Here is a 112619-nt window from a genome sequence, read left to right as displayed (position 1 = left end):
GGTATAGTCGGTGATGCGCGAAAGCGTCTCGGCCCCGACCACCAGCACATGCCGGATCTCGTCGCTCTGCATGAAGCGGTCGGCGGTCGCCAGCGCGTACACAAAACCGCTGCACACCGCCTGGATGTCGAACGCCGGGCAGCCGCCCACGCCCAGCTTGGCCTGCAGGATGCACGCCGTGCTGGGGAAGATCTGGTCGGGAGTCGTGGTCGCCACCAGGATCAGGTCGAGATCGGCGGCCCGAATGCCGGCGGCATCCAGCGCCCGTTCCGCGGCCTTCAGCGCCAGGTCCGAGGTGACCTCGTTCTCCGCCACGATGTGGCGCTCGCGGATGCCAGTGCGTTCGCGGATCCAGGCATCCGAGGTGTCGACCATCGCCTCCAGTTCGGCATTGGTCAGGATGCGCTCGGGCAGGTAGCTGCCGGTGCCGCTGATACGTGCATGCTTCACTCGCTGTTCTCCTGCCCGAGGAGCTGGCCCAGCTGCTTGTCGATCCGCCGCGAGATGTTCGCCTCCGCTTCGATGCGGGCGATGCGGATCGCGTGCTCGAAGGCGAGTTCGTCGGCACTGCCGTGGCTCTTGATGACCACGCCCTGCAGGCCCAGCAGCGAGGCCCCGTTGTAGCGACGGTGATCGAAGCGATGGCGCAGGCGGCGCAGCACCGGCAGGGCGAACAGTCCAGCCAGACGTGAATACAGCGAGGCGCGGAATTCGGCCTTCATGTTCGAGGAGATCATCTTGGCGACGCCCTCGCTAACCTTCAGCGCGACATTGCCGACGAACCCGTCGCAGACGACCACGTCCACATCGCCGCAGTAGACGTCGTTGCCCTCGACAAAGCCGATGTAATTGAGACTGGATGCCTCCAGCATGCGCCCGGCCTCGCGCACCCGGTCGTTGCCCTTGATCGCCTCGGAGCCGATGTTGAGCAGCCCCACGCGCGGGGCCTCCAGGCCGTCCACGGCGTTCGCCAGCACCGAGCCCATCACCGCGAACTGGTACAGATGCGCGGCCTCGACATCCACGTTCGCGCCCAGATCGAGCATGTGGGTGTGCCCTTCCATCGACGGCAATGCCGTGGCAATGGCCGGGCGGTCGATACCGGGAAGGGTCTTCAGCACATAGCGGGCAGTGGCCATCAGCCCACCGGTGTTGCCGGCGGAGACACAGGCCTGGGCCGCGCCGTTCTTGACCTGGTCGATGGCCACGCGCATGGAGGAGTCGCGTTTGGTGCGCAACGCCACCGCCGGCAGTTCCTCCATGCCCACGACCTGACTGGCGTGCACGATCTCGACGCGCTCGCGTTCGGCAGCGGACCAGCCGGAGAGGCCCGATTCGATGGTGTCCTGGTCGCCCACCAGCAGCAGGCGGAAGTCGTCCGCCACCTTGAGTGCGCGACGCGCCGCTGGCAGTACGACGGGGGCGCCGTGGTCACCGCCCATCACGTCCAGTGCGATGGTGAAGCTGGCAGTCATGCTCGAGTCCGACGACCGGCCGGGACAGAGCCGGATTCAAACGCGGAAAGGCCACGGTGCAAACGCAACCGTGGCCCCGGGACAGTCATTACCCGGACCTTAATCTTCGTCTTCGTCGACTTCGACGTCCTGCTGGATCACCTGGCGACCGCGATAGAAGCCATCGGGGGTCACGTGGTGACGACGATGGATCTCGCCGGTCGTCGGATCGGTGGACAGGGTGGCGCCCGTCAGCCCGTCATGAGAGCGGCGCATGTCACGCTTGGAACGGGTCTTGCGGCGTTGCTGAACAGCCATGATGCATCTCCAGATTGATCAGATTCCCGTGGCGACGGGAGTGAGCCCGGTATCAAAACGGGCGCAAGTATAACGGTTCGGCGGGGGCAATGCCCCGACCGCGTTCGCTTCACGGGTCGTCCCGGTCCGGGCCGCCCCCCTTTTTCAGTTGTTCCAGCACGGCAAACGGGTTCTCGCCGCGTTCGCCTTCGGTGAACTCGGGCGCCGCCGCCGGCTCGCAATCCGCGTGGCGCGGCACCAGCGGCCACGCCAGCAGGATCTCTTCCTCGATCCATGCCGCGGGGCGCAGCAGGCCGTCGGCCTCGAGTTCGACAAAATCGTCGTCCTCGCTCATGCCGGCCGGCGTGCCCTCCGGCGGCAGCAGCACCGCATCCGCCTCCAGACGGAATTCCCACGCCAGCGGCTGCAGGCAGCGCTGGCAGGTCTGCCACAGCTCGCCGCTGATCACCCCGCTCAGACGCATCTCGTCCAGTGTCCCGCGTTCCAGCAGGAACTTCGCGTGCACCCGCAGCGGGTGTCCCGGCAACGCGTCGGCGCGCAGTCGCGGCAGGTCTTCGGGACGCAGGTCGCCCTCGAATTCGAGGTGCCGGGCACGCGGTTGCCACGGGTCCAGAGAGACGGGGATACGACTCATAACAAACTCTTGGGAAAACCGTTCGGGCCTCCCCGGAACGAGGGCGCGGAATATACGCGCGCGCGGGCGATCTGTCAAAGGGAAACAGAAACTTGCAGCCACCCCGAACGACGTCGATACTCGAGAAGTCATCGACCTGTCCGGGGCCTTCCGTTTGATTCGCAAGCTGCTCATTGCCAACCGGGGCGAGATCGCCGTGCGCCTGATCCGGGCCTGCAGCGAACTGGGCATCATCTCGGTCGCCGTGTACACGGACGCCGACCGCCACGCCCTGCACGTAAAGAAGGCGGACGAGGCCTATGCCATCGGTCCCGACTCCATGGGCGGATATCTCAGTATTCACCGGCTGATCAGCGTCGCGCGCGCCGCCTGCTGCGACGCCATCCACCCGGGCTATGGCTTCCTCTCGGAGAACCCCGACTTCGCCGCCGCCTGCGCCGCGCGCGACCTGATCTGGGTCGGCCCGGACGCCTCGGTCATCCGCCGCATGGGCGACAAGGTCGCCGCGCGCCGGGCGATGATCGAGGCCGGTGTGCCGGTCACGCCCGGCTCCGAGGGCAACCTGGAGGACGTCGCGGCCGCGCTCGAGGTCGCCGAGCGCATCGGCTACCCGGTCATGCTGAAGGCCACCTCCGGCGGCGGCGGACGCGGGATCCGCCTGTGCGAGGATGCGCGCGCCCTGGAGCACAACTTCGAACGCGTGCGCTCGGAGGCCACCCGCGCCTTTGGCAGCACCGAGATCTTCCTGGAGAAGGCCGTGGTCAATCCGCGGCATATCGAGGTGCAGATCCTGGGCGATACCCACGGCCAGGCGATCCACCTGTTCGAGCGCGACTGCTCGGTCCAGCGGCGCCACCAGAAGCTGGTGGAGATCGCGCCCTCGCCGCAGTTGACCGACGCCCAGCGCGACCATCTGGGCGAGCTCGCCGTGCGGGCCGCGAAGGCCGTCGGCTATCAGAACGCGGGGACCGTCGAGTTCCTGATGGACTCGGACGATTCTTTTTATTTCATGGAGATGAACACCCGTCTTCAGGTAGAACATCCGGTAACCGAGATGATCACCGGGGTGGACATCGTGCAGGAGCAACTGCGCATCGCCGCCGGCGAACCCCTGCGCTATGCCCAGTCCGACATCACCCGGCGCGGCTACGCGATGGAGTTCCGCATCAACGCGGAGGATCCGAAGAACGACTTCCTGCCGAGCTTCGGCCGCATCACCCGCTACTTCGCCCCGGGAGGACCGGGCGTGCGCACCGACGGGGCGATCTACACGGGCTACACCATCCCGCCGCATTACGACTCGATGTGCGCCAAGCTGATCTGCTGGGCCCTGGAGTGGGATGACCTGCTGGCACGCTCCAACCGTGCGCTACGCGATATGGGCGTATTCGGCGTCAAGACGACCATCCCCTTCCACCTGGCCATCGTCGACCATCCGGTGTTCCGCAGTGGCCACTTCGACACCGGATTTGTCGCGGCGCACCCCGAGCTCACGCACTTCCCCGGCAAGCGTTCCGATCGCCAGCTCGCGGTGGCCGTCGCGGCCGCCCTCGCCGCTCACCACGGGTTGTAGACCGCAGCCCGCCGCACGGACACCGGAATGACCATGGATCGAGTTCACATCACCGATGTCACCCTGCGCGATGGCCACCAGAGCCTGATCGCCACGCGCATGCGCACCGAGGACATGCTGCCGATCTGCGAGCAGATGGACGCCATTGGTTTCCACTCGCTGGAGGTCTGGGGCGGCGCGACCTTCGATGCCTGCGTGCGCTTCTTGAAGGAAGACCCCTGGGAGCGCCTGCATCAGCTGAAGGCCGCGCTGCCGAACACCCCGCTACAGATGCTGCTGCGCGGCCAGAACCTGCTGGGCTACCGCCATTACGCCGACGACGTGGTCCGCGCCTTCGTCGAGCGCTCGGTCGCCGGCGGCATCGACATCATCCGCATCTTCGACGCGATGAACGACGCCCGGAACCTGCGCACCGCGATCGAGGCCACCCGCGAGGCCGGAGGCCATGCCCAGGGCACACTTTGCTACACCACTGGCCCGGTACATTCGGCCACACAATTCGTCGCCCTGGGACGCGAGCTGGTCGCCATGGGCGCGCAGAGCATCGCGATCAAGGACATGGCCGGGCTGCTCACGCCAACCGCCACCCGTGAGCTGGTCACCGAGCTGGTGGAGGCCCTGGACGTGCCGGTCCACCTGCATGCCCACGCCACCTCCGGTCTGTCCGAGCTGTGCCACTGGCAGGCCATCGAGGCCGGTTGCCGGCATATCGAGACCGCGATCTCCGCCTTCGCCGGCGGTACCAGCCACCCGCCGACCGAGAGCATGGTCGCCGCGCTGGCCGGCACCGAGCACGACACCGGGCTGGACCTCGTCGCGCTGCAGCGGATCGGGATGTACTTCCACGAGGTGCGCAAGAAATACCAGCGCTTCGAGAGCGAATACACCGGCATCGACACCCGCGTCCAGGTCAACCAGGTGCCCGGCGGGATGATCTCCAACCTGGCCAACCAGTTGCGCGACCAGAACGCGCTGGACCGCTTCGACGCGGTACTGGAAGAGATCCCCCGGGTGCGCGAAGACCTCGGCTACCCGCCCCTGGTGACGCCCACCTCGCAGATCGTCGGGACGCAGGCGGTGATGAACGTGCTGGCCGGCGAGCGCTACAAGACCATCACCAACGAGGTGAAGCAGTACCTGACCGGGCACTACGGCCGTGCACCGGGCCCCATCAACGCCGTGGTGCGGCAACAGGCCATCGGCAATGCCGAGGTCATCGACAGCCGCCCGGCCGACCTCCTGGCCCCGGAGATGGACTCGCTGGCCGCCGAGATCGGCGAACTGGCCCGCGGGCCGGAGGACGTGCTGACCTTCGCCCTGTTCCCCGAGGTGGGGCGCCAGTTCCTGCAACAACGCCACGACGGCGCGCTCGAGCCGGAACCGCTGAACCTCCCGGAGAACACCCAGGCGGGCTGCCCGGCCCCAGTGGAGTTCAACGTGACCTTCCACGGCGAGACCTACCACATCCAGGTAACCGGATCCGGCCACCATCGGGAGGACACCCGTCCGATGTACGTGACGGTCGACGGCATGCCGGAAGAGGTCCAGATCGAGACCCTGGATACCATCGAGACCGCCAGTGGCCATGCCGCGCCGAGCGGGGGTGGAAGCCGCAAGAAGTCGCGGCGCGCGACCCGCCCCGGCGACGTCACCACGTCGATGCCCGGTACCATCATCGACGTCCTGGTGGCCGAGGGCGACCGCGTGGAGGCCGGGCAGCCGGTGCTGGTGCTGGAGGCCATGAAGATGGAATCCGAGATCGCCGCCCCCGTGTCCGGCACCGTCACTGCGGTGAACGTCGCCAAGGGGGCGGCCGCCAATCCCGACGATGCGCTGATCGAGATCGACCACGCCGATGACTGAGACCGCGCGCAAACTGGTCCTCGCCTCCACCTCGCCCTACCGCGCCGAACTGCTCGGGCGCCTGCGCCTTCCGTTCGAGACCGCCCGCCCGAAGGTGGACGAGACCCCCCGGCCTCACGAGCGCCCCGACGCCATGGTGACCCGCCTCGCCGAGGCCAAGGCCCGCGCCGTGGCCGATGCCTATCCCGACCACCTGGTGATCGGCTCCGACCAGAACGCCAGCCACGCCGACAGCATCCTCGGCAAGCCGGGCGACACGGGCCGCGCGGAGGCTCAGCTCGCGGCCCTGTCGGGCAAGACGGTGACCTTCCACACGGGCCTTTGCCTGCTGGACACCGCCACCGGCCAGGCGCGGACCGGCGAAGTCCCGTTTACCGTGACCTTCCGCGAACTGACCCCGGAGGAGATCCACCACTACGTGGCACTCGAGCAGCCGCTGGACTGCGCCGGCAGCTTCAAGTCGGAAGGGCTGGGTATCAGCCTGTTCGCGCGCATGCAAGGCGACGACCCGACCGCGCTGGTCGGCCTGCCGCTGATCACCCTGGGCGAGTGGCTGCGCGAGGCGGGCATCGCCGTCCCGCCCCGGCCCGCCTGAACCGGCCGCGCGCCCCGGGGCCTATCCCCAGTCCTGCCTTGGCTTATGCCCCAGGATCTGCACGACGGCACCGCGCCCAGTGTGGAACTGCCCCTCGAGCACGTCGCGTTCGCGCTCCACGGCTTCCTCGAATTCGAGCCCGTCCAGCTCCTCGACCAGCGCGTCCCGCGTCATCATCAGTTCGGCCGTAGGCGGCCCGCCCGTCCCCCATTCCAGCTGCGCCGGGGTGTAGGCCTCGAGGATGAACACCCCGCCGGGTCGCAGCCCGGCAACCACCCCGGCATGCAGACGACGCCGGATCGGCGGCGGCACATGGCAGAAGATGGAGGTAATCAGATCCCAGGAATCCGGCTCGATCGCGTAATCCGCGAGATCCGCCACCAGGGTGTCAATCTGTACGCCGCGGTCCTCTGCCAGGCGCTGGGCCTTCTGCAGGCCAACGGCGGAGCTGTCCACCGCCAGCACCTCGAAGCCCTGCTGCGCCAGGAAGACGGCGTTGCGGCCTTCTCCCTCGCCCAGGCACAGGGCCTTCCCAGGTGGCACGTTGGCCACCGCGGTACGCAGGAAATCATTCGGCTCGGTGCCATAGACGTACTCATCCGCCGCGTAGCGCTCGTCCCACATTCATCGTCTCCTCACGGTTGCAGCCAGGGTCCATCGGTCCACGCGTTTTACCACGCGCGGGGCAGAGACACAGGCTCCTGGGGAAACACTGATTAATGCACGCGCTCGCGCTCGAGTCGCTTTTGCGTGCGAACAAGGCGCGGTGACTGCCGTGCAGTCATTCTGCACAAGGGAACCGCAACGCCGTGCGCGCGCCCGTTTTTGATCAACAACGGGCGGCCGAGCCCCGTCTTTCACTAGCTTGTGGGGGTTGGCACCCCAGGTTCCCCGATCCTGCGTTGCGCCGCTTGCGGGTAGAACCGCTACCCGCTGCGCGACGCGCCTTGTCTCGGAAAACCTGGGGTGCCAACGCGAGCGGGTGCATTAATCAGTGTTTCCCTAGCGGGCGCGATTGCCGGAATGCGGCCTTTACCCTACTCTTGCGCCTCCCCGAGCACTGCGACGACCCCCGACACCATGAGCGAGACCCCCACGCTGCGCACGCGCCTGGAAGGCTTCATCGAGGCCCGGCTGACCCAGCGCTTCATCATCGGCCTGATCCTGCTGAACGCCCTGACCCTGGGGCTCGAGACCTCGGATACCGTGATGGGCTGGATGGGGCCGGTCATCCTGGCCGCGGACGCGATCATCCTGTCGCTCTTCACCGCCGAGGTGCTGGCCAAGCTGTTCGTCTACCGCCTGGCTTTCTGGCGCAACCCGTGGAATGTGTTCGACTTTTTTGTGGTGGGGATCGCGCTGATCCCCGCCTCCGGACCGTTCTCGGTGCTGCGCGTGCTGCGTCTGCTGCGCCTGGTGTCCATGGTGCCCAAGCTGCGCTTCATCGTGGAGGCGCTGCTGCGGGCCATCCCCGGCATCGTCTCCATCATCGGGCTGCTGCTACTGATCTTCTACGTGTTCGCGATCATCGCCACCGGATTGTTCAGCGAATCCTTTCCGCAGAAGTTCGGCACCCTCGGCGCCACCATGTACAGCCTGTTCCAGGTGATGACGCTGGAGGGCTGGTCCGAGGACATCGCCCGCCCGGTGATGGAGGTCTACCCCTGGGCCTGGATATTCTTCGTGCCGTTCATCCTGATCGCCACGTTCACCGTGCTGAACCTGTTCATCGCGATCATCGTGGACGCCATGCAGCGCATGCATGATCGCGCCATGGAGATCGAACAGCAGATGATCCACGACAGCGTGCACGAGGAGAACCAGGCGCTGCACGCGGAGATCCACGAGATCCAGCAGGAAACCGCCAAGCTGCAGGAACGCCTGATCCGCATGCAGAACATGCTGGAGAAGCGGGTGAAGTAAGCGCCATTGCGTGCCCCAATGGGCCCCCGTCATTGCCGGACGTACAGCCTCGTGCTTCAATATCAGAAAATGAAGCACACCTGAGGGGCGCCATGAAAGAGCTCAACGTCCGCGAGATGCGGGCCTCCATTGGGCACCTGGACGAAATCGTACAGGCGTCCGGCGAAATTACCATCACCCGTCACGGAAAACCCATTGCACGCGTCCTCCCCGTGCGTCGCGGGCGTCAGCGTCCCGACCACCACGAGCTTCGCCAACGCACCGCGCAACTGATTCCCTCGGAGACCCTCCTCAGGGAAGAGCGCGATGAGCGCGGATGAACGGTGCTACCTCGACACCAGTGCCTTGGCCAAGTGGTACCTGAACGAACCGGGCTCCGAGGCCTTTGTCGACTACCTGCAAAAAGTCGACGTCGCCATCATCAGTCGGCTGGTGGCCACGGAACTGCGGTCCCTGCTCGCACGGCGCCGGCGTATGGGCGAACTGCCGCAGGAGCTGGAAACGATCATCTTCGCCACCTTCCAGGACGACATCTCCAGTGCCTCGTTACAGCTCTATCCCTTCGATGATTCACTCTTCGAGGAAGCGACCAACCTGATCACCCGCTACCCCGAACACCCACTGCGGACACTGGACGCACTGCACATCGCAACCGCGCGGCATCACGAGGTTCCAGTCATCGCCACCGCAGACAACGTGCTGGCAGACGCGGCTTCATCGATGGGCCTGACCGTTCGTCGATTCTGACGCCTCCGGCACCCGACGCGCGGGAGAAGCGGGTAAAGCAAAGAGCCCGGGAAGGAACCCGGCTGCGGCGCTCCGGCGCGGGCGGGGCTTCGCCGCCAAGGCGGCTCCTACAAGACGGCATCCCACTCCGGTAGGAGCCTGCTTGCAGGCGAAGCCCCTGCCAAAGCCAGACCCACCTCAACGCCCCCAGTGCGCCCGAGGGCGCACTGGGGCCGCGGGATCAGGCGTTAACGGCGGCCGGTTCGGTGGCGCGTTCGCCCAGGCGGCGACCGGTGGCATTGAGCACGGCCTGCAGCGTGGCAGCGGTCGTGTCCTCGCCCAGAGCGACGCCGACCGAGCGTTCGCCGTCCACCTGCACGTCCACTGCGGCCATGGCCCGCGCCTCGGTGCCGGACTCCATCGCATGCTCGTCGAAGTGGCTGACCTTCACCTCCACTCCGCGCTCGGCCTGCATCGCGGCGGTCAGGGCCTCGACCGCGCCATGACCCTCGCCCTGCAGGCGCGACTCGCGCCCGGGCGGGCCCATGGTCGCGTCCAGCCGCACCACCGGGCCTTCCTTCTCGATCTCGTAGCGCACCAGATCCCAGCCGGCGACCGGCGTCAGGTAATGCTGCTCGAACAGCTCGTGGATACGCTTCGAGGAGACCTCGATCTGCGAGGTCTCGGCATCCTTTTGCACGATGCGGGCAAACTCGATCGCCAGCCAGCGCGGCACCTCGATACCGTAATCGCGTTCCAGCACATGCGCCACGCCGCCCTTGCCGGACTGGCTGTTGATGCGCACGACCTCCTCGTAGCGCCGGCCCAGATCGCCCGGGTCGATCGGCAGGTAGGGCACGTTCCAGTGGCCGCCCTGCTCCTTGTAGTGCGCCAGGCCCTTGCGGATCGCATCCTGGTGGCTGCCGGAGAACGCGGTGTAGACCAATTCGCCCGCCCACGGATGGCGCGGGTGGATAGGCATGTCGGTGCACTCCTTGTACACCTCCATCAGCCGTTCCATATCGGACAGGTCGATGGTCGGGTCGATGCCCTGCGAGTACAGGTTCATGCCGACGGTGACCAGGTCCATGTTGCCGGTGCGCTCGCCGTTGCCGAACAGCGTGCCCTCCAGGCGGTCGGCCCCGGCCAGCAGGCCCAACTCGGCCGCGGCCACGCCGGTACCGCGGTCGTTGTGCGTATGCAGCGACACGCAGAAGTGCTCGCGGTACTGCACATGGTCGCAGAACCACTCGACCTGGTCGGCGAACACGTTCGGCGTGGCCGACTCGACCGTGGCCGGCAGGTTGATCACGACCTTCTGGCCCTGGTCCGGGCGCCAGATCGCGTTCACCGCATCCACGACCTCGACCGCGTAGTCCAGCTCGGTGGTGGAGAAGCTCTCCGGCGAGTACTGGAAGATCCAGTCCGTCTGCGGATACTTCGCCGCGTAGTCGCGCACCCAGCGCGCGCCGTTCTCGGCGATGCCGCGGATACCGGCACGGTCCATGCGGAACACCTGCTCGCGCTGCGCCGGGTTGGTGGAGTTGTACACGTGCACCACCGCGCGCGGTGCGCCCTCCAGCGCCGCGAAGGTCTTCTGGATCAGATCCTCGCGCGCCTGCGTCAGCACCTGGATATACACGCCCTCGGGGATGCGGTCTTCGTCGATCAGGCGGCGGGTGAAGTCGTAGTCGATCTGCGAGGCAGAGGGGAACCCGATCTCAATCTCGGTCAGGCCGATATCCACCAGCACCTCGAAGAAGCGCATCTTCTGCTCGACGCTCATCGGGTGCACCAGCGCCTGGTTGCCGTCGCGCAGGTCCACCGCGCAGAAACGCGGCGCAACCGTGGTGCGCTTCGCCGGCCAGCGGCGATCCGCCTTGTCGATCGGCGGGAACGGGGCATATTTGGTGTGATCGAAGGCCATGGTGCGCATCTCCTGTAAGGGCGCGGCCCGGGCCGTACAATCGGCCGCCGCGCTGAGGATTTCTGTCTGTGCATTATCCTAACGCATTCATCCGGGCATAACCTTGCGTTTTTCCCTATCAAGGCCTTAGGAGGGATCTATCATTGCGCATTAATGCTCAATATGCGCAATAATCCACCTATGAAACCGCAACCGCACTCACTGGACCGCTATGACCGCCGCATCCTCGAAATCCTGCAGGAGGACGCGAGCCTGTCGAACCAGGCCCTGGCCGAACGCGTCGGACTCAGTCCCTCCCCCTGCCTGCGCCGCGTCCGCGCGCTGGAGCAGGCCGGTATCCTGCTGCGCCGCGTGGCGCTGCTGGACCGGCGCCGCCTGGGGCTGGAACTGACCGCCCTGATCCACATCGGCATGGACCGCCACACCCCGGAACGCTTCGCACATTTCGAGGAGACCGTGGCCGGCTACCCCGAGGTGCAGCACTGCTACCTGATCACCGGCCAGTCCGCCGACTACATGCTGCAGGTCGTGGTCCCCGACATGGACGCCTACCAGGACTTCCTGCTGCGGCGCATCACCCGCCTGGAGGGCGTGGACAGCGTGCACTCCAGCTTCGTCCTGCGCCGCGTCGTCGACCGCACCGCCCTGCCACTCGACTACACCCCCACCTGAAACGTCTTAAAACCCAGGGCAAATTCACCACGAAGCGCACGAAGGCACGAAGAAGTTCAAGGGCGATTCACAGGAAGGCTGGAAGGTTAGAAGGCTTTGATGGTGAAGCGTGATGGCAGGCAGACATATGGGGAGCGCTGACTGAATCGTACGCCCCTAAATTGGCCGCTTCCCAGCATTGCCCTGGTAGCGCCCGTCATGGCCCCTCTATCTTCCAGCCTTCTCTTCTTCCTGTAGACCGTTTTTGACCTGGATCTTGACCTTCTTCGTGCCTTCGTGGGCTTCGTGGTGAATCCGCCCTTGCCCTCCAGCAAGCCACACCGGTACTGTATATATAGACAGATACTGGAGGGCGCCTTGTGTCGCTTACTGAACGCCAGCAGGCCATCCTCGACTACATCATCGAGACCGTTGCCAACCAGGGCACGGCGCCGACCCGCAGCGAGATCGCCCGGGCCTTCGGCTTTCGCTCGCCCTACGCGGCCGAGTGCCACCTGAAGGCGCTGGCAAAAAAGGGCGCCATCGAACTGCTGGGTGGCACCTCCCGCGGCATCCGCCTGCCGGGCGCGGTGCGCAGTACACCGCGCGAGCTGCCCCTGGTCGGGCGCGTCGCCGCCGGACTGCCCATCCTTGCCACCGAACACATCGAGCGCCACTACCGGGTCGACGACGCCCTGTTCCGCGCCCACCCCGACTACCTCCTGCGCGTGCATGGCGAGAGCATGCGCGATGCCGGCATCCTCGACGGCGACCTGCTGGCCGTACGCCAGACCCCGGAGGCCCGGCCCGGTCAGATCGTGGTTGCCCGCATCGAGGACGAGGTCACCGTAAAGCGCTTCGCGCAGGACGGCCCGCGGGTGCGCCTGCTCCCGGAGAACCCCGACTTCGCCCCCATCGAGATCGACCTGGAGCGCCAGCAGCTGGCCATCGAGGGGATCGGTGTAGGCGTACTGCGCGATCTCGACCCGCAAGCCTAGGGAAACACTGATCCATGGGCGCGCTGAACACCCTGCTCGACCATCCGGCGCTCTGGCGCGGACGCAGCGCCACCCCGGCCCCGGATGCCCCGGTCTGGCCCAGCGGCCATGCGGAGCTCGACCGGGCCCTGGGCGGGGGCTGGCCACGCGGCCAGCTGGTCGAACTGCTGGGCGCCCCGTTCGGCTGCGGCGAGACCCGGCTGCTGGTCCCCATGCTGACCGCCTGCGGCCAGGACGACTACTGGATCGCGGTGATCGCGCCACCGGCCACCCCCTGGCTGCCCGGCTGGCAGACCCTGGGCATCCCGCCGGAGCGGGTACTGCTGATCCGCACCGAGCACGATCGCGACACCCTGTGGGCCGGCGAGCAGTGTCTGCGCGACCCGGCCTTCGGCGTGCTGCTCGCCTGGCTGCGCCGTCCCGTGGAGACGGCCCTGCTGCGCCGGCTACGCCTGGCCGCCAGCGAGAGCCGGGCCTGCGCCGTCCTGTACCGGCCGCCGGACGCCGCGGCCCAGCCCTCGCCGGCCCATCAGCGCCTGCGCTGGCAGGCCGCGGCCACCGGCCTGGAACTGCACTGCCTGAAGGGGGCCGGCCACTGGGCCCGCTCCGGCCAGCCTCTGTGGATTCCCGAAGCACCGGGGGCCTGAAATGGGCCAGCCCGCCAGCCCCGCGCGCGCAGCCACACCCCCGGAACCCGCCCGGCAGCAACTGAGCCTGCTGCCGGCGGCGCCCACCCCCGCGCCCACTCCCCGGCCACCGGAGGCACGCCCCGCCAGTGCCACCCGGGCGCGGCAGGAACACTGGATGGCCATCGAGCTGCCGCACCTCGCGCTGGAGTCCCTGGCCCGGGCGGAACCGGACCCGGAGCGATTGCAGCGCCCCCTGCTGGTGGTGGTGACGTCCGGCGCGGCACCCCGGGTGCACACCGCCAACCGCGCGGCGCGGCGCGCCGGTGCGCGACCCGGCATGGCGCTGGGGGATGCGCTGGCCGTGCTGGATACCCCGGAACTGGTCGAACATGACCCGAACGCCCTGCGGACCCAGCTGGAGATGCTGGCCGGCGTACTGCTGCGGTTCTCCGACCACGTGCACCCGGAACCGGAAGCCCACCGTATCCTGGTGGAGGTCGGACGCAGCCGCCGCCTGTTCGGTGGCCTGGAGGCGTTGCGCCAGCAGGCACGAGACACCCTGTTCGGCCTGGGTTTCCATCCCCGCATCGGGCTGGGGCGCAGCCCCGCCGCCGCGCGCCTGCTGGCGCACCTGCGCAACCCCGCGATCGCGGAGGACCCCGAGAGCCTGCGCCGACTGCTGACACCCGTGCCGCTGGAGGCCCTGCCGCTGGCCGACGCCACCCGCGAAGGCCTGCGCGCCTTGGGCCTGCGCCAGCTGGGCGACCTGCTGCGCCTGTCACGCGCCGAGCTGGCCCGGCGCCACGGACCGGAACTGCTGGACCTGCTGGATCACCTGCTGGCCCGACGCGTGGAGACCCTGCCCCGCTTTGCGCCACCTCCGGTGCTGGATTTGCCCCTGCGCCTGGAGCACGAGATCCACGCCACCACGGCCCTGGCCTTCCCGCTCAAACGGCTGCTGCGCCAGGCCGAGGCCCAGTTGCGCGGCCTGAACCGCAGCCTGCAGGGGATGACCCTGGAACTGACACACCGCGAGACGTGTACCCGGCTGACGCTGGAACGCGGGCAGCCGGGCATGCGCGCCGACGAGTGGCTGCCCCTGTGGCAGACCCGTCTGGAGCGCGAAACCCTGCCGGAGGCCGTCATCGGCCTGCGCCTGCGGGCATCCCGCCTGCTGGATCCCCCGGACCGGGGCGACAGCCTGCTGGCCGGGGACCCGGCGAGCACGCCACCGGCGGATCAGCTGCCCGCGGTGCTGGCCCGACTGCGCGCCCGCCTGGGCGAGCCGGCGGTCACCCGCCTGGTCAACCGCCGCACCCCAAGGCCGGAGGAGGCCCAGGGATCACGCCACGATCTCGCCGTTACTCCGGCCCCGGTCGCCCCGACACCGGGCCAGCGCACCGTCGGGGCGGCCCTGTGGCTGCAGGGCCCCGACCCCGCCACCCCGCCCGACCAGCCGCAATGGCTGGGGCGGCTGGAAGACGGCTGGTGGGACCATGGCCAGGATGCACGGCGCGACTACGCCCGGGCACTCGATCGCCAGGGCCGCCGGCTCTGGCTGTATCGCTGCCTGCGCAGTGGCCAGTGGTATCGCCAGGGTTACTGGGGCTGAATCCGCGCCGGATACACGCCCACCGCCCCCGCCCGTCAGCGGTGGTATTCGCCCGCCCGCTCCGGCTGGTACTCGACCTCCACGATGCGCACATGCATCTGCCCGCCACCCGGGCGCGGCCACTCGATCTCGTCCCCCTCGGAAAGCCCCAGCAGGGCGCTGCCCACCGGCGCCAGGATCGACAGCGTGCCGCCGCTTTCATCCACGTCCCGCGGGTATACCAGCGTCATCGAGAATTCCTCGCCGGACTCGGTCACCCGGAACCGGACCTTCGAGTTCATCGTCACCACCGCACCCGGGATCTCGTGCGAATCCACCACATCCGCGCGGTCCAGCTCGGCCTCCAGATCGGCCTTGCCCGGAAAGGCATCCTCCGGCAGCGATTCCAGCAGCTTGTCCAGACGCTCCATGTCCGTGGTGGAGACGATGATCTTCGGCTTGTTCACGTTCACACTCCAAATACACGACGCGCCCCCAGAGAGACGCGCCAGAGAAGAAAATTCAGGGATTTTCCGGAAACCGGGAAACGAACTTCGAGATTAGCCAAGTCTCGACGAAAAAGCGATCCAGCCAGTCACGGCACTGGAATATCGATCCGCCCGCACACTCACTACCGGCCCTCGCCGTCCCGCCAGGCCGCATAGCCACCGCGCAGCACATGCGCCTCGATCCCCATCGCCCGCAGGCTGTCCGCCACCAGCTGGGACCGGCCACGCCCCCCACAGAACACCACGACGGGCTTCTGGGGGTCCTGCATGTGGGATTCGATGGTGGCCTCCAGCTTGGGCCGGGGGATATTCACCGCGCCCTCGATCGTACCCTCGGCCGCCTCCTCCGGCTGGCGCACGTCCACCAGCAGAAACGGCTTCCCGTCCTGCCGCCAGCGGGCCACCTCGGCCGGTTCCAGATGCGGCAGACTCTGTTCCAGATGACCAATACGTTTCTCGAAAAGACTCACGGGCACACTCCGAATCGTGGGTAGGCCACCATCCTATCGCGCGAGCTCAAAGGGACGGACGCACCAGCAGCGGCACCACCCGAACCGTAAACAGCGCCAGGCCGATCAGCGCCGCCAGAGCACCTGCCGCCGTCAGCATCGCAACCCCCAGGATCCAGCCCAGGCCCATCCCCACCACGGCCAGATGCACCAGGACCTGTGGTGCCCAGGCCCACAGCCAGCCGCCCGCGATCGGGTGCCCGGTAAAGCGCGGCAGCATGTGCTCGCCCAGCCCCATGATCAGCAGCAGCAGAAAGCCCAGGGTAAAGCCGTGCAGCGCCGCCGGCCGGGCCGCGCCCTCCAGGAAAAAGCCCCCCAGCGGCAGCGCCGCCCCCGCGATCAGCAGCCAGACCATTGCCCCCAGCACCGAGGCCCGGCTGGAGGGCGACAGGCCCAGCCCCACATGCCGGGCCGCCTTCTGCGTACGCTCCGGGGCGGCGCCGACCAGTTCGGTGGCGGCGGTGCGATCCAGCAGACCGATGTGCTTGAGCTCGCCATCGACCACCACCGCCGGGATGGAGCGGATACGCAGCCGGGTCGCAAGCTCGCGGCCTTCCGGCTGGCCCATGTCCACCACGGCGAAGTCGATCTGTTTGTCCTCGGCCACCTGGCGCCAGATGCGCTCGGCATCGTGACAGGAGGCGCACCATTCGGATACCAGCAGTTCCACCTTCATGAATCCGTCTCCCCCGGCTCAGTCCGCGCAGCGCATGCAGTGGATGTCGTAACGATCGATCCATTGCTTCAGACCGGTGATCGCCTCGGGGCCGGTGTGCAGCCGCTCCAGCGCCTTTTGCGGGTCGTCCGGGCGCATCACCACCACCCAGGCATCGGTGTAGGGCGCGACGTTCACCAGACCCGGATCGGCCTCCACCGCCGGATTGATACGCTCGATGGTGCCGTCGAACGGGGTCGGAATGCCGCCCGCCCACTTGCCCGACTCCAGCCGCGCCACCGGCTTGCCCGCGGCACGGTGCGAACCCGGCTTGCGAAAACGGAAGTACTGCACACGGCCCGCCATGGTCTGCGCCGGATCGGTGATCCCGAGGGTGAAGGTGCCGTCGTCCTCCGGCCGCACCCAGACGTAGTCCAGGTCGTAGAACAGGTCGTCCGGCAGCTCGCAGCCGTTGTATTCCTCGCGTGCCATGGTTATGCCCCCTTCGGTCCATAGTGGCGCACGGTCAGCGCGATGTTCACGGCGAACAGGATCATCGCCCCCCAGGCCAGCGCGCCACCCACCGCGACCGTCGCATTATGGAAGACCAGCCAGCCAGCGACCATCACCCACAGCCCGATGTTGGCCAGCAGGAACTGCGCATGCCCCAGGCGTTCGGAGAACAGGGACCGCCCGGAAAAGCGCGGCAGCACATGCAGCCCCACGCCATAGATCATCATGGTCACGAAACCCAGCAGCATCAGGTGGCCATGGATGCGCGGCACGTTGCCGGGGATCAGGCCGGGATGCACCAGCCAGAGGATGCCGAGCAGCCCGCCCAGCAGGGCATAGACCAGGGCCGCGAGGATGAACATCCGGTTTCGAGGGTGCATGCAATGCTCCTTGTCAGGTTTGACTCAGCATACTTTAAGCTATATTCCATATGCATTGATCGAGATCAACACCCGCTCGCGTCCGATCGGTAACAGTCACCCTTCAGGAAAACCCGCCAAGGCCGCAACTGCCATGCATCTGCAACTCCACGAGACCGTCCCCGGATTCCAGCAGCCTGTCGAGCTGCTGCGCGCCTGTCACCGGCGCATCCTCAACTCCCTGGACATCCTCGAGCGTCTGCCCGCGCACCTCGCCGAAAAAGGCGCCGACGAGGAGGCGCGCACCGCGGCGGCGCGGGTCCTCAAATACTTTCACGAGGCTGCCCCCAATCACCACGCGGACGAGGACGAGGATCTGTTCCCCCTCCTCCAGCGGCACTGCGACCACCCCGACAGCCACCCCCAACTGTGCGAATGGCTGGAGCGCCTGAGCGCGGAACATGCCGAGATCGAGGCCGGCTGGGACCGGCTGGAACCGGCCCTGCAGCGAATTGCCGACGGCTCGACCGCGGAACTGACCGGCGCGGAGGCCTGGATCCGGCAATACCGCGTGCATCTCGACCTGGAAGAGCGGGCCGTGCTGCCGTTCGCCGAGCACCTGCTGAGCCCGGAAGAGCGCCACACCATCGGTGCCCGCATGGCCGCACGGCGCGGGATCGGGAGCGACGATGGCTGACTTCCTGCTCGATCTGCGCGGCTTGGGCGACCATGCCCATACGCGGGCCTATTACACCCTTCGCGAACTGCGGCCGGGCCAGATCTTCGAGGTCTGGCTGGACCAGGAACCGAAGCTCCTGATGGACGCCGTCGGCCTGCAGCTGCGGCATGCCATCCACTGGCGGGGTCTCGAAAACGGGCCACCGCTGTGGAAGCTCGCGGTGCAGCGCCGCGAGGATGTCGCCCCGGTGGACCTGGTCGACCTGCTGGAGCGCGACCACCTGCGCATCGACCGCCTGTTCGCCAGTGCCCTGCACAAGGTGAACGCCGGCGATCTCGAGGGGGCCGCACCGGATTTCCACGCCTACGTGGATGGCCTGCGCCGCCACGTGGAGGTGGAAAACGAACTGATCGTGCCGCTGCTGGACCTGCCGCGCAGCCCGAATGGCCAGGACCCGACCTCGATCATGCTGCGCGAGCACGACGAGATCCTGGAACAGACCGCGATGCTCGAGCATGAATTCAGCGAAGGGGTCGACGAGGCCTGGGCCGTGGCCCCGTTCTTCGCCCTGATCTCCGGCGCGCTGGCCAAGCACGAGGGCCGCGAGGAGCAGAACCTGTTCCCGCACTGGAGCCGCGCCCTGCGCGAACAACCGGACGCCGCCGCCGAACTCCTGGAGCGTGCGCAGGCCCGACTCACAGCCTCCTGATCGCTTCTGCGTCGCAGGCGGTGCGACGCGACCGCTTCAGCGAGCCGTAACGGGGCGAAGCGGCGGCGACAGGCGGGCCAGCGCCCAGAGACCCAGCAACGGGCCGGGCAGCAAGAGCCACAGGACCCACAACCCGCCATCCGCCCACAGCCAGCTCGTCAGCCAGATCGCCGGCAGGGTCAGGGCAAAGCCAATCGCATTCATGACGCTCAGCGCGGACCCCACCGCGTCCGCCGGCGCACTGTCCGCGGCCAGCGCGGAGAACTGCGGCGAGTCCGCGATCACCGTCAGGCCCCACAACGCCAGCAGGCCGAACAGCAGCCAGGGCGAGTGCCCGGCCAGCAGCGGATACAGCAGACAGGCCAGGCCCGACGTCGCCAGGGCCACCCGCGCCACGCGCAGACTCCCCAGGCTCCGGCTCAGGCGGCCGCCCCAGACGCAGCCGGCCAACCCCAGCGCGATCACGCCGAAGGCGAGCCACGGGATCAGCCCGGCATCGGCCTCCAGACGCGACAGCTCGCGCGCCACCAGCAGCGGGACCAGCGTCCAGAAGGCGTACAGTTCCCAGCAATGCCCGAAGTAGCCTCCGGCCACGGCCCGGAAGTCCCGCCGCCGCAATGCACGAAAACCCTTGCCCAGACCCGGTGTGCGCCCCGGAGGTGGCAGGTGGGGCCCATCCCCCAGGCGCAGGATCAGCAGTGCCGCCAGCACCGCCAGGAAAGACGCCAGCAGCACCGGGATCGCCCAGGGGAAATCGAGCGTGGCGCCGCGCAGCAGATGCGGCAGCGCGGTGCCCAGAGTCAGCATGCCCAACAACCAGGACAGGGCCCAGCCCTTGTACTCGGGCGTCCAGGCAATCACCAGCTTCATGCCCAGGGGGTAAACCCCGGCCAGCGCCAGTCCGACCAGGAACCGCGTGAGCAGGGCCATCTCCCAGACACCGGCCAGCAGGATAAACATCGCGTTCAGTCCGGCCCCGGCCACGGCAGAGATCGCGAACAGCCGGCTGGCACGAAACCGGTCCGCCAGGCCGGTCGCGGCCACCGCCAGCGTTCCGGTGATGAAGCCCGTCTGGGTCGCCATGGTCAGCCAGCCGATCTCGGCCGGCGACCAGCCCAGTGCCTGCTGCAGCGACAACCCGACCCCGTTGACCGAGAACCACAGCGACGTGCCGAACAGCTGTGCCACCACGATCACCAGCAGGGGGTGACGACGAATCCAGAGCGCCGTCACCGTACGCGACCGTTCATAGGCGTCGAACCGCCCCGATCAGCGACTCGCGCCACGGATCCAGCGCTTGAGCAGGGCCACCAGCGCGCCCCCGGAGACGAGCCCCAGCAGGTAGATCCCGACGATCAGCAACGCCAGTGGCAGCGTCACATGCAGGGTCAGGAAATTCAGGGTCACCAGTCGCAGGTTCTGGATTGCAAAGATCGCGACCACCGCGACGAACACGATGATCAGCAGGGAGTAGACGTACCGCATGCGACCTCCCGGGTCAGTCGGGCCAAACGCTCAGGTTCGGGCGCCCCGGGGTCAGCGTCAACCGGCACGAGGCGGCGACCTCAAGGGTTTCCCCGAGTGTCGGGATGGCTGCAGTGGTCGCGCAGCGGGCAGCCTTCGCACCGCGGTCGCGGGCGGCAGCGCTCCTTGCCATGCTCCACGATCAGCGCATGCAGGTCGTTCAGGGCGGCCACATCCGGCCCCAACTCCGTCTCGACGTGGCCACGCAGCTGATCATAGGGGGCCTGCGCCTGCGGGACCTCCAGGCGCTCGAACAGACGCCGCGTGTAGGCATCCACCACGAAGACCGGGCGGTCGAAGGCATACAGCACGATATCGTCGGCCGTCTCCGGGCCCACGCCCTTGACGCCCAGCAACGCCGAGCGCAACTCGGCCGTTTCCAGCGCGGTCAGTCCCTCGACACCGCCGGATGCCTCGAGGAAGCGCAGCAGATGCCGCAGCCGGTCGGCCTTCACGTTGAAGTAGCCACTGGGACGAATCCGCTCGGCCAGTTCTTCCGGGTCAAGCGCCATCAGTCCTTCGGGCGAGAGGGCATCGATGGCGCGCAGGTTGTCCAGGGCCTTCTCGACGTTGGTCCAGCTGGTGTTCTGGGTCAGTACCGCACCGACCATCACCTCGAAGGCGGTATCGGCCGGCCACCATTGCAGGTCGCCGTACTCCGCACGCAGGGCCTCCAGAAGGTCGGGAATCCGCACGTGGCGTTACCGCTGGCGACGCCCGCCCGATTTGCCACCGCCCGCCGGGCGCCCGCCGGAACGACCGCCCGAGGGCTTCGCGCCCCGGCCACCACCGCGACCACCAGGGGATGCCGGCTTGCCCGACTTCTTCGGCGGCGAGGAACTCCAGCCGTCCTCGCGCGCCGCCCGACTGTTGCGCGACTTGCCGGCCGCCGCCGGCTTGCCGGGCCGCTGCTTGCTCCGGGGGTCGCGGCGCGGTCCGCCCCGCCCGCGAGGGCGCGCCGATTCCGGGATCGGCAGGTCCACCGCCGCGTACAGCCCGGCCACCTCGCGGCTCTCCAGGTCGCGCACCGCGCCGGTCTTCAGACCCCGCCCAAGGACCACCGGCCCGTAGCGCACCCGGATCAGGCGGCTGACCGTGACCCCGACGGCATCCCACAACCGCCGCACCAGGCGGTTGCGCCCCTCGCTGACGATCACGTGATACCAGTGATTGGCGCCGTCCCCGCCCTGCTCCTCCAGACTGTCGAAACGCGCCGGGCCATCCTCCAGCTCCACGCCCTCGCGCAGCATGTCCAGCGTGGCCGCCGGCACCTCGCCGAGTACCCGCACGGCATACTCGCGTTCCAGCGCCATGCTCGGGTGCATCAGCCGGTTGGCCAGCTCACCGTCGGTGGTAAGCAGCAGCAGGCCCGAAGTATTCAGGTCCAGCCGGCCTACCGCCACCCAGCGCTGCCCCTTCAGACGCGGCAGGCTGGCAAACACCGGTCGCCGGCCCTCGGGATCGGAGCGGCTGCAGATCTCGCCCACCGGCTTGTGATACACGATCCAGCGGTGCGGGTGCTCCGGGCGCCGCACGATACGCCCGCGCACGCGAATCACGTCGTGCTCGTCGACCTGATCCCCCAGCCGCGCGGTCCGGTTGTTCACCTGCACCTCGCCGCGCTCGATCCAGCCCTCGATCTCGCGCCGCGAACCCAGCCCGCGCGCCGCCAGGACCTTCTGTACCCGCTCCGACATTCCCGGAACTCCAGCAACTCATTAAGATGGGCGCCACGATACACCAACAGGACGTTGCCATGACCGATTCCACGCCGGAGACCACCCCCGTCCGGACGCCGCTGAACATCGCTGTGCTCACCGTCTCCGACAGCCGCGAACTGGCGGAGGACCGCTCCGGCGATGCCCTCGTGGAACGCCTCGAAGGCGCCGGCCACCGCCTGGCCGATCGCGGGATCGTGAAGGACGACATCTACGCCATCCGCGCGGAGCTCTCGCGCTGGATCGCCGACCCCGAGATCGATGCGGTGCTCACCACCGGCGGCACCGGCATCACCGGCCGTGACGGCACACCCGAGGCCGCCTCGGTGCTGCTGGACAAGACCATCGAGGGCTTCGGCGAGCTGTTCCGCATGCTCTCCTATGAAGAGATCGGCACATCCAGCCTGCAGTCCCGCGCCCTTTCAGGGGTCGCGAACGGCACCTACCTCTTCGTACTGCCCGGCTCCACCGGCGCCTGCCGCACCGCCTGGGACCGCATCATCCAGGCCCAGCTCGACGACCGCACCATGCCCTGCAACCTCACCATGCTGATGCCGCGCCTGACGGAGTCCTGAGGGAAATACGGATTTCACCACGAAGAGCACGAAGGCACGAACAAGGCCAAGCTCGAAAGCGGACCTGATTAGCAACGAGAGTCGGCCAGTCACGGAGATCCTCCGGAGGCGGCATAGCCAGCCGCAGGTCGCTGTAATCCGCGCCTTTCCTGGAATATCACCAGCGCCGCCCTTTACCCCTGCATCGTCATCCCGGCCGGAGCGTAGCGAAAAGCCGGGATCTCCCCCGTCGGGGCAACCCCTGCCGCCAGGATCCCGGATAACGATTACCGGGAAATCCGTCCGTACCGAAACGCGATACACCGTTCCCACAAGAAAAATGCCCAAAATGCTCTAAAAAAGCCTTTGGGCGTGCCGCTACCCCCTGTATCGGGTGCGGCGCTCACACGGATCTGCTTGTCGCCCTCCGACTAGAACAACGAAATGGAAGGACAACGCGATGACATCCCTGACCCCCCTCTCCAGTGTCGGCTTCGGTACCCGCCTGACGCTGATGATCCTGTCTCTCATCGTGGGCGCGATCCTCATCGTTGCCACCCTCATCTTCTTGCAGTACCGCGCCTCCTACACCGACGCGACCATCGACCGGCTTCACGCAATGGGCGAATCCAACGCCCAGTCCTTCAACGAATGGCTCCTGGGGCGGCAGGATGAAATGCGCTACCTCGCAGGCCTCGATGCAGCTCGCGGCATGGACCTCGATGAACTCGAGCACCTGATCGAGCAGATCGCGTCGCTGCGCGGTGAATACGACACGATCTTTGTCGTGAATGCCGACGGCATGGGCGAGGTCGGAGTGGCCTTCGACGGACAGGCGCGCGTCCTCAGCCGCGAGGAGGCGAACGATTTCAATGTGCCCGACCGGGCATGGTTCCAGAGCGCGATCAGTGGGGAGGACACCTTCTCGCGGCCGGTGGTTTCCCGCGCGACGGGCAATCGGGTCAGCACCGTCGCAATTCCGATCGAAGGACCGGATGGCGAACCAATCGCCGTGATGCGCGGGGCGGTGCAACTCGACACGATCTTTGATCGGGTCAACGCGATCGATCTCGGCGAAGGATCCGAGATCTACCTCGTAGACCGCGACCGGCATCCCGTGACACCGGTTGAATCGGCCCCCGATACGGACCAGCCAATCGACACCCGGGCTGCACAGGCGATCGCCGCGGGTGACAGTGGGGTCGGACGCTACCAAAACGCAATCGGGACTGCGGTGATCGGTAGCTTTACCGACATCCCCCTGCTTGGCTGGGGCCTGCTGATGGAGCTCGACGAAGGGGTCGCACTGGGCGAGCTGCAACGCGCGCTTTGGTGGGTCGTCGGCCTCACCATCGCCATCCTGATCGCGGCCTCGCTGATCAGCCTCGGGGTAATCCGCAACGTCCTGCGCACACTAGGGGGCGATCCTGCCTACGCATCGGACGTCGTCCGCCAGGTGTCGGAGGGCGACATGACCGTCCCGATCCAGCTGCGCAAGGGCGATGACTCGTCGTTGCTCGCGGCCATCGCCACCATGCAGTCCCGCCTGCGCGAACTGATCGGCAGCGTTCGCGGCCATGCCGAGGAAGTCGCCTCGGCCGCTACCGAGCTTTCACACATCAACGAAGAGACCGACAAGGGTGTAAATCGCCAGAACGCCCAGCTCAGTGACGCGGCCGCAGCGATCAACGAGATGACCGCGACCGTCGAGGAGGTCGCCCGCAACAGCCAGAGCACGGCAGATGTCGTGCGAGAAACCACGGAACAGGCCCAGAGTGGCCGCAACGTGGTCAGCGCATCGGTCACCTCGATCAACAAGCTCTCGAACGAGATCCAGAGCACCGCCGAGGTCATCACGGCGCTCAAGGGTGACAGCGACAATATCGGCGACATCCTGCAGGTCATCAACAACGTCGCCGACCAGACCAACCTGCTGGCTCTGAACGCCGCAATCGAGGCAGCGCGCGCAGGGGAAGACGGTCGTGGGTTCGCGGTGGTCGCCGAGGAGGTTCGCAACCTCGCCGTCCGCACGCAGGAGTCAATCACCGAGATTCAGCAGATGATCGAGGCGGTGCAGAAGCGTGCGGATCAGGCCGTAACGGCGATGGCCGCCAGCCAGACCCAGGCCCAGGATGGCGTGGATCAGGTCAACCAGGCGGGCACGTCGCTCGAACAGATTGTCGCCGCGGTCGAAAAGATCGAGGACATGACGCGGCAAATCGCGAGCGCAGCCGAAGAGCAGTCGGCTACCTCCAACGAGATCAACCGCAATATCCACTCGGTCAGCGAAGTCTCGGAGCACAACGCCACCAATGTCGTACAAATGGGTCAGGCTAGCGAGACCCTGGCCGGGTTGTCCGAGCAACTGCGCGAGATCGTCAACCGCTTCAAGGTCTGACGCCGATCAGGACGCGTGGGGGACATGGGGCCAGACGGTCTACCCCGCGCGCCCCCCGCTTTCGGGTCCGAAACACACCGGCGAGGCCCGCTCGTCGTTCGTCGCCTCCTCGGCGAGTTCGGCGTCGAGGAGTTCCCGCAGGACCGCCGCATCGCTGTGCTCCTCGTTTCGGGTGGCCGTCAGCGGGGTCAGGCGGCTACGCCGGGCATACCCCAGCAATCAGGCCCATGCATCGTCGGGAGCGGCCGCCAGTTCCGCCCGATACCGGCGACAGAATTCGGGCCAGCACGCCACGTTGTGGCCAAACCAGCGGCGCAGATCCGCGGACGGGGCGAGCGACTTTTCCCAAGCATCCAGCGCGAGCGCCGATTTCTTCACCCCGCGGGGCCAGAGGCGGTCGACCAGCACACGGGCCCCACCCTCGGGATCGACCGGATCGTAGACGCGCCGGATCCGCACCCGCTCCATGCCGCGATTACCGGTCCACGTGGGTCTGCAGCCAGTATTCGAGCAGGGCTGCGTGCCAGAGCTTGGAGCCCTGGATGCGGGTGAAGTACTGGTCCGGGGCATCCAGCAGCCTGTCGATGTAGGCCGGCTGATAGAGGCCGCGCTCGCGCGAGGCGCGCGAGGTCAGGATGTCGCGCATGAACTCGAGGAAGTCCCCGCGCACGTATTTGAGTGCCGGCACCGGGAAGTAGCCCTTGGGCCGGTCCAGCACCGCGTCCGGCAGGCGCCCGCGGGCGATGCGGCGCAGCACGTCCTTGCCGCCGTCGCCCAGCTTCAGGTGCGGCGGCATCGCGGCGGCCGTCTCCACCAGTTCGTGATCCAGGAACGGGACCCGCGCCTCCAGGCCGAAGGCCATCGTCATGTTGTCCACGCGCTTGACCGGATCGTCCACGATCAGCGTGGTCACATCCAGCGCCAGCACCGCGTCGATGAAGGAATCCGCGCGGTCGGTCTCGAGTTCGGCAAACTGCTCGCGCAGCCAGTCGCCGGTCACGTCGTTCGCCGGCGGGTGGCGCAGCATCTCGGCCATCTCGGGGTGGTCGCGGTCGAAGTAGTGGCGGCGGAAACGTTCCACCCAGTCGCCGTGACGGTCCTCGGCCATCTGCGGGTACCAGAAGTAGCCGCCGAAGACCTCGTCCGCGCCCTGGCCGGACTGCACCACCTTCACATGCTGCGAGACCTGCTCGGACAGCAGGTAGAAGGCCACCGCGTCCTGGCCGAACATCGGCTCGGCCATCGCCCCGACCGCCTCCGGCAATCGGGCCAGCACCTGGTCGTTGGGGATCAGGGTCGCCTGGTGGTCGGTGGCGTAGCGCTCGGCGACCGGATCGGAGTATTCGAACTCCGAGCCCTTCTCCTCCGGCTGATCCTCGAAGCCGACGGTGAAGGTGCGCAGGTCCTGCGCGCCCTCCTCCATCGCCAGCGCGACCAGCAAGGAGGAATCCAGTCCGCCGGAGAGCAGCACGCCCACCGGCACGTCGGCCACCTCCAGACGTTTGCGCACGGCGCTGCGCAGACTGTGCTCGATGCGCTCCTGCCACTCGGCGTCGGACACGGCCGCGTCCGGGCGGTGGGCATGCAGCGTCCAGTAGCGCTGCAGCCGTTCCTGGCCGCGCGCATCGATGCTCAGGTAATGCCCCGGCTCCAGCTTGCGGATGCCACGCAGCACGGTGCGCGGCGCGGGCACCACCGCGTGCAGGGAGAACAGCATGTGCAGTGCCTCGGCATCCAGCTCGGTATCCACGTCGCCCGCCGCCAGCAGCGCCTGGGTGTTGGAGGCGAAGCGGATGCCGTCGCCCGTACGCGCCAGATACAGCGGCTTGATGCCCATACGGTCGCGCGCCAGCAGCAGGCGCTGGGCGTGGCCGTCATACAGGGCAAAGGCGAACATGCCGTGCAGCCGGGCGACGATGCCCTCGCCCCACTCGGCATAGCCGCGCAGGATGACCTCGGTATCGCCGGTGGAGAAGAAACGATGGCCGCGGCCCTCCAGCTCGCTGCGCAGGGCGCGGAAGTTGTAGATCGCGCCGTTGAACACTAGCGCGAGCCCGGTCTCCGGGTCGAACATCGGCTGGTGCGCGCGCTGCGACAGATCCAGGATCGACAGGCGCCGGTGCCCCAACGCGACCCGCCCGGAGGCCCACAGCCCGTCGGCATCCGGCCCGCGCCGTTCCAGGCAGGGCAGCATGCGCGCCACGGCCTCGCCGCTGGCGCGCCGCTCACCCCAGACGAATTCTCCTGCGATCCCGCACATTGGTTCTTTCCTTGTGATTGGGTATTGCGCTCAGGCTTGCGGGCACGATCCGGCGGGGGCCGGCACTTCGCGGGCAAGCCCGCTCCCACAAGTTCTGACTGACTATGAAGGCTCGCCTCGGAAGCCTTGTTCCAGTGCTGCCATCAGGGATCGGCTGGCCACGCCGGCGCGATCACGATCAGCATGCGTAATGTAGAACGGCACCCGGTGGCGCGCCCCGGCCTCCAGATCCAGTTCGACCAGGCGGCCGTCGGCAAGATCCCCCGCGATGCGATCCTCCGGCACCCAGGCGAACCCGATGCCCGAACGCAGGATCTCGCAGGCCGTGCCCATGTGCGAGACCGTCCAGCGCTGGTCCGCCTCGACCCAGCCGCCCTGGCCACCTCCCTGGTCGCCGGAATCGCGCACCACCACCTGGCGGTGTGCCTGCAGATCGCGCCGGGTCAGGGCCGCTTCCGCCTGGGCGAGGGGATGCGAGGGATGCGCGACGCAGACCATCGACAACTCGCCCAGACAGCTCCCGAGATAACCGGAAGGCAGTTCCGGCCCCAGCAGAATGTCCACGGCCGCTTCCCGGAGCATGTCCGGCCCCCCGCTCAGCACCACCTCGTGCAGCTGGATCCGGGTGGCCGGGTAGGCCTTCGAGAAGGTCTCCAGCGCCCGGATCACCGGCTCGCGCGGCAGCAGCTGATCCACTGCCAGCCGGATCTCGGATTCCACCCCTGCCGCCAGCGCGCCGGCCAGGTTCTCGATCTCCGCCGCCTCTTCGAGCAGATGCCCGGCCCGGCGCAAAAGCGCCTCGCCCGCCGGGGTGAGTACGGCCTTGCGGCCCTGCACCTCGAAGACATCCACCCCCAGCTGCTCTTCCAGCTTCTGCACCGCATGGTTGATGCTCGACGGACTCTTGTGCACCCGTTCGGCGGCACGCGCAAAGCCGCCGGCCTCCACCACCGCCTGCAGCATCCGCCACTGCTCAAGGGTGACACGCATCAATCGGCCCGCTCGGGCAGGCCCATGGGGCCGCGCCCTGTCAGTGTTCGTCGGGGCATCCGCAACCCGGGTTATGAGTGCGCGCATGCCATTCCTCGCGCAGGCGGGTATAGGCGGCGCCGGTCAGCAGTACCAGGTGTACGGTGGAGGGATAGATTCGGCCATCCAGGCGCAGGGTCTCGGTCAGTTCGGGGTGGCTGCCTTCGGGGATGTAGAAGAAATCCACGCCCTCGCGCAGCTGGTCCTTGCGTGCCTTGAACAGGCGAAAGGCCGTGCCCTTGGGCACCCCGTTCCAGTCGTCGATCTGGCGCAGGCTCAGCGTGGCATACCCGGCGTGAATGATCGGCTCGGGAACCGGACCGGCCGCGGAACCTTCCTGGCCGTGAAACCGTCCCGCGCTCCGGGGGTCTTCAACTGTATCGGTATCCATGCTGGCATTATGCACACACCGCCTTCGCGGCTCACCACGCAACCCCATTCAACCGGGACACGAAATGGAATTTCTGCAGGAATACGGACTCTTCCTCGCCAAGGCCGCCACGGCCGTAGTCGCCGCGCTCATCGTGCTGAGTGCGTTCGCCGGCCTGCTCGCCCGCTCGCGCGAGCGACGGCCGGACCGCCTGCAGGTCAAGCGCCTGAACGACCGCTTCGAGCGCATGGAGAAAACCGTGCGCCGAGCCGTTGAACGCCGCCGTGGTCGGCTCGAGCGCCTGCGCGCCTGGAGCCGTCGCAAGCTGGGGCGAGCCCACGATGCCCCGTCGCAGGCGGAAGGATCGGGGAGCGCGGACATGACGCAATCCGGCGATGCGCCTCCGGACGACGGTTCGACGACCGAACGCCCCCGCGTGTACGTGCTGCGTTTCGACGGCGACATCCGCGCCTCCAGTGTCGAAAGCCTGCGCGAGGAAGTCACCGCAATCCTCACGATGGCGCGGCCGGACCAGGACCGGGCGATTGTCTGCCTGGAAAGTCCAGGGGGCCTGGTCCCCTCCTACGGGCTGGCCGCCGCCCAGCTGGCCCGCCTGCGCGAAGGGGGTCTGGACCTGACCGTGGCCGTGGACCGCGTGGCCGCCAGCGGCGGCTACATGATGGCGGCGGTCGGCCACCGCATCGTGGCCGCCCCCTTCGCGGTGCTGGGCTCGATCGGCGTGGTCGCGCAGATTCCCAATTTTCACCGCTGGCTGTCACGCAACGACATCGACATCGAGCTGCTGACCGCCGGCGAGTACAAGCGCACCCTGACCATGCTGGGCGAGAACACCGACGAGGGCCGCAAGAAGTTCCGCGAGCAACTGGAAGAGGCGCATGAGCTGTTCAAGACCTTCCTGGCCCGCTACCGCCCGCAACTGGACCTGGACCAGGTCGCCACCGGGGAACACTGGTACGGCGAACAGGCCCGCGAGATGGGGCTGGCCGACGAACTGCGCACCAGCGATGACCTGCTGCTGGAACTGACCCGCGAGGCGGACGTATTCGAACTGACCTATCACCGTCCCCAGACGCTGGGCCGGCGCATCACCTTCGCGATGGAATCGGTCCTCGAGCGCGTACTGCGGAATCAGGGGCCCGAGACCCGCATGTAGCGTCCCGCGTCGCAAGGAACGTTTCGCTACGGCAAAGCGTCCACCCTCCACGAGGCAAAGCAACCAAGGAGCCACTCATGAACCGGAAAAACCGTCCCGTAACCCGACTGCTGCTGATCCTGCTGGCCGCCGTCAGCCTGCTGGCCCTCCCCCTCGTCGCCGGCGCGGATGACAACCTGCCGTGGGGTTCCGCCGAGAAGATGGATCGCCCCTACGAGCCCCGCAAGGTGGTCTATGACGTCTACACCAGCAGCCCGCGCGAGCTGGAAATGGTGCTGGATCGGGTGAGCATGCTGAACAATGTCTACGAGGCCGACCCGTTCGAATCGCACATCGTGATGGTGCTGCACGGGCAGGAAGTGCCTTACTTCACCCGCGACGAATTCGACGAGCACGAAGAACTGATGCGCCGCGCCCGGTCGCTGACACAGGCCGGCAATATCGAGTTCCGCATGTGCGAAGCCTCCGCCCGCCTGCGCGGGATCGAGCTCGAGGACATCCACGGCTTCGTGAACGTCGTGCCGATGGCCGACGCCGAGATCATCGAACTGCAGCATGAAGGCTACCTGCTGATGCAGTGACGCAGGCCTCGGCACCTGCCGCCCTCTGGCGGACGCCGGAGCCTTTTTTCCGGCCGCTCGAACATGGCCGGCGTCCGCCCGCCCCGGCAGACTGCCCCCCCGAATTCAGGCCCCGAACCGACCATCGTCGCGAGGGGCCCTGCAAAATCTGTATCGATCGTCTACCTTCCCCGCCTTGGGTTTTCCACGCAGGTGCAACCCGGGGCAACGCCCCACCGCTCTCCGGCCCGACCTGTTCGATTCTCCCCGAGACAAGGACCTCGTCATGAAAAAGACTCTGCTCACTGCCCTGCTGCCCCTGGCCCTGACCGCGACACCGGCGCTGGCCGTCGACGTCCCCGGCATGATCGCCAAGGCCAGCCCGCATTCGGCCTCCGAGACCCTGGATCGGCTGGAGAACGCGCTCGCAGCCAACGACGTCGGCGTCGCCCTGCGCTGGGACCATGCGGCAAAGGCCGACGGTGTGGACATCGACCTCGGTCCTACCGAACTCCTGCTGTTCGGCAACCCGGCACTGGGCAGCCACATGTTCACCAGCCAGCAGACCGCGGGCATCGACCTGCCGATGAAGGCGCTGGCCTGGACCGATGACGACGGCCAGACCTGGCTGGCCTACAACGACCCGGAATGGATGGCCGAACGCCACGGAATCGACGACCGGGACGACATCCTGGACACCATGAGCAATGCGCTGGACAACCTGACCAGCGCGGCCATCGCGGAGGACTGAGCCCTCCTCGGGGTCACATGCAACCAAGTGTCCCCGGCCGCTCGCAGCGGGCGGGTGATTCGCTATAGTGAGGCTTCCACCCGCACCGGGAGCCGACGTGGATCACCCGTCCCCTTCCAGCCAAACTACACCGCAAACCCGCGAGGCGCCCATCCTCGGCTGGCGCGAATGGGTCGGGCTCCCCGATCTCGGGATCCCCGCCATCAAGTGCAAGGTCGATACCGGCGCGCGCAGCTCTGCGCTCCACACCTTCCACATCGAGCCGTTCACCCGTGACGGTCACGAATGGGTACGCTTCGGCATTCACCCTCACCAGCACGACGCCACAACCGAGGTCTGGTGCGAGGCCCCGGTACTGGACATCCGCCGCGTCACCGACTCCGGCGGACACAGCGGCGATCGCTATTTCATCGCCACCCGCGTGCAACTGGGCCCGCTGCTGTTGCCCGTTGAGCTTTCCCTGACCAGCCGCGATACCATGCTCTTTCGCATGTTGCTTGGCCGCGAGGCCATGCGGGGTCGCTTCCTGGTCGATCCCCAGGCCTCGTTCATTGCCAGCCATCGTCCGTCCACCCCGACAGCCCAGCAGGCGCCTGAATGAAACTCGGCATCCTCTCGCGTAACAGCAAGCTCTACTCCACCCGACGCCTGGTCGAGGCCGCCGACCAGCGGGGCCACGAGGTCCGTGTGGTGGACCCGCTGCGCTGCTACATGAACATCACCGCGCACAACCCGCAGATCCACTACAAGGGTGACATCCTCGACCAGTTCAACGCGGTCATCCCGCGCATCGGGGCGTCCATCACGTTCTACGGCACCGCCGTGCTGCGCCAGTTCGAGATGATGAACGTCTATCCGCTGAACGAGTCCGTCGGCATCTCGCGCTCGCGCGACAAGCTGCGCAGCCTGCAGCTCCTGTCGCGCCGCGGTATCGGCCTGCCGGTCACCGGGTTTGCACACTCGCCGGACGACATCGACGACCTGCTGGCCACCGTGGGCGGCGCGCCCTGCGTGATCAAGCTGCTGGAAGGCACCCAGGGCCTTGGGGTGGTACTGGCCGAGACCAAGCAGGCGGCCGAGAGTGTCATCCAGGCCTTCATGGGCCTGAAGCAGCACATCCTGGTGCAGGAATACATCAAGGAAGCCAGGGGCTCGGACATCCGCTGCTTCGTGATCGGCGACAAGGTCGTCGCCGCCATGAAGCGCCAGGCGAAGGAAGGCGAGTTCCGCTCCAACCTGCACCGTGGCGGCAGCGCCACGCTGTGCCGCATTACCCCGGAAGAACGCGCCACCGCCGTGCGCGCGGCCAAGGTGATGGGGCTGAACGTCTGCGGTGTGGACCTGCTGCGCTCCAACCACGGCGCAGTGGTCATGGAGGTCAACTCGTCGCCCGGCCTGGAAGGCATCGAGAACGCCTCCGGCAAGGACGTGGCGGGCATGATCATCGACTTCATCGAGAAGAACGCCAAGCCCAACCGGACCAAGACCAAGGGCCGCGGCTAATGGCGACTCCGCGGGCCGTTCGCAACGACCCGATCACGATCGGCGGCATCACCGTCCGCCCGGGCGAACGCCGCACGGTGGAGCTGGAACTGGGGGCGCTGTACACCCACACACCCACCAACATGCCGGTTCAGGTCCTGTGCGGCCGGCGCAAGGGGCCGGTGCTGTTCGTCAGTGCCGCCATCCACGGCGACGAGATCAACGGCGTCGAGATCATCCGCCGCCTGCTCAAGGTGCCCGCCCTGCGGCGCATGAAGGGCACCCTGATCGCCGTGCCCGTGGTGAACATGCACGGCTTCATCAACCAGAGCCGCTACCTGCCCGACCGGCGCGACCTGAATCGCTGTTTTCCGGGATCACAGAAGGGCTCGCTGGGCGCCCGGGTCGCGCGGCTGTTCATGCGCGAGATCGTCCAGCGCTGCACGCACGGAATCGACCTCCATACCGGCGCCATCCACCGGTCCAACCTGCCACAGATCCGCGCCAACCTGGACCATACGGAAACCCGCGAGCTCGCCCGCGCCTTCGGCGCACCGGTAATCCTCAACTCCGCGCTGCGCGACGGCTCCCTGCGCGAGGCGGCCGCGGAACGCCAGATCCCGATCCTGCTCTACGAGGCCGGCGAGGCCTTGCGCTTCGACGAGCTCTCCATCCGCGGCGGGGTACACGGCATCATCGAGGTCATGCGCCACCTGGAGATGCTCCCGGCCGTGCGCCGGCGCCCGCGCAAGGAGCCCATCATGGCCCGCACCAGCGGCTGGGTCCGGGCGCCGCAAAGCGGCATCCTGCGGACCTTCGTGCGCCAGGGCGATCGCGTCGTCCGCGACCAGACCCGGCTGGCCATCGTCTCCGACCCCTTCGGCGAGACCGAGACCGAGATCCTCGCCCCCGCCTCCGGCATCATCATCGGCGAACTCAACCTGCCGCTGATCAACGAGGGCGACGCCCTGTTCCACATCGCCCAGTTCAACCGCACCGACCTGGCCGTGGAACGCCTCGAAAGCTTCCAGGAAAACCTGGAGGCGAGCGACTATCCCTACGCCGATCCGCCCCCGCGCGAAGGCCCCTGAGCCCGCACACCCGCCGGAAGGTGGTGTCAGTGGCCGATGTCCTCGTGCCACAGTTCGGGGTGGTTCTCGATAAACGACCGCATCAGTTCGCGGCAGCCCGGGTCCTGCACCACATCCACCTGAATGCCGTGCCCGCGCAGCCAGTCCTCCTCACCGAGAAAGGACTCATTCTCGCCAATGATCACGTGCGGAATACCGTAGAGAACGATGGCCCCGCTGCACATCGCGCAGGGCGACAGCGTCGTGTAGAGCGTGCACTCGCGGTATACCTGCGCGGGCTGTCGCCCGGCGTTCTCCAGCGCATCCATCTCGGCATGCAGGATGGCACTGCCCTGCTGCACGCGCCGGTTGTGTCCGCGCCCGATCACCTCGCCCCGGTGCACCAGCACCGAACCAATCGGGATCCCCGCCTCACCGAGGCCTTCGCGCGCCTCGTCCAGCGCCATCTCCAGAAACGGATCCATCGTCGTCATCCACTCGCCTCCGAGGCCACTCGTCCCGTGTACGGTTCCACCGCCCGAAGCCCGACTGCATGCGCCCTCGCGGGGCAGGGGAACCCGCTTCCTTATGCTTCGTTACGACCCTCGACACCCGCCGCCAGCACCCGGTTGCGGCCGGCCTGCTTGGCCCGGTAAAGCGCACGGTCGGCCTGCTGTACTGCGGCGTCAAACTGCCCCCGCCTGGGCAGTTCCGCAACCCCGGCACTGAACGACAGGGAGCGGGTCTCGCCGGCGAGGACGATGGGTGTCCGCGCGAATCCCTCCCGGATATCGTCCAGCAGCGCACGGGCACTGGAACCGGACGTGGACGTCAGCAGGATCAGGAACTCCTCGCCGCCCCAGCGACACAGGAGATCCCGACCCTTGCAGTGTCGCTGCAGATGATCCGCGACGGACCGAATCACCACATCGCCCGCATCGTGGCCACAGGCATCGTTGATCTGCTTGAAGTGATCCAGATCGAGAAGAGCAACGGCCGCCGGGAAGGCCTCGTCCTCCATGGTCCGCGTGGCCTCTTCCAGCCCCCGCCGATTCAACAGGCCGGTCAGCGGATCATGGCGGGCATCCACGCTGAGCTGATCATGTGTATCCGTGATCGCCCGGTAGGACCGTACACGCATCCACTCGGCAAGGATCGCCATCAGGCATAGTGCCGCCAGCCCGACCAGGATCCTGGGCTTGTGCACGGGATCGTATTCGTACACGGCCGGGAACGGGCCGTACAGGCCCAGCGCCATCACCCCCATCAGCAGGGTGCACAGCGCGAACGCCCCTCGAACCGTGCTGAAACCGGCCATGACCATGATCATGACCACCGGGAACGCAAAAAAGACGCCGGACCCCTCGACGCCTCCCGACAATGTCAGGTAGAGCGCCAGCACGAATGCCTGGCCCGCGAAGAAGTAGCTGACTTCGCGCGCATGGGCCTGTGTCAGGCGGTTGTACAACAGAAGGCTCAAGCACAAAACGGCGTTCAGCAACAGGATTGCCGCCAGCCCGTTACGTGCCTCCAGGAGCGAGAGGATGCCGAACACCACCAGGATGAGCGATCCGGCGCTGGCGAACAGTGCAACCAGCAGCCCCCGCCGGCTGGCCTCGATCTCCTCCGGTGTCTGACCGAAATGCATGATGCCCCCCGTGCGAGCCCCGCAAGGCGTCCCTGACCGCGTCGGTGTGTCGCTTGTAGCGAGAGCCAGATTGATTCAGACGCGCACTCCGACCCTCGGCTCGCTCAAGAAGCCGCCCGAGTACTCGCTATGCGCGATCCGTCCCCCAAACCCGGCCAGCAGTACCTGTAAGACGGGACGGAGGGGCCGAATCATCCGGGGTCATCCGGGCCGATGCAACCGGTCAGACGTGGGCGCTGAAGTCGCCGCGGCGGGGCTGGCCGAGGAGGTAGAGGAAATCCGCCTCGCGCAGGTGCACGAGGGATTCGTGGTCGCCGGCCTCGAGATACACGTCGCGCTGCTCCAGCAGGCTTTCGTCCACCAGGGTCTCCAGCCCGAAGGCCGGCCCCAGGGCGGGGATGGCGCCGCGTTCGCAGTCGGCAAACACGCGGGCCACCTCGTCCTCGGTGGCCAGGCCCACATGCTCGCCCAGCAGCCGGTGCAGGCGTCCCAGTTTCACCCGGCGCGTGGCCGGCACGATGGCCAGGCGGTACTGCCCGTCCTCCTCGACCAGCAGCACCGCCTTGGCCACGGCGTCACCCGGCACATGGGCCGCTTCGGCCGTGCGGCTGGCCGAGTCGGAGTGCGGATGGTGCACGATCTGGTAGGTCACCGCATGCTCGTCGAGAAAGTTGTTCAGGGTCCTGGAAATACTCATGGCGCGCCCTCCGGCAAGGCCTTAACCCGACTATAGACCCCACCGGCAACGCCGGCGGCTGCGCCCGACACCTGCGCCGGTACAATCGCACCCATGACCGCATTCTCCGTCCTCGACCTGGCCCCGATCACCGCCGATGGCGACGCCGGCCGGGCGCTGCACAACACCCTGGATCTGGCGCGCCACGCCGAGACGCTGGGCTTCCGGCGCTACTGGCTGGCGGAGCACCACAACATGCCCGGCATCGCGAGCGCCGCCACCGCCGTCGTGATCGGCCAGGTCGCGGCCGCCACCGAACAGATCCGGGTGGGTGCCGGCGGCATCATGCTGCCGAACCATGCACCCCTGGTGGTCGCCGAACAGTTCGGCACCCTGAACGCCCTGTACCCCGGCCGCATCGACCTGGGACTGGGCCGGGCACCCGGGACCGATCCGACCACGGCCCGCGCCCTGCGCCGCGCCCCGGACATCGACCCCGAGGAATTCCCCCGGGACGTCGCCGAGGTGCTCGGCTACCTGGACGATCCGCAGCCCGACCAGGTGATCCGCGCCATCCCCGGCGCCGGCCAGCAGGTGCCCGTCTGGATCCTGGGTTCCAGCCTGTTCGGCGCCCAGCTGGCGGCCCGCATGGGACTGCCCTACGCATTCGCCTCGCACTTCGCTCCCGGGCAACTGATGGACGCACTGGCGCTGTACCGGAATCAGTTCCGACCGTCCGCATGGCTGGACCGCCCCTACGCGATGCTCGGCTACAACGTGTACGCCGCCGACACCGACGACGCGGCCCGCACCCTGGCCAGCTCCATGGAACAGGCGTTCATCAGCCTGCGTCGCGGGCGCCCGGAACCGATCCAGCCCCCCGTCGAGGGCTACCGCGAGCGGCTCGACCGCGCCGAACGCGCGATCGTCGAGCAGACCATGGCCTGCTCCGCGATCGGCGCACCGGACACGGTGGAGACCGAGATCCGCCGGTTTCTCGAGCAGACCGGCGCTGACGAATTGATCGTCACCACCTCCACCTTCGATCACGCGGCGCGACGGCGCTCGCTGGAACTGACCGCGGCGGTACGCGACCGGCTCGCCGGGGACGCTCGCTGAGACGCGGTTCACCCGATTGGGACGAGTGCCCTATGCTTGGAACAGGGGCCGGCCAGGCCACGGGCATTCCGGACAAGGGGAACACATGCGGGTCAAGGTTCACGGCGTCACCATCGAATGCACCACCGGCGACATCGCCGCGCAACGCGACATGGATGCGGTGGTCAACGCCGCCAATGCCTGGCTGCGTCCGGGCGGTGGTGTGGCCGGAGCCATCCACCGTGCCGCCGGCCCGGGGCTGGAGCGTGAATGCCAGCCGCTGGCACCGATCGAACCGGGTCAGGCCGTTCTGACCGACGGCCACAACCTGCCCAACCGCTTCGTGATCCACTGCCTCGGGCCGGTCTACGGGCATGACGAGCCGGCCAGCCGACTGCTGGCCGACTGCTACCGCAATGCCCTGCTCCGGGCGGAAGAGGCCGGGGTCTACGGCATCGCCTTTCCGGCCTTGTCCACCGGGGCGTTCGGCTATCCCGTCGAGGAGGCCGCCCGGATCGCTCTGCAGACTGTCATTGGCGCCACCCCGCGTCTGGACGCCGTCGGCCACATCCGCTTCGTCCTGCACACCGAGGCCGATCTCGAGGTCCACGCGCAGATCCTGGAAGAGCTGACGGCATGACCGGCGCCGGGCACGCAACCGCCCCGTACACCCCTGGCCTGGCGCTGTTCACGGACCTCTACGAACTCACCATGCTTCAGGCCTACTACGAGGAGGACCTGCACGAACCCGCAGTCTTCAGCCTGTTCGTGCGCCGCCTGCCGCAGCGCCGCAACTATCTGCTGGCCTGCGGGCTGGACACCGTCCTGCAACAGCTCGAAGACCTGCGCTTCGAATTGTCGGATCTCGACTACCTGGCCGGCCTCGACCGCTTCTCCGACCGGTTCCTGCGCTGGCTGGAGACCTTTCGCTTCACCGGGACGGTGCGCGCCGTGCCCGAGGGCACCCCGGTGTTCGCCAACGAACCGATCCTGGAGGTCACCGCGCCGCTCCCCGAGGCCCAGCTGATCGAGACCCTGGTGATGAACCAGATCCACCTGCAGACGGTACAGGCGAGCAAGGCCGCCCGCCTGGTGACCGCGGCCGGGGAGCGGCAGGTCGTGGACTTCGGCGCCCGCCGCATGCACGGGCTGGACGCCGCCCTGAAGGGCGCGCGCGCCTTCCATATCGCCGGCGTCGCCAGCACGTCCAATGTCCTGGCGGGCAAGCGCTACGGTGTGCCGGTGAGCGGCACCATGGCCCACAGCTACATCCAGGCGCACGAGGACGAAGCCGAGGCCTTCGCCGCCTTTGCCCGCCTCTATCCGGACACGGTGCTGCTGGTGGACACCTACGACACCCTCGAAGGCGTGCGCCGGGTCATCCAGCTCGGCCATGAACGGGGCGAGGCCTTCCGCGTTCGGGCCATCCGCCTGGACTCCGGTGATCTCGAAACACTGGCCCGGCAGACCCGGGCGATGCTGGACGACGCCGGACTGCAGCAGGTCGGGATCTTCGCCAGCGGCGGGCTCGACGAACACGCGATCACCGACTTGCTGGCACGGGACACACCCATCGACGCCTTCGGCGTCGGCACCAGCATGGGCATCTCCACCGACGTGCCGGACCTGGATATCGCCTACAAGCTGGCCGAGTACGCCGGAGAAGGCCGCCTCAAGCTTTCCAGCGGCAAACCCATCCTGCCGGGCGCCAAGCAGATCTTCCGACGCCAGGAAGGCGGCCGGTTCGCGGGCGACATCATTGCCCGCCACGACGAAAGCCAGCCCGGGGAACCATTACTGCGGCCGGTGATGCACGGGGGTCAGCGCCTACCCGCGCATCCGCGCGATCTGGACACGCTGCGCGACCACGCGCGGGAACAGCAGGAACAACTGCCCCCCGCGATCCGCGCCATCGAGCCCGCGGAGACACCCTACCCCGTGTCCGTCAGCCCGGCGCTACAGGCACACCAGGATGCGGTCACCCGCGCCATACTCGCCCGCCACGCCACATCCGGCCAGCGGCAACACCAAGGGGGAGTCTCATGACGGACGATCCACGCTACCAGCTTCAGACCGGGGACGCCCTGCTGGTCGTCGACGTACAGAACGACTTCTGCCCCGGCGGGGCCCTGGCCATTGATCACGGCGACACCGTCATCCCGGTGCTCAACCGCTGGCTTGAGGCCGCGGACGCGCTGGGACTGCCGGTCTATGCCTCCCGCGACTGGCACCCGGCCGGACACCCGAGCTTCCGGGAACAGGGCGGCCCCTGGCCTCCACACTGTCTGCAGGACTCGCCCGGGGCTCGGTTCCATGCGGACCTCGCGCTGCCTGCCGGGGTCATCAAGGTCACGAAGGGAACACGCTTCGACCACGACCAGTACTCCGCGTTCGACCAGACCGGCCTGGCCGAGGAACTGCGAAAACGGGGCGTGACGCGGATCTGGCTGGGCGGGCTGGCCCTCGACGTCTGCGTGGCGGCAACAGCCGTGGACGCGCGCAACAACGGCTTTGACGTCCACCTGATCCCGCATGCCGCGCTGCCCGTTACGCCGGAGGGCGGCGCAGAGGCCCGAAGAAAGATGAAAGCCGTCGGCGTGGAGATCGCGGCGTATGCCTGAACCCAACAAGATGCCGGTCCAGCTGATCACCGTGGACGAGGTGGTCCGGGCGGCCGACGACCTGGCACACCAGGTCCTGGACAGCGGCTTCCAGCCGGACTGCATCGTGGCGATTGCCCGCGGCGGATTCATGCCGGCGCGTTTTCTCTGCGACTTCCTCCGCGTGCACAAGCTGCTGAGCCTGAAGGTCGAACACTACACCTCGGGTGCCCGCGCGAAACAGCCGGCCGCGGTCACCGTCCCGCTCGCCGGCGACGTGCGCGGCGAACGGGTCCTGCTGGTGGACGACGTCAACGACTCCGGGGACACCCTGGTGGCCGCCCGCCCCCACCTGGAGGGCTTCGGACCGGCCACGGTGCGCACCGCGGTGCTCCACGAAAAGGCCGGCACAAGCTGTCGCGCGGACTTCCGCAGTCAGTCCGTTCAGGAATGGCGCTGGATCCTCTACCCCTGGGCCGTCATCGAGGATGTCGGCCAGTTCGCCCGCGAGATGGACCCGGCCCCGACCAGCCCCTCCGATCTGCACGCCCGCCTGCAGCAGGACTACGGCCTCGCGCTGAGCACCGCCGAGCTGGATCGCGTAATCCGCTACAACCGGCTCGACTACTGAGTGCGCGCGCGAACGGGGCCGCAGCGCCGCCCGGCACCCGTCATCGCGCAGCCCCGCAGGGGCGGCGGCAATCGTTTGGAGAGGCCCCCGGATCCACCCGGCCACCGGGGCCAGCACGGAGATCGCCACAGCGCCGCGCGCCTCGCGATGACAGTGGGGTTCCTGCGCCGTGGCGCGCCCCGCAGCACAAGCCGCCGCCACCGAGTGCCCTTTCAGCACCTCGGGCTTGGCATCCCACGCCGCGCGACGGATCATACGCCCTGGCGTCCGCGCGGACGGACCCCCTGATCGCAACCCATCCAGCATCGAGACCGCCCATGTCGTATCTCAAGGATTTCCCCAGCCCGGAAGGCTACTTCGGCGAATTCGGCGGCGCGTTCCTGCCACCGGAACTGGAACCGCATTTCGCCGAGATCAATCACGCCTACCGCACCCTGGCGCGCTCGGGCGACTTCCTGAACGAGCTGCGCTACATCCGCAAGCACTATCAGGGTCGCCCGACGCCGGTGTACTACGCCCACAACCTGAGCCGCTCGGTAGGTGCGCATATCTACCTCAAGCGTGAGGATCTGAATCACTCCGGCGCGCACAAGCTGAACCACTGCATGGGCGAGGCGCTGCTCGCCAAGCACATGGGCAAGAAGAAGCTGATCGCCGAGACCGGCGCCGGACAGCACGGCGTGGCCCTGGCCACCGCGGCGGCCTACTTCGGCATGGAGTGCGAGATTCACATGGGCGAGATCGACATCGCCAAGGAGGCCCCCAACGTCACCCGCATGAAGCTGATGGGGGCCCAGGTGGTGCCCGTCTCCTTCGGCGGCCGCTCGCTGAAGGAGGCCGTGGATTCGGCCTTCCAGTCCTACCTGTCGCAGGCGGACGAGGCCCTGTTCGCGATCGGTTCCGTGGTCGGGCCGCACCCGTTCCCGCTGATGGTGCGCAATTTCCAGTCGGTGGTGGGCATCGAGGCGCGCGAACAGTACCTGGAGATGAGCGGTGGCGAGCTTCCGGACCACGTGGTCGCCTGCGTCGGCGGCGGTTCCAACGCCATGGGCATGTTCGCCGGCTTCATCGAGGACGAACAGGTGCAGCTGAACGGCGTGGAACCGCTGGGGCGCGGCACCAAGCTCGGCGAGCACTCCGCCACCATGACCTATGGCAAGCCGGGCATGATCCACGGCTTCAAGTGCATGCTGCTGGCCGACGAGGAAGGCAACCCGGCGCCGGTGCACTCGATCGCCTCCGGGCTGGACTATCCCGGCGTCGGCCCGGAACACTCCTACCTGAAGACCACCGAACGCGTCGCCTACCACGCAATCAACGACGACGAGACCCTGGACGCCTTCTACCAGCTATCGCGGACCGAAGGGATCATCCCGGCGCTGGAAAGCGCGCATGCCGTCGCCTGGGCCATGAAACACGGACGCGAGAACCCGGGCACGACCATCCTGGCCAACCTCTCCGGACGCGGCGACAAGGACATCGACTACGTCGCCCGCGAATTCGGCCACGGATAGCCCCTGCCACGCGGGGAACAAAATACCCGGGCGGGCACGCCCCGCCCCGGCCCGCCGGAACTTCACACCCGGTCCGGGCGGTCTCAGCCTTGCAGGCATGCGCAAAAGGGAGGGCACGCGAATGGCGGGCGGATGGGCAAAGGACGGAGCGGAGCAGGAGCAGATCGACCACACGGTGGAGGATGCCCTGCAGCGCGTGCGCAGCGAACTCCCGGCCGACGAAAGCCTGCTCGAATGCGAGGAATGCGGCGCGCGGATTCCCGAGGGACGGCGCCAGGCCCTGCCGGGCGTGCGCCTGTGCATCACCTGCCAGGAGGCGCAGGACGCCGAGCACCACGCGACCAGCCCCTACAACCGCCGCGCCTCCAAGGACAGCCAGCTGCGCTGAGGCCCCTAGGTGTGGAGTCTCACAAGGTTGTCCTCAGGTAGACCGAGGACGCTGATGGGTGGCTGCTTGTTCAGGCTACCGTGTGGGCGGTGCCAGTTGTAGTCGTGGATCCATCGGGGCAGATGGCGTTTGCGCTCCTCTGGACGTGGCGTAGGTGAAGGCATAGGCCCACTCGCGCAGGGCGGTCTGGATAAAGCGCTCGGCCTTGCCATTGGTTCGCGGCGTGTAGGGCCGGGTGCGGCGATGGCGGATGCCCAGTCGGCGGCAGGCCTGGCTGAACGCCCGGGCGTGGTAGCAGGGTCCTTTGTCGGTCAGGACCCGTCGGATGGTGATCCCCAGGGTGGCGTAGTAGCGCACGGCCGCCTCCAGGTGCGCGATCGCATCCTGGGCCCGCTCGGCGGGATGGATCTCGCTGTAGGCGATGCGCGAGCGGTCGTCGATGGCCACATGCACGTACTCGTAGCCCGCTCCGATGGAGTCCTTGGCGCGGACGCCGGTCACGCGGTGGCCCGGGTGACGGAAGCGCGCCAGCTTCTTGATGTCGAGGTGGAGCAGATCGCCGGGGTGTTCGTGTTCGTAGCGCCGGGGTGGCTCGGCCGGCTCCAGTGCGCTCAGGCGGTTCAGGCCCTCGCGCCGCAGGATGCGGCTGACGCTGGCCCTCGAGATCCTTGTGAAGGTCGCGATGCGATCCATGGTCCAGCGCTGGCGCCGCAAGGCGACCACCTGCCGTTGGATCCGTCGGGGGGTTCGCCGCGGCTGGCTCCGCGGCCGGGACGAACGGTCCACAAGTCCGGAACGGCCGGCCTCCTGGAACCGCTGGACCCAGCGCTGCACGGTCTTCGGATCCACGTCAAAGGCGCGGGCCGCTGCACGAAGGCTCAGGCCGTGATCCACGACCAGGCGAGCCATCCGCTCTCGACCGCGGGGACCCATTAAGGCATTTTGATGAAGGTTCACGGGGCGTCCTCCTTGGGAATGGCTCAGTCCGCAAACTCAGCATCCTTCGGAGTCGTCCCGTGGACAACCTATTGAGAGATCACACCTAGAGGTATTTCATCCGCGCCCGCAGGGCATCCGGGTCGGATACGACGTCCTGCAGGCTGGCGCCGTCGTCGCGGCTCCCCACCACCAGGCCCTTGCCCGACACCGGGATCACGTTGTCGATCTGGAAACGCCCGGTCGTCCCCCGCAGGAAGCACTCCTCGTCGAAGAACAGGCGGTCACCATCGGGACCGATCTCGTCGGACTCGAGCGTATCGAAACCGATCAGCCGCGCGATATCCTCACGCCCTTCCACCTCCACCACCTCGATCGTCTGCTTCTCCGGGTCGATCAGCAAGGCCTTCATGCACATCTCCTCTCTACCATGGATTGAGTTCTACCGTACCGGCTGGGGCCGCACGGGGCCACCGCATCGGGCCGCTGTCTGCCCCTATACTCGCAGGAGGTGCCCCGACGGAGGCTGACCATGACCCATACGGCCTATATCTCGCACCCCGACTGCCTGCTGCACGATCCAGGCCCGACCCACCCGGAGCGCCCCGGCCGCCTGCACGCGATCCGCAATGCCCTGCTCGACGAGGGCCTGCTGGAAGGCCTGATCCTGCTGGACGCGCCCCCGGCCACCGACGCGCAACTCGAGCGGGTCCACAGCCCGGCGCATGTCGCACGCATACGGGCCAGCGCCCCGGCTCCCGGGCAGCAGACGATGCTGGACGCGGACACCGTCATGAGCAAAGGCTCGCTGACGGCCGCCCTGCACGCGGCCGGGGCCGGAGTCGCGGGCGTGCGGGCCGTGATGGAGGGGGAGGCCGACCATGTCTTCTGCGCCGTCCGCCCGCCCGGCCATCACGCCGAACGCGAGCGGGCCATGGGCTTTTGTCTGTTCAACAACATCGCGGTGGCGGCCGCCCACGCGCTGGCGCGCTACGGCCTCGCGCGCGTGGCGATCGCGGACTTCGACGTCCACCACGGGAACGGGACCGAGGACATCTTCCGGGAGGACCCCCGGGTGCTCTACTGCTCTTCCTTCCAGCACCCGTTCTACCCGGGCACACCGCTGGCCGAACGCGATCACCTGATCCACACGCCCCTGGCCGCCGGCACCGACGGCGCAAACTTTCGCGCCGCGATCGAACGCGACTGGCTGCCCGCTCTGGATCGCTTTCAGCCGGAGCTGGTGCTGGTCTCGGCCGGGTTCGACGGCCACCGGGACGACCACCTGGCCAGCCTGCACCTGGCGGAAGACGACTTCGCCTGGATTTCGCGTGCCCTGGTCGATGTCGCCGCGCGCCACGCTGGCGGGCGCCTGGTCTCCATGCTGGAGGGTGGATACGACTTCTCGTCGCTCGGGCGCAGCGCGGCGGCCCATGTCCGCGCCCTCTGCGAGCTGTCGCGCCGCTGAGGCGCCGGGCCCCTCCCTCACGCCGGTAAAACGCATTCTGGACCGGCCCTTTGCATTTTTGTGGTGCAGTGTCTTTACTCGACAGGGTTGCGACGGGCCGACATTCGGCCAAGGCAACATGCCAGAAAAAAGCCAAGGAGGAGACGGTGAGCGAGAATCCGCAGGACCTGGAAAAACAGAAAGAGGCCCTGGAAGCCGAATACGACACCGACCACGAGATTGGCGAGCAGAACATCAACCCGCTGGGGCTGGACCTGCACAACCCGGTCTTCGTGGTCAGCGCATTCCTGATCGTCGTATTCGTCATCCTGTCCCTGATCTTTCCGGAACAGGCCAACGAACACCTCGACGCCACGCGCCAGTGGATCGGCCGCACCTTCGACTGGCTGTTCCTGTCGGCCGGCAACATCTTCGTTCTGTTCTGTCTGGCCCTGATCCTGCTGCCGATCGGGCGCATCCGCATTGGCGGCCAGGACGCCAAGCCGGAGTTCTCCGTGATCTCCTGGTTCTCCATGCTGTTTGCCGCCGGCATGGGTATCGGCCTGATGTTCTGGAGCGTGGCCGAACCTGTTGGTTACTTCACCGAATGGTTCGGCACACCCCTGGGCATCGAAGGCGGGACCGAGGAATCCCGCCAGGCGGCGCTGGGCGCAACCATGTATCACTGGGGCCTGCATCCCTGGGCGATCTACGCGGTGGTCGGCCTGGCGCTCGCGTTCTTCGCCTACAACAAGGGCCTTCCGCTGACCATCCGTTCGGCCTTCTATCCCCTCCTCGGCGAGCGCGTCTGGGGGCCAATCGGTCACGTGATCGATACCCTGGCCGTACTGGCCACCATGTTCGGCCTGGCCACCTCGCTGGGCTTGGGGGCACAGCAGGCCGCCTCGGGAATGGAATTCCTGTTCGGCATCGACTCGGGCCTGAATACGCAGGTCGCCATCATCATCGGCGTGACCATCATCGCCCTGCTGTCGATCATGCGCGGCATCCATGGCGGCGTGAAGGTCCTGAGCAACATCAACCTGCTGTTCGCCGCGCTGCTGCTGCTGTTCGTGATGGTGGCCGGAGGGGTTCTGGCGTTCCTGTCCAGCGTCGGCACTACGGTCGGCGGCTACGTGCAGTACATCCTGCCGCTCAGCAACCCGGTCGGGCGCGAGGACGAAACCTTCTACCACGCCTGGACGATCTTCTTCTGGGCCTGGTGGATCTCCTGGTCGCCGTTCGTCGGCATGTTCATCGCGCGCGTCTCCCGCGGGCGCACCGTGCGCCAGTTCGTCACCGCCGTCTTGCTGGTGCCGACCCTGGTCACGGTGATCTGGATGAGCGCCTTCGGCGGCTCCGGCCTGGACCAGGCACGCGAGGGGATCGGCGCCCTGGCCGACGGCATCTCCGACTCGTCACTGGCGCTGTTCCAGATGCTGGAACACCTGCCGTTCACGGCGATCACCTCGTTCCTGGCCATCGCCCTGGTGCTGGTGTTCTTCATCACCTCGTCGGATTCCGGTTCGCTGGTGATCGATTCCATCACCTCGGGCGGCAAGACCGATGCCCCGCAGTCCCAGCGCCTGTTCTGGGCCACCACCGAGGGCGTGGTCGCCGGTGTCCTGCTGGCGGTTGGCGGGGCCGCGGCCCTCAACGCCCTGCAGGCCGGGGCGGTCAGTACCGGCCTGCCATTCGTCATCGTGCTGCTGCTGATGTGCATCAGCCTGATGAAGGGGCTGTTCCACGAACTGGCCCTGATCCGCATCGAGGAAGCCAAGACCTGACGACCGCCACGGGCCATCCAGGGCCTTCACTCCACCCCGCGCCCGCCCGTCCGGCGGCGCGGGTTTTTTTCGTGCGGGACAACCGCCCCCGGGATCGGGCATCCTCTCGCGAATGAATCCGTCCACCCTGCCATGAGCCTGCGTAAGGCCATCGCGCGGCACCCATTGCTGGCCGGCCTGGTCTTTCAGGCCGCGCTGATCCCGCTCGCCCTGATCCTGGCCCGCGTTGCCGGGATCCCGCTGGCCGAGCGGATCGAGTGGAGCCTGGACGCCGCCGCCCTGGGCGCCCTCGCCGTCCTGCCCATGCTGATCCTGCTGGGCGCGCTCGCCATCAGTGGCTGGGAGCCCTATCGTGCCCTGGCCGATCAGGTGCGGGATTTTGTGCACCAGCTCTTTCGGCACGCCCTGCCCGGTGCCGTGCTGCTGATCTCCATCCTCGCGGGCGTGGGCGAGGAACTGCTGGTGCGGGGTGTGCTGCAGGGGTGGCTGACCGAACGCTGGTCCGCCGAGTGGGCCATCGTCGCCGCCGCGGTGGTCTTTGGACTGGCCCATTCGATCAGCCGCCTGTATTTCGTGTTCGCCACGATGATCGGGCTGTACCTCGGGGTCCTGTACCACCTCACCGGCAACCTGCTGGTGGTCATCGTCACCCACGCCCTGTACGACTGGATCGTGATCCACCTGTACCTGCGTTCACGATCGACAGGATAGGCAGCGAACGCATCAGGCCAGCGCTGTCAATCGCGCGTCCGCAACATCTGCTCCATGAAGTATCCCAGGCGGGCCGGCCGGCCGAGGTAGAACCCCTGCACCAGATCACAGTCCAGGGCCCGCAGACGGGTCAGCGTGTCCTCGTCCTCGACCCCTTCGGCCACGACCGTCAGGCCCAGTTTGTGTCCAAGGCCGACCATGGACTCCACGATGCGCTGATGCGGGGGACTGGCGCTGAGTTCGTGGACAAAGGTCATGTCGATCTTGAGTTCGTCCAGGGGCATGCGCAGCAGCCGCTCCATGGATGAATAGCCGATGCCGAAGTCGTCCATGGAGAGGCGCAGCCCGAGCCCCTTCATGCTGTGCAGGGCGTCGCGCGCGGTGGCATCGTGGCTCTCCATCACCGCCGTCTCGGTCAGTTCGATCGTGACCTGCTCGGGTGGCACGCCCCAGAGGTCCAGCGACTGGGCCACCAGGTCCACCACCTCCGGCTCCTGCAGATCATCCGCGGAAAAGTTCACCGACACCCCGACGCCCAGCCCGGCCTGGCGGTATTCGGCGCACTGGCGCAACGCGGTGTTGAAGACCCAGTGGGTCAGGCGCGGCATCAGATCGGTCCCCTCCGCCGCGCGCACCATGGTGTCCGGCCGGATCGCGCCATATTCCGGGTGATCCCAGCGCAGCAGGGCCTCGGCCGATTCCACCCGCCCCGAAGCCAGGGCGATCTGCGGCTGATACTCGAGGTGCAGGGCTCCCTCCTCGATCGCATCGCCCAGCTGCGACCACAGGTCGACACCCTCCAGCATCGTCTCGGCTGCGTCGGGGGCATGCAGGCGCAGGCGGACCCGTTCACGCCGAGCCTTGCGCATCGCCGCACAGGCCTGGGCCAGCAGGGTCGGCGGGGCTACGGCGCGCCCGCCCCGGGACAGGGCCAGTCCGACCCGCGGCCACAGGAGCACCTCGCGCTCGCCGCAGGGAAAAGGCTCGCCCAGCACCCGCAGCATCTTGTGGCCCGCCAGCTCGGCGAATCCGCTGCCGTCCACATGGGGCAGCATGCAGGCGAGCTGGTGGCGCCCCGTCATCCCGACGAACCCGCCCGGCAAGGCGGTCGCCAGAGCCTCGCCGGCCTGGCGCAGCAACCGGTCCGTCACGTCATAACCCAGGGCGGCATCAATATCGCCCAAGCCCTCCAGATCGACCACGGCCAGGGCCGGCGAACGCGCACCGCAACCCGCCTGCAGGCGTTCGAGAAAGGCTGGATAGTCCGATAGATTCGACAACATCGCTGGGCTCCGGCATTGCGCCCGCGCGGCGCCTCCAGGAAAAGACTGAATCCGTTCGGTCCGGCCGTGTGCCACGAACGCTGTAGCGGACCAGGAACCACTCACCTGGCACAGGGACGCCGGCCGCCGCTTGTAACCAAACCGGACATTTTTTCAGTCTTTTCTAGAGATAATAGCGTGCAGGATCGACTCCGTAGGCCCCGGCCGGCAAATCGCGCACGATCTGCCGTTGCGCACCCTCGGATTCCGGGTCCGTCGACCCTAGGTCGAGTTCCAGCGGATCGGGGTAAGGCTGACGCTGCGGATCCAGGATGCGCATGACCCGAGGCATGAAGCGCTGGGTCCGCCGGTGGCTCAGGACGATGGCGACCTCGCCGCTGTCCAGCTCCACAAGACTGCCCACCGGGAACAGCCCCACGCAGTGCGTGAACTGGTCGACCAGCGCCGAGTTCAATCCCCAGCGGCCATGCTCGCGCAGTTCCTTGAGCGCCTCGAAGGGCGTTCCCGCCAGGCGCCGATCCGCCAGCAGTTCCTCGTAGGAGTCCACGATCGCCGCCATCCGCGCGCAGGCGCTGATCTCGTTGGCCACCAGCCCCCGCGGATAGCCGCGACCGTCCTCGCGCTCGTGATGCTGAAGGACGATATCGCGGACCTTATCGGGGATGCCGTGGGAGCGCTGCAGGATCTGCTCGCCGTACTCCACGTGCCGCTGCATCTCGCGGCGCTCGTTGGGGGACAGCCGCTTTCCCCGCTCCAGCAAGGCCGGGGACAACTGCATCTTGCCCACATCCATCAACAGCCCGCCCAGCCCCAGGATCGACAGCTCGCCACGGTCCAGTCCCAGGTGCCGTCCCAGTGCCAGCAGATGCACGGACACCCGCAGGGAATGGTCGTACAGGACATCGCCGGAATCGCGCAGTCGGGCCAGCAACAACAGAGCATCGGGATTGCGCTCCACGCTCTCGCGCAGCGCCTCCGAGGCCTCCCGCGCCGCCGCGACGCGCACCCCGGGATTGCGCTCCATCTCGGTCCGGATGCGATCGAGAATGGTACCGGCCGTGGCCCAGGCCTCGCTTGCGGCCGGGAGTTCCTCGTCCACGCTGCACTGATCGCGGTAGACGGTCATTCCCCGAAACTGGGCCGCCTCGGCGCGACCGGGAACGGCTACGGTCAGCGCCGCTTCGCGGGTGGCGGGCGCAAGTCGGGTCAGCGACTCCGGGGCACTCTTCTCCCGGTCCACGAACACGTGGCGACAATGGCGGGCCAGCTCGTCGATGTCCTCCTGCGAGCGGATCAGAATGCCCTCGACCCAGTACGGCGTATCCCGCCACGGGCGGTCGAGCTGGCTTACGTACATGCCAACCCGCAACTCCGCGACGGGAATCTCCTGTTGTATCAATCCCCAGGACATGCCAGGAACACTCCGCTTGCCATCCGGCGCTCTCGTAACTCACACCTTCAGTATTGTTTTCTACACTACCCAGACGCCCCGCCCCAGGCCAGCCCGTTAGTGCGCCGGCCGTGAATCGCTAACGCTCGGCGCCCCGAACCCGTGCACACATCACGATTTTGCGGGACGATGGACCCGCAGCGACGACGATCCCACGCCGGAGTGCCTCATGCCAGCCGACCAGGACACCCTCCTTGGCTCCCCCCGCCAGCCGCTCAAGGCCTCCGGCAAATGGACCGGGATGGCCGGGCTGTCGATCGTGCAGCGAGAGCAGCTCGCCGAGATGGTCGTGCCCCGGGTGATCGAACACCTGGAGCGCTGCCTGGCGACGGCCCGCGACGAATGGGAAGCCGGACGCACCTGGGGCAATGTGACGGGCAATCCCCTGTTGTGGGCGAATGACTTCCGCATGTTCGAGAAGCGCGTGACCCGGGACTTCCAGGACGCCCTGATGGAGGACTTCCGCAGCCACGACTACCCCCCGCAGTACGAGTTCTCGGGGGTCGCGTTCGCGGATCAGGACGACGGTCTCAGCATCCTCGACGACTACCAGTCCACGCGGCGGTCGCTGCGGCACAAGCTGGAAGGCTCGATGCGCGAGAACAACCGCTACTCGCACTACGTGTTCACCCAGGCGGCGCGCGAAAAGAACCGCTTCGAGCATCCCAACTGGGCCCCCTGGTCACCGCTGCACTGGTACGAGCGCCTGATCGAGATTGGCGAGCTGTACTTCGGCAAGACCGAGATGACCCTGGACCTGATGCGCTCCTACCTGGACTGCATGCAGAAGACCGCGGCCCCCACCCTGGCCTTCGTGGTCGAGGCGATCGAACACTGCGGGCTGATCACCGAGACACCGGCCGCCCCCGAGTCCAGCGAAACCCTTCGCCGCAACGCCTCATGGAAACGCCTCGCCGGCGCACGCGATACCGACGCCTCCGCGGAACCGGACGCCGACCCCGCCACGACGACCTCCGGGTGGCGGCCCTCCACGCGCAAGGCCGAGGCCGACGAACCCGCGCGCATGCCCGACACCGAGGCCGACCCGGCCCAGTGGGCCGCCTGGGCCTCGAACATGGTGCGGTCCCCGGTGTTTCGCCCAGTCGAAGGCCATGGCGGCGGGCAAGCGGCGGGCTCCGCGGGCTCCGGCAACGCGGCCCCGATGACGGCCTTCGTCATGCCCTCCGATCAGCCGGACCCGCGCGCCTCGCTGATGCCGTTCATCCACGACCTGCTGCAGGGGCTGTTCGACCACATCTTCCGCGAGGTGGGGTTCAACCCGGCCGTGCGCGCCGAGATCGGCGAGATGCAGTACCCGCTGGCCACCGCCGTCATCCGGGATCTCGGCTTTTTCCGCGACCGCTCGCACCCCTTGCGCCTGTGGATCGGGAGCCTGATCAACGTCGCCATACGCATCAATCCGGAGTCGGAGCCCGACGGCGAGGATGTGGAACGCTACCTGGGCTGCATCCGGCGTTCCATCGAATACTTGCGCAACCGGGCCGACCGCCTCGACCGCGACAGCGCCGAGGTGCTGATGAACCAGTTCCTCGAGAGCGTGGAGAACGAGGACGCCCTCTGGCATGCCCGCCAGATCACCCAGATCGACCTGCCCAACGCCGAGGAATGGGCCGAGCAGGCCCGGCGCAACCTGGCGCTGGCCGCGCTGGAGACCGGGGCCGATCTCCCGGAGACCGCGGCCGAGGAGATCTTCCAGTCCTGGGAGACCGTGCTGGCCGTGGAGCACGACGCCGGCGAGGCCGGGGAGGCCCTGCATCGCGTGCTGCGCCAGGTCGTGCGCCACATCTGCAACATGGCCACCGCCGCCGAGGTGAATCCGCTGGTGGCCGAGGCGAAGGAACACGCCCGCGCCGCGGGCCTGGGAGACGACCGCATCCGCGACCTGGTGCAGCACCTGGGCAAGGCCCACCTCTACCGCCTGCGGGCGCCGGAGGACGCCGAGCGCTTCGACCCGCGGGCACGGCTGCAGACACGCGAATCCGTGCGCTATGAGGACGACGACCCAACCCTGGATCAGGACCGCGACGACGACCACGTCTTCGCCGCGATCGGGCTCGACATCGGGGACTGGTTCGAATTCTGCGACGACGCCGGCGAGAACCCGCGGCGCCTGGCCCTGATCTGGCGCGGCGACACGACGCGGCGCTTCTTCTTCCTGTCCCTCGACGGCGTGCACGCCCGCCGCCACAGCCTGCAGGGCGTGGCCCAGGAGCTGCGCCAGGGCCGCATGCGCGCGCTGCCGGAGGACAACCCGCTGGACGCCATTATCGAGGCCCCGGGGGGCTGAGCCCCCGCGCAGCCGGATCGGTCAGTCGCGCGCCTGGCGGATCGCCAGGGCCAGCTGGTTGCGCACCGCCTTCAGCGCCCGCAACACGCTCGGGTCCAGCGAAACGCCTTCCGGCAATTCCAGGTAGAGCAATCCCACACACCGATCCCGCACCGCCAGGGGCAGCAACAGGAAGCTGCGCGCATCCAGGGCCTGCCGGAACTCGTCGGGGATATGGCGGCTGATCGATGCCTCGTGGCTGTCGCTGATGACCAGATCCTTCTGCTGCTCCAGGGCGAGGGACAGGATGTCGCCCTTGCCCGCTACGCTCAGGCGCAAGCGACCGGACAGGGTCTCCGCGTCCTGACCAAACGCGGTATGGGCCACCAGGACCCGGTGCTCGCGGTCCGCCAGCATCAGCATGACCCGGCGCAGGCCCAGCGCCTGATACAGAGTCTCGAGCGTCGTCTGGACCAGCGCGTTCAGGTCGAACTCGCCGACCATGCTGTCCAGCATGTCGGTCAGGGCCTCCATCAGCGCCGCGGCCTGAACGGCGGGCTCCTGCCCGGCCCGCGGGAGCGCATCCCCGGCTCCCGGCTCGGGTTCCAGCGCCTCCGCTTCGCCGTCATCAATGCGTACCCCCAGGTTCGCCTTCAGGCGGTTCAGCGGTTCCCGACCTTCCGGCGGCAGCTTGACCACCGCCAGGAAGTGATCCATATGCTCGCGTCCCGAGCGGATCGCCCGCTGCATGCCGCGCGCATCCACGCCCAGGGCATGTTCATAGCGCCGGCGCAGATCGGTCAGCAAAGCCCCCTGCTGGTCGCGCTCGGCGCGGGTGATGCACTGGCCCATCTCGGAGGCCAGGGTCACGATGCGATGCAGGCGCTGATCGGCATCCCGGGCCGCCGGCAGGATGCCGGACGGAGCGCGCTCTACCGATGCCACCAGCTCGCGCGGGAAATTCCAGTCCTCCAGTACGCTGCGCGCCAGCGCCTCGTAGGAGATCCCCAGCACCTGGCGGGCGGCACTGTCCTCCCCCGTGCCCTGACCCACACGGATGCGGATCTCGTCCGCTTCCTCGGGCAGGTAGTACAGCACCAGCATGCGCCCGATATCGTGGAACAGCGCGCAGACGAAGGCCTGCTCGCTCTCCACCCCGCCAACCTGCTCCGCCAGATCGCGCGCCAGCATAGCGCTGAACAGCGTGCCGACCAGGGCCTCCATCAGGCGACCGGAATGCCGGCCGCCCTTGAGGTTTTCGAACAGCACCAGCCCGAGCGCGGCCGTGCGCACCTGCTCGAAACCAAGCAGCACGATCGCGCGCGACACCGTCCGGATATTGCCGCCGAAGTTGCTGTAAAAGGGCGAGTTGGCCAGTCGCAGCAGCTTCTGGGTGGTGGCGTAATCCTTCAGCACCGCGTTCGACAGCTCCGCCACCGAACGCTTCATGGTGTCATCGGAACACTGGGTAATCTCGCGGATGTGGCTGGAGATCCCGGGAAAATCCGGCTTGCGCCGGATCTTGCGCAGGATGAAATCCTGCGACCCGGCGTCCTGCGAGCCTTCCCCCTCCAGGGCCGCCACCAGTGCCTCGCGAAACTCTCGGGCCGAGGCAAAGCGTTCCGCCGGATCGGGGCGGGTCGCCCGCAGGATCAGGGCATCGAAGCGCTCGTCGCCATTACCGGTACGACCGGATGGTGGCTCCAGCCCCGCCGCCAGCATCGACTGCCGGATCGCCTCCGGATCCTCGCCTCCAAAGGCGCGTTCACCCGTCAGCATCTCGAAGAACAGGGCCCCCAGCGAGAAGACGTCAGAGCGTTCGCTGGCCGCTTCGCCTGCCAGCTGTTCCGGGGCCAGGTAGTAGGGGGTGTCCGGCAGGTGGCTCTCGCCACGGGCCGCGGCGTCGGGCAGCGCCATGCCCAGCCCGGTGATGCGTGCATGCCCCTCGGGGTTCACGGTCACGTTGGCCGGCTGCAGGGTCCCGTGCAGGATGCCCTGCTCATGGGCCGCCGCCGCGGCGTCCAGCAGCTCGCGCATCAGGGCCAGGCCACGATCAATCGGCAGCGCGCCCCCGGCCAGGATCCGGTCCAGGGTCTCGCCCTCGACGTACTCGAACACCAGGTAGACGCCCTGGGGGTAGCTCCCCGCCTCGAAGATCGGCGCAATATTCGGATGCCGGAAGCGGCTCAGGCGACGCGCGTCCGCGAGCAGGGCCTGACGGGTGAGGTCGTCGGCGCCCGCCTGGGTCAGCGTGCGAATCGCGACCTGCCGATCCAGTACCGGATCGTGCGCCACGTAGAGCCCGTCGCGGGTACTGGCACCCAGCGTCCGCAGAATGCGGAAGCGTTCAATCTCGGGAACCGCCATGTGCTCAGCCATCCGCCCGAACCCCGACCGCACCCCACCCCTGTCCAGGGCGCCTGCTCGCGCCCGGCATGCTCGGATCCATCCGTATCTCTCCCTAATTTACAGCGGGCCGGCCCCATCCCGGCCCTGCGCCGATATTCCGCGGAGGATTGCCCCGCTCAATCGGCCGGGTCGCGCGCGTGTTCCTTCAGGATATCCAGCGGGATCACCGCCAGGGTCTCCTCGTGCGTGGCGCGCAGAAACACCCCGGGCGCCGCCCCCGCCCGGTAGGCCTCCAGCCAGCGCGCGGCACACAGGCACCAGCGATCCCCTGCCTCCAGGCCGGGGAAGCCGAACTCCGGTACCGGTGTCATCAGATCATTCCCCTGCGCCAGGGAAAAATCCAGGAACTCGCGCGTGACCTCGGCACACACGGTGTGCATGCCCTGGTCGTCATAGCCCGTGGCGCAACGGCCGTCGCGATAAAAGCCGGTCACCGGGTCCCGGCCGCAGGGCTCGAGCGCCCCGCCAAACACATTCTTGGAGGGAAAAGGCTGCATGGAAAACTCCCCGTTCATGGTCCCTACAGCATAACGGACACCCCCCCGCCCCATGCGAGCGACTACTCGGCCCGCGGGAATTCAGTCGGCATCGGGCCAGCCCCATTCCACCAGGTGGTTCCGCAGATTCTCGGGCCGATAGTCGGGATCCTGCTGGTACCGATCGAGGACGCTGGGATGCAGTTCCGTCGGATACCCCGGCTGGTGCAATGGACGCCGATGGCGGCGGCGCAGGCGATAGATGTGCCGCCGTGAACGATGCAGCGGGGCCAGCGGATCGGGCCGCAGGGCATCGACCAGGTGGGGCTCCACCTGCAGGCCGGCCGCCCGCGCCTGGTCGATCATCCATGCGAGCGGCGCCTCCGACGCCAGACGCCCATCGGTATCCGGGGCATAGCCACCCCCCACATCGGCATGCACCCCGCTGAACCAGACCTGTTTGAGGTCCAGCCCCGGGCGCGGCTCCCACAGCGTCGGCTCGAAGTCGGCGCGGGTCTCGTCGATCGCCATCGCATGCCGCGCGACCCGCACGTTGGGGCCCAGCTTGGTGTCGTAGAACTCGTCGGTGCGGTCGAACAGCCCCAGCAGGGAGAACGGGATGCCCAGGGCGCCCACCGTATCCCAGACCCCGACAAAGCGGATCTCCCGCGAGGGGTGGGCATACGCCGCCCGGAACTCGCGCGAGGCCGACCCCTCCGGCGCATGGCTGGCCGCGGTCTTCTTGTAGTGACGGAAGGCCTGTTCGATCAGGCGCGCGTCCGGGCGCCTCAGGATCCCGCAGTTGTTGATCAGCCCGCACAGGCTGCGCACGGTGTAGGCACCGCGACTGAAGCCGAACAGAAAGATCTCGCTGCCGGGGTCGTAGTTCTGGACGATGTAGCGATAGGCATCCTGGATGTTCTTGTGGATGCCCCGCCCGGTCACGCCGCCCGTGACCTTCGCGTAGTACGCCCCGACACCCCAGTCGTAGAAGACCTGCTGGGGGTCACCGCTGGCGTCGGCGGGCGCGATGGCCCGCGCCAGACGCAGCACGTTGGTCGGCACGTCCGACTCGACGTCCTCCTCGGGGCGATTCCAGGTCCCGTCGGCGCAAATCACGATCCGTCGTGTCATCCGCCCGCCTCCCATCCTGTTCGTAATGACGACCGCAGCCGCCGTGGAGCCTGCGACTGATCAGGAGCCAATGTCGATCCGGCGCACTCCCGGCCGCGCGTCCTCCGCACGGCGGGGGATGTCGATCGTCAGCACGCCGTTCTTGAACCGCGCCTGGATCGCATCGACATCCGCATCCCCCGGCAGGCTGAGGATCCGGCGGAACTGCCCGTAGGCCCGCTCGACCCGATGATAGCCCTGGTCTTCTTCGTCGGTTTCCTGGCTCTTCTCGCCGGAGATGATCAGGTCGTCGCCGTCCACGGTCAGGTCGATCGCGTCCTCCTCGATACCCGGCACCTCGACGGTGATCCGGTAGGCCTTGCGGCTCTCGGCAATATCCACACTGGGCTTGAGCAGCAGCGAGGCCGCATCGCGCCCGCGCCCGCCGAGAGCGGCACCGAAGAAGTCCTCGAACATCCGGTCCATCTCCCGGTGCATGCGCATCAGCGGATCACGCATGGGCACCTCCGACATCTCGCCACGGGCCGGAACCACCTCCGGGTTCGCCGCCTCCTCGCGCTTGAACCAGTTCCACGGCTTGAGCTTTTGCAGGTCCATGATCATCACCTCCGGTAGAAATCCAACCCTGTCTAGCGAATTAACTAGGTCGCCCAAAGGGACTTTTCAAGCCCGGTGAATCAAGCCCTTCGAAAGTCGGCCAGCCGCACCGACTGACGCCGGGCACCCCAGGTGCCGGGGCGGGACTCGAAGACACCCGGGACCGATGCCCCGCAGGCGTTGCAACAGCCATCGGCGGTCAGATTCCAGTCCGACAGTTCATACCAGTCGCGCCCGATCAGGCGTTGCCCGCACCCCGCACACCAGGTGCTTTGGCCGTCCGCATCGTGCACATTGCCGGTGTACACGTGATGCAGGCCCTGCTCGCGGGCGATCCGGCGTGCCCGCTGCAGGGTCTCGATCGGCGTGCGCCGGTGTTCCGTCATTTTGAAATCCGGATGGAAGGCCGTGAAGTGCAGCGGCACATCCGGGCCCAGGTGTTCCAGGATCCATTGCGCCATCGACGTAATCTCCGCGTCGCTGTCGTTCTCGCCGGGGATCAGCAACGTGGTGATCTCGACCCAGGTATCGGTCTCGTGTACCAGCCACTCCAGGGTGTCGAGCACCGGCTGCAGATGCGCCCCGGTCAGCTTGTGGTAGAAGCGATCGGTGAACGCCTTTAGATCCACGTTCGCCGCGTCCATGGCGGCAAAGAACTCGCCGCGAGCCTGTTCGGTGATGTAACCGGCGGTGACCGCCACCGAGCGGATGCCCCGCGCACGGCAGGCAGCCGCGACGTCGATGGCGTATTCATGGAAGATCACCGGGTCGTTGTAGGTGAAGGCCACCGCGCGGCAACCCAGCGCCTCGGCCACGCGGGCGATGGTCTCGGGATCGGCACGGTCCGCCAGGGTGTCGATCTCGCGCGACTTGCTGATATCCCAGTTCTGGCAGAACTTGCAGGCCAGGTTGCAGCCCGCCGTACCGAACGAGAGCACCGGGCTGCCCGGCAGGAAGTGGTTCAGCGGCTTCTTCTCGATCGGGTCGACACAGTAGCCGGAGGAGCGCCCGTAGCTGGTCAGCACCACGGCATCGTCGAGGTTGGCGCGGACAAAGCAGGCCCCGCGCTGCCCGGGCTTCAGCTTGCAGTAGCGCGGGCACAGGTCGCATTGCACGCGGCCATCCTCCAGGCTGTGCCAGTAGCGCGTGGCCACCGTGAAGGCGTCGTGTTCAGGGGTGTCGTTCATATCCGGTCCGGCTCGTGGTTCATGCCCTTGAATATGAGGCCGAAACCCCGATATTCAACGACATAATGTCCGACGGAGACCTCCCATGAGCGCCCCGCTCCGCGTCCGCGAGCCCGCTATCGCGGGACAGTTCTACCCGGCCGACCCCGCCGAGCTGCGGGCCACGGTCACCCGGCTGCTGGATGCCGTCCGGCCGGCACCCGACGCGGCGCCGCCCAAGGCCCTGATCGCCCCGCACGCCGGCTACCCCTACTCCGGCCCGGTGGCGGCCTCGGCTTATGCCCGCATCCGCCCGCTGGCGGGCCGCATCCGGCGCGTGGTGCTGCTGGGCCCGTCGCATCGCGTGCCCTTCCACGGGATCGCGACCACCACGGTCACGGCCTACCGCAGCCCGCTGGGCGACGTCCCCGTGGATCACAAGGCGCTGGATACCATTGCGGGGCTGCCCGGCGTCCAGGCACTCGACGTCGCCCACGGCCCGGAACACAGCCTGGAGGCGCACCTGCCGTTCCTGCAGGTGGCCCTGGGGTCCTTCGAGCTGGTACCGCTGGTGGTCGGGGATGCCCCCGCGGAACAGGTTGCGAACGTACTGGAACGCCTGTGGGGCGGCCCGGAGACCCTCGTCGTGGTCAGCTCGGATCTCTCCCATTTCCATGACTACGCCACCGCGAGCCGCCTGGATGCCGCCACCACCCGGGCGATCGAACGCCTGGACGAACACGCGCTGGGCCCGGAACAGGCCTGCGGCTGCCGCCCGCTGGCGGGTCTGTTGCGTCTGGCGCGGCAGCGGGGTCTCGCCATTACCACTCTGGACCAGCGCAACTCCGGCGACACCGCCGGCCCACGCGACCAGGTGGTCGGCTACGGCGCGTGGATGCTGCAATGACGCCGGTCATCGAACTGTCCGCGCCGGCGCGTGAGCGCCTGCTGGAACTCGCAGCGGACGCCATCCACCGGGCCGCGCACGACCATGCCGCCGACGGTATCGCGCTCGCGGAGGAGCCCGCCCCGCTTGCCGACCCGGGCGCCAGCTTCGTGACCCTAAAGCGGGGGGATGCCCTGCGCGGCTGTATCGGCAGCCTGGAGGCCCATCGCCCCCTGGCCACGGATGTCCAGCACAACGCCCGGGCCGCCGCCCTCCATGATCCGCGCTTTCCCCGCCTGCGCCCGGAGGAACTCGTCGGGCTCGAGTATTCGGTGACCCTGCTAAGCGCCGCGCACCCCGTGGATGCCCCGCATCGAGAGGCCCTGCTGCAGCAGTTGCAGCCCGGGCGCGATGGCCTGGTCATCCAGGCCGGGACGCGGCGGGCGACCTTCCTGCCCGCGGTGTGGGAGCAGCTACCCGATCCCGAGACCTTCCTCGATGCCTTGCTGCAGAAGGCCGGGCTGGGGCATGACGGCTGGACAATGGGGCTCCAGGCCTGGCGCTACAGCTCGCAGGAGTTTGCCGGTGAACTTTGAACCCAGCATCACCCTTTACATCGTCATTGCCACGGTCGTGATCTCGCTGCTGGCATGGCAGAACCCGCGCTGGCTGCAGGCGATGATCCATCACCCACCGTCGGTGCAACGCGGCCAGTATTGGCGCCTGGTGACCCACGGCTTCATCCATGCCGACGGCACCCATCTCGCGTTCAACATGATCACGCTGTTCTTCTTCGGCATGGCCATGGAGCGCGTGCTGGTGCCCGAGATCGGCATGGGTGGCTTCGTCCTGTTCTATCTGGCCGCCATCGTGCTCGCCAGCCTGCCCAGCCACCTGCGCCATCTGCGCGATCCCGGCTACCGCTCCCTGGGGGCCTCTGGTGCGGTGTCCGCGGTGCTGTTCGCCTACATCCTGCTGCAGCCGTGGTCCCTGCTGTTCGTGTTCTTCATCCCGGTCCCGGCCATCGTGTTCGCCGCGGTCTATATCGGCTACTCGCTCTACGCCCAGCGACAGAATCGCGACAACATCAACCACAGCGCCCATCTATGGGGTGGCGCCTGGGGCGTGGCCTTCATGCTCTGGCTGGAGCCCGGCCTGCTGGCCCGGTTCTTCCACGAGCTGCTCGCGCCCCTCGGCTGACCCCAATACTTGTCCGGAGCGCCGCGTCCGCCTAGCCTGCGTGCCTTCTTTCGGCCGCTACGAGATCCCGCCATGCAAGACGCCATCGCCACCCTGCCCAAGGTCGAGCTGCACCTGCACATCGAAGGCACACTGGAGCCCGAGCTGATGTTCGCCCTGGCCGAGCGCAACGGGGTCGAGCTGCCGTACGCCTCGGTCGAGGACGTGCGCGCGGCCTACCAGTTCCACGACCTGCAGTCCTTCCTGGACATCTACTACGCCGGCGCCCGCGTGCTGCTGACCGAGCAGGACTTCTACGACCTGACCCGGGCCTACCTCGAACGCTGCCAGGCGGATCACGTCCACCACACCGAGATCTTCTTCGACCCGCAGACGCACACCGAGCGCGGCGTGGCATTCGCGACCGTCATCGACGGCATCCGCCGGGCGCTCGCCGATGGCGAGCGCGAACTCGGCATTACCAGCCGGCTGATCCTCTGCTTCCTGCGTCATCTGAGTGCGGACGCGGCCATGGAGACCCTGGAGACGGCCCTGCCGTGGCGCGAACACATCCATGCGGTCGGCCTCGATTCGGCCGAGCTGGGCAACCCGCCCGAGCGCTTCCAGGCGGTGTTCGACCGGGCCCGTGCCGAGGGCTTCCCCGCGGTGGCCCATGCCGGTGAGGAAGGCCCGCCGGAATACATCTGGCAGGCACTGGACGGGCTGCAGGTCGCGCGCATCGACCACGGGGTGCAGGCCGAACAGGACCCGGCGCTGATGGAGCGCCTGGCCCGCGACCGGATCCCGCTCACGGTCTGTCCGCTGTCCAACATCAAGCTGTGCGTCTTCGACCGCCTGGAAGACCACAACCTGAAACGCCTGATGGATGCCGGGCTGTGCGTCACCATCAATTCGGACGACCCGGCCTATTTCGGCGGCTATGTGGGGGAAAACTTCCGCGCGACCGCCCAAGCCCTGCAACTGGGTCCCGACGACCTGGAACGCCTCGCGCGCAACGCCGTCGACGCCGCGTTCCTGGAGCCCGAAGCACAACAGCGTCTGCACGGCGAGATCGACGCCTGGCGCGCCCGTCTCGCGGACTGACGGCGCTCGACGACTTCTCTACCCGGAAAACCGGAGCGGACGCGCCGGCAGGCGACCCTGCTCCACCAGGCGCTCGATCCGCGAGAAGACCTCGCCGCGACCGAAGGGTTTCTTCATGAAGTCGTCGGAGCCGATGCGATCGAGGAAGAACTGCTCCACCGCGTCCTCGTTGCCGCTGATCATGATCACCGGCACCTTCGCGGTGGTCGGGTCCCGGCGCAGCTGACGCAGCATGGCAAACCCGGTCATCCCGGGCAGGATGATGTCGAGAAAGATCAGGTCCGGCGGATTCTCGCGGGCCAGCGCCAGGGCCTGCTCGGCATCGCCGGCCCCCACCGGCTCCATCTCGTTTTGCCGGAGCATGCTGGAGAGCAGTGCGACCACGGTGCGCGAATCATCCACCACCAGCACACGCAGCCCGCGCGCGGCCTCCCGGCGTGCCTTCCTGCGCCGTTCGCCAGCCTTGCCAAAACGCAGCAGACTCCCCATTCGCTGCAGATAGCTCATGCCGGACTCCCTTCCTGATCCATAGGCCAGGCGCGCTCGCCCGCCTGGCTGCATTGTTCCTCCCCCCGCTGGCCCTGTCCACCGCGCCCGTTGCTTCGGTTTGAACAGCAGCGCAAAGGCGCGCATCATCCGGGTTTTCGTGCGGATGCCTGAACGGAGTCGGAACCCGCCATGAAGACCAATACAGCCCGGCCACAGCCCACGCGCGCGCCCCTGCGGCGCCCGGCCGCGGGAGGCCCGGCATGAAGATCCTCGTCGTCGACCGCTCGCGGGTCTTCCGGGCGCTGTGGAGCCGCATGGTCCTGGCCGCCGGGCACAAGCCGATCATGGCCAGCAGCGGGGCCGAAGGGCTTGCCCGCATTGAGGAAAACGACCTGGAACTGGTCTGCGCCTCGATCACCCTGCCCGACATGAGCGGCGTGGAATTCTGCCGCCGGGCCCGTGCCAGGGCCGCTGGCCATGACCTGCCCCTGATCCTGCTCACGACCCAGCACGACCACGACATCCGCCGTCAGGCATTCGAGGCCGGCGCCACCGACCTCCACGACAAGACCAACATCCGTGACCTGTTCCATCAGGCCGCGCGCTACGGGCGGCCGGTGGAACACGCCCACGAGGGGAACGTCCTGTACGTGGAGGACAGTCCCACCGTCGCCCGCGTGATGATCCGCATCCTCGAGGGCATGGGCCTGGAGGTCGCGCACTTCCGCAGCGCCGACGAGGCCCTGCAGGCCTTTGACCGGGGCACCTGGGACCTCGTGCTCTCCGACATCCTGGTCGAGGGCGAGATCAGCGGGATGGGGCTCGTCAGTCGGCTGCGCCAGCAGTTCCCCGACAAGACCAGCCTGCCGATCGTGGCCATGTCCGGCCTGGACGACCAGAACCGGCGCGCCGAACTCTTCCGCCTCGGCGTCAACGACTTCGTGACGAAACCCGTGCTGGAGGACGAGGTCCGCGCCCGCATCGGGAACCTGCTGGCCAACAAGCGGTTGTTCGAGGAGGTCCAGGACCAGCGCCAGAAGCTCTACGACATGGCAATGATCGATCCGCTGACCGGGCTGCGTAACCGCAACGTCCTGGCCGAGTGCGCCGCGCGTTTCTTCGCCGAAGCCAACCAGAACGACATCCCGCTCAGCCTGATCCTGCTGGACATCGACCACTTCAAGCAGATCAACGACACCCATGGCCACCTGGTCGGGGACGAGGTCCTGGTCGCCGTCGGCGAACTCCTGCGCACCACCGGACGCGAGAGCGACGTGGCCCTGCGTTTCGGGGGCGAGGAATTCCTCCTGGTACTCCCGGAATGCGACCTGTTCGATGCCCACACCCGCGCGGAGGAGCTGCGCCAGCAGCTGCGTGAACTCGAACCCGCCGGGCTGACCATTACCGCAAGCTTCGGCGTCACCAGCCGCCCGGCCGGGCGCGAGGTCAGCATGAACGACCTCTTCCGGGTCGCCGACCAGGCCGTCTACCAGGCCAAGGGCGAAGGCCGCGACCGCGTGGTCTCGCGCACCCTGGACGGCCCGGGCAAAACCGACCTGCCGGACACCCCACCCGATTCTGCCCCGGGGGATGGACAGGCCAGCCCGCAACCCGTCAGCTAGGGAGACGCTGACTGAATCGCACGTCCGCGTTGGTGCCCCCCCAGTTGTTCGAGACAATCGTTCCGAGACAAGGCGCGTCGTGCAGCGGGTAGTGGTTCTACCCGCCCGTTTTGGATGGATTCGGGGCGCAACGCAGGATCGGGCCATATTCATTCAGAATCGGGGGGCACCAACCCCACAAGCCATTGAAAGCAGGGGCTCGGCCGCCCGTTGTTGATCAACAACGGGCGCGCGCACAGCGTTGCGGTTCCCTTGTGCAGAATGACTGCACCGCAGTCACCGCGCCTTGTTCGCACGCAAAAGCGACTCGAGCGCGGACGTGCGATTCAATCAGCGTCTACCTAGGTAGACACCGGCGTCTCAGCCCTGGACGCGCCAGCTGCCATCCGCCTGCCGACAGGCCGTCCCGTACACCTGCTCGGTCTGGCCGCCAATCACCGCGTCAATGGTGTATTCGCGGCACGGGCCGGCCGTGGTCTCGTAGGTTCGGGTCGGCACCACGGTGTACTGATTGCCACTGTCGGGATTGACCCATCGCGAGGGCACGCCCGTGCGCACGCTCTCCAGGGTCTGGGCCGTCTTCAGGCGGTCCACCTCGTCCATGGACTGGCCCACCGAGCCACCGATCGCCGCACCGGCCAGGGTCCCGGCGATGATGGCGGCCGTGCGGCCACGTCCGGATCCGACCTGCGAACCGAGCACGCCGCCCAGCACGCCACCGATCACCATCCCGGCCTGCTCCTGCGAGCCCTGATAGGTCGCACAGCCGCCGAGCCCCAGGGTCGCCGCCAGGACGATCACGAAAGAAACATTGCGCCACATGAGCATTCCTCCACCGGCGACCCGACCCTGAACCCGCGGGGGACCGGCGCCGGCTTCGGCGTCCCCCTGCTCCGAGTATAGGCGGCCCGGCGAACCGGGCGGTCAGCCGGACGGCTTCGGCGGGGCTGCCGTCTCCGGCTTCGAGGCGTTGATCGCGCGCTGGAATACCCAGCTCTTGATCTCGCGGATCTGCTCCACCATGGTCCGCGACAGCGGTACCGTGTTGATCACGTTACGGATCACGTCGCGCTGGTTGAATACCCGGCCCTCCTGGTAGGCGTCGATGCGCGCCGATTTCACCGCCTGCTCGATCTCGGCCCCGCTCCAGTCCTCGGTACTGGCCGCCATGTAGTTCAGGTTGAAGTCCTCGAGGTGGCCGCCATGGCGCTCGATATGGATGCGCAGGATCTCCTTGCGCTCCTCCACGTTCGGCAGGTCGAGGAAGAACAACTGGTCAAAGCGCCCCTTGCGCATCAGCTCGGCCGGGAGCTGCTGGATACGGTTCGCGGTCGCCGCCACGAACACGCGTGGCGACTTCTCCTGCAGCCAGGTGAGGAAGCTCGAGAAGATATTCACATTGCCGGCGCTGCCGGCGGCGTGGCTGTCGAAGCCAAAGGCATTCTCCAGCTCGTCCACCCACAGCACCATGGGCGCGATCTCCTCCGCGATACGGGTGGCCCGGGCAAAGGCGTATTCCGGGGTGCCGAAACTGCCGGACAGCACCAGGCTCATGTCCAGCCGCACCAGCGGCAGCCCCCAGGCGGTGGCGATGGCCTTGGCGGCCATGCTCTTGCCACAGCCGCTGACCCCCATGAACAGCACCCCGGCGGGCAGCGGAACGTTGTCGTTCCAGGCCTTCTCGGTGAACAGGTCGGCGCGCGTGCGCACCCATTCCTTGAGATTCTCCAGGCCCCCGATGTCCTCCAGCGAGCGCTGTGGCGGATAGAACTCGAGACAGCTCTCCTTGCGCAGGATCTGGCCCTTCTCCTCCTGGATCTCGGCCAGCATCTCGGCCTCGGGCAGGGGCTGGCCGCGGAACAGCCGCGCGCTCAGATGCCCGACCTCGTTCAGGGACAACCCGCGCATCCCCGCCGCGAGGCGGAACAACTGCTCGCGCGGGATCGCCTCGGCGCCATGGGTGTGCTCGAGCTGCTCCAGCACCTCGGCCTCCGAGGGCAGGTCCACCTCGACCAGGAAGACCTCCTTTTTCAGGATCTCCGGCAGCTTCAGCAGCGGACAGCTGAGGAACACCACGTTGCGACCCTTCTTCAGCTGGTAGTAGAGATCGCGGACCCCGCGCACCAGTGCCGGGTTGTCGTCGAACCAGGTGGGCAGGTCCTTCAGCAGGACCATGCGCGGCGCTTCCGTCTCCCCTGCCGCCACCCGCGCCACCGCCGCGACCGGATCGGTGGTCGGCGCGCCCGGGGCATCGTGTTCGCCGAACCCGTGGCTCGCCGACCAGACCTCCAGGTGGCCATCCTCGCCGTAGAACGAGCGCGCGACCGAGCGCAGCAGCCGCTCCATGCGGTCCTCGTCCCAGCCCAGCAGGTAGAACACCGGATAACGCGACTTGAGCCCGCGCAGGATCTTGTGTGCCGTCCGGTTTTCCAGCTTCTTGCTCAATCCGTCGCTCCTTCGCGGTACCCCGCCGAGTGTACCCATCCATCGCGGCAATGCGAGGGAAACACGGATCATCCACGCCACCCGTGCGCATCGTCTACCCTGAGACCATCGTCCCGCCGCAGCCACGGAGAACCCATGCCGCCAGTCCACCACCGGATCACACGCGCCACCCTGGGGCGTGGCGTGCTGGTCCTGCTGATCGCGCTGGGCATCGGCAGCGCGCTGTGGATGGGGGACCCGGCCCGCCTGCTGGCCTGGGGCGAGACCTTCGCGGGCGGCCCCTGGGCCACCGCCGGGCTGGTGCTCCTGATGGCGCTGATGCTCGTCTTCGCCCTGCCGGGCACGCTGGTCATATGGCTGATTGCCCCGTTCCATCCGCCGCTGGTCGCCGTCGGCCTGTTGCTGATCGGCAGCACGAGTGGTGCCTGGGGGGCCTACCGGGTCGCCGCCCGCCTGGCGCGCACCGAACGCGATGGCCGCGAGGACAACTGGCTGACGGATTTCCTGCGGCGCCACGGCCACGTCGCCACGCAGATGGCGCTGCGGGTGTTCCCCGGTTTCCCGCATTCAATGATCAACTACGCCGGCGGGGCCCTCGGCCTGCCACTGGGCGGCTTCCTGCTGGCGGCCGTGCTCGGCCTGGCCGTCAAGTGGGGCGTCTACGCCACCGCCATCCACGAGGCCACGGATGCCATCACCACCGGCGAGGTCCTGCAGGCCCGGACCCTCCTGCCGCTGGTCGTCCTGGCGATCTTCCTGTTGCTCGGCTCGGTGCTGCGCTACTGGATTCAGCGCCAGCACTCGCGCCGGCGGGCGGGCCGGCCATGACGGCGTGCCCATGCGGTCGCCCCCCTCAAACCGAGAACGGTTTCCCGCTACACGCCCGCAAACCTGTCACCGTCCTCCAGGTTCGTTAGACTGTCGTCCCGCATTCCAGCACGCCCTCTACGTGACTCGAGAGCCCTCCCCACAACCCTGTTCGGACATCGGCGACGTCAATCAGCGTTTCTATGATGGCCTGTGGGCGGATACCCGCCTGGTAGCCCCCGAGCGCTTCAATACCTGGACCCTGGTCTCCAGTCTCGCGGCATCCCGTGAGCGCCGCCTCGAAGTGGGGCCCGGCATGCGCCCGCGACTGCCCATCGCGGACACCCACTTCGTCGACATCAGCCCGCCGGCCCTGGCCGCACTGGACCATCGGGGCGGTGTCACCCAGACCGCCCCGATCTCCGCCCTGCCCTATGCCGACGACCGCTTCGACCTGGTGTGCGCACTGGACATCATCGAACACGTGGAGGACGACGAGGCGGCCCTTGGCGAACTCTCGCGGGTGGCCGCGCCCGGGGCCCGGGTGCTGCTTTCGACCCCGCTGCACCCGGAGTACTGGACCCCGTTCGACGACATCGTCGGCCACTACCGGCGCTACGAGCCGGCGCATCTGATCCAGCTACTCGAACGCCACGGGCTGACGATCGAACAAAGCGCGATCTTCGGGATGAAGCCGAAATCCTCGCGCCTCACCGACCTCGGGATGTGGTTCCTGCAGCGACACCGGCCCGTCGCCATGAAGGTCTACAACCGTTTCCTGATGCCCCTGGGCCTGCGCCTGCAGAAGCCGCTCGCTCTGAGCCCCGGCATGGTGCCCACCGCGGGAGTGGAAGAGGTCTTCCTGGTCTGCCGCCGCGAACCCTGAGATCCGCCGGCCGCGCCCCGGGCCAGCCAAAAACCCGGCCTTTCCTCATGCCCGCTTGAAGGAACCACCCGCCCCGGCGTAATGTCTCCTGAAGCAAGACTCCCGAGAGACCATCCGATGCTCGATCTGCTGCGTTCACGTTCCACCTACCGCGATCAGCGCTTCCAGCTGTCCCTGCTGGTGCTGGCCACGGGCTTCGTGCTGACCGTGCAGAACCCCGAGGCACAGGAATCCGCCGCCGAGCTGTTCTCCAAGGTCGAGTTCCCGAATCTGGCCCAGGTCCAGGACATGCGGCCGCAATTGCCGCCGCCGTGGATGGAAGGCGACCAGTTCGTCAGCGAGGACAGCGAGTCCACACCCGTCGTACCCCTGCTGGAGCGCACCGACGCGCGCTCGCCCGACCCGCGCGAGCGCCCGACGCGCTCAACCGGCGAATAGCGACTCGGGCGCGGCCACTTACAGCCCCGCCGCGCAGACCCGGTTGCGCCCCTCGCGCTTGGCGCAGTAGAGCAGCCGGTCCGCCTCGCCCAGCAGAGCCTCCGGGGTCGTCGAACGCGCCCCGCTCACCGTACTGACGCCGAGACTGACCGTCACCGAAGCGGTCACGTTGTCCGGATGTTCCAGTTTCAGGGCCTCCACCTCGCGGCGCACCCGCTCGCCGACCGCGCGGGCACCCTCCAGCGTAGTGTCCGGCAGGATGCAGGCAAATTCCTCACCCCCGTAGCGCGCAACCAGATCCGTGGGCCGGTGGGCCGCTTCCCGCAGCACCCGGGCTACCCGGCGCAGGCAGTCGTCCCCGCGCTGATGCCCGAAGCGGTCGTTATACGGCTTGAAGTGGTCGATATCGATCATCAGCAGTGCCAGATTCACCTCGCGGCGAGAGCGGCATTCGCGCTCCAGCACGGCGTCGAATTCGCGTCGGTTCGCCAGCCCGGTCAGGCCATCCACCCGCGCCTGGCGCGCCAGCTCGGCCTCCGCCTGCTTGCGGGCGAACGTTCCGGCGATGATGTCGGCCACCACCTGCAGGGTGGCGATCTCTTCGGGGCTCCATTCGCAGCGCCGGTTCACCGAGTCGAAACCCAGCATGCCGAAGGCGTTCTGATCACTGATCAGCGGGATCAGCAACAGGGACTCGATCATCTGGCGGCGGAACTCGGCCTGCTCCACCGCGGCCTCCGGGGGGAGGTCGTCCACATCGGGCACGTGCACGGTATCGCGGCGCCGGATGTGACCGGTCACCCACCCATGGGACTCCATGGGAATGCCCTGCATCTGGTCGAGGAACGGCTGGACGCCGGGGGCACACCACTCGTGCACCAGGTCCATGGTCGCCCCGTCCGGACGGAACCGGATCACATAGGCACGGCCCGTCTGGAAGAACTCGCCGAGGTCCCGAAGTACCTCCGTTACGGCCGCGTCCACTGCGTCCGCCGCGAGGTCGGCGAACCGGGCGGAGATCGCTGACACCAGCGCCTGCAGCCGCTGCTGGCGCTGGGCCCTTGCCTCCAGGTGCTTGCGGCGGGTGATGTCCTCGGCGATCGCACTGGCCCCGATGAGCGTGCCGTCATCATCGAAAAACCGCTGGGCCGCCCACGACAGCGTGCGCGCCTCGCCGCTGCGCGTCCGGATCGTGGTCTCCAGACCCGCAATCTCGCGCCCGTCGCGGATGATGGCCTCCACCTCCTCCTGGATCGCCGCGCGATAGTCAGCGTCGGGGTAAAGCCATTCCCAGATCGCGGCATGCCCCACGACGTCCTCGCGCCGATAGCCGCTGATCCGCTCCGCCGCGCGATTCCAGAGCGTCACCCGCCCCTCGGTGTCCAGGGTGTTTACCCACACCGGGGCGTGCTCGATGATCAGGGTGTGGAAACGCGTGTGGAGATCGTCCGCCATGGCCATCCTCGCACAGGGATACCTGTCGGCACGCACCGCGCAATCGTTCGACGGAGCCCGTCCACGATGCTCGCCCATACTCTGGAGGGTAGCAACATTCCCGCCGCGCGGGTCCCGCGCTCGCACCTTTGTTAGGCTCTCCGTCCCATCCGTACGCCACGCCAGACCGCATGACCGATACCTTCAAGGCCCTGATCCTCGAACACACGCCCGATGGACCGCGGGCGACAATCCGCCCACTCCAGCTCGATGACCTGCCCGCCGGAGAGGTCCTGTTGCGGGTGCACTATTCCGGGCTGAACTACAAGGACGGCATGATCCTGCAGGGCCAGGGGAACCTGGTCCGGGACTACCCGCACGTGCCGGGCATCGACCTGGCCGGCACGGTCCTCGAGTCCGCGGACCCACGCTACCGCCCGGGCGACCCCGTTGTGCTGACCGGCTACCGAGTGGGCGAGACCCACTGGGGCGGCTACGCCGAACGAGCCCGCGTGCAGGCGGACTGGCTCGTCCCGCTGCCTGCGGGCTACAACGCTCGCCAGGCCATGGCCGCGGGCACCGCCGGCTTTACCGCCATGCTGGCGATCCAGGCCCTGGAGGACCACGGCCTGCAGCCGGACGCCGGCGAGGTCCTGGTCACGGGTGCCTCCGGCGGCGTGGGCAGTATCGCCGTACGTCTGCTGGCCCGCCTGGGCTACACGGTCACCGCCGTCACCGGCGGCGCGGAGAACGCCGACTACCTGCAACAGCTGGGTGCGTCGACGATCCTGCCCCGCGCCGACCTGGCCGATGCCCCGACCAAGCCCTTGCTGCGCGAACGCTGGGCCGGCTGCGTGGACACGGTGGGGGGCGACATGCTGGCCCATGTACTCGCCGGCATGGGCTATGGAACCTCGGTGGCGGCCTGCGGCCTGGCCGGGGGGCCACAGCTCAAGACCACGGTCCTGCCGTTCCTGTTGCGCGGCATCAACCTGCTGGGGATCGACTCGGTGCTGTGCCCCGCCGAACGACGGCGAGAGACCTGGGAACGCCTGGCCGCATTGCTCCCCGGCCACGATCTGGAGGCGATGGCCACCGAGATCGGGCTGGACGACCTGCCGCATTACGGCGAGCAGATCCTCGCGGGACAGATTCGGGGACGCACGGTAGTGCGCCTGGATCCGCAAGTCGCTGGCGACTCCTGATATCCCCGGGCCACCTCGAACCGGCTATGCTCGCGGACAGACCACCCCGGAGATCCCCATGACCGTACTCGCGTCCCGCCTGAAGTCCATCCGCGACCGCCTCGCCGAACTGGAAGCCATGGCCCGGGAGGACCGAGCGGAGGCCGCCCACCGCCTCACCGCCGAACTGACGCGGGAACTCAATCAGGCGCTGGAGGAGGCCTCCGGCTCCACGGACGGCGAGCCCGCGCCGACATCCGGCGAACCCCGTCCGCCGCGCGACCCGGTCGAGAAATGCCCGCGCTGCACCCTGCGCAGTTTCACCTTCCAGGACGGCACCATCCGCGAACGCCCGGACGAACCGGGACACTTCGAGGCCCAGTACCAGTGCATGAGCTGCGGCCACGAGGCCTGGCGCCGACTGGGCTAGCAAACACGGGCCGCTGGACGCCGGGCCCGGACCAACGTCTACACCTGCCCCCGCGTCCAGCGCACGATATCCGCCGCGCCCATGGCCCCCGCCTGGCGGGCCAGCTCGCGGCCGCCGCGGAACAGCGCCAGCGTCGGGATGCTGCGGATCCCGAACTGCTGCCCCAGATCGGGTGCTGCCTCGGTGTTCACCTTGGCCAGCCGCACGGTGGGCTCCAGCTCCCCCGCCGCCTGCCGAAACTGCGGCGCCATCATCTTGCAGGGACCACACCAGGGCGCCCAGAAATCGACCAGCAGCGGGATATCGTTGCGCTCGACGTGCCGCCGGAAATTCGTGCTCGTCAGTTCCGCCGGTTCGCCGACGAACAACGGCTGGTGACACTGGCCACACTTCGCCCCGGCGCCAAGGCGCGCGGCGGGGATTCGATTGACCGCATCGCAATGCGGACACACCACATGCAGGGACTCACTCACAGCAGCACCTCGCCATTACCACCCGACGGACCACTTCATTCTACTCCGCGCCGCGGCAGCAACCACCCGAACAGAAGATGGGTCAACCACCAGACCCCGGTACAAAAAGCCATCACCACGCCCAGCCACGTGACCGGATGCATCCACTCCTGGACCTGGCCGCCCGGCCCCAGGACCCAGTTCACGTTGTTCTCGGGGTCCGCCAGCGCAAAGGTCAGCAGCAGGATGGCCCAGCCCAGAACCGCCATGTAGCGCCAGGCGCGCGGGTCGTAACCCAGGCGCCAGACCAGCCAGATCAGCACGAACGGCAGCGGCAGGTGGTACAGCGACAGCAGGCGCACGAACAACGGAATCTCCGGGTTGAACATGTAGTGCACGATGCCCAGCGGCGCCCAGCCCCAGACCAGCATGCTGAGCAGGAAGTCCAGCACCCAGCCCAGCTCCAGCAGGACCACGGCCACCAGCATCATGCTGGCCAGGCGACGGCTCTCCAGCCAGGCCGCGAGCAGCCCGCCCAGCAGCGCGACGTTGGAAAACCACAGGAAATTGAACCACCCGTGCACGGCCGCGTAGATCGGCACCAGCACCAGCACAAAGGCGAGATAGGCCCACTTGAACCCGCGGGGAATCCTGTCGGCCCGCGCACTCGAATACCCTGATTCCAAAAGGCTTGCCCCCGGATGCATTCCGGCTCAGGGTAGCAGGATGCACCTCACGATTCGGAAGTACGCCACCCCATGAAGCCGCTGCTGGTCCTGCTCCTCGCCCTGTTGCTGTCCGCCGCGCCGGCGCCTCTGATGGCGGAGCGCGCCGATTCGTCATCGCCAACCATCGGGCTGGCGCTGGGCTCGGGCGGCGCCGGCGGCCTGGCGCATATCGCCATCCTCCAGGTGTTCGACGACCTCGAGATGCACCCCGACCGCATCACCGGCACCAGCATCGGGGCCGTGATCGGCGGGCTGTATGCCGCTGGGCTGGATGCTGAAGAGATCCTGGACCTGTTCGATGACTTCGCCGGGTCCGAACTCGACGCCCTCACCGGGCTGGCACGCTCCGACATCAAGCTGCTGGACCTGGTCCCGCTGCGGCTGGGCCGCAACGCCCTGTTCGACTCCAGCGAATTCCTGCGCTTTCTCGCCGATCACACCGAGGCCCGTGACTTCGACGACCTGCGCATCCCGTTCTCCGTGGTGGCCACCGACTTCCGCAGTGGGGACAGCGTGGTGATCGACGAGGGCGACCTCTTCGCCGCCATCGGCGCGAGCATGGCCGTTCCGGGACTGTTCGAACCGGTGCAACATGGCGATGACCGCTACCTGATCGACGGAGGCGCCTCCAACCCGCTGCCCTACGACCTGCTCCAGGGCCAGTACGACTATGTCATCGCCGTGGATGTCTCCGGCAACGGCGCGCAGAACGACACCGAGGACATCGGCATCACGGACCTGCTGTTCAAGAGCTTCAGCATCATGCAGGGTTCCATCATCCGCCACATGACCCGGCTGGATCCGCCCGATCTTTACCTCGTCCCGGACACCGGCGGCATCCGCCTGCTGCACTTCAACCGCATTGACGAGATCCTCGAAAAGGCACAGCCCGCCGCCGACGAACTGCGCGAGCAGCTCGAGTCCCGGGGGCATGCCCTATAATCGCGGCATCGGTCGCAACGGAGGCGACCCCGCGGGAATCCAGGAGCAGCGTGGCCCACGACCCCCCCAATCCCTCGCCCGATCCCAACGACCCGTTACCGGAACCCGGCGACGGGCGCCATGAACTGTGGTTCACCCGGCGCGGCGGGCAGGTCTGCGGCCCCTACCCCCAGCGCTCCATCGGCCGCTTCCTGATCCTGGGCCGCCTGTGCCCGGATGACGAGGTCAGTCGCGACGGCGAGACCTGGTGGCGGATCGACCAGCGCCCGCACCTGATCCCCGAAGAGCTGCAGAACGCCCACACCCCGGAGGGTCGCGAACGCCTGGAGCAGGCGCGCCTGCGCGAAGACGAACGCCGCCGCGAGCGGCGTCACGACGACCCGCCGCCCGAGATCCGCGACCGCCGCAAGGGCGACCGCCGCTGCCCGGAATCACCGGAGACCCTCTCTCACCGCCAGCAATGGGCCGAGATCCTGGAACAACCGCCACCGCCCTGGAGCGGCTGGATCCGCGGGCCGCGCCCCTGGATCGTGGGCGGCTCCGCGGTTGCGCTGGCCCTCGCGCTGCTCATCGGTTTCGGCATCACGCTCGAACGCGACCCGGGACCGGACTGCGCAGCGGCACCGGCGCCCGGCATCAACTGGAACTACTGTGACCGGGCCGGCGCCGACCTGCGTGGCGTCGACCTGACGGGCGCATCCCTGCACAACACCCGCCTGGCCGGCGCGCGCTTGCACGGTGCCCGCCTCACGGACGCCGATCTGCGCTTCGCCGATCTCACCCTGACCAGCCTGGAGGGTGCGGATCTCGCCGGCGCCAACCTGACCGGGGCCGACCTGATCCGGGCGCACCTGGTCGACGCCAACCTCGAGGACGCCAATCTCGCGCATGCCAACCTGACCGGGGCCGACCTCGCGGGCGCACGCCTGGACGGGGCCCGGCTCGGGCGCAGCATCTGGACCGATGGCCGCATCTGCGCCCGCGACTCCGTCGGGACCTGCGACTAGCCCCGATCTCCCTGCGCACCCACTTCGGACTCCAGGTCGATCCCCAGTTCCCGGGCGACTTCCGCCCAGTAGGGTTCCGCCTCGCAGGAACAGCAGTCACAGGACGCGGTCACGCCTTCGTGCATGCTGAGGCGGCTGCGCGGCGCGGCAACAGCGGCTTCGGCCCGTGTTCCGGGCTGGGTGGGTTCCGTCTTCGTGTTCATCGGGCACCCCCGAACCGACTGGTATCCCTTCGAGCATAGACGGCTCCGAATGCCGCGCCAAAGCGCCGCGCCCGCCCCGGAATTCGTCCGGGCGCATGCTAAGCTTCAACTGTCCCGCCTCTTCCACGGCCACCATGATCACACGACGCGACAAGGTCCTGCTCTCGGTCTCGGCCGCGGCCCTGCTCGGCATCCTGCTGCCGCTCGCCGCCCTGGCCTGGTTCCTCTGGCAGGAGTCCGTGGTGGCGGAGGAAAAACGCCTGGCCGAACTCGCCCAGCGCCTGGGCGAAGGGACCGAGGCGACCCTGGTCGATGCCCGCGACCTGCTGGACACCCTGAACCAGCTGGAGATGGAGCCCTGCTCGCCGGAACACCTGGAACACCTGCAGGATGTGGCGATGGCCCGGCCGCATGTACGGGCCATCGGCTACTGGCGCGCGGCGGAACGCCAGTGCGGGGCCGGGTTCGTCCAGGGCGAGGCCCTGACTCCACCCCGGGCCAGCCGCATCTACGACAGTGGGGTCATCGCCTGGTGGCCGAGCGCGGCAACCGCCGTGGGCGGTGTCGAGCTGTTCCTGATGCGCTTCGGACAGCACGACGTGGCCATCGACCCGCGGCTGCTGATGCCCCCCGGCCTGCTGGACAGCCAGCAGGTTGGCCTGTGGGTCGAAGGCCTGCCCATGACACGCCATCCAGGCGACGCGGACCTCCCGTCGCCCGAAGCCACGCCCACCGGTCTCAGCGTCGACCGTGCCGCGGGGCGCCTGGTCAGCCACTTCTCCCTGGATACGATCTTCCCCATCGACATCATCGCGGCGCAGCCGCTGGCGGCCTTCTGGGACCGCTATCTGCCGACCCTTGTCGTGGCCGGGGTCTTCGGGCTGCTGCTGGTGGTATTGTGGCTGCTCCTGGTCGTGCACTACCTGCGGCGGCGCCTGAGCCTCGCCAACGAGTTGCGCGAGGCCATCGCCCGCGACCGCCTGAGCGTGGAATACCAGCCCATCGTCGACCTCGCCGATGGCCGCTGCCGGGGGGCGGAGGCCCTCGCACGCTGGCACCGCGAGGGCGACGAGACCATTCGTCCGGATGTGTTCGTGCCCCTGGCCGAGGACACCGGACAGGCCACCGACCTGACCCTCGCGATCCTGCGCGCCATCCTCCACGACCTGGGGGATCATCTGCGGGCGCATACCGAACAGACCATCAACCTCAACATTACCGGCCACGACCTGGCCTCCGATCGCTTCGGGGACGCCCTGCGCAAGGCCCTGCGCGAGGCCGGCGTTGCCCCCGCCTCGATCAAGCTGGAACTGACCGAACGCTCGCTGCTGAACGAAGACGCCGTACGCGGCCGCCTGCGGGAACTGCGCGGGCGCGGGCACCGCATCGCCATCGACGACTTTGGCACAGGATATTCAAGCCTTTCCTATCTGGAACATTTCGAACTGGATACACTGAAGATCGACAAGACCTTCGCCGATGCCATCGCCCACGAGGCGGTAACCAGCAGCGTGATCGGCCACATCATCGAGATGGCCCGTTCCCTGAAGCTGCACATCGTCGCCGAAGGCATCGAATCGCCCCACCAGGCCGAATGGCTGCGCCAGCAGGGCGTGGACGGCGGACAGGGCTACCTGTACAGCCGCCCCCTGCCCGCCGCGGCCTTCCTGGACTGGTGCCGCAACCACTGAGGAGAGCATGCCCAATATCCCCACCCCGCGCCTGCCGGGACGCGCCCTGACACTGGCCCTGTTGCTGGCGGCAACCGCCACCGGCTGCGGTCTGTTGCCGGTGGAACAGGAACGCCCGGCCGCGACCGAGGACCGCCCCGCCACGACCGCCGAGCCGGCCACCGACCCGGACGGGGCCGCGGACACCCCCGCGGCCGACGAGGCCACGCCCGAGGAACCCTCGGCCGCGGCGCTGAGCCTGGCCACCTCCAAGCACGCGGAAAGCGAACGCCGCGTGGCCCTGCGCGAGCAGGGCCACGAGACGCTGGAGCCGGCCCGCGTGGGCTACTACGTGGATGTCCTCGGCGCCCGGCTGCGCCAGGAGCTGGCCGGGCAGCCCGCCACCATCGAGCACCGGGACGCGGGCATCCACGTCACCCTGAACGAAGGCAACGGCCAGGCCCGTGCGCTGGACACCATTGGTCACCTGCTCCACGAATTTCGCGCCAGCCTGATCACCCTCGTGGCCTATCGCGACGGCCCGGACCCCGACTCCGACGACGGCGCGGAGACCCCCGCCGCAGGCGATGCCCTGAACGCGGGAAAGCGCCTGCAGGATGCCGGCGTGGCACCCGAGCGGCTGGTACTGCGCAGTATGGGTACCGGCACAGTGAACACGAACCCGGGCAGCCCCGTCCGGACCCCGCGCCTCGAGCTGCTGATCCAGCCACTCACAACAAGCTGAAAGACGGCACAAGGACGCCTTTCGCCATGAGCGCGAACCCGCCCGAAACACCCGGTGGCACACGGGGACGGGGCGAAATTCGTGCTGATCCTGCCGGACACCGATCGGGAGAGTGCTCACACCCTCGCCGAACGCTGCCTCCAGCGCATACGCGACGAGGCGATCCCTCACGCCAGTTCGCGCATTACCCCGACGCTCACCGCCAGCGCCGGGGTGAGCAGCATCATCCCGGACGCGACGGGCGGCGCCGCGCGGCTGGTCGAGGCCGCGGACCGCGCGCTGTACCAGGCCAAGCGCAATGGCCGCAACCGGGTCGCGATCACGGACTCCCCGAGGGCCGGCTGAACCATTGCCATCGCCAGCGATCCCAGGGAAAACCGATACGCGTGCGTGACGGGGACACGATCGGCCGCTAACGCCCGAATCCGTGATCCATACCCGATTCCGCCGGGCGCTCCGCGCCGTCATCTGGAAAACGCCCCGGTTTCGGACCAGACTCCGGGGAATCCGGCACTCGGGAGGGCGAAACGGACATGACCAGCCTGCATGACCCCGCGCGCGAACCCGCGCTGTACCGAACCCTCGGCGTCACCCTGCCCCCGATCGCGGCCTACCGCTACGGTGCCGCCGCCCACAGCTGCGCCGCCCCCATCGCCATCGTCTGGGCCGCGGCCCTGGTCTCCATTGCCTATGCCCTGTGGACCGGCCTCGGGGGTGCTTCGGGGCACGCCGCCTTCCCGCTGGCCATCGGGGTCTTTCTGTGGGGGTTTGCCACCGTGTGGACCTTTCTGGTGGTACGCAATGTACAGGCCGACCCCTCGCTCGCCGATCCCGGCCTGCACGCACGACGGGTGCGTCAACAGGAGGATGACCACGACCCGCTGGATCAGCTGGAGTCCCGCGAGGACCCGCACTGACCTCTACGGGCGCTCCCGCACCCGGCGACAGGCGGTCGCGTAGCGCGAGCCAAATCTCCCTCTGAAGTACCGTTTGCGCGGTCGCGGACCTCCTGCCAGACTCCGGAAGACGCGATCGGTGGGAAGGGGCCACCGAAACCGCGACCGACAGGGGGAAGTGCATGAGCGATTCGTCCGGGGTGGAGATCCAGTACCAGGAACTGGTGGAACATCACCCCTTCATCATCATCTGCTATCACCCCGACACGACCATCCTCTATGCCAACCAGGCCGCCCACGAATTCTTCGCGGCCCCGCCCGGCGGGCTGGTGGGCCACCGCTGGATCCACGACCTGCCCGACGAGCGCCAGGCGGAAAACCGGGCCGACCTGCTGCGCTACACCCCCGATGCCCCGGTGCGCACCATCGAAAACCCCGTCCAGCGCGGCGATGGCGCGGACCGCTGGGTTCGCTGGACCAGCCGCGCGTTCTTCGACGGGGCCGGCCGGATCACCCACTTCCAGACCCTGGGCATCGACGTCACCGAGCGCCGGCAGACCGAGTCCCTGCGCGACAACCTCCTGGGGAGCCTGGCCGAAGGCGTGTTCGGCATCGATGCCGACGGTCACTACACCTTCCTCAACCCCGCCGCCCGCGAACTGCTGGGGTTTGCGACGGAGGAAGAAGCTCTGGGCCGCAACTCGCACGAGCTGTCCCATCACAGCCGCCCCGATGGCCAGCCCTTCCCGGCCACGGAATGCCCCGTGTACCGGGTCCTGCGTACCGGGGAACCGCTGCAGGCCTGCGAGGAATACTTCTGGAGCCGCGCCGGGCACGGGTTTCCTGTACTGATCAACGTGGCCCCCCTGTTCAATTCCCGCAACCGGGTCACCGGCGCGGTGGTCTCCTTCCAGGACATCACCGAGCGCCAGGCCGCGCGCGAGGCCCTGGAGCAGCGTGAATGGGAACTCCAGGAGGCCCAGCAGATTGCTCATCTGGGCAACTGGATCTCGGATTTCGAGGCCGGCAGGATCCGCTGGTCCAGCGAAGTCTTCCGGATCTTCGGCCTCGAAGCGGACCAGTGGGGCGCGACCCACGAGGCCTTCATGCGGGCCGTGCATCCGGACGATCGCGAGCGCGTGCAGCATGCCGTCGACGCGGCCCTGACCCCGGAGGGCCCGGACTACGACATCGAACACCGGATCGTCCGCCCCGATGGCAGCGTCCGCATCGTGCACCAGCGCGGTAGCGTGGACTTCGACTCCCGAGGCCAGCCCCAGCGCATGGCCGGTGTGGTGCACGACATTACCGAGCGCCGCGAGGCGGAGCGGCGGCTGCATTTCATCACCTATCACGACGCCCTCACCGGCCTGCCCAACCGGACCCGGTTTGCCGAGCGCGCCGAGCAGGCCGTGGTGGATGCCGAACGCCTGGGACGCCCGCTGGTACTCGCCCATATCGGGCTCGACCGCTTCAAGAGCGTCAACGAAGGCATGGGCCAGGCCACCGGTGACGAGGTCCTGCAACATGTGGCGCGGCGGCTGGAGAACCGCCTGCCCGTGGGCGGCGTCCTGGCCCGACTGGGCGGGGACGAGTTCGGCGCCCTGCTGCCGGTGGAAGCACCCGGCGCGGTCGCCGGATCGGTCACCCGCCTGCTGGAACCCCTGCGCCGGGTCATCAAGGCCGGGGAACACGAACTCTACGTCCCGGGCTCGATCGGGGTCGCCGTGTATCCGCACGATACCCGCGACATCGCCGACCTGATGCGGCGCGCCGAATCGGCGATGCATCAGGCCAAGCGTACCGAGGGCAATGCCATCGAATTCTGCTCCGGCGACCTCAACAGCGACGTGCGCAAGCGCGTCTCGCTGGAGGGTCAGCTGCGGCGCGCGGTCGACCACCACGAGGGGTTCTTCCTGCATTACCAGCCACGGGTGGCCGCGCAGGACGGGCGCGTCGTCGGCGTCGAGGCCCTGCTGCGCTGGATGGACCCCGGCGGTACGGTGCATTCGCCCGGCGGCTTCATCCCGATCCTCGAGGAGACCGGGCTGATCGTCGAGCTGGGCCAGTGGATCCTGACCGAGGCCTGCCGCCAGTGCCGGGCCTGGCATCAGGCCGGACTCCCCGCCGTGCGGATGTCCGTGAACCTGGCCGCCCCCCAGTTCCGGGATCGGCAAATGGCCCACTGCATCGACCGTGTGCTGGAAGAGACGGGGCTGGACGCCAATGCCCTGGAACTGGAGGTCACCGAAAGCATGCTGATGGCCGACATCGAGCAGGTAATCCGTACCCTGGGCCAGTTCCGCGAGCGGGGCGTGCGGGTGGCCCTGGATGATTTCGGTACCGGGTATTCCTCGCTGGCCTACCTGCGCCGCTTCCCGCTGGACGTGCTGAAGATCGACCGCTGCTTCATCGCGGATCTGGCGCCCGGGACCAGTGATGCCGCCATCGTCCGCACCATACTGGGCCTGGCCGACAACCTCGGTCTCGAATCCGTCGCCGAGGGCGTGGAGACCGCGGCACAGAAGGACTTCCTGGAGGCGGAGGGCTGCCAGACCCTGCAGGGCTTCCTGTTTGCCCGCCCGCAGGCAGCGGCGGACTGCGAACGCCTGCTCGCGCGACCCGCGGCAACCGGCGCGCAGTCGGGCCACAGCGCCTGATCACTGCGTGCCAACAACCCCGGCACCGCAGGGAGACATGCAAGGGCGTCCGCCCAGCGGCTACGATGGCACACCATCCACCGGAGGCCACCGCGTGCGCCCACTCCTCGTCCTCGCCGGAATCGTCCTGCTCGCCGGCTGCAGCGCACTGCCCCGTGGGGACGACGCGCCGCGCGAGGTGTCCTACATCTGCGCCTACGGGCCCGAGTTCACCGCCACCTTCGAAGACAACCAGGCCCTGCTCGCCTTCAATGGTGCCCGGGCCCGCCTGCAGGCCACCGAGACCGCCTACGGCGGACGCTACGCCAACCCTACCGACGACATCGTGTTCTGGACGCGGGACGACGCGGCGATGCTGGAGATGGTCGGCGTGTTCTGGAGCTGCCGCGCCCTGCCCCCGCGCCGATGAGCGCCCGCACCACCGACTTTGTCCGGCAGGCCACCGGGGCCCGCCAAGCGGAACGCGAGCAGGTGATCCAGACCCTGTGGAGCGGCTACGGGGAGATCGTCCGCTACCGGCTGCAAGGGGCCGACCAGCCGACGGTCATCCTCAAGCACGTGGTCTTCCCCGACGCAATGGACCATCCGCGGGGCTGGAGCAACGACCGCTCGCATCAGCGCAAGGTTCGCTCCTACCAGGTGGAGATGGCCTGGTATCGTGACTGGGCCGGCCTCTGCAACCCCGTTAGTCGTGTGCCCCGCTGCCTGGCCACCGGGACCATCGGCGACGAGCACCTGCTCCTGCTGGAAGACCTCGACGCCGCCGGCTTTGCGCGGCGCAAGGAACACCTGACCCGCGCCGAGGCGCAGCACTGCCTGCACTGGCTGGCCCGCTTCCATGCGCGCTTCCTGGGACACGCCCCGAAGGGGCTGTGGCCCGAGGGCAGTTACTGGCACCTGGCCACCCGCCCGGACGAATGGGCCGCCATCGAGGACCCGGCGATTCGCGCCGCGGCGCCCACGCTGGACGCCGCCCTGACCAGTGCCCGCCACCGCACGCTCGTCCATGGCGACGCCAAGGTCGCGAACTTCTGCTTCACGCCCGGGGCCGACGCCGTCGCCGCCGTCGATTTCCAGTACGCAGGCGGTGGCTGCGGGATGCGTGACGTGGCCTATTTCCTCGGGAGCTGCCTGGACGAACGGGAACAGGAGGCCTGGGAGGCCGAACTGCTGGAGGTCTATTTCGCCGCGCTGGGCGAGGCCCTGTACGCGCAGGGCAAGGGAGACGTGGCCGGGGCCGTCGAGCGCGAGTGGCGCGCACTGTTCCCGGTGGCCCAGGCCGACTTCTACCGCTTCCTGGTCGGCTGGATGCCGGACCACTGGAAGGTCCACGACTACAGCCGGCGCACGGCCCTCGCGGTGATCCACCGCATTCAGGAAGAAGGCGGGTCCGACACGGGCCCGGGGTCCATCGCGGGGCCCATCTCGGGATCCAGCCCCAGCTCCTCCGCGACTTCCAGCCAGTAGGGCTCCGCCGAGCAGCTGCCCCAGGCCGCGGTCGTGCCTGCCGGTTTCGCGTCCGGGGTGGGCGCTTCACTCGCCGATTCGGTGTTGTTCCGGCTCGTTTCGGTCGTCATCGGTGAATGATGGCATGTCCGGGCGCCCATCACGGAGCGGGAGAGTCGGCCGCGGCCGCGCCCGCCGCGCCGGAAAACCCGGGACCGCGCACATCCTCGGTTGACCAGCCGCGGTTGCTGTCACGTCCCGTAACCCACCACTCGTGCACGAACAGACGCAGCGGGCCCCGCACCCGTTCCTCGAAGCGGGTCGGCAAGGTGAATCCCTCGACCTCGGCATACTCCAGGAAGGTCGTGTCCACGTGGGCACCCTGGGTCGGACCAAAGCCGTTCAGCGTGATGTGCACGCGATAGAGCAGGTCCGTCTCCGGATGGATCCACATCACCACCTGGTCCCGGTCGGCCTTGCCAAAACCCGGCTCGAGGGTGGCCAGGACGCGCCGATAACGCACCCCGCCCTCGCGCCGATCCTCCAGGCGCTCGAAACCCGTTGCCCGATGCTTCACGAAGCTGGGTCCGTAATGAAACAGCTCGCCGGCATCCGTGGTCATCGCGCTGGCACGTATCCGCTCGGGATCCGTGCTGCGTTCGCCGTCGTAGAACACCCGAAACACGTCGCCATGGCGGTACACGCTCTTGGTGCCCTCCGGTCCGGTGTAGTGGAGGGCGTACAGATCATCGGCGGGGCGGAAGCGCTCCTCCCCCACCCCGCGGTAGCCCGCGTCGGCCACCAGCGGCTGGATGCGCTGGATCATGCGCCCCCATTCGCCATCGGTCGCCTGATTCAGGTCGCCGTCGAACGCGCGCAGATCTCCACCGTGCGCCGCGAGCGTGCGCTGGAACAGGGCGTCCGCCGTCAGTCCATCCTCGAACGTCGCGCCGGGACCGGGCTGGGGAAAGGTCCCGCCACAGCCGGCCAGCAGCACGGCCAGACCAAGCCACAGAACCGCCCACGAGCCTCCCGAACGTGCTGAGTGCCCCATGCCATCGCTCCTTGCGATAAATATCTGTACTTTTCTTGTACACCCCCTGTACAGTCATTTCAACGACACAGGTCGTTCCCTCACTGTCCGGAGTCCACCATGACATCCATCTCCCCTTCCCGAGCCGACGCCGCAGCCGCTTCCGACGCGCCCGCCAACCCCGTGCTCGATGCGATTCGCGAGGCGGTCGCCTACATCGAATTCACCCCGCGCGGCCAGGTCCTCGACGCCAACGAGCGTTTCCTCCAGGCCGTGGGCCACAACCGCGAGGACGTGATCGGGCAGCACCACCGGATGTTCTGCAGCCCGGAATACGCCCGTTCGCTGGAGTACCGCGACTTCTGGCGCCGCCTGGCGGCCGGGGAATCGCGCGCCGGTACCTTCCCCCGGGTGACACGCTCGGGCGAAACCCTCTGGCTCGAGGCCACCTACTTTCCCGTGCGCGACGCCCATGGGCGGCTGGAGAAGGTGGCGAAACTGGCCTATGACGTGACCGAGCGGCAGGCTCAACTGCGCGACCAGGCTGCGGTGTTTACCGCGCTGGACCGGTCCATGGCCGTCATCGAATTCACCCCGGACGGCGTGATCCTCAAGGCGAACGACAACTTCCTCAGGGCCGTGGGCTACGATCTCGACGCGATCCGCGGCCAGCACCACCGCATGTTCTGTGACGAAGCCTTCTACCGCGATCATCCGGACTTCTGGGAGCGCCTGGCGCACGGGCAGTTGATGAGCGGCAAGTTCCGCCGGCTCACGGCATCCGGTGAGGAACTGTGGCTGGAGGCTACCTACAACCCGATCCTTGATGAACACAGACGGGTCGAGAAGGTGATCAAGTTCGCCACCGACATCACCGCCAGCGTGCATACCGCCGAACGCACCCGCGAAGCGACGGCCGTCGCCCACGAGATGGCGCAGAAGACCGCGGAACATGCCCGCCGCGGCGCGGATTCGCTGCAACAGAACGCCCGCCATACCGAGCAGATCCGCAGCGAGGTCAGCGGCACCCAGGAGGCCGTGGAACGCCTGAACGCCGAGGCCCGCAACATCGAATCCATCATCGAGACCATCCGCACGGTGGCCGAAACCACCCGGATGCTGTCGCTGAACGCCGCCATCGAGGCCGCCCGTGCCGGCGAACAGGGGCGCGGCTTTGCCGTGGTCGCCCAGGAGGTGCGCAAGCTCGCCGCCAACACCAGTGAGGCCACCACCCGCATCGCCGAGGTGATCAACGGCAACCTGGAACGCACCCGCGAGATCGGTGAACGCATCGAGACCGTGCGCGAGATCGCCGAACAGGCCGACGCCCAGGTGCAGACCGTGCAGGGCATCGTCGACGAGATCCACGACGGCGCGAATCTCGTGGTCGAATCCGTCGCCTCCATCCCCCGCGACGGGCACTAACCGTCTTACGGGTCCGCGAGCGGTCTACGCCTGGCTACGCCTCGCGGCGGTCGCGGGTCTGCCGCTCCTGTGGCAGGCCCGACCAGAGTTCATCGAGATCGGGGAACGGCCATGCGGCCGGATCCTCGCGCGCAGCAATGGCCTCCTGCTGGTGCGGCGCGGACAGATCCACGATCTTCGGGGGGATCCGGCAGCCCGAGCTGGTGGAGTAGAAGATCTTCACGACCGGCTTGAGCAGGGAGCCGGACGACTGGTCGACGACCACCCCGATGCGGCCGGATTCCAGGCGTACGAGCGAGCCCACGGGGTAGATCCCCAGGCTCTTCACGAAGGCCTGGAACACCCGGGGATCGAAGTGGCCGTCCGCCCACTCGGCCATCTTGCGAATGGATTCGCCCGGATCCCAGCCCGCCTTGTACGGCCGGTTCGAGGTGATCGCGTCGTAGACATCGCAGACCGCGCCCATCTTCGCGTGCAGGGTGATCTGCTCGCCGGTCAGCCCCTCGGGATATCCCGAGCCGTCCATCTTCTCGTGGTGATGCAGGCAGACGTCCAGGGTCACCGGATCAAGCGCGTGCGCGGACGCCTGCAGGATTCGGTGCCCCTCCGCCGGATGGCGTTTCATCACGGCGAACTCCTCCGCGGTCAGCTTGCCCGGCTTGTTCAGCACCTCCAGCGGCATCGCGGCCTTGCCGATGTCGTGCATCAATCCCGCCTCGCCGGCCGCCAGCAGGGCCTCGTCCTCCAGCCCCAGTTCACGCCCCAGCGCAACCATCAATGCACAAACCGCCACCGAGTGCATGTAGGTGTAGTCGTCCGCGTTCTTCAATCGCGCCAGGCTGACCAGCGCGCGGGAGTTGCGGGTGACCGAATCGGTGATCTCCTCGACCACCTTGCGCGCCAGTTCGGTATCCACCGCGCGGCCCATCCGCGCCTCGCCGAAGATCGACGTCATGGCCTGGCGCGACTTCCGGCAGATGGTGGCCGCCCGCTCCAGCTCCTCCCGGGTCGAGGCGGGCTCCCGGTCGCGCCCCGTATCCGGGATGAACTGCAACGGCGCCGGCACCGCGGCGTCGCGCTCCTCCGGCGTCACAACGGCCTCCACGGCCTCCGTGTCGCGCCCCCTGGAGGTGTCGATCCACACCTCGCGGATACTGCTGTCCCGCAGGCTCGCCAGATCCTTCGGGTCATCCAGCAGGAAGCGCGTACGCCAGAAGGGATGCTCCATCCACGACCCGCACAACTCGCGGATGAACATCCCGCAAACGACGTGCTCCACCTTGATCTTCTTCAGCATTCGGGTCCCGGGATCGTCAAGAAAGGGCGGGGTGCCCCGTGGCCGCGGAGTATGCTGCGGCCACGGGATGGCCACAAATCGCGGCTAACGGCACCTAACGGGAGGCCCTGCTACCATCCCGGAATTCCACGGGGAGGACGTTCATGAGCAGCAAGATCATCGAGGTCGTGGGACCCGCCGGGCACCTGGACACCGTGCTGGGCATCGCCGAGGGGCTGGCGATCGACGTGCTGTGGCACGGCGTGGACGAGAACCGCGACCGCATGGCGGTGCACATGCTGGTCAGCACCGAGTACCGCCAACGCCTGATGGACGACCTCTACCGTGTACTCGGCGCGTCCGAGACCGCGCGTATCCTGGTGCTGCCGGTCGAGGCCGTACTGCCGGACCCCTTTCAGGAGCCGAAAGAGGCCGACAAGGAGGCGGCCGGCAAGAAGGCCCGCGCCGTGTCACGCGAGGAGCTCTACACCAACGTCGCCGGCGGGGCGGATCTCACCGGCCAGTTCCTGCTGCTGACCGTGCTGTCCACCATCGTGGCCGCGATCGGCCTGCTGGAGAACAACGTGGCCGTGGTCATCGGCGCCATGGTCATTGCGCCCCTGCTGGGGCCCAACCTGGCGCTGGCGCTGGGCACCTCCATGGCGGACACCCGGTTGATCGGCCGCTCCCTGCGCACGAACGCGGTGGGCCTGGGGGGTGCCATCCTGATCGGGATGCTGCTCGCCACGGTCATGTCGGTGGATGTGGGTGCCCGCGAGCTGCAGATGCGCACCGAGGTCGGACTGGATTCGGTCGCGCTGGCCCTGGCCTCCGGTGCCGCGGCCGTGTTGTCGCTGACCACCGGCCTGCCCACGGTGCTGGTCGGCGTGATGGTCGCCGTGGCCCTGCTCCCGCCGGCCGCGACCGTCGGGATCATGCTCGGCTCCGGCGAATTCTCCGCCGCGTACATGGCGGCCCTGCTGCTCGCGGTGAACGTAGTCTGCGTAAACCTCTCGGCCAAGCTCGTCTTCCTCTACCAGGGCGTACGCCCGCGCGGCCAGGCGCAGCAGGCAGCCGCCGCGCAAAGCATGGCGGGCTACCTCCTGCTATGGGCCATCACCCTCGCCCTGCTGGTCTTTCTGATCCTCGAGGCGGACGTCACGCTGTAGTCTCGCCCCCGGCGCCACGCGCGGCTTTGACCCCGTCCACCGCTTCGCCTAATCTCACGACTGGGTGGCGATCCTTCAGGATCGGTGGCGAACATACCGGAATGGATCCGAATGGGCCGCGACCACCCGACAGGGAGGAACCCGCCCCATGCCCCTGCGCATGCCCGGCTTGATCGCCAGACTCGGCCCCTGGCTTCGCCCCGCTCTGCTCGGACTGGGGGGCCTGCTTTGCCTGCCCGCCGTGGCCTCCGTGGCCCCGGAGCCGCTGCCCGACAATCGGGGGGCCTATCTCTCGCCCTATACGGCGCAGGGGGATCTCGCCGGCTGGGTCGACGAGGCCGTGGGCGAATCCTCCCGCGACATCGCGGGTCTCGCCGGGCGGCTGCTGCAGACCGCCGCAATGGCCTATGGCGCGCAGCAGACGCATCGCATGAGCGGCCTGCTCGATCATGCCAGCCGCACCGCCGGTGTCCCCGCAATGGATTTCGGCAGCGCTCTGGTCGCCGCCACCGAGCCCGGCCGCACCCCCGCCGGCGGACTGGAACAGGTCACCGCGATCCTCGGAGAGCTGGGCCGGCACGGACTGGTCGGCGAGCATGCCGGGCACCAGGTGCGCCAGCTCGCGCGCGTGCTGGAGGACCCGGAAGCCGCCGTGCGCGGCGAGCTCGAACGCCTGCAGATCGGATCGCGGGATGTCGCCGGGGTCTTACGGGATCTCGAGCGCCTGCCACACGGACAGCGCCAGGACGTCCTGCGTGCGCTGGGTGACGACACCGCCCCGGCGCTCGAACTCCTGCTGGACGCGGGGCATCAGCGCCTGGACCGCGAGATCCGCGAACTCTCCCGGCCCCGTGGCGCCCCGGCCAGTGCCACCGGCAGCCTCTTTGGCCTGCTGGCGCGCGATGGCAATGCCGGCCTTTTCGGCGCCGGCGAGGTCCTGCAGCGCCAGCTGGGCGATCACGCCCTGCGCCAGGGGGCCGATCTGGGGATGGGCTTCTTCGCCCTGTTCGACGGCTTGTCGCAGACCCACCGCCAGCTCGAACTAACCCCGGAGCGCATGGCGCGCTACCGCGAGGCCGCCGACCGCTCCTTCGACGATCTCGACAGCCTGCTGGTGCACACCATGGTGCACTACCGCACCCGGCGCGACTTCGCCCGCGCCAGCGAGGCCGTGATGCTCCTCTACCCCGAGGCGCGCCCGCGCATGGACGCCGCCCATCGCGTGGCGGGCGACATCATCACCGCCGAATGGCACCGCATGCAGCAACGCATGGACCTGCAATGGCAGTAAACCCACGGAGAACCGACTGATGCGCACCCACCCGACACCCACCCGTTTCCTTGCTCTGGGCCTCGCCCTGACCCTCGGCCTGGCCGCCACGGCCGCCCACGCCACCCCGGGCGCCGACCGCCAGTTCGACCGCAACATCCAGGCAGTGGACACGTCCCTGCTGGAGCCCGGCACCCGCGCGCTGCTGGACACCTATCGCAGCGAACGCGGCTCGCGCGAGGCGCGGCAGATCAGCCGCCAGGCCCTGCCGGGACGCGGCGCCACGCAATGCGCCTGGGACGACCGCTACCGCGCCATGGCCAACCTCGAAACGCCGGCCGAGGTGATCTTTGCCCGCGCCCTGGTCACCAACAAGGGACGCGGTTCGGTGGACCTGGGCTTCGACCGCTTCGAACTGCATGCCGACGGCGCCTGCCCGGATGCGGTCGACAACGGGCCCGTCAGCTTCTGGATGACCTGGTACCAGAACCACCAGGCCATGGAACCGGCGGCCGTCTCCAGCATCGAGGAGGCGCGGCGGCTGTACGCCGCCTCCGCCATGGACAGCAGCATGAAGATGGTCATGCGCTTCGACGGCGAGATGCGGGACGGCCAGCCCCACGGGCGCTTCCGCGTGATCCAGACCAATCACACCCCCGAGATGCAGGGTATGCGCGGCGGCCATGTCAGCAGCCATGCGCTGGGTTATGTCGAATTCGAGGCCGGCGAGCGGATCCGGCGGCTGATCGTGACCGAGATGGCCCACGGCGCCACCCTGGTCTACCTGGAACAGCCCCACGGCGAGGCGCACATGCTCAACTACTGGGTCCTGCACGGGGCCGGCATGCACATGGGCGACCATTACCCGACCAACGCCGCGGGCGAGATCGACGGCCGCTTCGTCCGCCTGCGCAGCAACGAGAACCCGCCCGAGATCAGCACCTGCGTGCGCGGCAACCTCCCGGCCGCCGCCACCGCCTGCGACTAGCCCGTCAAATCCGGTGCGGGCGCCCGACCCGCACCGGACACCCGGATCCCCGCGCGACCCAGCCGGCAAGAGGCCCGGGCCATGGCGGACGCCGGCCGGCGTTTTCCCGCGCATGGACTACACTCGGGAAATAGGTCGCGATCTCGTACATTCCGGATCGCGGCCGAGAGCCGCGCCCCGCAATGAGGCGGCCCGCACTGCAGCAACCGGCCCGGGATCGGCCAAAGGAAGTGCGCGATGTCCAGGTTCGAATCGGCTCCCCCCTCAGCCGGCGGCCTTCGGTATTCCGACCACCTCGCCCGCACGACCCTGCGCGCCTGGGTCGGCATGTCGTTTGTCACCGCGAGTGCGCTGATCCTCGGTGGGCTGATCCTTTCCTGGCTGATCGTCTACACCGCGGGCGGGGCCGACAGTATCGTCCCGCATTTCTATTACGTTCCCATCCTGTTCGCCGCAGCGCGCTTCGGCGCCAGCACCGCGCTGGTCGTGGCCCTGGTCGCCGGCGTGCTGGCCGGCCCCCTGACGCCGGTGGATGTCGCGGCCGGCACCGCCCAGGAGACCGAGCGCTGGCTGACGCGCACCGGCTTCTTCATCGGCATCGGACAACTGATGGCCTGGCTGGTCATCCCGGCGTTGCATCCGGTCACCGAGGAATTGCGGCGGATGCGCCAGGAATTCGATATCCGACGCGGGCTTCGGCACAACGAGTTCTTCCTGCGCTACCAGCCGATCTACTCCCTGGAACTGGAACGCCACGTCGGCGTCGAGGCTCTGATCCGCTGGCAGCACCCCATTCGCGGTGAACTCGCCCCCGCCGACTTTCTGGATGTAGCGGAGGACTCCTCGCTGATCCACGACATCAGCGACCGGGTGCTGAACGAGGGCTGCCGCCAGGCCGCTGAATGGAGGGCCCAGGCCACCGAGCATGGCCACCCACCCTGGTACGTCGCGATCAATCTCTCGGCGCACGACATCGTGCGACCCGAAATGGCGGCCCACGTCGCGGCCGCGCTAGAGCGGCATCAACTCCCGCCGGAGCTGCTCCACATCGAACTGACGGAAACCGTGCTGGCCATGGACAATGCCACCGACACCCTGCACCAGTTCAAGTCGCTGGGTGTCCCGCTGGCCATCGACGACTTCGGAACCGGCTATTCGTCCCTCGCCTACCTCAATCGCTTCCCCATCGACATCCTCAAGATCGACCGCCAGCTCATTTCCGGACTGGGTCTGGATCCGTCCGCGCGGGACCTGTCGCGGGGCATCGTCCTGCTGGCCGACTCCCTGGGTCTGCGCACGATCGCCGAAGGGGTGGAGACCCGGGAGCAACTGGAGATCGGCCGCCAACTGCGATTCGACTGCGTCCAGGGCTACTACTTCGCCCGCCCGCTACTGGCCAAGGAGATCCCGGCGCTGCTGCTCTCCGACGAACCCCGCACCGGGGCGCTCCACGCGGTTCACTACTGACCGAAGTACTCCCGCAGCAACTGGGTGGTGCGTGCCGCCGGGTCCTCGCGGATACGGCGCTCCTCATCGGCCAAGATGGTGAACAACCCGTCCAGGGCGTGATCGGTCACGTAGCGGTCCAGATCCACGTCCAGCGCCTCCAGGCCGGGAATGCGTCCCGCCGCATCCCGCAGCGGCTGGTACACGCGATACACATCCGCCCGCTCCATCTGCTCCCGGACAATGGGCATGTAGCGCTCGCGCAGGGTGGACTCCGACGCCCCGCGCAGGTACTGCGTGGCGGCATCATCGGCACCCCGCAGCACGCCCTGAACGTCTTCGGGACGCATCCCGCGGATGGCGTCGACAAACACCGGCACCGCCTCCCGTGCCGCGGACTCCGCCGCCCGGTTCATGCGCCGCTCCAGGTCCTCCACTTCGCGCGCGAACCCGACGCGTCGCAGCACATCCCCGGCCTGCTCCAGCTCCTGTGGCAAGCCGATGCGGATCAGCGCATTCCCCCAGTAGCCGTCCTCGCGGCCGGTGCGCTCCACCGTGCGCTCGGTCCCGACGCGCAGGGCCTCGCGGATCGCCTCTTCGGCTCGATCACCCCCGCCCCCGTCCAGCCCGAAATCGCGTACGTCCAGTCCCGCGCAGGCCGTCAGCAGGAAGGGCAGAAGGAGCCAGGGGAGCAGGTAAGCGCGGCGCATAACAGGTGATCCATAACGGGAGTCCCGTCATGATACACAGGGTGGAAAACCCTCCGGTCCATACCCCGCGACACCCCTTGCCGCGCAGGCCCGCTTGTCCGATGGTGAACACATGAACGCCCCCCGTCCCGATTCGTCCCGGCGCCGCCGGCGCCTCGCGGCCTTCCTGATCCTGGTGGGCCTGCCCCTGCTCGCGCTGGCGATCTGGGTCGGCTGGGCCGAACACAACCCGGAGCAGGAGCGCGAACTGCGCGTGGAGGTGCAGGACCGCCTGAGCGAGTGGTTTCCGGAGGCCATGGAGCTTCCCGACGAGCTGCTCGGATTCATTCCCCGATCCGAGCGCTTCGCCGAGGACCACCCGCCGGACGTCTTGCTCCTGCACGGGCTGGACGAGCCTGGCGATATCTGGGATACGCTCGCGCCGGCGCTGGACGAAGCCGGCCTCAACGGCTGGGAGTTCCGCTACCCCAACGACCAGGCCATCGACCACAGCACGGACCTCCTGGCGGAACACTGGGGGCAACTCGAGGGCGATGCCCCGCTGATCCTGATCGGTCACAGCATGGGTGGCCTGGTGATCCGCGATTTCGTGACGCGCTACCGGCACCCCGAGGGCAAGCCGCCCCGGGTCGGGGGGCGGCCAGTGGCCGGTGTCATCCTCGTCGCCACCCCCAACCACGGCTCCGAATGGGCACGGCTGCGGGTCTGGCTGGAGGTACGCGAGTGGCTGGCCGACCTCCAGGAGCAGCGCTTCTCGCTGTTCGCCGGACTGCGCGACGGCACCGGCGCCGCCAAGATCGACCTGCGTCCCGACAGCCCCTTCCTGGCCGAACTGAATGCCCGCCCCTGGCCCGAGGCGATCCCGGTCCGCATCATCGGTGGCAAGCTCCCCGAACCCACCCCCGCCATGCGCGAGAGCCTCGCCGCGCTGGACGAGCAGATCGATCTGGAGGCGGTGGCCGGACGCATCAGCGAATGGTGGGAGCAGACCGACGAGGAACTGGGCGACGGCGTCGTACCGCTGGAGTCACTGAGCCTGGAGGGACACCCGGAGCCCCTGATTCTTGAGGCCTCGCACCGGGGGCTGCTGGTCCCCGGCCCGCTGACGGACGAGCCCCCCGCCATCGACCCGATCCTCGACATCCTCGACCGGTGGCGCGCCCGCCCCGCCTCCGACTGACCGAAGCCACGGCAACCGCGAGCGGTCCCGGCCGGCCCGTTCAGGCCTGGCGCAACAACGGAACGACGGACCGACGGAACCAACCGGGGCTTTGCCAGCATCGCGACCGACGTACGCCCGAAAAGCCCCGCTCGCCGCCACCCTGAACGACCCGCCTATGGCCGCTGCAGATCCATGTGAATCTCGATGGTGCGCAGCAGTTGCTGGCGTTCGATCCAGCCGATCGCGCGCCCGGAGGCCTCCATCACCGGGACCTGGTTGAGGTTGCGCTCGCTCATCATGCGCAGGATCGCCTCGGCCTGCGTGTCTGGCGCCACCCGGCTCAGCGACTCCACCGGGGTCATGATCTCGTCGACCCGGCGCACGGCCCACTGCTCGCGCGGCAGCTTGCGGCTGTCGCTGAGGCTCACCAGGCCCTGCACCCGCTCCGGCGTACCCACCAGAAAGGCCCGGCGCCCGCCCGGCAGCACATCGTGGTGAATCCAGTCGTCGATGGTGGTCTCCGGGCGCACGCAGGGCGGATCCGGGCTGGCCAGGTCCCGCGCGCGCACATCGGCCAGGCGTTCCCGCATATCGAACATTCGGCCCTGGCCCTCGGCCATGGTCAGCAGGAACCAGGCGATCAGCATCATCCACAGCCCACCGATCAGGTTGCCGATCACCACCAGGTTCCAGAAGGCGAAGCCAAACAGCAGGAACGCCACTACGCGCCCGCCCCACACGGCCGCCTCGATGGCGCGGCGCGCATCACCCGTGAGCTTCCAGATCACCGCGCGGAACACCCGCCCGCCATCCAGCGGAAACCCGGGGATCAGGTTGAAGATCGCCACGACCAGGTTGATCAGCGCGAGCCAGCCAAGGGCCACCGGGATCGGCTCGTACCCGTCCGCGGTGGCCCGCGCGAGCGCGGCGAAAGCGAGCGCCAGTGCCACGCTCACCGCGGGCCCGGCAATGGCGATCCAGAACTCGTCCTCGGCCCGCTCCGGATCCCGCTCCATCTGCGCCACGCCGCCGAAGATGAACAGCGTGATGGACTCCACCGGTACCCCGCGCCGCAGCGCGACGATGCTGTGCCCCAGTTCATGGGCCAGGATGGATGCAAAGAACAGCAGGGCCGTCACCAGCGCGGTGGCGGCCGCCATGGCCAGACTCCAGTCCGGGTATTGATGGTGAAAGCCCGTGCTCATGCTGGCCACCAGCAGGACCAGAATGAATACCCAGCTGATGTGGAGCTGGATACGAATCCCGCGGATATGGCCAAGGATCAGGACGGTCTTGAACATGCAGCAACTCCTTGCGGCGCCAGGCTCTCCGATACCATCAGCGGTACCGACGTGGTCCGTATTATGGCGCGGCGCACTTGGCTGTCGGCGGGCACGGGGCTTGCGGAACATCCACCGCCGTGAGTGCTCTCAATGCCATGGATATCCCCCTGCTTATCATCGGCGCCCTGCTCGTCGCCAGCCTGACCGCGTTCTTCTCCGGCGTGCTGCCCTACCCCATCGGCTGGATCATCCTGGGCATCGCCTTCATCGCGCGGCTGCTCTATCTGGCCGGGCGCTGAGCGAACAGGCGTCACGCAGACGCGGACCTGTTGTATCGTCGCGACCATGCGCAAGCCCGGAACTGCACCCGTATGACCGCCAACCGACTCATGGGCCTCTACACCGGCCGCGTGGCCCCGGATTACGCCCGAGGCCGCGCCAGCGCCATCGACAAGCAGCCGGTGGCCGGCCCGCTCGCGGTGGGGCCCCTGGGCCTGGACGGTGACGAGCAGGCGGACCCGGACAACCACGGCGGACCGGAACGCGCCCTGCTCCATTACAGCCTGGACCGGTACGACGGTTGGCAGGCGCAGTACCCGGCTCACGCCGCCCGCTTCGTCGCCTCCGGCTTTGGCGAGAACCTCGCCAGCCACGGCATGGACGAGCGCAACGTCCACATCGGCGATATCTACCGCATCGGTACCGCCCGGGTGCAGGTCAGCCAGCCCCGTACGCCGTGCTGGAAACTCGACGTACGCTTCGACATCCCGGGCCTGGCCCGCGAGGTCCAGGACACCGGCCGCTGTGGCTGGTTCTACCGCGTGCTGCAACCGGGCACCCTCGGCGTGGGCGACACCATCGAACGGCTTGAACGCCTGCCCGACACCCTCAGCATCGCGGGCGCCATGGCGGCGGTCTACCAGCACAAGCAGCGCACGCCCCTGGAGCAGCTCGCGGACTGCGAGGCCCTGGCCGCCAACTGGCGCGATAAGGCCCGAAGAAAGCTGCGCGGCCTTGGCAAACACTGATCAATCTGCACGCTCGCGTTGGCCCCCAGGTTTTCCGATGCAAGGCGCGGAATGCCGCGGGTAGTGGTTCTACCCGCCCGTTTCTAATTTATTCGAGGCGCAACGCAGGATCGGGGAACCCGGGGCACCAACCCCACAACTTAATCAACGAAGGGGCCCGGCCGCCCGTTGTTGATCAAAAATGCACGCGCGCACGGCGTTGCGGTTCCCTTGTGCAGAATGACTGCACGGCAGTCACCGCGCATTAAACGCACGCAAAAGCGACTCGAGCGCGAGCGTGTACGTGGATCGGTGTTTCCCTGGCAGGCCCCAGCGCCCACCGCCGACTTGCCGACAAGCCATCCCCCGGGTAGAACAGCGCAACCCTCACCGCTCACATGCCCCCTGTGCACTGCGCTCGACGCATCGCCGACTTGCGCGACTGGCCGAATCGCGTGGCCAATCCGGAGAGCTCGTGCCGGTGCGCACGCGAACCACTCCACAACGCGCCGCCTACGTCTGTGAACTGGCGGTCAACTCCTGACGCACAGGCTTTAACGCGATTTCCGGCCACGCTATCCATGGGTTGCACACAGCCGGGGCGCACCCCCGCAGGGCGCCACCCCGGCGGTGCTTTGTTCAAATCGCAGGAGCAAAACTATGTGGAACGTTCGCAAGACAGCCATTGCCATCGCACTGAGTTCGCTGTTCACCGTCGGCGCCGTGGGCGCCGCCCAGGCCCAAGACCTTGGCGGGTCGGCAGAAGGAGCGGCCGAAACCGGAGCCGAGGCCAGTGGCGGAATGGCCGGCGGCTCCGAACGGGGGTCCGAGGCCTCCGGTGGCGCGGCCGGCGGTGCGACCGGTGACGGTCGGGCCCCGGGTGCCGAAGGCGGTATGGGCGCAGGTGCCGGCGCGGACACCCGGATGGGTGATGACGGCGCCGAAGCCGAAACCGATGCCGAAGCCGAAGGTGGCATCGACCTGGGGAATGACACCGAGGAGGAAGAAGACTGAAACCAGGTCCGTCGACAGGCCGGCCCCTTCGGCCGGCCTGTACTGCCTGCTCCCCGGGGAGCGATGCCCGGGGTCATCGAACCAGCGGGGGTATCCCCTTTACCCCCTGAGCCTTCCTGCCCATGGCACGCGCCATGGGCTTTCCCGAGCCGACGCAAGTCCTGGTGGCCCGGAGCCGAACACCTTCCTCCGCCCCCTCGCATCCCCTCCGAACGATTTCCACCGGTTCTCCAAGCGGTGTGACCGATGACGGATATCCCTTTGTCTGTGCAGGTTCGCGTGCCTGTTCTATAGCGATCCGACCGCACCGATGTGTATGCGCGCTCGGCGACGGGGTAGCATGATCCCATTCGCGTCGCGCGGGAGAAGCGATCGTGCTGTTCTGGCTTACGCTGGTGCCCTTCCTGCTGCTGTTCGCATGGCTGGTGCCGTTGCGCCGCCCGGCCTTCGAGGCCGCGCCGCTCGCCTATCTCGCCACACTCGTGCTGGCCGTCCTGGTCTGGGAGGTATCGGGCCCCGTGCTGGTGGCCAGTCTGCTGGACGCCGCGGTCGTGTTCGTGGAGGTCCTGCTGATCATCGTACTGGCGCTGCTGGTGCTGAACGTGATGATCGGTACGGGGCACATGAGCGCGATCCAGTCGGTGATCGCCAGCGTCTCGCGCGACCACCGGGTACTGGCCATGCTCCTCGGCTGGGGGCTGGTCAGCTTCGTCGAGGGCATCGCCGGTTTTGGCACCCCCGCGGTGCTGGCCGCCCCGCTACTGGTCTACTTCGGGATGCGGCCGCTAAAGGCCGTCGCCATCGCCCTGATCGGCAACAGCACCGCCGTCCCTTTCGGTGCGGCCGGCACCCCCGTGATCATCGGCTTCGCCGGCCTCGGCCTGGATGCGGAAACCACCCGCTCCGCGGTGCTGCAGACGGCCGTGATCCACACCGCTCTGGCGCCGTTTGTCACGCTGTTCATGGTCTGGGTCGCCACCCTGGGCGAGGAACGCGGGCGCTTCCGCGCATTCGTGCCGTTCGCCGTTCTGTCGGCCCTGGCCTTCGGCATCCCGTACCTGCTGGTTGCCTGGCTGGTGGGGCCTGAGCTGCCGTCCATCATCGGGGGCGTGGCGGCCATGGCGATCATTGCCCTGGCGGCCCACCGCGGCTTCCTGCTGCCCGGCCACGAGCGACGGGAGGAAGTCGAGCAGGCCCCGGTCGGACGCGTCCTGCTGGCCTTCGTCCCCTTCGCGGTAATGGCCGTTGCCCTGATCGCGTCGCGGACCATCATGCCCCTGCGCGAGGCCCTGCAGTCCGTGCGCTGGTCGCCCGGGGCGTTTCGGGAGATCGAACTCGGCCAGAGCCTGACCCCGCTGTACACCCCGTATTTCTACTTTGGTCTTGCCCTGCTCACCGCCTTGGTGCTGTTCCGCGTGAGCCGCCCCACGCTGGCCCAGGCCGTCGCCGCCACCTGGACCAAGCTGCGCGTCGCCGCGATCGTGCTGGCCTTTATCATCGCCCTCACCCAGCTCCTGCTGACCTCCGGCCACAACGCGGCCGGCCTGCCGTCGATGCCACAGGTCCTGGGCCAGGGACTGGCGGAGATCCTGGGCGGCACATTCGTGATGTTCAGCGCCTTTATCGGCGCCCTGGGCTCGTTCATGACCGGCAGCGCCACCGTCTCCAACCTGTTGTTCGCGCAACTCCAGGCCGATACCGCCGACGCCCTGGGCATGGCGATTCCGACCGTGCTGGCGCTGCAACTGATCGGTGCCGGGGTGGGCAACATGATCTCGCTGCACAACATCGCCATGGCGGCCGGGGCCGCCGGGCTGCAGGCCCGCGAGGGTCAGGTGATCCGCGAGACCATCGTCCCGGTCATCGTGGTGTGCGTCGGCGCGGGCCTGCTCGCCCTCGCCTGGTAGCGCCCGTCCGGCGCCTGCGCCGTGGCCCCGTGGCTCGGGGCTGGCGTCGCCGGCCACACTCCTGTACACCGGGGGGCGGAACCCCACACCCCGGAGATCGCATGTTCGCCAAGCCGCTTCTTCTCGCCGCCCTGCCACTCGCCGCCGTAATGGCATCCCCTGCCTGGGCAGCCGAGGACACGATCCAGCAGATCCTGGAGGCCAAGGCGGCCGCCTGGGAGGCCGGGGACGGCGAGGCCTGGGCGCGCGACTATGCGGAGGATTCTGGAGTGGTCAATCTGGTCGGCACGCGCTTCGAGAACCGCGCCGGCAATGCCCGGCGGCATACGGAGCTTCTGCAGGGCCCCTTTGTCGGCACCTCCCTGGATGTGGACGTCCAGGACATCACCCTGCTGAGTGAAGACACCGCCTTCGCCGAGGCCCGGTTCCGGGTCTCCGGTATCGAATCCATGCCCGAGGGCCTGCCGGACCACGGCGACGGGGAACTGCACACCCACATGAGCTTCCTGCTCGAACACGACGAACACCACGGCTGGCAGATCCGGTTCGGCCAGAACACCGCGGTGCACCGGTAGACCGGGCCCCGGTCGCGAACGCCTCAACGGCTGGCGTGCTCACCGGGTACATCCCGGCCAGGGGGATCCCGGCGCTCTTCCAGCAACCGCTTCAGACATTTCAGATCGTCTTCCACCGCGCGGCGATCGGCCCGGAACTGCTCGTCCGTCGTCCCCGGCTGGCGGAACAGGCTGAACACGAACTCGCTGCCCGCTCCGTTCGGCAGCACGCGCATGGGGTTGTGGATCACCGCGCCGGTGGGCAGCTCGACCTCATGATCCAGCACCCCGAACGGGTTGGCCGGGGCAAACCGCAGCGTGACCGTGCCCACGGGGCCGTCGACGACCCACGCATCCCCCGCCTGCCGCACGCTTGAACGCGCCAGCCCCGCCGCCCATAGCGGCAGGTTTCTCAGGTCGCACGCGAAGGCGTACACGTCCTCGGGCGCTCGCGCGATCGAGGTCGTCAGATGGACCACCTCGGCCAGGTGCGGCCCGCGGACGTCCACGTCACCGACCTTCGTACGCGCGAACGAGCGCCGCGATGTCGAACTTCTTCATCGGCAGGAATGCCTGCGTGACCCGGGCCAGCGCCTCGGGGTCACCGGGCTGCATCATCTCGTCCATCACCGCGGGGACGATCTGCCAGAACAGGCCGAACTTGTCCTTCAGCCAGCCGCATTCCACCGCCTGCCCGCCATCGGCCGTCAGCCTGTCCCAGTAGTCGTCGATCTCCTGCTGGGTATCGCACTTGACCACGAACGAGATCGACTCGTTGAACGGGAACAGCGGACCCGCACTAATCGCCTGGAACTCCTGCCCCAATACGAAGAAGGTGACCACCTCCACCGCGCCGGAGGGGGTCCCCTCCAGGGTGACCGAGCGCTCGACCCACGAGTTTGCGAACACCGACGCGTAGAACTCGGCCGCCTCCCGAGCCTGATGATCAAACCACAGATGCGGAACGAGCTTGTGCCGAATGGTTGCCATCACGTACCTCCCGCAAGGCCCGGGCCAACGACTCTGACCTCACCCCCAAGTATTGGCTCCCTGTTCGAAGCCTTCCCGAAAGGGGCTCCCGACACAGAAGCGATGGCCATTCTGTCGGCATCGAAGTCTTCGGGCATCGGGTAGCCCAGCGCCCTCGCCCAGAAACGGGCCTCGGCAGCCAGATCCTGCGTCCGGCAGTCGATCACGAGGTTGCCCAGTCGGCTTCTGTGCACGGCACCCTCGCATCGGCGCGGTACGACACGCGGCCGCCCGCCCCGAGGTTCACGCTTGCGCAGCGCAGCGGGAGGACACGCAGGCGCGCGTGTCCTCCCACCCGGTCAGCCTGGCTTGCAGGCCAGGCCGTACTCGAAGGTGTGGATCTTCACCCCCTCGGGGAAGGCCGCCTTCAGCCGCCGCTCGAACTCGGCGTAGATCTCGGCCTTGTGCTGCTGGACGTCCCAGTCGCGGCTGTCACAGTCGACGCCCTCGACGTCGAGTTCCATGTTGAACTCCAGATCCGGGGCCATTTGTACGCGGATTCTCGGCATGTCGATTCTCCTTCCGGTTCGGGGCCCTACAGAACGGGCACGAGCAGCAGCGCCATGATGTTCAGCACCTTGATGAGCGGGTTGATCGCGGGCCCCGAGGTGTCCTTGTAGGGGTCGCCGACCGTGTCGCCGGTCACTGCGGCATGGTGCGCTTCCGACCCCTTGCCCCCGTGATGCCCATCCTCGATGTACTTCTTCGCGTTGTCCCAGGCGCCGCCGCCCGCGGTCTGCGAGATCGCCACGAACAGCCCGGTCACGATCGTCCCGATCAGCAGCCCCCCGAGGGCCTCGGTACCCAGGAACACGCCGACCAGAACGGGGACCAGCACCGGCAGCAGCGAGGGCACGATCATTTCGCGGATGGCCGCGCTGGTGAGCATATCCACGGCTCGAGTGTAGTCCGGCTTCGTGGTGCCCTCCATGATCCCGCTGATCTCGCGGAACTGGCGCCGCACCTCGTTCACGATGCCGGAGGCCGCGCGACCGACCGACTCCATGGTCATCGACGCAAACAGGTACGGGATCAGGCCGCCGATAAACAGGCCCACGATCACGTTCGGATTGCTCAGCTCGAAGTTGTGCCCACCCCCGGTGTGATGCACCAGCTCGTGGGTGTAGTCGGCAAACAGCACCAGTGCCGCCAGGCCCGCCGAACCGATGGCGTAGCCCTTGGTCACGGCCTTCGTGGTGTTGCCCACCGAATCCAGCGCATCGGTGGTGTCCCGCACCTCGGAGGGCAGATCGGCCATCTCCGCGATGCCACCGGCGTTGTCCGTGATCGGACCGTAGGCGTCCATCGCCACGATGATCCCGGTCATCGACAGCATCGTGGTCGCGGCGATCGCGATGCCGTAGAGCCCGCCAAAGGCATAGGCCACCAGGATGGCGGCGCACACCGCCAGCACCGGCGCGGCGGTCGCCTTCATCGACAGCGCCAGCCCGGCGATGATGTTGGTCGCGTGACCGGTCGTGGAGGCCTCGGCCAGATGGCGAACCGGCCGGAAGACCGTGGAGGTGTAGTAGTCCGTCGCCACCATAATGACGCCGGTCAGGACCAGCCCCACCAGTGCCGCCCCGTACAGGCGCAGCGCGGCCCCGCTCTCGATCCCCATGTTGTTGGCCAGCGCGGTATCCGGAACCAGCACCAGGGTAATGGGCAGGAATGCCACGGCAGCCAGCCCCCCCGAGACGATTAGTCCCTTGTAGAGCCCCCGGATAATCTCGGAACCCTCGCGCGCCTTGACCACGAAGGTACCGATGATCGAGGCCAGGATCGCGCCGCCACCCAGCACCAGCGGATACACCGCGGCCATCAGCCCCAGCTCGGGAATCAGCAGCGTGCCCAGGATCATCGTCGCGATGATGGTCACTGCATAGGTCTCGAACAGGTCCGCGGCCATCCCGGCGCAGTCGCCCACGTTGTCGCCCACGTTGTCGGCGATCACCGCCGGGTTCCGCGGGTCATCCTCCGGAATACCGGCCTCGACCTTGCCCACCAGGTCCGCCCCGACATCCGCGCCCTTGGTGAAGATGCCACCGCCCACACGGGCAAAGATGGAGATCAGCGAACCGCCCAGGGCCAGCCCGACCAGGGGCGAAAGTCCCACATCGCCCCCCTCCGGTGTCAGCCACCAGAGCACGGCGAAATAGCCCGCCACCCCCAGCAGCCCGAGCCCGACCACCAGCAGGCCGGTCACCGCGCCCCCGCGGAAGGCCACATCCATCGCCGCCTCCAGGCTCGACTTCGCAGCCGCCGCCGTGCGCACATTGGCGCGCACCGCCACATGCATGCCAATGAACCCGGCGGCCCCGGAAAGCACGGCACCGATCAGAAACCCGACCGCGGAGCCGATGCCGATCACCAGCCACAGCCCTACGAACAGCACCACCCCGACCACTGCAATGGTCGTGTACTGCCGCTTCATGTAGGCCGAGGCGCCTTCCTGGATCGCGCGGGCGATCCGCCGCATCTCGTCGGTACCCTCCGATCGCGAAAGTACCCAGCGGATGGACAACAGACCGTAGACCAGCGCGACAACGCCGCACAGCAGCGCAAACACGAGGCCGGAAAGTGGCATGGACATGAGCTCCCCCTTCGATACGTCGTGACACAAACTCCTCCGGCGCAGCGGGCACCCGCGACGTTCAAGAAGAACGCGCCAGGCGCGACGCCACCGCCCGGGTCAGGCCCGGACATCCGGTTTGTGCAGCCCGGTCGTGCCTGCGCGCGACCGGTCGTCGAGGCGCGCGGCGGCCGCTGGCGCGGGCGTACAGCCTCGACAAACGTATCGGGGGATGGTGGGTCGGCCGGGAGATCACTCAGTGACCGGACCGCAAAAACCCCTTGCAATGCTAGGGAACTTACGTGGTGCGATCCCGGCCGTCAAGCCATGCAGCCATCAGGGTTTTCGGAACCTGCGCCGACATTACCGTTCACAAAGAGCGTTGCTCGCGCACGACCGGGCCCGATTCGTCCCGCGGCCACACCGCGTATCCGATTCGCCGCATACAGGGACGCGGGCACGCAAGCGTGGAAGTCGCGTAAAATCCGCCACTTTCCAACTGACGCAAGCCCCTACTCGCAGGCCTTCCCATGACCAGTGCCCAACCAGCCACCCCGAACTGCTACTTCTGCCGGGTATCCGCCGGCCTGGCCGACCCGCTGATCTACGAGAACCGCTCGTTCGTCGCCCTGTTCGACACCAATCCGGTCAACCCCGGGCACGCACTCGTCATTCCCCGGCGCCACGTGGTCTCCCTGTTCGACCTCGACGACACCGAACAGGCGGACTACTTCGACGCGCTTCACGGCGTGCGCCGGGTCATCGAAGCCACGGACCTGGAAAAGCTGTACCGCAACATGCGCGTCCGCGAAGACCTGCGCGAGCGCCCCAAGGACCACATCGACAACGTCCTGGACCTGCCCTTCCTGGGCAATCCGCCCGATGCCTATACCGTCGGCAACAACGACGGCCGCATGGCCGGGCGCAGCATCGACCACCTGCACGTGATCCTGCTGCCGCGCTACGCGGGCGACGTCGAAGACCCTCGCGGCGGCATCCGCAACGTCATCCCGGATCGCGCGAACTACCACCGCCATGCCCACCCGGGCGTACGCACCGACACGGCCTGAACAACGCCAATGCCATGCGCGTGGCACGCCTCCACCAACCCCTCGGCGCAGTCGCCTGGCTCGCACTGACCGCGGCATCGTTGGGTCTGCCGACGGCCAGTGCCAGCGGGGACGAGGACCTCGGTGCACGCATTGCCCAGGAAGGCAACGACCGCGGGGCGACCGCCTGCATCCAGTGCCATGGCGAACAGGGTCAGGGCCAGTCGCAGCCGCCGTTCCCGCGCCTGGCGGGGCTGCCGGAGCAATACCTGGTGGAGCAGCTGGAGGCCTACCGGGACGGCCTGCGCCCGAACGCCACCATGGCGCGGATCGCCCAGCACCTGAACGACGAAGAGATCGAAGCGATCAGCCGGCACTACGCGGAGATGGAACCGGCGGGCGGCCCGCATGACGTGCCGGGCGATCTGGCGGAACGAGGGCGCGAGATTGCCCTTGCAGGATTGCCGGAACGCAACGTCCAGTCCTGCGCCTCCTGCCATGGGGACGAAGGACGCGAACGGAACCCCAGCCTGCCGCCGCTGGCCGGCCACCCGCCCCGCTATCTGATGGCACAGCTCCAGGCCTATGCCCACGGTGCGCGCGAGACGTCCCTTGCCGGCCTGATGCAGGGCATCGTGAGCGAACTGGAAGAGGAAGAAATGGCGGCACTCGCGGCCTACTACGCCTCCCTGCCGGCCCGCGGCGAGTAACCAGAGCTCGAGGCAACCTGTCCATTCGGCCTGGCACTACCCCGCTTCCACCGCCCCCGAGGCCGGATCAAACACCCATGGTTCGTCGCCGAGGCGGAACCGAAGAGTTCCCTCCACCCAGCCCAGCGCCTCGTAGCGTTGCGCCTCCGGATCCAGCTCCCCGTGGTGCTCAACACGCACTGGGATCGCATTCGCTTCCACCGAGTCGCCCAGCGATTCGCGATCCACGACCGTCAGGGTACGGTTCCCTGCAGGTCCTTCCTGCGCGAACACCACATGGCGCCCATCGTCGCTCCAGGGCCCGATCGTGACGCGGCCCCCGTACTGAAACGCCGCCGGGCTCGCCGCGCCGCTGTCCGCCCGCACCAGCCAGCCGGCGCTGTGGGCCGCACCGCTGGTGACCACCGCTACCCAGGCATCATCCGGGGATGCCCTGGCCTCCCGGAATCGCGTTGTCGCACCGAAGGCGTTCTGCGCGTCCACCTGGATATCGCCGGGCAGGTCTTCAATGCCAAGGAGCGTGGCACCCTCCGCCGTCCGAACAGACGCCTCACGGATGTCGAGCGGCGCCTGCACGGACGCCTCGCCGTACCCGGACGGATGCTCTTCCTCCCCCGACGGCGTGCAACCACTGATCACGAGCAACGTGACTACCACACCGGCGGCGACCCGGGGCGCGACGCGTCGAACCGAGCGGCCGCGTCCAGGCCAGAACGCGCCCGCGCCCGACCGCTCCGCCAGCGCATCCTCGCGTTCTCGACTGTTCGCGAGACCCCGCATCCCCCTCCAACGACACACACCTGCATCCGCAGAACTCATAGTGCGTGTCCTCTTTATGGTGTTGACTCGGTGCTCGTCTTCAGAGGTCTCCGAACACTTCCGACGCGGGCACCGGCTGGCCCAGGTGGTACCCCTGTCCAAGGGCAACCCGGTAGTCCTGCAAAATGGGAATAATCGCCTCCTGATCAACGAATTCAGCGATCGCCTCCTTGCCAAGGCCAACCGCAAGATCTGCGATCGCCCGGACAATGACCCGACTTTCATGGTCATCCACGAGTCTACGAGTAAAGCTTCCGTCGATCTTGATGTAGTCCACTGGCAGCTGGCCCAGGTAGTGGAAACTGCTGAACCCCACCCCAAAGTCATCCAGTGCCGCGCGGCATCCAAGCGCGCGTATGCCGGTCAGCACACCCCGTGCCGTGGAAAAGTCGCTGACGGCTGCGGTCTCGGTCACTTCCAGGATGAGTTGCCGTGGGTTGGCACCACTGGCGCGCAACTCCTCGGCCAGGTAATCCGTAAGGTAGTCGTCATGCAATGACTGCCCGGAGAGGTTCACGGCCAGACTGATGTCTTCGTCCTGAATCCTGCCCAACAACTGCAGCGCCGCGCGCAGCACCCAACGATCCAGCTGCACGATCTGACCACTGCGCTCGGCAAAGGGGATAAAACGTCCCGGCATCAGTAACTCGCCTTCACCACCGTGCATGCGCAGCAGCACCTCATAGTGACGCACGCTGCGGTCACTCAGGCGCACAATGGGCTGAACCATCAGCTCAAAGGTGTTGGTCTTCAACGCCTTGTGCAGCTGGTCCACCCAGTAGACCCGCTGCTCCAGTTCATCCCTGACGTCTTCCACCGCGTGCAGCAAGTGCCAGCGTTGAGGCCCTCCCTCTTTCGCCTGATACATCGCCACATCGGCGCTTGCCATCAGGTCAGCGGGCGTAGCGCCGTGCTCCGGGAAGCGGGCAATACCTATGCTGGCCGACACCCGATGGTGCTGCTCACCGATGGCGAGGTCCACATCCTCCAGCAGCTTCACCACGTACTGCGCTACGTACATGGCCTGATCGTCGCTCGCGCCCTCCAGCAACAGGGCGAACTCGTCACCGCCCAGGCGCGCGATTACGCCGCGGTATCCCAGATACTCGTACAGGGTATGGCCCACTCGGCGCAGCAACTCGTCCCCGGCGTGGTAGCCCCGTAGCTCGTTCACATCCCGGAACTGATCCAGGTCCATCAACAGGACGGCGCCATGGGCACCCTTGGCCAGGGCCTGATCCAGCGCCTCATGGAAGTAGCGGCGATTGTAGAGTTCGGTGAGCGGATCGCGCTGGGCCAGCCAGGTCAGTCGAGCCTCGGCGGCCTTGCGTTCGCTGATGTCCAGCCCCACGGAGATCCGGCCCGGCTCATCCCCGGGAAGCGGCGCGTGGTACCAAACGACCACCCGTTCCTCACCACCGGGCGTGCGCAACGAACGTTCTTCCTCCCCCTGCTGGATATCTCCATCCAGGACGGCAGATCCGATGGGCAGGACCTCGTCAAACGTCCGGCCGATCAAGTCCTCCTCGGAATGCTCCAGCACGGTCGTCGTGTATTCATTGACCAGAGTGATCCGCCCGTCCGAATCCTGGCTGATGATAAACACCCGTGCCGTGTCCAGAAGGCTACCGATGAAATCGCGCTCGCGCGCCAGTGCCTGGATCTGCGCCGCCAGCTGCTGATCCCGGTTCTGCACCGTGCCCTCCAGGGTCTCCAGCTGATCGGCCAGATCCAGGGTCGTGGTCTCCAGTTCATCAATCTCGTCCTGAAACCGCCGGCGCGGTTCCGGAATCACCTCCCGGGTTCGCGCGAAGCCACCGCTGGCCAGCCCCGGCAGCACCTCAGCCAGTCGATACAGGCGCCGCATCGGTGGCCAGACGATCAGCAACACGATGACCTCCGCGATCACCCAACCGGTCATCCCGGCGAGGAACAGGTTACGGGTGTGCTCCCGGATGGCAGCGACCTGAGAGGAGATATCCGAGAGGGACAGCAAGTACCCCTCAACATCGGTATCCGTGCCGCCATGGCCCGCAAGCGGGAGCGCCTGGATCTCCAGAACCCGCGATCCATCCTTGAACGTCACTGGATCCCGAGACAGCGAGGACCACGCCACCTCCTCGGCCATGGCGCGCAGGGTCGGCAACGTCTGTTCTATCCGGGTGATCGCCAGGAGATGGCCACCCCATTCCGGCACCTGACGGAGCATATCCCCCGTTTCGGGCTGCCCTGCGCTGCGCAATAACAGGGCAACCTCACTGCCGGACACGTTACGGACCTGTTGGGTGAGATCGGCCAGAGACCGGGAAACCAGCACAGTCCCCGCCATTTCCCCATCCACCAGCACCGGTACCAGACTGTGGATAAGACAGTCGGCTGCACAGCGCAGATCGCTGTGAGGCCGCTCTGTGTCGCGGACCCGATCCAGCCAATCTTCGACGAGCCCGGGCGTCAGGCTGTCGTCGTCACCTCGGCTGGAGAGCAGACGCCCCGATTCGAGATAGACCCGGACCTGCGCCACTCCGGCGTCCAGTTCCAACGTGGGCCATTGGGTCGCCAACACCTGATCGGCCAGTATCTTGTCTCGCTGCTCGAGCGCACGGGACAAGCCCGGCGCCGCCGCCACCACGGCTGCCAATTGCTGCAGGCTGTCCTCGGCACGTTCCAGCGCCAGCCGCATCTCGCGTTGCTCACGGGCGTGACTGTCCTCGCGCTCCTGCTGGAACTGGCTTTCCAGGATGTCATGGCCCAGCGTGGTAATCAGCGCTACCAGACCGACCAGCACCAGACTGGTCAGCACAATAAGCCGCCCCGTGAGTCCCACCCGGATGCGCGAATGCGATGTGTGTGGCTTCGTCATCCCCAGGTGCCCGTTCTATTGCGTTCCGGCCGGTTTCAAAAACGCAGGGAGAGCTGCAACATCAGCATGTTCCAGCGCTTCCGGGTCTCGGATGGGTCGGGATTGTCACCGGATGGCAACCAGCCCGTACCTTCGATGTGGTGATACTCCGCCCCCAGCATGACCTGCGGGTGCGGATGCCAGCGCAAGCCAACGGTCCAGTCTTCGGCGTAGCGCGCATGTGCCGGCAGGCCAGTAGCGGCTGCAAAGCCACGTCCGGAACGGTCACTGCGATCGACCACCAGGCTGTCGTAACGAATCAACCATTCCCAGTCATCACTGAAGCGACGCGAGTACTGCAGATACCAACTCTCCCCGGTGATATCGAAATCGGCCCCGAGGTCGCTTAGTCCCTCCATGCTGGAATGACGCAGCGCATATTCACCGGTCAGGCTCCACAGGGGCTGGTTGTACTGGAGGGAAAGAATCCAGGGCTCGAATGCAAACTGCCCGTCGGGCCCACCATCGCGCTCAAAGCGTGCCTTGACCTGAGCAGCACTCAACCCAGCGACCACACGGCCACCATCGTGCTCGTAGAGCAGCTGCGCGATCGTCGAGTTACGCGGCTCGATAGAACCCGGGACGTTATCCAGTCGCAGCGCCCCCTGTAGATCGTCATCGGCCTGAGGCCGTCCGAAACCGACCTCGCCGCGCAGGAGCCCGGCATCGCCTATCCGCTCCTCGAAATAGGCCTTGCCACCGTCCGAGGCCAGCGCCAACGAACGGGCACGATCAAAATAGATGGATTGAGGCAGAAGGATGCCCGGCCGGGTAAAGGGCATATCGCGGGTTTGATTGTAGAGGCCGAAAGGATTTTTCACTCGCCCTAGCTGCACACCCACCGTTCGCTCGGGCCCGGATAGCGCCTGGTAGTCGAGCAAACCATGATCCAGTTTCGGCCGACCACCATCCCCGATCTCCCCGGCACGCCGGCTGAGCACTTGCGCCGAGAGCAGCAAGTCTTCGCGGGGCCTTAGGGAGGCGTTGGCCCCAAGCTCCGTGAAGTCGAAGCTGCCGCCGCCGTCGCTGCTGGATCCGAAAAAGTTGTTGTAGTCTGTCGTCACCCAGCCCTGGCTGAGAAACCCGTGCAGCTGCAAGGTCCCCAGCGCACCCTCGTCGGCCATCGCCGGGCCAGCCGCCGATGACGCAATCAGTAGCAGGGTCCCGCCCAGGGCAGGCCGCACCTTATTCCATCTCGATGACTTGGATACGCTCATCCAGGTACTCCTTTGTGAGGTAGCCAACCGCGCCGGGCGTGGTGCCCACACGCTCATGCATCTCCGACAGAGATCCCACTCGACGGGGTGCCTGGCCGGTGCCGGAAAATACCGCTCGGTCCCACGCGAGGCGTAATTGATGGGGGAATACCCCGAGCTCTTCCTTCGCAAAGCGCACATGCACGGGGTCGTTGTCCCCCAGCACGAACACGCGCGCGATCTCGCCGTCCGGCCAGCTGCGCTGGCGCATGCCAAACAAGGCCCGGGTGGTGTCGCGGGTCAGGGTCTGGGTCGCCACGCTCGGATGGGCGACCACAAATACCGCTTCATCATCCGCCTTGGACAGACCTGCGATGCCGAAAGCGACACCCACCCAAAGCGCGATGAAAAGCCGAAGCGCGCCACGTCGATCAGGGACGCACGCACCAGCAGATCCCGCAGAGGGAAGATTACGGTTAGCAGGACAGATGATGGGCGCTCCCTTTCCTGTCAGGCATCCGGAGGAACCGGACCCATGGCGTGAATCAGCCGCATCTCGCCGATCCTGACTTTCCCGGATACGAAACATCGGTCTCCTTCGCGGGCTTGTCAGGACTGCAACACTCAAGCTCCGGATTGTACTGGGCTGCTCACCGAAATCTACTCGCCTGCGCGCCCGGATCCACCTTCGTACTTCATCTTGCCTTCAGTGTCTGCGGGGCGCACACGGGACACTCGGTGTTCCGTTAATGGCAGACTGCATGGAAGCCAAGTCCGATTCGGGTCCGTTGCAATGATCTTCGACATAACACGGTGAAAATGAAGCGCCCTCCTCCCCTGCTGTCCACCGGTTTCGAGCCTCAAGGTGCAAGTGCCTGCCAATGGCTTGGCCTGGCCCTCCTGGTCTCCCTGGTCTTGTGGATTCTCGTTCCCCCGGCGGCCTTGGCCTCCACATCCACCGAACAGACGATCGAGATCGGCGAGCTCGGCAGCATGACGCTGCGCGAACCGGCGACCTTCTGGGTCACCGACCGCGCGTACGAGCCATCTGAACTGCCGCTCGATCAGTTCCGCCCTCTGACCAGTGATCAAATCAACCGCGGCATCACAAAAGAGGCCCACTGGGTCCGGGTCCGGCTGTCCAATGCAGACGCGGAACAGCCGCAACACTGGGTTCTGCACCACGAGACCAGCTACCTGGATGAAATGGCCGTCTATTTCTCCGATAACGGCGCCCCACTGGAAAAAGTGCTGCTCAGTGACCGGCAGCCCTTCGCGGAGCGCCTGCTCAACTACCGGACACTCGCGTTTCCCCATACCACCCCGGCGGATGGTTACACCGACCTGTTTCTCCGGCTGCAGTACACGAAGCCCGACGCCATGTCGCTGAACGTCTTCCTGAGCCGTGCGGATCACTTCCACAGCCAGTCACGGGGCGAGTACCTCATCTACGGTGGTTACTACGGCCTGTTGGCGGCTCTGATCATCATCGCCGGGACCTTCTCGCTGATCATGCGCCAGGGTGTTTACCTGTGGTACGCCGCATTCCTGCTGGCCAGCATTCTGATGTGGGCGCTGCTGAACGGTTTTGCCTTCCAGTACCTCTGGCCCAATTCCGTGTTCTGGCACAACGAGGGCTTTCACATCGTATTCCTGGCGGTCGCCATCACCGCCCTGCAGTTCTCGCGCCTGTTTCTCCAGACTCGATACTGCTGTCCCCGCATCGACAAGGTCATCCTTGCGGCCCAGGGCATCATGGTTGCCGGAATCTTCTTGCGGTTCGCAGGCTTCTACACGCCAGTCCTGTACCTCTCCTTCGCCTCCCTGGCTCTACTCGCATTGCTACCCATCCTGGGCGCGATCGCCTACCGGAACGGCATGCGTTATGCCCGCTGGTACACAGTGGCCTGGAGCCTCTACGGTCTGGGCCTGCTGATCAGTGTGTTCAGCGCCGGCACTTCATTGTTTGCATGGGGCATGGCACCACTGGCGTACGCCCAGGCCTTTAGCGCGCTAGAAGCCGTGTTCCTGCTGGTCGCTCTGGGAGAAAGGTTGATCGACTGGGACCGGGACCGCCTGCAGGCGCTGAAGATCGCCAACCAGGACCCGCTCACCGGGCTGGGCAACCGCCGCGCACTCAACGCGGCATTTGATCGCGTAAAGGCAATCCCCCGATCCAGCGAACTGTCGGTGTTCCTGATCATGATCGACCTGGACAACTTCAAGGCAATCAATGACCACTATGGCCATGATGCCGGCGACCGCATCCTCACCCGACTCGGCAATCTCCTGCTGCAGTTATCCCGGCCTCAGGACATCTGCATCCGCTACGGTGGCGAGGAATTTGCCATCCTGCTTGAGGCGCCCGGGCCGGAACAGGTTCGCCTGATGGCCGAGCGGATCCGCAAAGAATTTTCCGACACGCCCACGGATTACGAGGGCCACCGCATTGAGCACACTCTGACCGCCGGCATCGGCATGGCCCCATCAGCCGGTCGCCGGTTTGACCCGGACGCCCTCATCCGCCAAGCCGATGCCGCGTTGTATCAAGCCAAAAACGCCGGGCGGAACCGGGTCGTCTTCCAAATGAGTGAACCAGAATCCCCAGAAGGTCAGGACTAGTGCTTCGCATCGCTGCCGTGTTGCTGGGCCTTGTGATCCTTGCCAGCTACATCGGAGTGCAACACTGGGAGGCCATGCGGGTGCTCCAGGACATCGAGGCCGGTGACGGACCGAGCGCGCTGAAGGACCGCACCCCCGAACCCGCGCGCGAAACGCTTACGGTCACGACGAGCGAAGGGGCCATCGAAGCCGACCTCTACCATCCCCGGCAGGATGTCGGCGCCCGTATTGTCCTTGTGCCGGGCTTTACGCCAGAGGGCAAGGACGACCCCCGCCTGGTACAACTCGCCAATACACTGGCCCGGGCACGCTTCCTGGTGCTGGTCCCCGATCTGGAGGGCACGAAAGCCCTGAGGATCCGCACCCAGGATGCCGCCGCCATCGCGGATGCCGCTGCCCTGTTGTCCCGTCTGGAGGCAGAGCGCACGCCGGATGACCAAGACGTCGGGGTCGCGGCAATCTCTTACGCCGTGGGCCTGGCCGCGCTCGCGACGCTAACGCCACAGGGAGAAGCCAGCATCGACTTCCTGGTCGGGATCGGCGGCTACTACGACACGAAGAACGTCATCACCTTCGCCACGACCGGGGCCTTCCAGGAGCTCGGGTCAGACCGCTGGATAACCAGGACTCCCGATCCACTGGCGAAGTGGCTATTCCTGCGCGGCAATCTGCACATCGTTAATGACCCCGCAGACCGCGAGATCCTCGACGAAATTGCCTGGCGGCGCATGCACGATCCCGAGGCCCCGACCGACGAGCTGGCCGCCGGTCTCGGCGAAGAGGGGCGAAGCCTATTGGCGTTAATCCGGAACGATGACCAGGAACGCGTGCCAGGGCTCCTCGAAGACCTACCTGCAAGCGCACAGGAGGCCATCGACATGCTATCCCTGAGCCATCGGGACCTCTCGCACCTTTCCAGCGGGGCGCTCCTGATCCACGGCCGCGACGACAACATGATTCCCCACACCGAAAGCGAGCGCCTCGCCCATGCAGTCGGCGAGACCGACCTGCATCTGATCGATGGCTTCTCCCACATCGATGCGCGAGGCGTGGGCCTGGTGGGCCAGTGGCAGCTCATCCGTGCCGTAACCAACCTGTTGGCTCGGCGGGACAACTGACCTGCGACAGGGGCACCTTCTCGCCCGGTCACCGCCTACTGGACTGCCTTCGTCCCGCGGCAGCCGGGATACTGCGTGCACCCCCAGAACTCCTGTCCCATACTGGAACCCCGACGGGCCTTGCGCTTTACCATGGCGCTGCCGCATTTCGGGCAGTCCGGAATGGCCGGCGCCGCGTGTCGCTCACGCAAACCCTCCACGTGTGCTCTGCGGGTCTGGCGCGAACGCTCGAGGTCGCAATTCTTCAGCGTTGCGAGCATGGCGTGGACCTCGTCTTCGCTCCACACCTCATCCCGGAATGAGCGGATGTAGCTCACCAGCCCCAGCCCATGGACCACGTTGTCCGGCATCCGTGTCTTGAAGGTGCTGCCACCGACGAAAACCACTACCGAGTGAATCTGCTCCGGGTCCACCCCCAGCACCTCGGCTACCGCGCGCTCATGGCGATAGTTCTGGCGCAACGGGTTCTGGAAACGGAACGACCGGCGGTAGATCTTCTGTGTCCACTGGGCCTGGCGCTCACTCCCGAAAATCCAGCCCCGCATATTCTTCGTCTCGATGACGAACACCCCGAACCGCGACACCAGCACATGATCGACCTGTGTGGTCCCGTCCGAGGTCTTAAGCATAACGTCGTGAACCACGCGACCCGACTTTCCGCCCAGACCAACCGCCAGAACGAGGCGAACCCACAGCTCGCCAAGCCAGCCCTTCACCTTTGGAAACCGAGCGATTGCAACCAGCGCCGCCAGTACCCAGGCCCAC

General features: G+C 67.6%; 113 protein-coding genes and 4 pseudogenes (2 of these 117 only partly in view). 65 read left to right on the top strand and 52 right to left on the bottom strand.

The features are described from left to right. The 4 genes from C996_RS0103980 to C996_RS0103965 all read right to left on the bottom strand — a co-directional run. Window positions 1–450, bottom strand: the start of a protein-coding gene (locus C996_RS0103980; protein WP_018866174.1) for a beta-ketoacyl-ACP synthase III. The gene continues 513 nt to the left of window position 1, outside the view; 450 of the gene's 963 nt are visible here — the first part of the coding sequence; its start codon is at window positions 448–450; the stop codon falls past the left edge of the window. Continuing rightward, entirely contained in the window at window positions 447–1475 is a 1029-nt protein-coding gene (gene plsX / locus C996_RS0103975) for a phosphate acyltransferase PlsX (protein WP_018866173.1), read from the bottom strand. Before plsX ends, C996_RS0103980 begins: the two co-directional genes overlap by 4 nt. Before the next feature lie 99 nt (window positions 1476–1574). Then, window positions 1575–1772: a 50S ribosomal protein L32 gene (gene rpmF / locus C996_RS0103970; protein WP_017942094.1), complete on the bottom strand. Its 198-nt coding sequence runs from the start codon at window positions 1770–1772 to the stop codon at window positions 1575–1577. 109 nt (window positions 1773–1881) lie between these two features. Next, the gene (locus C996_RS0103965; protein ID WP_018866172.1) at window positions 1882–2406 is read right to left on the bottom strand and encodes a DUF177 domain-containing protein; all 525 of its coding nucleotides are present in this window, start codon (window positions 2404–2406) and stop codon (window positions 1882–1884) included. Between the two features lie 154 nt (window positions 2407–2560). On the opposite strand from C996_RS0103965, the gene C996_RS0103960 reads away from it, so the two are divergent. The 3 genes from C996_RS0103960 to C996_RS0103950 are packed head-to-tail and all read left to right on the top strand — an operon-like array spanning window position 2561 to window position 6437. Further along, window positions 2561–3979, top strand: a complete 1419-nt coding sequence (locus tag C996_RS0103960; RefSeq protein WP_018866171.1) for an acetyl-CoA carboxylase biotin carboxylase subunit — start codon at window positions 2561–2563, stop codon at window positions 3977–3979. A gap of 33 nt (window positions 3980–4012) precedes the next feature. Further along, a complete protein-coding gene (gene oadA / locus C996_RS0103955) occupies window positions 4013–5842 on the top strand; it encodes a sodium-extruding oxaloacetate decarboxylase subunit alpha (RefSeq protein WP_026279192.1) in 1830 nt (609 codons plus the stop codon). Continuing rightward, complete coding sequence (locus C996_RS0103950; RefSeq protein ID WP_018866169.1) at window positions 5835–6437, top strand: nucleoside triphosphate pyrophosphatase; 603 nt, start codon at window positions 5835–5837, stop codon at window positions 6435–6437. Before oadA ends, C996_RS0103950 begins: the two co-directional genes overlap by 8 nt. Before the next feature lie 21 nt (window positions 6438–6458). On the opposite strand, the gene C996_RS0103945 is transcribed toward C996_RS0103950, so the two are convergent. Then, the gene (locus C996_RS0103945) at window positions 6459–7061 is read right to left on the bottom strand and encodes a bifunctional 2-polyprenyl-6-hydroxyphenol methylase/3-demethylubiquinol 3-O-methyltransferase UbiG (protein WP_018866168.1); all 603 of its coding nucleotides are present in this window, start codon (window positions 7059–7061) and stop codon (window positions 6459–6461) included. A gap of 456 nt (window positions 7062–7517) precedes the next feature. Between C996_RS0103945 and C996_RS0103940 the strand changes: the two genes are divergently transcribed. The 3 genes from C996_RS0103940 (at window position 7518) to C996_RS0103930 (ending at window position 9107) form a co-directional block, all read left to right on the top strand. Then, window positions 7518–8360 (top strand): ion transporter, encoded by an 843-nt coding sequence (locus tag C996_RS0103940; protein WP_018866167.1) that lies wholly within the window; start codon window positions 7518–7520, stop codon window positions 8358–8360. Window positions 8361–8452: 92 nt separating this feature from the next. Further along, complete coding sequence (locus C996_RS0103935; RefSeq protein WP_017942101.1) at window positions 8453–8680, top strand: type II toxin-antitoxin system Phd/YefM family antitoxin; 228 nt, start codon at window positions 8453–8455, stop codon at window positions 8678–8680. Beyond that, a complete protein-coding gene (locus C996_RS0103930) occupies window positions 8667–9107 on the top strand; it encodes a type II toxin-antitoxin system VapC family toxin (RefSeq protein ID WP_018866166.1) in 441 nt (146 codons plus the stop codon). The genes C996_RS0103935 and C996_RS0103930 overlap by 14 nt, the downstream gene beginning before the upstream one ends. 220 nt (window positions 9108–9327) lie before the next feature. Here the strand turns inward: C996_RS0103930 and C996_RS0103925 are convergent, their stop codons facing one another. Then, window positions 9328–11013: a 2-isopropylmalate synthase gene (locus C996_RS0103925; protein ID WP_026279191.1), complete on the bottom strand. Its 1686-nt coding sequence runs from the start codon at window positions 11011–11013 to the stop codon at window positions 9328–9330. Between the two features lie 180 nt (window positions 11014–11193). Between C996_RS0103925 and C996_RS0103920 the strand changes: the two genes are divergently transcribed. From C996_RS0103920 to C996_RS0103905, 4 genes are all read left to right on the top strand, one after another. After that, complete coding sequence (locus C996_RS0103920) at window positions 11194–11685, top strand: Lrp/AsnC family transcriptional regulator (protein ID WP_018866164.1); 492 nt, start codon at window positions 11194–11196, stop codon at window positions 11683–11685. Window positions 11686–12044: 359 nt separating this feature from the next. Then, window positions 12045–12662, top strand: a complete 618-nt coding sequence (gene lexA, locus C996_RS0103915; protein WP_018866163.1) for a transcriptional repressor LexA — start codon at window positions 12045–12047, stop codon at window positions 12660–12662. 14 nt (window positions 12663–12676) lie between these two features. Continuing rightward, the gene (imuA, locus tag C996_RS0103910; RefSeq protein WP_018866162.1) at window positions 12677–13309 is read left to right on the top strand and encodes a translesion DNA synthesis-associated protein ImuA; all 633 of its coding nucleotides are present in this window, start codon (window positions 12677–12679) and stop codon (window positions 13307–13309) included. A 157-nt stretch (window positions 13310–13466) separates the two neighbouring features. Beyond that, window positions 13467–14903 (top strand): DNA polymerase Y family protein, encoded by a 1437-nt coding sequence (locus C996_RS0103905; protein WP_018866161.1) that lies wholly within the window; start codon window positions 13467–13469, stop codon window positions 14901–14903. Window positions 14904–14938: 35 nt separating this feature from the next. On the opposite strand, the gene rnk is transcribed toward C996_RS0103905, so the two are convergent. The 5 genes from rnk to C996_RS0103880 all read right to left on the bottom strand — a co-directional run bounded on the left by rnk (window position 14939) and on the right by C996_RS0103880 (window position 17448). After that, window positions 14939–15349: a nucleoside diphosphate kinase regulator gene (gene rnk, locus C996_RS0103900; RefSeq protein ID WP_018866160.1), complete on the bottom strand. Its 411-nt coding sequence runs from the start codon at window positions 15347–15349 to the stop codon at window positions 14939–14941. Window positions 15350–15513: 164 nt separating this feature from the next. Then, window positions 15514–15861 (bottom strand): rhodanese-like domain-containing protein, encoded by a 348-nt coding sequence (locus C996_RS0103895; RefSeq protein WP_018866159.1) that lies wholly within the window; start codon window positions 15859–15861, stop codon window positions 15514–15516. A 46-nt stretch (window positions 15862–15907) separates the two neighbouring features. Continuing rightward, the gene (locus C996_RS0103890; RefSeq protein ID WP_018866158.1) at window positions 15908–16576 is read right to left on the bottom strand and encodes a thioredoxin family protein; all 669 of its coding nucleotides are present in this window, start codon (window positions 16574–16576) and stop codon (window positions 15908–15910) included. An 18-nt stretch (window positions 16577–16594) separates the two neighbouring features. Then, window positions 16595–17047, bottom strand: a complete 453-nt coding sequence (locus C996_RS0103885; protein ID WP_018866157.1) for a glycine cleavage system protein H — start codon at window positions 17045–17047, stop codon at window positions 16595–16597. A gap of 2 nt (window positions 17048–17049) precedes the next feature. Further along, a complete protein-coding gene (locus C996_RS0103880) occupies window positions 17050–17448 on the bottom strand; it encodes a hypothetical protein (protein WP_026279693.1) in 399 nt (132 codons plus the stop codon). Window positions 17449–17581: 133 nt separating this feature from the next. Here C996_RS0103880 and C996_RS0103875 point away from each other — a divergent pair, with 133 nt between their 5' ends. Together C996_RS0103875 and C996_RS0103870 are read left to right on the top strand one after the other, a co-directional pair. Continuing rightward, on the top strand, window positions 17582–18124 hold the full coding sequence (locus tag C996_RS0103875; protein ID WP_018866155.1) for a hemerythrin domain-containing protein: 543 nt from the start codon (window positions 17582–17584) through the stop codon (window positions 18122–18124). Continuing rightward, window positions 18117–18815: a hemerythrin domain-containing protein gene (locus C996_RS0103870; protein ID WP_018866154.1), complete on the top strand. Its 699-nt coding sequence runs from the start codon at window positions 18117–18119 to the stop codon at window positions 18813–18815. The genes C996_RS0103875 and C996_RS0103870 overlap by 8 nt, the downstream gene beginning before the upstream one ends. Window positions 18816–18851: 36 nt before the next feature. Here the strand turns inward: C996_RS0103870 and C996_RS0103865 are convergent, their stop codons facing one another. From C996_RS0103865 to rluB, 4 genes are all read right to left on the bottom strand, one after another. Further along, a complete protein-coding gene (locus tag C996_RS0103865; protein WP_018866153.1) occupies window positions 18852–20012 on the bottom strand; it encodes a nitrate/nitrite transporter in 1161 nt (386 codons plus the stop codon). Between the two features lie 72 nt (window positions 20013–20084). Then, window positions 20085–20300 carry a lipopolysaccharide assembly protein LapA domain-containing protein gene (locus C996_RS0103860; RefSeq protein ID WP_017941597.1) on the bottom strand — a complete coding sequence of 72 codons (216 nt, stop codon included), beginning with the start codon at window positions 20298–20300 and terminating at the stop codon, window positions 20085–20087. Window positions 20301–20380: 80 nt separating this feature from the next. Further along, complete coding sequence (locus C996_RS0103855; protein ID WP_018866152.1) at window positions 20381–21034, bottom strand: endonuclease III domain-containing protein; 654 nt, start codon at window positions 21032–21034, stop codon at window positions 20381–20383. A gap of 6 nt (window positions 21035–21040) precedes the next feature. Then, window positions 21041–22036 (bottom strand): 23S rRNA pseudouridine(2605) synthase RluB, encoded by a 996-nt coding sequence (gene rluB / locus C996_RS0103850; protein WP_018866151.1) that lies wholly within the window; start codon window positions 22034–22036, stop codon window positions 21041–21043. Between the two features lie 59 nt (window positions 22037–22095). Here rluB and moaB point away from each other — a divergent pair, with 59 nt between their 5' ends. Further along, entirely contained in the window at window positions 22096–22632 is a 537-nt protein-coding gene (gene moaB, locus C996_RS0103845) for a molybdenum cofactor biosynthesis protein B (protein ID WP_018866150.1), read from the top strand. Window positions 22633–23071: 439 nt separating this feature from the next. Beyond that, window positions 23072–25009: a methyl-accepting chemotaxis protein gene (locus C996_RS0103840; protein ID WP_018866149.1), complete on the top strand. Its 1938-nt coding sequence runs from the start codon at window positions 23072–23074 to the stop codon at window positions 25007–25009. A 39-nt stretch (window positions 25010–25048) separates the two neighbouring features. Here the strand turns inward: C996_RS0103840 and C996_RS14705 are convergent. From C996_RS14705 to C996_RS0103815, 4 genes and pseudogenes are all read right to left on the bottom strand, one after another. Then, a pseudogene (locus C996_RS14705) lies at window positions 25049–25477 on the bottom strand (DUF488 domain-containing protein). Window positions 25478–25484: 7 nt separating this feature from the next. Beyond that, a complete protein-coding gene (locus C996_RS0103825) occupies window positions 25485–27269 on the bottom strand; it encodes an N-acetylglutaminylglutamine amidotransferase (RefSeq protein ID WP_018866146.1) in 1785 nt (594 codons plus the stop codon). 102 nt (window positions 27270–27371) lie between these two features. Next, window positions 27372–28259 carry a LysR family transcriptional regulator gene (locus C996_RS0103820; RefSeq protein ID WP_255349355.1) on the bottom strand — a complete coding sequence of 296 codons (888 nt, stop codon included), beginning with the start codon at window positions 28257–28259 and terminating at the stop codon, window positions 27372–27374. Window positions 28260–28299: 40 nt separating this feature from the next. After that, window positions 28300–28689, bottom strand: a complete 390-nt coding sequence (locus tag C996_RS0103815; protein ID WP_018866144.1) for a hypothetical protein — start codon at window positions 28687–28689, stop codon at window positions 28300–28302. A 64-nt stretch (window positions 28690–28753) separates the two neighbouring features. Here C996_RS0103815 and sohB point away from each other — a divergent pair, with 64 nt between their 5' ends. From sohB to C996_RS0103785, 6 genes are all read left to right on the top strand, one after another. After that, window positions 28754–29842 carry a protease SohB gene (gene sohB, locus C996_RS0103810; RefSeq protein ID WP_018866143.1) on the top strand — a complete coding sequence of 363 codons (1089 nt, stop codon included), beginning with the start codon at window positions 28754–28756 and terminating at the stop codon, window positions 29840–29842. A 77-nt stretch (window positions 29843–29919) separates the two neighbouring features. After that, window positions 29920–30423, top strand: coding sequence for a DsrE family protein (locus C996_RS0103805; RefSeq protein WP_018866142.1), 504 nt, complete (start codon window positions 29920–29922; stop codon window positions 30421–30423). 265 nt (window positions 30424–30688) lie between these two features. Next, entirely contained in the window at window positions 30689–31153 is a 465-nt protein-coding gene (locus C996_RS0103800) for a DUF302 domain-containing protein (protein ID WP_018866141.1), read from the top strand. Between the two features lie 97 nt (window positions 31154–31250). Then, a complete protein-coding gene (locus C996_RS0103795; protein ID WP_018866140.1) occupies window positions 31251–31754 on the top strand; it encodes an ATP-dependent zinc protease in 504 nt (167 codons plus the stop codon). Further along, window positions 31751–32656, top strand: coding sequence for a 30S ribosomal protein S6--L-glutamate ligase (gene rimK, locus C996_RS0103790; protein WP_018866139.1), 906 nt, complete (start codon window positions 31751–31753; stop codon window positions 32654–32656). The genes C996_RS0103795 and rimK overlap by 4 nt, the downstream gene beginning before the upstream one ends. Then, on the top strand, window positions 32656–33726 hold the full coding sequence (locus C996_RS0103785) for a succinylglutamate desuccinylase/aspartoacylase family protein (protein ID WP_018866138.1): 1071 nt from the start codon (window positions 32656–32658) through the stop codon (window positions 33724–33726). Before rimK ends, C996_RS0103785 begins: the two co-directional genes overlap by 1 nt. A 26-nt stretch (window positions 33727–33752) precedes the next feature. Here C996_RS0103785 and C996_RS0103780 read toward each other — a convergent pair whose 3' ends face one another. The 3 genes from C996_RS0103780 to C996_RS0103765 form a co-directional block, all read right to left on the bottom strand. Beyond that, entirely contained in the window at window positions 33753–34190 is a 438-nt protein-coding gene (locus C996_RS0103780) for a nucleoside deaminase (protein ID WP_018866137.1), read from the bottom strand. Between the two features lie 101 nt (window positions 34191–34291). Next, window positions 34292–35353, bottom strand: a complete 1062-nt coding sequence (locus tag C996_RS0103775; protein ID WP_018866136.1) for a GGDEF domain-containing protein — start codon at window positions 35351–35353, stop codon at window positions 34292–34294. 223 nt (window positions 35354–35576) lie between these two features. Then, window positions 35577–36050, bottom strand: coding sequence for an aminoacyl-tRNA deacylase (locus tag C996_RS0103765; RefSeq protein ID WP_018866134.1), 474 nt, complete (start codon window positions 36048–36050; stop codon window positions 35577–35579). 93 nt (window positions 36051–36143) lie between these two features. Between C996_RS0103765 and C996_RS0103760 the strand changes: the two genes are divergently transcribed. From C996_RS0103760 to C996_RS0103730, 7 genes are all read left to right on the top strand, one after another. Beyond that, window positions 36144–37148, top strand: a complete 1005-nt coding sequence (locus tag C996_RS0103760) for an LLM class flavin-dependent oxidoreductase (protein WP_018866133.1) — start codon at window positions 36144–36146, stop codon at window positions 37146–37148. 85 nt (window positions 37149–37233) lie between these two features. Continuing rightward, entirely contained in the window at window positions 37234–37767 is a 534-nt protein-coding gene (locus C996_RS0103755) for a macro domain-containing protein (RefSeq protein WP_018866132.1), read from the top strand. Then, window positions 37764–39173 (top strand): nicotinate phosphoribosyltransferase, encoded by a 1410-nt coding sequence (locus C996_RS0103750; RefSeq protein WP_018866131.1) that lies wholly within the window; start codon window positions 37764–37766, stop codon window positions 39171–39173. Before C996_RS0103755 ends, C996_RS0103750 begins: the two co-directional genes overlap by 4 nt. Next, a complete protein-coding gene (locus tag C996_RS0103745; protein WP_018866130.1) occupies window positions 39170–39748 on the top strand; it encodes an isochorismatase family protein in 579 nt (192 codons plus the stop codon). The genes C996_RS0103750 and C996_RS0103745 overlap by 4 nt, the downstream gene beginning before the upstream one ends. Further along, window positions 39741–40358, top strand: a complete 618-nt coding sequence (locus tag C996_RS0103740) for a phosphoribosyltransferase (protein ID WP_026279190.1) — start codon at window positions 39741–39743, stop codon at window positions 40356–40358. Before C996_RS0103745 ends, C996_RS0103740 begins: the two co-directional genes overlap by 8 nt. A gap of 317 nt (window positions 40359–40675) precedes the next feature. Then, window positions 40676–41872 carry a tryptophan synthase subunit beta gene (gene trpB, locus C996_RS0103735; RefSeq protein WP_018866128.1) on the top strand — a complete coding sequence of 399 codons (1197 nt, stop codon included), beginning with the start codon at window positions 40676–40678 and terminating at the stop codon, window positions 41870–41872. A gap of 121 nt (window positions 41873–41993) precedes the next feature. Continuing rightward, a complete protein-coding gene (locus C996_RS0103730) occupies window positions 41994–42260 on the top strand; it encodes a DksA/TraR family C4-type zinc finger protein (protein WP_018866127.1) in 267 nt (88 codons plus the stop codon). 5 nt (window positions 42261–42265) lie between these two features. On the opposite strand, the pseudogene C996_RS13725 reads toward C996_RS0103730, so the two are convergent. Beyond that, window positions 42266–43217, bottom strand: a pseudogene (locus C996_RS13725) (IS481 family transposase). Window positions 43218–43302: 85 nt separating this feature from the next. Then, entirely contained in the window at window positions 43303–43608 is a 306-nt protein-coding gene (locus tag C996_RS0103720; RefSeq protein WP_018866126.1) for a hypothetical protein, read from the bottom strand. Between the two features lie 120 nt (window positions 43609–43728). On the opposite strand from C996_RS0103720, the gene C996_RS0103715 reads away from it, so the two are divergent. The 3 genes from C996_RS0103715 to C996_RS0103705 all read left to right on the top strand — a co-directional run bounded on the left by C996_RS0103715 (window position 43729) and on the right by C996_RS0103705 (window position 47141). Beyond that, window positions 43729–44664 carry a histone deacetylase family protein gene (locus tag C996_RS0103715; RefSeq protein WP_018866125.1) on the top strand — a complete coding sequence of 312 codons (936 nt, stop codon included), beginning with the start codon at window positions 43729–43731 and terminating at the stop codon, window positions 44662–44664. 146 nt (window positions 44665–44810) lie between these two features. Continuing rightward, window positions 44811–46430: a BCCT family transporter gene (locus tag C996_RS0103710; protein ID WP_018866124.1), complete on the top strand. Its 1620-nt coding sequence runs from the start codon at window positions 44811–44813 to the stop codon at window positions 46428–46430. Between the two features lie 132 nt (window positions 46431–46562). Next, complete coding sequence (locus tag C996_RS0103705) at window positions 46563–47141, top strand: CPBP family intramembrane glutamic endopeptidase (RefSeq protein WP_018866123.1); 579 nt, start codon at window positions 46563–46565, stop codon at window positions 47139–47141. Between the two features lie 26 nt (window positions 47142–47167). On the opposite strand, the gene C996_RS0103700 is transcribed toward C996_RS0103705, so the two are convergent. Both C996_RS0103700 and C996_RS0103695 read right to left on the bottom strand, forming a co-directional pair. Then, window positions 47168–48424 carry a bifunctional diguanylate cyclase/phosphodiesterase gene (locus tag C996_RS0103700; RefSeq protein WP_018866122.1) on the bottom strand — a complete coding sequence of 419 codons (1257 nt, stop codon included), beginning with the start codon at window positions 48422–48424 and terminating at the stop codon, window positions 47168–47170. 163 nt (window positions 48425–48587) lie between these two features. Further along, window positions 48588–49835 (bottom strand): HD-GYP domain-containing protein, encoded by a 1248-nt coding sequence (locus tag C996_RS0103695; protein ID WP_051076892.1) that lies wholly within the window; start codon window positions 49833–49835, stop codon window positions 48588–48590. A 208-nt stretch (window positions 49836–50043) separates the two neighbouring features. Here C996_RS0103695 and C996_RS0103690 point away from each other — a divergent pair, with 208 nt between their 5' ends. Then, a complete protein-coding gene (locus C996_RS0103690; protein ID WP_018866120.1) occupies window positions 50044–52182 on the top strand; it encodes a DUF1631 family protein in 2139 nt (712 codons plus the stop codon). 21 nt (window positions 52183–52203) lie between these two features. Here the strand turns inward: C996_RS0103690 and C996_RS0103685 are convergent, their stop codons facing one another. The 5 genes from C996_RS0103685 to amrS all read right to left on the bottom strand — a co-directional run bounded on the left by C996_RS0103685 (window position 52204) and on the right by amrS (window position 57964). Next, window positions 52204–54528: an HDOD domain-containing protein gene (locus C996_RS0103685; protein WP_018866119.1), complete on the bottom strand. Its 2325-nt coding sequence runs from the start codon at window positions 54526–54528 to the stop codon at window positions 52204–52206. 158 nt (window positions 54529–54686) lie between these two features. Further along, window positions 54687–55067 (bottom strand): DUF2237 family protein, encoded by a 381-nt coding sequence (locus C996_RS0103680; RefSeq protein ID WP_018866118.1) that lies wholly within the window; start codon window positions 55065–55067, stop codon window positions 54687–54689. 81 nt (window positions 55068–55148) lie between these two features. After that, window positions 55149–56180 carry a DUF2235 domain-containing protein gene (locus C996_RS0103675; RefSeq protein WP_018866117.1) on the bottom strand — a complete coding sequence of 344 codons (1032 nt, stop codon included), beginning with the start codon at window positions 56178–56180 and terminating at the stop codon, window positions 55149–55151. Window positions 56181–56240: 60 nt separating this feature from the next. Beyond that, the gene (locus tag C996_RS0103670; RefSeq protein WP_026279189.1) at window positions 56241–56777 is read right to left on the bottom strand and encodes an Hsp20/alpha crystallin family protein; all 537 of its coding nucleotides are present in this window, start codon (window positions 56775–56777) and stop codon (window positions 56241–56243) included. Window positions 56778–56857: 80 nt separating this feature from the next. After that, window positions 56858–57964 (bottom strand): AmmeMemoRadiSam system radical SAM enzyme, encoded by a 1107-nt coding sequence (amrS, locus tag C996_RS0103665; RefSeq protein ID WP_018866115.1) that lies wholly within the window; start codon window positions 57962–57964, stop codon window positions 56858–56860. 85 nt (window positions 57965–58049) lie between these two features. Here amrS and amrB point away from each other — a divergent pair, with 85 nt between their 5' ends. From amrB to C996_RS0103645, 4 genes are all read left to right on the top strand, one after another. Continuing rightward, entirely contained in the window at window positions 58050–58850 is an 801-nt protein-coding gene (gene amrB, locus C996_RS0103660; RefSeq protein WP_018866114.1) for an AmmeMemoRadiSam system protein B, read from the top strand. Beyond that, on the top strand, window positions 58847–59425 hold the full coding sequence (amrA, locus tag C996_RS0103655) for an AmmeMemoRadiSam system protein A (RefSeq protein ID WP_018866113.1): 579 nt from the start codon (window positions 58847–58849) through the stop codon (window positions 59423–59425). Before amrB ends, amrA begins: the two co-directional genes overlap by 4 nt. Beyond that, window positions 59415–60029, top strand: a complete 615-nt coding sequence (locus tag C996_RS0103650; RefSeq protein ID WP_018866112.1) for a rhomboid family intramembrane serine protease — start codon at window positions 59415–59417, stop codon at window positions 60027–60029. The genes amrA and C996_RS0103650 overlap by 11 nt, the downstream gene beginning before the upstream one ends. A 72-nt stretch (window positions 60030–60101) precedes the next feature. Beyond that, on the top strand, window positions 60102–61112 hold the full coding sequence (locus C996_RS0103645; RefSeq protein WP_018866111.1) for an adenosine deaminase: 1011 nt from the start codon (window positions 60102–60104) through the stop codon (window positions 61110–61112). Between the two features lie 18 nt (window positions 61113–61130). Here the strand turns inward: C996_RS0103645 and C996_RS0103640 are convergent, their stop codons facing one another. After that, window positions 61131–61619, bottom strand: coding sequence for a PleD family two-component system response regulator (locus C996_RS0103640; RefSeq protein ID WP_018866110.1), 489 nt, complete (start codon window positions 61617–61619; stop codon window positions 61131–61133). A gap of 242 nt (window positions 61620–61861) precedes the next feature. Here C996_RS0103640 and C996_RS0103635 point away from each other — a divergent pair, with 242 nt between their 5' ends. Continuing rightward, window positions 61862–63223 carry a diguanylate cyclase gene (locus C996_RS0103635; RefSeq protein WP_018866109.1) on the top strand — a complete coding sequence of 454 codons (1362 nt, stop codon included), beginning with the start codon at window positions 61862–61864 and terminating at the stop codon, window positions 63221–63223. A 360-nt stretch (window positions 63224–63583) separates the two neighbouring features. Here the strand turns inward: C996_RS0103635 and C996_RS0103630 are convergent, their stop codons facing one another. Then, entirely contained in the window at window positions 63584–64045 is a 462-nt protein-coding gene (locus tag C996_RS0103630) for an RT0821/Lpp0805 family surface protein (protein ID WP_018866108.1), read from the bottom strand. A gap of 102 nt (window positions 64046–64147) precedes the next feature. After that, entirely contained in the window at window positions 64148–65668 is a 1521-nt protein-coding gene (locus C996_RS0103625) for an AAA family ATPase (protein ID WP_018866107.1), read from the bottom strand. Between the two features lie 135 nt (window positions 65669–65803). Between C996_RS0103625 and C996_RS0103620 the strand changes: the two genes are divergently transcribed. From C996_RS0103620 to C996_RS0103610, 3 genes are all read left to right on the top strand, one after another. Continuing rightward, window positions 65804–66496 (top strand): VTT domain-containing protein, encoded by a 693-nt coding sequence (locus tag C996_RS0103620; RefSeq protein WP_018866106.1) that lies wholly within the window; start codon window positions 65804–65806, stop codon window positions 66494–66496. A gap of 121 nt (window positions 66497–66617) precedes the next feature. Next, complete coding sequence (locus C996_RS0103615) at window positions 66618–67361, top strand: class I SAM-dependent methyltransferase (RefSeq protein WP_018866105.1); 744 nt, start codon at window positions 66618–66620, stop codon at window positions 67359–67361. Window positions 67362–67478: 117 nt separating this feature from the next. After that, window positions 67479–67799, top strand: a complete 321-nt coding sequence (locus C996_RS0103610) for a hypothetical protein (RefSeq protein ID WP_018866104.1) — start codon at window positions 67479–67481, stop codon at window positions 67797–67799. Between the two features lie 18 nt (window positions 67800–67817). Here the strand turns inward: C996_RS0103610 and C996_RS0103605 are convergent, their stop codons facing one another. Continuing rightward, window positions 67818–69254, bottom strand: a complete 1437-nt coding sequence (locus C996_RS0103605) for a diguanylate cyclase (protein WP_018866103.1) — start codon at window positions 69252–69254, stop codon at window positions 67818–67820. Between the two features lie 170 nt (window positions 69255–69424). Between C996_RS0103605 and C996_RS0103600 the strand changes: the two genes are divergently transcribed. After that, window positions 69425–70438, top strand: coding sequence for an MDR family oxidoreductase (locus C996_RS0103600; protein ID WP_018866102.1), 1014 nt, complete (start codon window positions 69425–69427; stop codon window positions 70436–70438). A gap of 58 nt (window positions 70439–70496) precedes the next feature. After that, a complete protein-coding gene (locus C996_RS0103595) occupies window positions 70497–70847 on the top strand; it encodes a hypothetical protein (RefSeq protein ID WP_018866101.1) in 351 nt (116 codons plus the stop codon). A gap of 38 nt (window positions 70848–70885) precedes the next feature. On the opposite strand, the gene trxC is transcribed toward C996_RS0103595, so the two are convergent. Together trxC and C996_RS0103585 are read right to left on the bottom strand one after the other, a co-directional pair. Continuing rightward, on the bottom strand, window positions 70886–71320 hold the full coding sequence (gene trxC / locus C996_RS0103590; protein WP_026279188.1) for a thioredoxin TrxC: 435 nt from the start codon (window positions 71318–71320) through the stop codon (window positions 70886–70888). A gap of 35 nt (window positions 71321–71355) precedes the next feature. Then, window positions 71356–71913 carry a hypothetical protein gene (locus C996_RS0103585; RefSeq protein ID WP_018866099.1) on the bottom strand — a complete coding sequence of 186 codons (558 nt, stop codon included), beginning with the start codon at window positions 71911–71913 and terminating at the stop codon, window positions 71356–71358. Between the two features lie 144 nt (window positions 71914–72057). Between C996_RS0103585 and C996_RS0103580 the strand changes: the two genes are divergently transcribed. Further along, the gene (locus C996_RS0103580; protein ID WP_018866098.1) at window positions 72058–72969 is read left to right on the top strand and encodes a patatin-like phospholipase family protein; all 912 of its coding nucleotides are present in this window, start codon (window positions 72058–72060) and stop codon (window positions 72967–72969) included. 50 nt (window positions 72970–73019) lie between these two features. Continuing rightward, a complete protein-coding gene (locus C996_RS0103575; RefSeq protein WP_018866097.1) occupies window positions 73020–73976 on the top strand; it encodes a pentapeptide repeat-containing protein in 957 nt (318 codons plus the stop codon). On the opposite strand, the gene C996_RS13720 is transcribed toward C996_RS0103575, so the two are convergent. Continuing rightward, window positions 73973–74179 carry a hypothetical protein gene (locus C996_RS13720; protein ID WP_018866096.1) on the bottom strand — a complete coding sequence of 69 codons (207 nt, stop codon included), beginning with the start codon at window positions 74177–74179 and terminating at the stop codon, window positions 73973–73975. The genes C996_RS0103575 and C996_RS13720 overlap by 4 nt on opposite strands. Window positions 74180–74313: 134 nt before the next feature. Between C996_RS13720 and C996_RS0103565 the strand changes: the two genes are divergently transcribed. The 7 genes and pseudogenes from C996_RS0103565 to C996_RS0103535 all read left to right on the top strand — a co-directional run bounded on the left by C996_RS0103565 (window position 74314) and on the right by C996_RS0103535 (window position 81617). Beyond that, window positions 74314–75870, top strand: coding sequence for an EAL domain-containing protein (locus C996_RS0103565; protein WP_026279187.1), 1557 nt, complete (start codon window positions 74314–74316; stop codon window positions 75868–75870). Window positions 75871–75877: 7 nt separating this feature from the next. Next, complete coding sequence (locus C996_RS0103560; protein WP_018866094.1) at window positions 75878–76594, top strand: hypothetical protein; 717 nt, start codon at window positions 75878–75880, stop codon at window positions 76592–76594. A gap of 39 nt (window positions 76595–76633) precedes the next feature. Further along, a pseudogene (locus tag C996_RS0103555) lies at window positions 76634–76939 on the top strand (diguanylate cyclase domain-containing protein); the annotation flags it as partial. Between the two features lie 188 nt (window positions 76940–77127). Then, window positions 77128–77511, top strand: coding sequence for a hypothetical protein (locus tag C996_RS0103550; protein ID WP_018866092.1), 384 nt, complete (start codon window positions 77128–77130; stop codon window positions 77509–77511). A 161-nt stretch (window positions 77512–77672) separates the two neighbouring features. Continuing rightward, window positions 77673–80150 (top strand): EAL domain-containing protein, encoded by a 2478-nt coding sequence (locus tag C996_RS0103545; RefSeq protein WP_018866091.1) that lies wholly within the window; start codon window positions 77673–77675, stop codon window positions 80148–80150. 94 nt (window positions 80151–80244) lie between these two features. Next, entirely contained in the window at window positions 80245–80559 is a 315-nt protein-coding gene (locus C996_RS0103540) for an MliC family protein (RefSeq protein WP_018866090.1), read from the top strand. Then, window positions 80556–81617: a phosphotransferase gene (locus C996_RS0103535; protein ID WP_018866089.1), complete on the top strand. Its 1062-nt coding sequence runs from the start codon at window positions 80556–80558 to the stop codon at window positions 81615–81617. Before C996_RS0103540 ends, C996_RS0103535 begins: the two co-directional genes overlap by 4 nt. A gap of 139 nt (window positions 81618–81756) precedes the next feature. Here the strand turns inward: C996_RS0103535 and C996_RS0103530 are convergent, their stop codons facing one another. Continuing rightward, window positions 81757–82650, bottom strand: coding sequence for a hypothetical protein (locus C996_RS0103530; RefSeq protein WP_028484565.1), 894 nt, complete (start codon window positions 82648–82650; stop codon window positions 81757–81759). Window positions 82651–82749: 99 nt separating this feature from the next. Between C996_RS0103530 and C996_RS0103525 the strand changes: the two genes are divergently transcribed. Then, window positions 82750–84054, top strand: a complete 1305-nt coding sequence (locus tag C996_RS0103525; protein ID WP_018866087.1) for a PAS domain S-box protein — start codon at window positions 82750–82752, stop codon at window positions 84052–84054. Between the two features lie 34 nt (window positions 84055–84088). Here C996_RS0103525 and C996_RS0103520 read toward each other — a convergent pair whose 3' ends face one another. Then, window positions 84089–85351, bottom strand: a complete 1263-nt coding sequence (locus C996_RS0103520) for an HD-GYP domain-containing protein (RefSeq protein WP_018866086.1) — start codon at window positions 85349–85351, stop codon at window positions 84089–84091. A 143-nt stretch (window positions 85352–85494) separates the two neighbouring features. Here C996_RS0103520 and C996_RS0103515 point away from each other — a divergent pair, with 143 nt between their 5' ends. The 4 genes from C996_RS0103515 to C996_RS0103500 all read left to right on the top strand — a co-directional run bounded on the left by C996_RS0103515 (window position 85495) and on the right by C996_RS0103500 (window position 90224). Continuing rightward, window positions 85495–86499: a TIGR00341 family protein gene (locus tag C996_RS0103515; protein ID WP_018866085.1), complete on the top strand. Its 1005-nt coding sequence runs from the start codon at window positions 85495–85497 to the stop codon at window positions 86497–86499. A 148-nt stretch (window positions 86500–86647) separates the two neighbouring features. Further along, window positions 86648–87790 (top strand): hypothetical protein, encoded by a 1143-nt coding sequence (locus C996_RS0103510; protein ID WP_018866084.1) that lies wholly within the window; start codon window positions 86648–86650, stop codon window positions 87788–87790. Between the two features lie 19 nt (window positions 87791–87809). Further along, on the top strand, window positions 87810–88757 hold the full coding sequence (locus C996_RS0103505; RefSeq protein WP_018866083.1) for a hypothetical protein: 948 nt from the start codon (window positions 87810–87812) through the stop codon (window positions 88755–88757). A 237-nt stretch (window positions 88758–88994) separates the two neighbouring features. Beyond that, window positions 88995–90224: a bifunctional diguanylate cyclase/phosphodiesterase gene (locus C996_RS0103500; protein ID WP_018866082.1), complete on the top strand. Its 1230-nt coding sequence runs from the start codon at window positions 88995–88997 to the stop codon at window positions 90222–90224. Here the strand turns inward: C996_RS0103500 and C996_RS0103495 are convergent. Further along, the gene (locus tag C996_RS0103495; RefSeq protein ID WP_018866081.1) at window positions 90218–90913 is read right to left on the bottom strand and encodes a DUF4197 domain-containing protein; all 696 of its coding nucleotides are present in this window, start codon (window positions 90911–90913) and stop codon (window positions 90218–90220) included. The two genes, C996_RS0103500 and C996_RS0103495, sit on opposite strands and share 7 nt — an antisense overlap. 112 nt (window positions 90914–91025) lie before the next feature. Here C996_RS0103495 and C996_RS0103490 point away from each other — a divergent pair, with 112 nt between their 5' ends. Then, complete coding sequence (locus C996_RS0103490) at window positions 91026–92093, top strand: triacylglycerol lipase (protein WP_018866080.1); 1068 nt, start codon at window positions 91026–91028, stop codon at window positions 92091–92093. 155 nt (window positions 92094–92248) lie between these two features. On the opposite strand, the gene C996_RS0103485 is transcribed toward C996_RS0103490, so the two are convergent. Beyond that, window positions 92249–93376 (bottom strand): site-2 protease family protein, encoded by a 1128-nt coding sequence (locus C996_RS0103485; protein WP_018866079.1) that lies wholly within the window; start codon window positions 93374–93376, stop codon window positions 92249–92251. Window positions 93377–93495: 119 nt separating this feature from the next. On the opposite strand from C996_RS0103485, the gene C996_RS14480 reads away from it, so the two are divergent. The 5 genes from C996_RS14480 (at window position 93496) to C996_RS0103460 (ending at window position 97861) form a co-directional block, all read left to right on the top strand. Next, the gene (locus C996_RS14480) at window positions 93496–93657 is read left to right on the top strand and encodes a hypothetical protein (RefSeq protein WP_155985231.1); all 162 of its coding nucleotides are present in this window, start codon (window positions 93496–93498) and stop codon (window positions 93655–93657) included. Between the two features lie 72 nt (window positions 93658–93729). Then, window positions 93730–94386 (top strand): MOSC domain-containing protein, encoded by a 657-nt coding sequence (locus C996_RS0103475; RefSeq protein WP_018866077.1) that lies wholly within the window; start codon window positions 93730–93732, stop codon window positions 94384–94386. A gap of 639 nt (window positions 94387–95025) precedes the next feature. Beyond that, complete coding sequence (locus tag C996_RS0103470; RefSeq protein WP_018866076.1) at window positions 95026–95379, top strand: hypothetical protein; 354 nt, start codon at window positions 95026–95028, stop codon at window positions 95377–95379. Window positions 95380–95753: 374 nt separating this feature from the next. Next, window positions 95754–97286, top strand: a complete 1533-nt coding sequence (locus C996_RS0103465) for an L-lactate permease (protein WP_018866075.1) — start codon at window positions 95754–95756, stop codon at window positions 97284–97286. 101 nt (window positions 97287–97387) lie between these two features. Continuing rightward, complete coding sequence (locus tag C996_RS0103460; protein ID WP_018866074.1) at window positions 97388–97861, top strand: SgcJ/EcaC family oxidoreductase; 474 nt, start codon at window positions 97388–97390, stop codon at window positions 97859–97861. A gap of 23 nt (window positions 97862–97884) precedes the next feature. Here the strand turns inward: C996_RS0103460 and C996_RS0103455 are convergent, their stop codons facing one another. The 5 genes and pseudogenes from C996_RS0103455 to C996_RS0103440 form a co-directional block, all read right to left on the bottom strand. Next, complete coding sequence (locus C996_RS0103455; protein ID WP_018866073.1) at window positions 97885–98349, bottom strand: SRPBCC family protein; 465 nt, start codon at window positions 98347–98349, stop codon at window positions 97885–97887. Window position 98350: 1 nt separating this feature from the next. Beyond that, window positions 98351–98830, bottom strand: a complete 480-nt coding sequence (locus C996_RS0103450) for a VOC family protein (RefSeq protein ID WP_018866072.1) — start codon at window positions 98828–98830, stop codon at window positions 98351–98353. Between the two features lie 39 nt (window positions 98831–98869). Beyond that, window positions 98870–99063: pseudogene (locus tag C996_RS14840) on the bottom strand (hypothetical protein). A gap of 105 nt (window positions 99064–99168) precedes the next feature. After that, window positions 99169–99357 (bottom strand): hypothetical protein, encoded by a 189-nt coding sequence (locus C996_RS0103445; RefSeq protein ID WP_018866071.1) that lies wholly within the window; start codon window positions 99355–99357, stop codon window positions 99169–99171. Between the two features lie 47 nt (window positions 99358–99404). Beyond that, window positions 99405–101462 carry a sodium-translocating pyrophosphatase gene (locus tag C996_RS0103440; RefSeq protein WP_018866070.1) on the bottom strand — a complete coding sequence of 686 codons (2058 nt, stop codon included), beginning with the start codon at window positions 101460–101462 and terminating at the stop codon, window positions 99405–99407. 509 nt (window positions 101463–101971) lie between these two features. Between C996_RS0103440 and C996_RS0103435 the strand changes: the two genes are divergently transcribed. Together C996_RS0103435 and C996_RS0103430 are read left to right on the top strand one after the other, a co-directional pair. Then, a complete protein-coding gene (locus tag C996_RS0103435; RefSeq protein ID WP_018866069.1) occupies window positions 101972–102511 on the top strand; it encodes an HIT family protein in 540 nt (179 codons plus the stop codon). Between the two features lie 14 nt (window positions 102512–102525). Further along, entirely contained in the window at window positions 102526–103200 is a 675-nt protein-coding gene (locus tag C996_RS0103430; protein ID WP_018866068.1) for a c-type cytochrome, read from the top strand. Between the two features lie 36 nt (window positions 103201–103236). Here C996_RS0103430 and C996_RS0103425 read toward each other — a convergent pair whose 3' ends face one another. The 4 genes from C996_RS0103425 to C996_RS0103410 all read right to left on the bottom strand — a co-directional run bounded on the left by C996_RS0103425 (window position 103237) and on the right by C996_RS0103410 (window position 108703). Beyond that, complete coding sequence (locus C996_RS0103425; RefSeq protein WP_018866067.1) at window positions 103237–103980, bottom strand: hypothetical protein; 744 nt, start codon at window positions 103978–103980, stop codon at window positions 103237–103239. A gap of 79 nt (window positions 103981–104059) precedes the next feature. Next, complete coding sequence (locus tag C996_RS0103420; protein WP_018866066.1) at window positions 104060–106879, bottom strand: EAL domain-containing protein; 2820 nt, start codon at window positions 106877–106879, stop codon at window positions 104060–104062. A 35-nt stretch (window positions 106880–106914) separates the two neighbouring features. Continuing rightward, window positions 106915–108042, bottom strand: a complete 1128-nt coding sequence (locus tag C996_RS0103415) for a hypothetical protein (protein ID WP_018866065.1) — start codon at window positions 108040–108042, stop codon at window positions 106915–106917. 61 nt (window positions 108043–108103) lie between these two features. Next, window positions 108104–108703: a hypothetical protein gene (locus C996_RS0103410; RefSeq protein WP_231367127.1), complete on the bottom strand. Its 600-nt coding sequence runs from the start codon at window positions 108701–108703 to the stop codon at window positions 108104–108106. 353 nt (window positions 108704–109056) lie between these two features. On the opposite strand from C996_RS0103410, the gene C996_RS0103405 reads away from it, so the two are divergent. Both C996_RS0103405 and C996_RS0103400 read left to right on the top strand, forming a co-directional pair. Then, window positions 109057–110736: a diguanylate cyclase gene (locus C996_RS0103405; protein WP_018866063.1), complete on the top strand. Its 1680-nt coding sequence runs from the start codon at window positions 109057–109059 to the stop codon at window positions 110734–110736. Further along, window positions 110736–111854: an alpha/beta hydrolase gene (locus tag C996_RS0103400; RefSeq protein WP_018866062.1), complete on the top strand. Its 1119-nt coding sequence runs from the start codon at window positions 110736–110738 to the stop codon at window positions 111852–111854. Before C996_RS0103405 ends, C996_RS0103400 begins: the two co-directional genes overlap by 1 nt. Before the next feature lie 35 nt (window positions 111855–111889). Here C996_RS0103400 and C996_RS0103395 read toward each other — a convergent pair whose 3' ends face one another. Next, window positions 111890–112619 carry the 3' portion of a nuclease-related domain-containing protein gene (locus C996_RS0103395; protein ID WP_018866061.1) on the bottom strand. It continues 50 nt past the right edge of the window, so 730 of the gene's 780 nt are visible here — the last part of the coding sequence; its start codon lies beyond the right edge, outside the window — the gene reads right to left on this strand; its stop codon occupies window positions 111890–111892.

The sequence above is a fragment of the Thioalkalivibrio sp. ALE25 genome (assembly GCF_000377285.1).
Lineage (GTDB): Bacteria > Pseudomonadota > Gammaproteobacteria > Ectothiorhodospirales > Ectothiorhodospiraceae > Thioalkalivibrio.
The sequence above is the reverse complement of the archived record's forward strand: the minus strand, read 5'-3'. Positions and strand labels throughout refer to the sequence as shown.

Coding starts and splice junctions, on each gene's coding strand:
- C996_RS0103500 (WP_018866082.1), top strand. CDS start 88,995: ATGTCCAGGTTCGAATCGGCTCCCCCCTCAGCCGGCGGCCTTCGGTAT.
- C996_RS0103560 (WP_018866094.1), top strand. CDS start 75,878: ATGCCCAATATCCCCACCCCGCGCCTGCCGGGACGCGCCCTGACACTG.
- C996_RS0103685 (WP_018866119.1), bottom strand. CDS start 54,528: ATGGCGGTTCCCGAGATTGAACGCTTCCGCATTCTGCGGACGCTGGGT.
- C996_RS0103580 (WP_018866098.1), top strand. CDS start 72,058: ATGAAGCCGCTGCTGGTCCTGCTCCTCGCCCTGTTGCTGTCCGCCGCG.
- C996_RS0103800 (WP_018866141.1), top strand. CDS start 30,689: ATGAAAAAGACTCTGCTCACTGCCCTGCTGCCCCTGGCCCTGACCGCG.
- C996_RS0103675 (WP_018866117.1), bottom strand. CDS start 56,180: ATGACACGACGGATCGTGATTTGCGCCGACGGGACCTGGAATCGCCCC.
- C996_RS0103470 (WP_018866076.1), top strand. CDS start 95,026: ATGTGGAACGTTCGCAAGACAGCCATTGCCATCGCACTGAGTTCGCTG.
- rimK (WP_018866139.1), top strand. CDS start 31,751: ATGAAACTCGGCATCCTCTCGCGTAACAGCAAGCTCTACTCCACCCGA.
- C996_RS0103930 (WP_018866166.1), top strand. CDS start 8,667: ATGAGCGCGGATGAACGGTGCTACCTCGACACCAGTGCCTTGGCCAAG.
- C996_RS0103700 (WP_018866122.1), bottom strand. CDS start 48,424: ATGTTGTCGAATCTATCGGACTATCCAGCCTTTCTCGAACGCCTGCAG.
- C996_RS0103630 (WP_018866108.1), bottom strand. CDS start 64,045: ATGTGGCGCAATGTTTCTTTCGTGATCGTCCTGGCGGCGACCCTGGGG.
- C996_RS0103880 (WP_026279693.1), bottom strand. CDS start 17,448: ATGCACCCTCGAAACCGGATGTTCATCCTCGCGGCCCTGGTCTATGCC.
- imuA (WP_018866162.1), top strand. CDS start 12,677: ATGGGCGCGCTGAACACCCTGCTCGACCATCCGGCGCTCTGGCGCGGA.
- amrA (WP_018866113.1), top strand. CDS start 58,847: ATGACGCCGGTCATCGAACTGTCCGCGCCGGCGCGTGAGCGCCTGCTG.
- C996_RS0103715 (WP_018866125.1), top strand. CDS start 43,729: ATGACCCATACGGCCTATATCTCGCACCCCGACTGCCTGCTGCACGAT.
- C996_RS0103510 (WP_018866084.1), top strand. CDS start 86,648: ATGCCCCTGCGCATGCCCGGCTTGATCGCCAGACTCGGCCCCTGGCTT.
- C996_RS0103485 (WP_018866079.1), bottom strand. CDS start 93,376: ATGTTCAAGACCGTCCTGATCCTTGGCCATATCCGCGGGATTCGTATC.
- C996_RS0103550 (WP_018866092.1), top strand. CDS start 77,128: ATGACCAGCCTGCATGACCCCGCGCGCGAACCCGCGCTGTACCGAACC.
- C996_RS0103730 (WP_018866127.1), top strand. CDS start 41,994: ATGGCGGGCGGATGGGCAAAGGACGGAGCGGAGCAGGAGCAGATCGAC.
- C996_RS0103720 (WP_018866126.1), bottom strand. CDS start 43,608: ATGAAGGCCTTGCTGATCGACCCGGAGAAGCAGACGATCGAGGTGGTG.
- C996_RS0103940 (WP_018866167.1), top strand. CDS start 7,518: ATGAGCGAGACCCCCACGCTGCGCACGCGCCTGGAAGGCTTCATCGAG.
- amrS (WP_018866115.1), bottom strand. CDS start 57,964: ATGAACGACACCCCTGAACACGACGCCTTCACGGTGGCCACGCGCTAC.
- C996_RS0103415 (WP_018866065.1), bottom strand. CDS start 108,042: ATGGCCGACGAGGGTGCGCTGGGGACCTTGCAGCTGCACGGGTTTCTC.
- trpB (WP_018866128.1), top strand. CDS start 40,676: ATGTCGTATCTCAAGGATTTCCCCAGCCCGGAAGGCTACTTCGGCGAA.
- C996_RS0103595 (WP_018866101.1), top strand. CDS start 70,497: ATGACCGTACTCGCGTCCCGCCTGAAGTCCATCCGCGACCGCCTCGCC.
- C996_RS0103870 (WP_018866154.1), top strand. CDS start 18,117: ATGGCTGACTTCCTGCTCGATCTGCGCGGCTTGGGCGACCATGCCCAT.
- C996_RS0103445 (WP_018866071.1), bottom strand. CDS start 99,357: ATGGCCCCGGATCTGGAGTTCAACATGGAACTCGACGTCGAGGGCGTC.
- C996_RS0103425 (WP_018866067.1), bottom strand. CDS start 103,980: ATGCGGGGTCTCGCGAACAGTCGAGAACGCGAGGATGCGCTGGCGGAG.
- C996_RS0103860 (WP_017941597.1), bottom strand. CDS start 20,300: ATGCGGTACGTCTACTCCCTGCTGATCATCGTGTTCGTCGCGGTGGTC.
- C996_RS0103820 (WP_255349355.1), bottom strand. CDS start 28,259: ATGCGTGTCACCCTTGAGCAGTGGCGGATGCTGCAGGCGGTGGTGGAG.
- C996_RS0103440 (WP_018866070.1), bottom strand. CDS start 101,462: ATGTCCATGCCACTTTCCGGCCTCGTGTTTGCGCTGCTGTGCGGCGTT.
- C996_RS0103535 (WP_018866089.1), top strand. CDS start 80,556: ATGAGCGCCCGCACCACCGACTTTGTCCGGCAGGCCACCGGGGCCCGC.
- C996_RS0103745 (WP_018866130.1), top strand. CDS start 39,170: ATGACGGACGATCCACGCTACCAGCTTCAGACCGGGGACGCCCTGCTG.
- C996_RS0103490 (WP_018866080.1), top strand. CDS start 91,026: ATGAACGCCCCCCGTCCCGATTCGTCCCGGCGCCGCCGGCGCCTCGCG.
- C996_RS0103605 (WP_018866103.1), bottom strand. CDS start 69,254: ATGGCGGACGATCTCCACACGCGTTTCCACACCCTGATCATCGAGCAC.
- C996_RS0103840 (WP_018866149.1), top strand. CDS start 23,072: ATGACATCCCTGACCCCCCTCTCCAGTGTCGGCTTCGGTACCCGCCTG.
- C996_RS0103430 (WP_018866068.1), top strand. CDS start 102,526: ATGCGCGTGGCACGCCTCCACCAACCCCTCGGCGCAGTCGCCTGGCTC.
- C996_RS0103600 (WP_018866102.1), top strand. CDS start 69,425: ATGACCGATACCTTCAAGGCCCTGATCCTCGAACACACGCCCGATGGA.
- C996_RS0103705 (WP_018866123.1), top strand. CDS start 46,563: ATGAGCCTGCGTAAGGCCATCGCGCGGCACCCATTGCTGGCCGGCCTG.
- C996_RS0103435 (WP_018866069.1), top strand. CDS start 101,972: ATGACCAGTGCCCAACCAGCCACCCCGAACTGCTACTTCTGCCGGGTA.
- rluB (WP_018866151.1), bottom strand. CDS start 22,036: ATGTCGGAGCGGGTACAGAAGGTCCTGGCGGCGCGCGGGCTGGGTTCG.
- C996_RS0103620 (WP_018866106.1), top strand. CDS start 65,804: ATGCCGCCAGTCCACCACCGGATCACACGCGCCACCCTGGGGCGTGGC.
- C996_RS0103740 (WP_026279190.1), top strand. CDS start 39,741: ATGCCTGAACCCAACAAGATGCCGGTCCAGCTGATCACCGTGGACGAG.
- C996_RS0103460 (WP_018866074.1), top strand. CDS start 97,388: ATGTTCGCCAAGCCGCTTCTTCTCGCCGCCCTGCCACTCGCCGCCGTA.
- C996_RS0103950 (WP_018866169.1), top strand. CDS start 5,835: ATGACTGAGACCGCGCGCAAACTGGTCCTCGCCTCCACCTCGCCCTAC.
- C996_RS0103695 (WP_051076892.1), bottom strand. CDS start 49,835: ATGTCCTGGGGATTGATACAACAGGAGATTCCCGTCGCGGAGTTGCGG.
- C996_RS0103680 (WP_018866118.1), bottom strand. CDS start 55,067: ATGCAGCCTTTTCCCTCCAAGAATGTGTTTGGCGGGGCGCTCGAGCCC.
- C996_RS0103920 (WP_018866164.1), top strand. CDS start 11,194: ATGAAACCGCAACCGCACTCACTGGACCGCTATGACCGCCGCATCCTC.
- C996_RS0103785 (WP_018866138.1), top strand. CDS start 32,656: ATGGCGACTCCGCGGGCCGTTCGCAACGACCCGATCACGATCGGCGGC.
- C996_RS0103450 (WP_018866072.1), bottom strand. CDS start 98,830: ATGGCAACCATTCGGCACAAGCTCGTTCCGCATCTGTGGTTTGATCAT.
- C996_RS0103805 (WP_018866142.1), top strand. CDS start 29,920: ATGAACCGGAAAAACCGTCCCGTAACCCGACTGCTGCTGATCCTGCTG.
- oadA (WP_026279192.1), top strand. CDS start 4,013: ATGGATCGAGTTCACATCACCGATGTCACCCTGCGCGATGGCCACCAG.
- C996_RS0103690 (WP_018866120.1), top strand. CDS start 50,044: ATGCCAGCCGACCAGGACACCCTCCTTGGCTCCCCCCGCCAGCCGCTC.
- C996_RS0103885 (WP_018866157.1), bottom strand. CDS start 17,047: ATGGCACGCGAGGAATACAACGGCTGCGAGCTGCCGGACGACCTGTTC.
- C996_RS0103825 (WP_018866146.1), bottom strand. CDS start 27,269: ATGTGCGGGATCGCAGGAGAATTCGTCTGGGGTGAGCGGCGCGCCAGC.
- C996_RS0103935 (WP_017942101.1), top strand. CDS start 8,453: ATGAAAGAGCTCAACGTCCGCGAGATGCGGGCCTCCATTGGGCACCTG.
- amrB (WP_018866114.1), top strand. CDS start 58,050: ATGAGCGCCCCGCTCCGCGTCCGCGAGCCCGCTATCGCGGGACAGTTC.
- C996_RS0103890 (WP_018866158.1), bottom strand. CDS start 16,576: ATGAAGGTGGAACTGCTGGTATCCGAATGGTGCGCCTCCTGTCACGAT.
- C996_RS13720 (WP_018866096.1), bottom strand. CDS start 74,179: ATGAACACGAAGACGGAACCCACCCAGCCCGGAACACGGGCCGAAGCC.
- C996_RS0103965 (WP_018866172.1), bottom strand. CDS start 2,406: ATGAGTCGTATCCCCGTCTCTCTGGACCCGTGGCAACCGCGTGCCCGG.
- C996_RS0103520 (WP_018866086.1), bottom strand. CDS start 85,351: ATGCTGAAGAAGATCAAGGTGGAGCACGTCGTTTGCGGGATGTTCATC.
- C996_RS0103515 (WP_018866085.1), top strand. CDS start 85,495: ATGAGCAGCAAGATCATCGAGGTCGTGGGACCCGCCGGGCACCTGGAC.
- C996_RS0103775 (WP_018866136.1), bottom strand. CDS start 35,353: ATGCATTTCGGTCAGACACCGGAGGAGATCGAGGCCAGCCGGCGGGGG.
- C996_RS0103495 (WP_018866081.1), bottom strand. CDS start 90,913: ATGCGCCGCGCTTACCTGCTCCCCTGGCTCCTTCTGCCCTTCCTGCTG.
- C996_RS0103565 (WP_026279187.1), top strand. CDS start 74,314: ATGATCACACGACGCGACAAGGTCCTGCTCTCGGTCTCGGCCGCGGCC.
- C996_RS0103640 (WP_018866110.1), bottom strand. CDS start 61,619: ATGAGCTATCTGCAGCGAATGGGGAGTCTGCTGCGTTTTGGCAAGGCT.
- C996_RS0103780 (WP_018866137.1), bottom strand. CDS start 34,190: ATGGATCCGTTTCTGGAGATGGCGCTGGACGAGGCGCGCGAAGGCCTC.
- C996_RS0103410 (WP_231367127.1), bottom strand. CDS start 108,703: ATGTTTCGTATCCGGGAAAGTCAGGATCGGCGAGATGCGGCTGATTCA.
- C996_RS0103760 (WP_018866133.1), top strand. CDS start 36,144: ATGACCGCATTCTCCGTCCTCGACCTGGCCCCGATCACCGCCGATGGC.
- C996_RS0103945 (WP_018866168.1), bottom strand. CDS start 7,061: ATGTGGGACGAGCGCTACGCGGCGGATGAGTACGTCTATGGCACCGAG.
- rpmF (WP_017942094.1), bottom strand. CDS start 1,772: ATGGCTGTTCAGCAACGCCGCAAGACCCGTTCCAAGCGTGACATGCGC.
- moaB (WP_018866150.1), top strand. CDS start 22,096: ATGACCGATTCCACGCCGGAGACCACCCCCGTCCGGACGCCGCTGAAC.
- C996_RS0103505 (WP_018866083.1), top strand. CDS start 87,810: ATGCGCACCCACCCGACACCCACCCGTTTCCTTGCTCTGGGCCTCGCC.
- C996_RS0103670 (WP_026279189.1), bottom strand. CDS start 56,777: ATGGACCTGCAAAAGCTCAAGCCGTGGAACTGGTTCAAGCGCGAGGAG.
- C996_RS0103525 (WP_018866087.1), top strand. CDS start 82,750: ATGACATCCATCTCCCCTTCCCGAGCCGACGCCGCAGCCGCTTCCGAC.
- C996_RS0103545 (WP_018866091.1), top strand. CDS start 77,673: ATGAGCGATTCGTCCGGGGTGGAGATCCAGTACCAGGAACTGGTGGAA.
- C996_RS0103635 (WP_018866109.1), top strand. CDS start 61,862: ATGAAGATCCTCGTCGTCGACCGCTCGCGGGTCTTCCGGGCGCTGTGG.
- C996_RS0103645 (WP_018866111.1), top strand. CDS start 60,102: ATGCAAGACGCCATCGCCACCCTGCCCAAGGTCGAGCTGCACCTGCAC.
- C996_RS0103815 (WP_018866144.1), bottom strand. CDS start 28,689: ATGGATACCGATACAGTTGAAGACCCCCGGAGCGCGGGACGGTTTCAC.
- sohB (WP_018866143.1), top strand. CDS start 28,754: ATGGAATTTCTGCAGGAATACGGACTCTTCCTCGCCAAGGCCGCCACG.
- C996_RS0103925 (WP_026279191.1), bottom strand. CDS start 11,013: ATGGCCTTCGATCACACCAAATATGCCCCGTTCCCGCCGATCGACAAG.
- C996_RS0103610 (WP_018866104.1), top strand. CDS start 67,479: ATGCTCGATCTGCTGCGTTCACGTTCCACCTACCGCGATCAGCGCTTC.
- C996_RS0103530 (WP_028484565.1), bottom strand. CDS start 82,650: ATGGGGCACTCAGCACGTTCGGGAGGCTCGTGGGCGGTTCTGTGGCTT.
- C996_RS0103765 (WP_018866134.1), bottom strand. CDS start 36,050: ATGAGTATTTCCAGGACCCTGAACAACTTTCTCGACGAGCATGCGGTG.
- C996_RS0103750 (WP_018866131.1), top strand. CDS start 37,764: ATGACCGGCGCCGGGCACGCAACCGCCCCGTACACCCCTGGCCTGGCG.
- plsX (WP_018866173.1), bottom strand. CDS start 1,475: ATGACTGCCAGCTTCACCATCGCACTGGACGTGATGGGCGGTGACCAC.
- C996_RS0103475 (WP_018866077.1), top strand. CDS start 93,730: ATGACCGCCAACCGACTCATGGGCCTCTACACCGGCCGCGTGGCCCCG.
- C996_RS0103420 (WP_018866066.1), bottom strand. CDS start 106,879: ATGACGAAGCCACACACATCGCATTCGCGCATCCGGGTGGGACTCACG.
- C996_RS0103875 (WP_018866155.1), top strand. CDS start 17,582: ATGCATCTGCAACTCCACGAGACCGTCCCCGGATTCCAGCAGCCTGTC.
- C996_RS0103905 (WP_018866161.1), top strand. CDS start 13,467: ATGGCCATCGAGCTGCCGCACCTCGCGCTGGAGTCCCTGGCCCGGGCG.
- C996_RS0103755 (WP_018866132.1), top strand. CDS start 37,234: ATGCGGGTCAAGGTTCACGGCGTCACCATCGAATGCACCACCGGCGAC.